The organism is Pseudomonas sp. LBUM1679 (assembly GCF_059695565.1).
Genome location: NZ_CP166774.1, coordinates 1780818 through 1896160 on the forward strand (window position 1 = coordinate 1780818; position 115343 = coordinate 1896160).

A 115343-nucleotide genomic window follows, 5' to 3' on the forward strand; every position below is an offset into this window, starting at 1 on the left:
GATCAGCCAGTAACCCAGGGTGCCGCCGAGTTCATGCCAGCCCTGGATCTGCTTGGCCAACGCCTTGTCCTCCGCGACCAGCAGCGGCAAATCGAAGCCATAGAACATCACTTGATGGCCTTTGGCACTGGTGACGAGCCAGCCCAGAATCGGCATGGCGATCATGAACAGGTACAACGCCCAGTGCATCAATTTCGCCAGCACGGTTTGCCAGTGAGGGGAGGCCGGGAAGATCTGCGGTGCCGGACCCAGGCTGCGGGCGAATAATCTCAGCCAGACCAGCACGAACACGGTCAAACCCAGCATGAAGTGCGATTCGGTGATCAGCGTGCGACCGCCGCTGCCTTTGGGAAAGATCCCGCGAAATTCGATACAGGCGTAGACCAGCGCCAGCAGGACCAGCATCAACCAATGCAGCGTGATCGACACGGTGCTGTAGCGTGAGTCGGAATTTTTCCAGGGCATACGGCGCTCCTCACAGGTCTGGTCAGGCCACCGTTCTTGGTCGACGATGTGCTTTAACTGTAATCCTGTTTCGCCGGGTTTGCCTCAGAGGCGTGAGGATTCAATGCTCTAAATCAGGTGATTGAGAAACAAACAGCGCTGCTCACCTTGCAGGAGCAAGCTTGCTCGCGATGGACGTCAACGCTAACGCATGTTTACTGGCTAAACGCGGCGTTCCTGTAGGAGCGAGCTTGCTCGCGATGGACGTCAACGATAACGCATTCATCCTGGATGAACGTATCGCTCTCGGGTCCTTCGCGAGCAAGCTCGCTCCTACAAGGGCGCGGTGAATCAGCTGCTTTGCGGCATTTCACCCTTGGCCAGGCGCTGGTTGATGTCGGCGATCACTTGCGGCAAGTCGGTGATGGTGTCGATCATGTAGTGCGGGCGCGAGCCTTCGAACATCCCGTGGATACGCTTGCGTTCGCTGGCCAGTTGGTCGCTGCCGAGGGCACGATAACCTTCGTAGTCCAGGCCCAGCGCGTTGCCCGAGCAAATCAGCGCGACGGTCCACATGCCGGCGCGACGGCCTTCGAGAATGCCCGGCACGGTGTCGTCGATCTTCACGCAGGCCGCGACATCATCGATCCCGAGGGCGATCACATTGGCCAGGGCCTGGGCCGGCCATGGGCGGCCGTTGGGGACTTCGTCGGTGGCGACCACGTGATCGGCCACGTAACCATTGGTGGCGGCCAGTTCGACCACCTTGTCCATGACCTGCTTCGGGTAGCCGGAGCAGGAGCCGATCTTGATGCCTTGCTGGCGCAGGTTGGCGATGGTGTCCAAGGCGCCTGGAATCAGCGCCGAGTGCTCGGCGATTTTCTCGATCTGCAAGGGCATGAAGCGTTTGTAGATGGCGGTGACGTCATCGTCGGTCGGCGTGCGGCCGAACACGGCGCGATAACGTTCGGCCACTTGCGGCTGATCGCACAGGGTACGGATGTGGTCCCACTTGCCCATGCCCATCGGCCCGCGGGCTTCTTCGATGGAGACCTGGACGTCGAACTCGGCGAAAGCCTCGACGAAAATCTGGGTGGGGGCGAAGGAGCCGAAGTCGACCACGGTGCCGGCCCAGTCGAGGATGGCGGCTTGCAGTTTGGTTGGGTTCGTGTAGTTCATGTGACGTATCCCTTGTAGGAGCGAGCGGTTCGGCGATCCGACTTGCCCGCGAACGAACGATGATGAGGTTTGACGACTGACCGCGTCGCCTGTGTTCGCGGGCAAGCCTCGCTCCTACAGGGGACGGCGGTGTCTGTTGGTTCAGATTTCCAGCACTTCCATCTCGCGCAGCACTTCAGCCACCGCCGCCACGGCCGCGTGCATCTCGGCCTGGTTGACGTGGCCGATACAGCCGACGCGGAAGGTGTCGACCTGGGTCAATTTGCCGGGGTAGAGGATGAAACCCTTGGCCTTGACCCGTTCGTAAAATTCCTTGAACTGATAGCGCGGATCTTTCGGCGCGTGGAAGGTGACAATGATCGGCGCCTGGATGTCGGCCGGCAGGAAGCTGCGCAGCCCCAGTTTGGCCATGTCATCGAGCAGCACTTGGCAATTATTGGCGTAGCGCTGATGCCGGGCGGGCAAGCCACCTTCTTCGTTGTATTGCAGCAGGGCTTCGTGCAGCGCGGCGACCACGTGGGTCGGCGGGGTGAAGCGCCACTGGCCGGTCTTGGCCATGTAGCTGTGCTGGTCGAACAAGTCCATCGCCAGCGAGTGCGAGTTGCCGGCGGCATTGGCCAGGGCCTCCTTGCGAGCGAAGACGAAGCCCATGCCCGGTACGCCTTCCAGGCATTTGCCCGAGGCGGCGATCAGTGCGTCGAACGGCACCTGTTGCGCGTCGATCGGCAGCGCGCCAAAGGAGCTCATGGCGTCGATGATCAGGCGTTTGCCGTGTTGCGCGATGACCTGGGCGATGTCCGGCAGCGGGTTGAGGATGCCGGTGCTGGTTTCGCAGTGAATCAGCGCCACGTGAGTGATGGCGGGGTCGGCCCCCAGCAGGCGGTCGACGTCGGCGGCGGTGGTCGGTTCGTCTTCGGCGGTTTCAAAGGTGCTGAAGGAGCGGCCGAGCACCTCGCAGATTTTCGCCAGGCGTTTGCCGTAGGCGCCGTTGATCAGCACCAGGACCTTGCCGTTGCGGGGCACCAGGGTACCGATCGCCGCTTCGACCGCGAAGGTGCCGCTGCCTTGCAGGGGCACGCAGTGGTGGCTGGCGCCGCCGTTGATGATCGCCAGCAGTTGCTCGCAGAGGCTGGCGGTCAGCTGATTGAAGCGGTCATCCCATGAACCCCAGTCGACCATCATCGCCTGGCGGGTGCGGGCCGAAGTCGTCAACGGGCCGGGGGTGAGCAGGATGGGTTCGGCAGTACTCATTCTCGTGTCCTCGCAATCGATGGGATGAATCTATGGGGCCTAAATTGCAATTTGCCGAGCTATCAATCAAATTGTTTGTTGTTATGCCAGCCATCAGTGAGAGTTATTCATGAACCTGTTCCAGCTCCGCGCGTTCGATGCGGTCGCCCGCGAGGGCAGCTTCACCCGGGCCGCCGCGCGGCTGTTCATCAGCCAGCCGGCGGTCACCGGCCACATCAAGGCGCTGGAGGAGCACTACCAGATCACCTTGTTGCGCCGCACCGCGCGACGAGTGGAGTTGACGGAAGAGGGCACCAAACTGGCGGCGATCACCCGGGCCATGTTCGGCCTGGCGGAAGAAGCGCAGGTGATGCTCGAAGCCAACCGGCAGTTGCTCACCGGGCGCCTGGAAGTGGCGGCGGACGGGCCGCACCTGGTCATGCCGATGCTGGCCAGCCTGCGCGCGCGTTATCCGGGGATCACCGTGAACCTGCGGCTGGGCAATGCCCAGGAAACCCTGGCGGCGTTGCTGTCGGAACATGCCGATGTGGCGGTGCTGACCGAGGTCGAGCCGCGCAAGGGCTTGCATCTGCAGGCGCTGAGCGAATCACGGATCTGCGCGCTGGTGCCGGCAGGTCATCCGTGGGCACAGAAGCCGAAAGGCGTGCAGATCAAGGAACTGGATCAGGTGATCATGGTGTTGCGCGAGCCGAGTTCGACTACCCGGCGCACGTTTGATGAGGCGTGCGCCCAGGCCAAGGTCAATCCACGGGTGTTGCTGGAGCTGGACAGTCGTGAAGCGGTGACCGAAGCCGTGGCGGCGGAACTGGGGGTGGGCGTGGTGTCGTCGGTGGAAGTCAGCCATGACCCGCGGGTGGTGGCGGTGCCGATTATCGGTGAGGGGTTGGTGAATCGGCACATGATGGGCTGCCTGGAACGGCGGCGGGAATTGCGCTTGATCCAGGCGTTTTTCGGGTTGGTGCCAGCCAGATAAACCGCGGCGCGGCCATCGCGAGCAAGCTCGCTCCCACAGGTTTTGCGACGTACACAAGTTCGGCAGCCAACCGAAATCCCTGTGGGAGCGAGCTTGCTCGCGAAGGGGCCGGACCTGCCTGAACAAGACTCCCACACACCATCTCCCACAGGGATCAGCGGTGGTCACACCTTTTGTGCCTGATGCAAAACCCCTGTGGGAGCGAGCTTGCTCGCGAAGGGGCCGGACCTGCCTGAACAAGACTCCCGCGCACCATCTCCAGAAACGTCGCCACCACCCGCCGCGAACTCTGTTCGCGCAAGCACACCAATGTCTCGGTCAATCGCCGTGTGCAATCGGTAATCGGCAACGCACACACCCGCGAATCCGCGCCGAACTCGGCAGCCGACACCACCCCTACGCCAATCCCCACCACCACCGCCTCCCGCGCCGCTTCCCGGCCTTCGACCTCAATCGCCGGGCGGATGCGAAACCCGGCCCGGGCCATTTCCTCTTCCAGGGTCTGGCGCGTCACCGAGCCGATTTCCCGCAGCACCAGCGGCGTGTCGTCCAGGTCCGCCAGGCAGATGGATTCGCGGTCGGCCCACGGATGATGGCGTGAAACAAACGCCACCATGGGGTCATTGCGCAGCGGCAACGAGATCAGCCGCTCGTCGCTGACATCCCGTCCCAGCAACGCCAGGTCAGCCTGATAGTTGAACAGGCGAAACAGCGATTCATCGGTATTGCCGGTTTCGATTTTCACGCTGATGCCGGGGTAGCGCTCGCAGAATTGGGCGATCTGGGGCAGCACATGCACCGGCGCATCCACCGCCAGAATCAGGCTGCCGGTCTGCAGCGCCTGGGAAGCCTGCAGCAACTCCTGCGCCTCGGCCTCGATGACAAACAAGCGCTGAGTGACGCTCAACAGGCGCTCACCCAGATCGGTCAGGCGCACCGAGCGTTTATTGCGGTGGAACAACAACACCCCAAAGCGCTCTTCGAGTTTGCGCACTTGGTCGGAAATCGCCGGCTGCGTGAGAAATAGCCGCTCGGCGGCACGGGTGAAGCTTCCGTGAACGGCCACGGCGTGGAAGGCTTTGAGCTGGGCGTGGGAAACCGACATCGAAACCTCCAGTAACAAGCTGAGCTTGTATTGGAAATACGATAAATCGATTTCATTTATTAATCTGTAATTGTTTTGATCGACCCCAATGAACAACCCTATCGACACCCTCAAACGTTGGCGCGTGCAGATCTTCGTGATCACCTGGCTCGCTTACGCCGCATTCTATTTCACCCGCAAAGCCTTTGCCGTGGCCAAACTGGGGATCGCTGAAGACCCCGGGTTCACCCTCGACAAAATAGCGATGGCCAACCTCGACGCCATCTACCTCGCCGCTTATGCCATCGGCCAATTCACCTGGGGCATCCTCGCCGACCGCTTCGGCCCCAGGGTCGTGGTGCTCGGTGGCTTGCTGATTTCCGCCGCCGCCGCGCTGGTGATGGGCAGCTTCGCCACCTTGCCGATCTTCGCCACCTGCATGTTGATCCAGGGCCTGGCGCAGTCCACGGGATGGTCGGGGTTGTGCAAGAACATCGGCAGCTTTTTCCCCGCCGAGCAGCGTGGGCGGGTGCTCGGGCTCTGGAGCTCCTGCTACGCCTTCGGCGGACTGGTGGCCTCGCCGTTCGCCGGCTGGTGGGCCTACACGCTGATCGGCACCTGGCACGCGGCGTTCATTTCCAGCGCGGCGGTGGTCGGCCTGGTCGCGTTGCTGTTCTTCATTTTCCAGCGCAACACACCCGAGGACGTCGGTCTGCCGGCGGTGGAACCAGCGCCCGAACTGACCGCCGACGAGGCCTGCGCGCAAAGCAAAATCAGCATTCTCGAACCGCTGCGGGAAATCCTGCGCAACCGCACTGTACTGGTGTTGGGGCTGGCGTACTTTCTGCTGAAACCGGCGCGCTACGCGATCCTGCTCTGGGGCCCGGTGATCGTCTTCGAGCAGATGCCCTCGGTGGGCAAGGTCGGCGCGGCGATCATTCCGACCGCGTTCGAACTGGCCGGGTTGCTCGGGCCGATCCTGCTGGGCCTGGCCTCCGACAAACTGTTCGGCGCCCGGCGCATGCCGGCATGCGTGATCAGTCTGCTGGCGCTGACCGTGTCCCTGGCGCTGTTCATGGGCGCACTGCACACCGGCAGCGTGGTGCTGGTGGTGGCCCTGTTGTTTGTCATGGGGCTGACCTTGTACGGACCGGACGCCATGATCAGCGGCGCGGCCGCCATCGATTTCGGCACCGCCAAGGCAGGCGCGACGGCCGCCGGGTTCGTCAACGGCTGCGGCTCGGTCGGGGCGATTCTCGGTGGATTGCTGCCGGGCTACTTCGACTCCGTGACCGTGTTCATCGTCTTCGCCGGCTGCGCGCTGTTCTCCGCGCTGGTGTTGATCCCGCACTGGAACAGCCGCCCGGCTGCCCTGCTTGCCGCAAGCGCAGCCGTGCCGAATCGGCCGATGCGCGTAAAACCCCTGCGTACATAAGGATCGACCCATGCGACCTTTGTGGCTGAACAGGCGCTCGCGGCCGAGTCCTGCACGGCGAGCACCTCGGGCGAATGCCAGTCAGTTAAGCCTCACACTCTCTGTGGCGAGGGAGCTTGGTGGCGAGGGAGCTTGCTCCCGCTGGACTGCGCAGCAGGCCCCTGCATTTTTGGGAGATGGGGGGCCGCTTCGCTGCCCAGCGGGAGCAAGCTCCCTCGCCACAGGTTACTCAGTGCTTGTTCTACTGGCGTCAGGGCAAGGCTGGCAAGGGCTGAGCGTCAGGGCGTGAGGTCCGAGCGATTCACCAACCAGTCGAGCAGCAAGCGCGTGTCGCTACGAGGTTCACGGGGGCGGGCCGGTTCAGGCGGGTAAACCTGCCCGAGGCCGACACACAGTATCGGCCGGTCCGGATCGCTGTCGAGAAAACTGATGAACACCTCGCTGCCGGCCCTTGGCAGTCTGCCGGGATCGATCCAGCCGTCCGGTGTTGTCACGGCGAGCGGCAGCCAGAGGCCGACGGACTCCTCCGCATCGGCGTGCGTCGCTGGCCACAGCCTGACCTGAATCCGGCCGCGATCGTCGAGCTCGGGCGGTTGTCCGGCCGGGCCCAGCACCCGGGCTGGCTGATAACCCGGAATGCTCGGCCTGGGTTGTTTCAACGCCGGGCGGAATTCCGTTGACCAGGGAATGGCGCTGAACTGATTGCGGTACATCAGGGCATTGCTGTCCCGGGCCGGAGCCGAAGGCTGTCGCCCCTGATGGCGGGACTCGATGAGCAGCCATTGATCGTTGAAGCAGGAGAGCGGATGCGCGGTCACCTGGACGATCCGCGCGCTGCGCAGGGCGCCGTGATTGCTTTGGCCATGGACCTGCTGCTGCAGGCAACGCAGGCGCTGCAACTGTCGGCGGCTGCGTCGGTCCTGCTCGGGATCAGGCCTGGCCATCCTCGGCGAAGTCTTGCCGAAGGCATGGTTGGCCGCGCCATCGCCGGCATTCGGCGCGCCACGGTTGCCGGCCTCCCTTCGCGGGTGCGAGGGCAGGACGTCATGGCGCTGGAATAACTCACTGATCGCCGGCCGCGTAGGTTCCAGCGGAGCGTCCACCTGGAAAGGCGTCAGCAGCGGCTCCTGGGGGAAACTCAGGCTGTCGTCGGCCAACACCAGCACATGCCCGTCGCGGTGATGGTCGAAGTGATAGTGAATGCCTTCTTCCTCGCACAGGCGCTGCAGCAACGCCAGGTCGCTCTCCTCGTACTGAACGCAAAACGGCCGCAGCGGATAGTGCCCGTTCGCCAGCTCAAAGCGATAGCTGCCGGCGGGCAGGTCATGCTCCTCCAGTAGCTGTTGCAGGATCATCGGCACGCTGAGGTCATGGAACACCCGGCGGCGGCTGTTGCGGTCCAGTGCCTGCAGGTAGGGCACCAGCACCATGGTGTAACCGACCTGCTGCGCACCGCGGTATTCGCGACTGGCGCTGTGGAGGATGCCGTGAAAGCCCTGGCCATGCCCCAGGCTGAGAAACAACGGCTGTTGCAACAACTGGTCGAAGGGCATGGCCGGCGGCAGGCCGATCACCTCGACTTCGAATCGATAGGGCTGGTTGAGGGCTTCCTGCCCGCTGAACTGCACCACCTGAAAACTCAAATCGTCCTCGAGCAGTGTCAGGGTGAAGGGGCTTTCCTTGTCGTTGAGCATCGGATGCGCTTCTGCCATGGAATACAGGCGAAGAGGGTACGAAACCATGGCCCCTTGTAGTCACCGCAAATCGAATTTTCAGAAACGTCCTACAACCACCGGCGAAGATGTCGATTCATGACCCGGTCGAGCGGGTGGATTTTTTGGTCGATTGCCAACTTTAGGCCGTATAAACTTGCGCAAAGCGTCGGCCAATAGATGTCTCGGCGCCACAGATAAGAGAGTGAGTAATGGGCGCACAGTGGAAGGTTAAACACAAAGAAGCGGCATCTAACGCCAAGGGCAAGATCTTCGGCAAACTGGTGAAAGAGATCACCATTGCCGCGCGCAACGGTGCCGATGTGGCGACCAACGCGCACCTGCGGCTGGTGGTCGAGCAGGCGAAAAAGGCTTCGATGCCCCGGGAAACCCTGGAACGTGCGATCAAGAAAGGCTCGGGCCAGCTGGGCGAGACCGTGCAATACCATCGCGTGACCTACGAAGGGTTCGCCCCGCATCAGGTGCCGCTGATCGTAGAATGCGTGACCGACAACATCAACCGCACCGTCGCTGAAATCCGCGTCGCGTTCCGCAAGGGCCAGCTCGGCGCTTCCGGTTCGGTGGCCTGGGACTTCAACCACGTCGGCATGATCGAAGCGTCCCCGGACAGCCCGGACGCCGATCCGGAAATGGCCGCCATCGAAGCCGGCGCCCAGGATTTCGAGCCGGGTGAAGACGGCGCGACCCTGTTCCTGACCGAGCCTGCGGACCTTGATGCAGTACAGAAAGCATTGCCGGAACAAGGTTTCACGGTGTTGTCGGCCAAGCTGGGCTACCAGCCGAAGAACCCGGTCAGCGGTTTGAGCGACGAGCAGATGGCGGAAGTCGAGGCGTTCCTCGAAGGCCTGGACAACCATGATGATGTGCAGGATATGTTTGTCGGGTTGGCGGGCTAAACATCAAAAGATCGCAGCCTGCGGCAGCTCCTACAGGTTTACACAAAACCCTGTAGGAGCGAGCTTGCTCGCGATGGACTCAAGAGCGCCGCGTTTAGCCAGTAAACACGCATCATCGTTAACGACCATCGCGAGCAAGCTCGCTCCCACATTAGTCCGCGTCCATCCAGGCAACCCGGTTAATTGTGGGAGCGAGCCTGCTCGCGAATGGCCGCGCAGCGGTCACCCACTCTTCAATTTCGGCACCATCTTCCACATTAGTCCGCGTCCATCCAGGCAACCCGGTCAACTGTGGGAGCGACCCTGCTCCGGGCGGTGTTCCGACGAATGACCGCGCAGCGGTCACCAACCATTCAAACTCTGCACAACCTCGCTAAACCCAGGCCGCGCCAGCACCTGCGGCTCACAGCAACGCCGCTGCAAATCCCCCAACCGCCCACGCCCCTCATCACTCAACCCCGACTCGATCCGCTCCAGCAGTTCCCCCAGCAGAATGCCAAACGCCCGCACCTCGATCCGTTGCAAAGCACGGCTTTCAAAGGTGTCCGCGGTGGCATGGAACGACGCCGCGCCAAAGTCCCCAAGCAGGCAATCACCCTGCTCATTCCACAGAATATTGTGGCCATACAGGTCGCCGTGGGTGATGCCCTGGCGGTGCAGATGTTCGGCCGCCAGCGCGATCCCGCTGGCGATCCGCAAGGCCACACCCGCGCTGAACCGGGTGTCGTTGGCGTAGACGTCCCGGCTGCAGGATTCCAGGCTCGGCAGTCCGGCCAGGTTGCGGTACACCGGATCGATCAGCTCCATCACCAGCCCGGCCTGCGCGTGCGGATGTCCGACAATCCGCCCTTCGATCCGGATCAGGTTGGGGTGCAGGCCTGCGGTGATGCAAGCGTTCATCTCATGCAACGGCGAGCCATCGCTGGTCATTTCGCCTTTGTAGAGTTTGACCGCGACCTGCGTAGCCGATTGACCCGGCCGCTCCCAGGTGGCGCGATGGATCACCCCCGAAGCGCCTTCGCCCAGTTGCTGCTCCAGGCGCAGTGCTGACCAGGGGATGCTCGCGACCGATTCCAGCGCGGCCGCATCGGCTTCGGTTTCCAGCGGGTTGCCGGCGTAGGCCAGCCAGGCCAGGCTCGGCAGGGTCAGCAACCACTCGGGCAGTTCGCTCAGCCGGTTGGCGGCGATGCGGATCAGCTCGAGTCGATGGCAATGACGCAGGCTTTCAGGCAAACGCTGCAAACGGTTGCCGGACAACATCAGTTTTTGCAGGTGCGGGCGTTCACCCAACTCGGTCGGCAACTCGCTGAGGTGGTTGTCGGTCAGGATCAGCCACCGCAATAGCGGTGGCAGCGCCGCGCCTGGCACTGTTTCGATGTAATTGGCCTTGAAGCCGACCATGGTCAGCGCGGTACATTGACCGAGGCAGGCGGGGAGTTCGGTGAACCGATTGTCCGAGCAGAACAGCACCCGCAAACGACTCAGGCGATGCAAGTCATCCGGCAGCCGGCTCAAGGCGTTACCGCTGAGGTTGAGCACCTCCAGCGAGTCCGCCAGGTCGAAGATTTCCCTGGGAAACTCCGTCAGGCCGCAGGCGAGATCGAGGCGGGTGACGCCCGACAATTGGCCGGCGCGCAGTTGGGCAAGGGTGTCCATGAACAGATTCGCTATTGATCGAGGGGAGGGCTCGGTGCCCTGGGAATGGGCGACATGATAGCGGCAACTTCCACCAACTGCCCCAACCGACTCCGCGTCCGCGCCAGATCAATCGCATCACCCCCCAGGCTTTCCCGCAATGACCGCTGTCCCAGCAGCACCAGATGCTTGTCCTGATCGTACAAAACATCGACCAGATTGATAAACCGCTGCTGAGCCGCCATCGAACACTCAGCGAGATTGGGCAATTCATCGATGACCCAGTGATCGAAACGCCGGCACAGCTCCAGGTAATCCATGACCGCCGTGGGGTGGTCGCACAGGTCGCCGAAGGTCAAACCAATGGTTCGCCCTTCACAGTATCGGGCCCGCAGATGCCGTGTGCCGACGGGCACCGCCAGCGCGGGAGCGTCCGGCTCGGGCAGGTTCAAGGCCTGACGTTGCGCCAGCGTGGCCGGCCAGACGTAATGGCCCTGTGTAAACACCTGCTGGGCGTGGGTTCGTGCCTGACTGCGATAGTCGTGGGGGCCGCCGACCTCCATGACCTGCATCCGCGTGTTGATCAGGTCGATCACCGGTTTGAAGCGCGCATGGTACAGCGGGTTGGGCAGCAAACCCTCGGGTGGGTAATTGGAGGTGACCATCAGCAGGATGCCCCGGCGGAACAGCGCCTTGAACAGCCGCGTAATGAGCATCGCATCACCAATATCGTGAACGTGAAACTCGTCGAAACACAGCACCCGGCAGTCGAGCAGCAGCTCATCGAGCGTGGTCGCCAGTGCATCGGGCTGCTCGCGATGACTGAACATGCCTTGATGCAGTTGCGCAAAGAACTGATGGAAGTGCAGACGCTGTTTTTCCGCGATCGGCAGGGCCTGGAAAAACCCGTCGAGCAGCCAGCTCTTGCCGCGCCCCACAGCGCCATGCAGGTACAAGCCGGGCAGGGTGTGCGCCGAGGATCCGAGCAACATCGTGGCGTGCTGCGCCATGCAGTCGATCACTCGCTGCTGGCTGTGGCTGAGGGTGTAGCCCTGGGCATGCGCCTTGTGGTGAAAGTAATCGTGAATGACGCGACCGGTCGCGGTGCCGGCCGCAGGCGATGCCTTGCCGAAAATGCGGCGCAACGCAGGCCAACGTGGTGTGAATCGCGAACGGTTGGGCGGTCGAACGGCCACTGTGATGTCACCCCATAATGTCCAGGCCGGCTCCCCCGAGCGGCGGTGTAGTGTAACCAAAGGGCGAACGACCCGACCACTGCGCCGTGCGCTGCCCCCTGTAGGAGCTGGCTTGCCAGCGAAAGCGTTATATCAGCCAATACATCTATCGACTGACACACCGCCTTCGCTGGCAAGCCAGCTCCTACAGTTGATGGGGGCTGGCCGCAATTTTTGTGCTCGGCGCTGATCCCCTGTGGGAGCGAGCTTGCTCGCGAAGGCGCCGGCACATTCAACCAATCGATCGACTGACAGACCGCTTTCGCGAGCAAGCTCGCTCCCACAGTTGATGGGGGCTGGCCGCCATTTTTGTGCTCGCGCAGACCCCTGTGGGAGCGAGCTTGCTCGCGAAGGCGCCGGTACATTCAACAAATGGGTTGGCAGACAGACCGCTTTCGCGAGCAAGCTCGCTCCCACAGTTGATGGGGGCCGGCCGCGATTTTCCCGCAGGGGTTGATGGGGTGGTCAGAACTGCACGGTCTGCCTGAGCATCTGCGCTGCCGGTGTGTCGCTTGGGCTGACCATCGCATAATTATACCCACCCCCCGACCAATACTCCGCCTGCAACTCGCCATCGCGGCGACTGCCCCGGGGCAGCAGGAAGTTTTTCGGCCCGGGTGGCCGTACGTAAAAGCTGATCTTGTGCCCGCCCTGATCCTCATACACCACCATCGCCGCCGGCCCTTGCTCGGTGCTGAGCAAGCGTCCGCTGGCCGGTCTGAAGCCGGCAGCCGAGAGGTCAGGCAAACGATGGGCCTGGGTGAAATAACGGTCGAGCCAGCCCTGCATATCGCCGTCGTCGCCGGCTTTGTAGTCAGCCGGCAGCAGGCCTTGCTGGGCAATCAGGCGATAGGCTTGCAGGGCATCGGTCATCGGCAGCGGGGCACCGACCAGCGTCATCTCCCGGGCCTGCCAACCGCTGAACCCGCCGACGCTGACCGCGATCAACAGCACCGCGGCGCTCGCCAGGTGACGACGGGATTGCCGTGTGCGGCGCTGGCGAATCAGCGCCGGATCGAGGTCCGGGTTGGCCGGCCGCTGCAAGGCGCCGCTCAAGGCGGCGCGCAATTGTTGAGCGTCCTGTTGCCAGGCCCGTACCTGGGCCGCCACTTCAGCGTTGCCGGCCAGAAAGGTGTCCACCTGACGCCGCTCGTCATCGCTCAATTGGTGGTCGACATAGGCGTGCAGGTCCCGCTCGCTTGGGGGCATGCTGATCATTTGAGTCTCCGCAGGGAAGGACGGGCGATTTCGCCATCGCTGAGTTGGCGCAAGGCCTGGCGCGCCCGGGACAGGCGCGACATCACGGTACCGACCGGGACATCGAGGATCTCGGCGACCTCCTTGTAGCTCAAGCCCTCGACCGAGACCCAGAGCAGCAGGGCGCGCTGTTCAGTGTTGAGCCGATCAAAGGCCTGCAGGGTCGATTGCGCGATCACGGTGCGCTCGACCGAGGGCTGCGCATCATCGCGTCCGGTAAAGAATTCGAGCATCCGCGCATACCGCCGGGAGCGCCGGTGCGCATCGAGAAACTGCCGATACAGAATCGAAAACAACCAGGCACGCAGGTCGCCCTCGGGACGTTTGTCGCCCCAGCTCGACAGCGCGCGCTCCAGGCAGGACTGCACCAGGTCGTCGGCGCTGCTGGGATTGCGGGTCAATGACACCGCGAATCGTCGGAGCCTGGGGATGATTTCTCGCAGTTGTTCGTCGATATCGTTCATGAAGGCCTGACCAGTCACTACGCTGGACTAGGAAGACGCCCGGCACCCGAGGTTATTCCACGCCTGAAAAAATAAACACCGGGCCATGGAATAAACCTGCACCGGGTGCGTCTGCTTGATTCTTCTCACTTGTGGCCGATGGCCCAGGAGTCTTTCATGGTAGATCGCTCATCACCGCCAACCCGGCCACCCTTGAGTGCCGCGAGCCTGACATTGCGCCTGGCCGGTATTGCCGTGGTGGTCGCCGCAGTGGCCGGGGCCTTTGCCTACGTCAACGGCACCCTCGATCCACAACGTCTGACCCCGAAAAAACTGATCAATGTGCTGGAGACCAACAACGGCGTGCACCCGGGCTTCCGCCGTAATCACTCCAAAGGCGTGTGCGTTATCGGCCACTTCGAGAGCAGCGGCGAGGCGCGCGCCTACTCCAGCGCCCAGGTGTTCAATGATCCGCAAACCCCGGTGGTCGGACGTTTCGCCTTGCCGGCCGGTAACCCTTATGCGCCGGACAACAGCGTGCCGATCCGCAGCCTGGCACTGCGTTTCACCCAGGCCAACGGTCAACAGTGGCGCACCGGGATGAACAGCATGCCGGTGTTTCCGGTGGGCACGCCCGAGGCGTTCTATCAATTCCAACAGGCGCAGTCGCCGGACCCGGCCACCGGCAAACCCAATCCTGCCGCCGTGCCAGCGTTCTTCGGTGCGCATCCGGAATCGGCACCCTTCCTGGCCTGGGTCAAAACCGCCAAGCCCTCAGCCAGCTACGTGACCGAAACCTACAACAGCGTCAACGCGTTTTACCTGGTGAACGCCGCCGGACAGCGGCAAGCGGTGCGCTGGAGCATGGTGCCGGTGGCGCAGGATGCGCCAGGCGCCACGGCACCGGAGGGCGGCGATTTCCTCGAGAAAGACCTGGTCCAGCGGATGGCCGCAGGGCCGCTGCGTTGGCAATTGAACATCACCTTGGCCAACCCCGGCGACCCGGTCAACGACGCCAGCAAGGCTTGGCCTGGCGACCGCAAAGTCGTAAACGCCGGCACCCTGGTGCTCGAGAGCACCCAGGCGCAACTCAATGGCGAATGCCGAGACATCAACTATGACCCGCTGGTGTTGCCCGCCGGGATCGAAGGCTCCGACGACCCGCTGCTCGCGGCGCGTTCAGCCGGTTACGCCAAATCCTACCTGCGTCGCACCAGCGAAGTCAGTCAGTTGCCCGCCGCTAAACAGGAGTCTGGTCAATGAGCGCTCATCCAAACCATTTCGCGCCGCTGGCGCGACTGCTGCACTGGCTGATGGCGTTGATGGTCATCTCCATGCTGTTTATCGGCGCGGGGATGGCCGCTTCGGTGTCCGAACGTCATGAATGGCTGATCAATCTGCACAAACCCTTGGGCGTGGCCATTTTATTGCTGGTGATCGTGCGTATCGGCGTGCGCTTTTCCACGCGACAGCCGCCGCTGCCGGCGGACCTGCCGGGCTGGCAAGTGCTGGCGGCCAAGGCCTCGCACTTGTTGCTGTACGCCTTGATGCTGATCCTGCCGCTGCTGGGCTGGGCGATGATCTCGGCGGCGGGGGACCCGGTGATGCTCAGCAGCTCGGTACAATTGCCCTCGATCGTGCCGGCCAATGCGCAGCTGTTCGCGTTCCTGCGCAAGGCGCATGGCTACCTGGCGTATCTATTGTTCCTGACCATATTGCTGCACCTGGCCGCAGCGCTGTTCCACGCCTGGGTACGTCGCGATGAAGTACTGGACAGCATGTTGCGCGGCAAGGACCGCACCTAACCCCTCACCCCTGTAGGAGCTGGCTTGTCGGATCGCCGCACCGCAGCGAAGGCGGCCTCAAGCCATGCATCGCTCATGAAGACGCCTTCGCCGGCAAGCCGGCTCCTACAGGGTTCGACGTTTTCGCAAACCATCTGTACACGCTGATCATGTAGGAGCTGGCTTGCCAGCGAAGGCGGCCTCGAGCCTTGCGGTGCCCATGAGGACGCCTTCGCCGGCAAGCCGGCTCCTACAGGGTTCGACGTTTTTCGCAATCGATCTGTACGCAGGTGACAATGTTTGGCGTTGACCACAATCCATCTGCACACCGCTGATCGTGTAGGAGCTGGCTTGTCGGATCGCCGCACCGCAGCGAAGGCGGCCTCAAGCCATGCATCGCCCATGAAGACGCCTTCGCCGGCAAGCCGGCTCCTACAGGTTCGGCGTTTTTCGCAATCCATCTGTACACCGGTGACAGGGTTTGGCGTTTACCACCATTCTTCTGTACACCGCTGATCATGTAGGAGCTGGCTTGTCGGATCGCCGCACCGCAGCGAATGCGGCCTCAAGCCCTGCATCGCCCATGAAACGCCTTCACCTGCAAGCCGAGCTCTACAACCATACGGCATCCCATAACGGATAATCCTGCACGCGCCTGACGAGGCCTGCGCGCACGGGATTGGCGACAACGTAACGGGCCGCCGTCAACAGATTTTCCTCACGGCGGAGCGCGCGATCATGGAAGCCTTTTTGCCAGAACCGGCCCGAGCGCCCCAAATAAGCATTGATCTCTCTCGCGCTGCGGGATTTAGTCGCAAGCATCAACTGCGCCAGCGTGCTGTTCTGCAGTTCGACCAGCCAGTGAAAGTGATCGGGCATCACTACCCAGGCCAGGGAGTCGGCGTATCCCTCTGTTTGAACATGACGAAATTGATTCACCACCAAACGTCCCGCTCGCCAATCGCTGAAAACGGGTTCGCGCAAATGGGTGACGGCAGTGAGCAGATAGATTTGTCCGGACTGGGAGTAACGCCCGGTGCGCAGTTGATTCGCGTGGGAACGAGTGGGCATTCCTTTGCCTTCCTGTGTAGGTAGAAAAGAACAAGGTTAGCGCGCAGATAACTTAATTCCGTAAAGGTTTGGGTCTGGATGTATCAGCGTCAACACCTTCGCCCGCGTTATCGCAATCCATCTGTACGCAGTTGACAATATTTGGCGTTGACCACAAACCATCTGTATACGCTGATCATGTAGGAGCTGGCTTGCCAGCGAAGGCGGCCTCGAGCCTTGCGGTGCCCATGAGGACGCCTTCGCCGGCAAGCCGGCTCCTACAGGGTTCAGCGTTTTCGCAATCCATCTGTACGCAGGTGAAAGGGTTTGTCGTTGACCACAAACCATCTGTACACGCTGATCATGTAGGAGCTGGCTTGCCAGCGAAGGCGGCCTTGAGCCTTGCATCGCCCATGAAGACGCCTTCGCCGGCAAGCCGGCTCCTACAGGGTTCAGCGTTTTCGCAATCCATCTGTACGCAGGCGAAAGGGTTTGTCGTTGACCACAAACCATCTGTACACGCTGATCATGTAGGAGCTGGCTTGCCAGCGAAGGCGGCCTCGAGCCATGCATCGCCCATGAAGACGCCTTCGCCGGCAAGCCAGCTCCACAGGGTTCGGCGTTTCAGCGCAAGCTATCAACCACATCCGCCACAGTCGCCAACACATCCTTACCCAACTGCTTCGACCGCTTCCCCGACCACCCCGTCAACGCATTCGGCGCATCGTTGTTGTCCTTGAACGGCATCTCCAACGTCAGCGACAAACAATCAAACTTCTCCCCGACGGCATTGCACGCCAACGTCATATTGGCCTTGCCCGGCAGATCGCGGGTATAGCCATGCCTGGTCTGGAAATCCTTGGTCTGGTGCTTCAAATGACTGCGGAAATGCTCTTCAAGTTTCTCGATCCGCGGCGTGTACCCCGGGTTGCCTTCGCAACCGGCGGTGAACACATAAGGAATCTCTTCATCGCCATGAATGTCGAGAAACAGGTCGACCCCGTACTGCTCCATTTGCTGCTGCACGAACAACACTTCCGGACTGAGTTCCTGGCTCGCACTCTGCCAGGCGCGGTTCAGGTCCTGGCCCATGGCGTTGGTGCGCAAGTGACCGTGGAAGGCGCCATCGGGGTTCATGTTCGGCACCAGGTACAGGTCGGCGCTGGCCAGTAATGTCTGCAGCACCGGATCGTCATGCCTTTCGAGGCGTTCGATCACGCCTTCCATGAACCACTCGGCCATGTGTTCGCCGGGGTGTTGCTGGGCAATGATCCATACCTTGCGCCGGCCTTCGGCGCCCGAGCCTTTGCGCAGCAGCTGGATGTCCCGACCTTCGACGCTTTTGCCGGTGGCCAGCAGCTCGGTGCCGGCCTTGGCCAGCGCCTGCTCGATCAGCCAGTCATGGCGACCGCGGCTATAGGGTTCGAAGTAGGCAAACCAGGCATGGGTGGCGGTGGTTTCGAGGCTGAAACGCAGGCAGTCGCCCTCGAAGATGGTCGGCACGCGGAACCAGTTGACGTGGTCATAGGACGCCACCGCCTGGTAACCGTCCCAGGCCTTGTTGTACGAGGATTTGCTCGCATTGTTCAGGCGGAACCAGTGTTCCTGGCCGACATGCAGGCCGCTGGCCTTGAAGTGAAACCACTGGAAGTGCTGGCTGCGGGTGTCCGGCCGGATGGCCAGCAACGCCTGCAGCGGGTTGCTGATATCGAGCACTTCAATGTTGCCGCTGTCGAAGTTGGCGCTGATGTCGAGAGAGGATTTGGCCACGGTCATAGTCGATTCCTGAATATGATTTTTATGGCTGGTACTTTACACGCTGGGAAGGGAAAAACCGGGGGAAATTGCGGGCTGAAAGGGGGGGCGTCGTCCTTGACGCCGAGGCAGCTTAGAGACTGTGCGATTGATTCTCAAGTGCTATTTTTGATTAGTTTGGGCCAATGATGCCGGGCCTCTCTTGCCAACGGATATTCTTTTGATATCATCCGCGCCATTCGGATTTGTAACACCAAAAGACTTCATTAGCCTGAAGGTAAAAGCCAGAAAAACTGGCAAAAAAAGACCCGGCAAAAAGCCGGGTCAAAAACCGTGATTAGCCTGATGAGGAGAGTGTCCAGGAGACCGACCTAAGGTCCCTTGGACAATCGACTGATCTCGCGACCAGCTGCATGCAATAATAATCATTCTCGTTTGCAAGTCAAATGTTTTTATCTGCGCGATTGGAAAATTCTTTCCCGTCCTTCTCGAAAGCCTCCTCGTTTTCAACCGTTCTGAGCACTCTCCAGGGACCGATCCACCAGCGCCCTGGCCATGTCGATCATGTGCACCGTCGAAAAGGCCAGATGCCGGTTGGGCCCCTCGACGCCGAATCCGGCCTGGTGCATAGCCTGGTGGGTACTGCGGCCAATGTTCGACTTCTAATTTTTTGAGCGTCGAGTAGTGAGGGCATCAAAAATCGCTGGGGACTTCAGATCTTCCCCAAAGCTGGATTTTTTCACAACGCCATCACACTTTATTCAAAAGAGTATTTTTTTTCAGTGATGAAAGCCGGTTCCTTCCAATTAGGGCCTTTTCTTAACCCTCCGCCGGTATCGACTATAAATCCTCCGTTCACCATGTTGCTAACAAGCTTCAAAAGTTCTAGGTTATTAGAGATTTTAACCCAGCCATTTCTGTTGTAAAGCCCATCCAGTCGTGGATACGAGATGCCACTTTCACTTTTGGTGAGGAAAAGGATAACGTCTCTAGGTTCTTCTGAAACAATCACATCATTGATAGTGCTCATTTTCCTTCCCTCTCAGTCTGTACTCTGTCTGCCTCTATCGCTTCTGGCGTATAGAACAAATCAAAACCATCTTTTAGCTTGTAGTCCTCTAATGTCGCTGCATGAGTATTGTTCCAGGTAGTACCATTGTCTTTTGGCGCTGTCCCATCTATAACTCCTAATGCTCTATACCGCTCTAGCTCCCTGATTTCGTGGGTGTAGAATCGTTTATCGACATCAGTAATGGATATTTCGCCTCGTAGAATTTTGTCCAGACGGTCGATCATTATTGTATTTGCATCGGATGGGTCGAACCGTCCAGTATGCAGCTTAACCAAATCAATGCCGTCCTGAGTAACCGACGCTGTTGTCCAATCGAGGTTTTGGGTTGGGCCTCCAGCTTTGTCGGGATTGTACATTCGCCCGCTGTGCTCTCCTTTGGTTATTGCCCCCTCATACGGAGAGTTTAACATCACATAGACCGGCGCAATCCCTGAGTCTAGTGGAAACCAGATTATCAAGTCATTCGCTGTGGGTAGTGCACCTGGGTAGGTCTCAGCCTCAACCTTGATCGGTTGGAGAGCGATGCCGGTGTATACCGGGATTTCTTGAGGTACGGCAGGTGTTGTGCTCGATGGGTTATCACTCCCCGGCGCATCGCCAGGCGTCCAGGTCAAAGTGATTGGCGGCTGATCGGGGATAGTGCTGGTCAATACCACCTCATACAGACCTGTCGTGGAATTAAGCGTTGCGGCTCGTACAGGAACACCCTTCGGTACACTCACACCATCGGTACTGACCACAGAGATGACCGATCGATCACCTTTGACTTCGTTGGTCAAACGCAATGGCAATTCGACTGTGCCTTGTGCCGAAGCAATGCTTTGCAGGTCCGTACCGGGCGGGAGCCCCAACTGATCGGCATTCGTGCCAAAACCATAGCGGATACGGTCAGGCGTACGGTCATGTGAGTCGTCAGCTGTCGAGCTGGAGTACAGCGCTAATGAGACAAACGCGGCGATGTATGCGCCAGGGCCTGCCAGGGCTATCCGGCCCAGCTCAGCAATGGCTTTGGCGATAGCTTGAGCCAGGGTGGCTGCACCTTCACCTACCTGAACAAGCCCTTGTCCGACCACTGAGATAGCGCTGGCATTGGCAGGAATAGCGAAAGTACCGGCTGCGCTGAACACGGTCTGCCGAGCGGCTTGCTGTTGCGTCACACGCTGTGTTTCTGCTTCTGCTTCTGCTTCTGCTTCTGCTGCAATGCGTGCCTGTTCAGCGGCTTCGGCAGCTACGCGTTGGGCCTCTGCCTCAGCGGCCAGTCGAGCTTGTTCTGCAGCTTCGGCGGCTATGCGTTGCGCTTCTGCTTCTGCTGCAATGCGTGCCTGTTCAACGGCTTCTGCCGCTAGGCGTGTGTCCTCCTCGGCTTGGGCAGTAGCAACGGTCTGGGCCAGTACTGCGGACTTTTCGGTAAGAATTCGGATCTTCATTTCGAGGACTTTTGCCCTATAGGTCGCTGCAATTGACGCTTCCCAGCTCCTGTAAATTTCGATGGGCGCACTTGAGCTACCAAGAAGAATATTTAAAAAATCCACCGAGTTTTGTTCTATTCTCACCGCCAGCATATTCCTACCAAAAAAGGCATTAGCGGCTGCGTTGCTGTTGGCCAGCTCCACGGTGTTCTGCGCAATCAGACTATCGACGATGGATTTTTCAGTCTTGGCCTTTTCAAACGCAGAGAGAGAATTAGGCCCTAGTGCAGAAATTATTTCGGCATCAACATCCGCCGTCAATTGCGGCAGGTAAGCCGTATAGGAATTCTCGATATAACTTTGAGCGTTGATGACAGTTGCTAACACCGACATTGTAAGGTGCTGAGACCTAATATTTTTTTTATTGAAAAACGCATCGATTTCAGAGTTGGCGAGATTTTTGCCATCCCATGGAAGTGGCCTGGCAAACACTCCACCTCCAGGGAAAGGGGCTGGGGGATCGGGAAGTTGCGGATCAGGTGTCACGACTGTAGGAGGTAGGGTAATACCGTTTTGTGGCATGAGTTTCTCCTTTATGATTGATGCTGCAACAGCTAGGTTCTAAACATGATGCTCAATGCTTCGAAAGAAAAAATATGGGTACAGAGAATGAGTCTCTGCAAGTGGGAGATAAGACTTAATCAGGAATGATTTAATCTGCGAGATCGAAATTTCTTTCCCGTATTCCTTCGAACTCATCCCCGTTCTCAGCCGTTCTGAGCACACTCAAGGGACCGGTCCACCAGCGCCCGGGCCATCTCGATCATGTGCACCGTCGAAAAAGCCAGATGCCGGTTGGCGCCCTGAAGGTTATTGCCCGACTCGTTGGCGGTGGCGGCTGCACAACGCAGCAGGTCCGAGGCATGGACCAGTGCCTCTTCACTGCTGATATTGCGCCTCACATCAAAGAAGCGTTCTTCGACCACTTCCTCTGAAACAGCAGGTTTCAAGTAATAGTCCAGCGCTCTCTGCGCGGCCGCAAAGCCTTCGGGCGAGGTGAGGGTGGTGTCGATCGGCATGTCTGGCAGGTCATGGCTGGGATTGGTCATGGTGATGGCAAGCTCCGTGTTGGGTTCATATCCGTGAAACAATCCTAGTACAAAGTGTATTTGTGACGAGAATTTAAATACTACAAGTTGTGTTTTGATGACCGGAGGCACCCACGTATCGTGCCGCACATGGATAAATGGATTGAATTGGTCAAGGCCAAGATGAGTGAACTCAAAATCACTCAAGAGATACTCGCCGAGCGCGTCGGGATGTCCCAGGGCGGCATTGGCCATTGGCTGAACAAACGTCGCCAGCCCGGCATCGATGACATGAATCGGGTGCTGCAGGCGCTGGGCCTGGACTTTCTCGAGGTGGCGCTGGTGATCCGCGAGCCGGACGCCTCGCAGGCCGACGGCCTGGATCTGGCGCAAAAGTACAACCCGTACTTCCGTTATCCGGTCAGTGGCTGGCGCGCCACCGCAGAGGTGCGTGAAGACGAGCCGGCGGCCTACGGGCAGGCGCGTTTCGAACTGTCCGATTACCCGGCCCTGGGCGCGGCGTTCTGGCTGGAGGTGACAGGCGATGCGATGACGGCACCGACGGGCCTGAGCATTGCCGAAGGCATGTTGATCCTGGTGGACCCGGCCGTGGAAGCGCTGCCGGGCAAACTGGTGATCGCCCAGTGGCCGGACAGCGCCGAGGCCACGTTTCGCAAGCTGATCGAGGAGGGCGGGCAGCGTTACCTGGTCCCGCTCAATCCGACCTACCCCAAAGCCCTGTACACCCCGCAATGCCGAATCATCGGCGTGGTGGTCCAGGCCACAATCAGGTTCTAGCCGGATCGGTCCGCGCCAGGCGCAGGACCGATCTTCAGCTCACGCTTCTTCCTTCAGCTCACGCTTCTTCCAGTTCGACCAGCGCACTGCCTTCGCTGACCATCTCGCCTTCCTGGCAATACAGCGCCTTGATCACCCCGGCATGGGGCGCACGGATGCTGTGCTCCATCTTCATCGCTTCCAGCACCACCAGTTGCGCCCCGGCTTCGACCGATTGCCCGGCCTCCACCAGCACGCGCACGATGCTGCCATTCATCGGCGCGGCAAGCCCTCCCTGATGGCTGTGACTGGCTTCGACGGCACTGATCGGGTCGTAGGACTCGATGCGGCGCAATTCACCGGCCCAGTGCAGATACACGCTGTCACCCCGACGGATCGCCCGATGCTGGCGGCGCACGCCGTTGTGCTCGGTCAGCAGCTGTTCGCCCTTGAGTTGTGCCGTGTGGGCACCAACGGCACCCAACGTCAGCGCCCGGTCTTGTCCCTCGCAACTCAAGTGCAGAGTGATTTCGCTCGGCAGTCCGGCACGGAAACCATTGCCGATCCCCCACGGCGAACTCAGGTCATCAGTGCGCGCAGAACCCGGCTGGCTCTGGGCAAATGCTTGAGCGGCGGCTTGCCAAAAATCGTCACTGAGGTCCGAAGCGTCCGGCAGCAGTTGCTCCTGATAACGCGGAATGAACCCGGTATCCAGTTCCGCCGCGGCAAACGCCGGGTGGCCGATGATCCGGCGCAGGAAGTTGATGTTGGTCTTGAGCCCGCCGATCGCAAACTCATCGAGCATGCGGAGCAACCGCAACCGCGCCTGTTCACGGTCCTCGCCCCAGGCAATCAGCTTGCCGAGCATCGGATCATAGAACGGCGAGATCTCGTCGCCTTCTTCCACACCACTGTCCACCCGACGTCCCGGACCGGGCGCGGATTCGCGATACAACTCCAGGCGCCCGGTGGCCGGCAAGAAATCGTGGCCCGGGTCTTCGGCGTACAGCCGCACTTCAATCGCATGGCCGAGCAGCGGCACCTGTTCCTGGGTCATCGGCAGCGCTTCACCGCGCGCCACGCGAATCTGCCAGGCCACCAGGTCGAGGCCGGTGATGGCTTCGGTGACCGGGTGTTCGACTTGCAGGCGGGTGTTCATCTCCATGAAGAAGAACTCGCCGCGCGCATCCAGCAGAAACTCCACGGTGCCAGCGCCGACATAACCGATGGCCTGGGCCGAACGCACCGCGGCCTCGCCCATGGCGCGCCGCAGTTCCGGGCTCAGGCCCGGGGCGGGGGCTTCCTCGACGACTTTCTGGTGCCGACGCTGAATCGAGCAGTCACGTTCATTGAGGTACAGGCAGTGGCCATGCTGGTCTGCGAACACCTGGATCTCCACATGGCGCGGCTTGAGCAGGTATTTCTCCACCAGCATCCGCGAATCGCCGAACGACGACTGCGCTTCACGCTGGGCAGATGCCAGCGCTTCGGCGAGTTGGCTGACGTCTTCGACCACTTTCATGCCTTTGCCGCCGCCGCCCGCCGTGGCCTTGAGCAGCACCGGGTAGCCGATGCGTTCGCAAGCGTCGCGGAAGGTCTCGAGGTCCTGGGCTTCGCCGTGGTAACCCGGCACCAGCGGCACGCCCGCGGTTTCCATCAAGGCTTTGGCCGCGGATTTACTGCCCATAGCGTCGATGGCCGAGGCGGGTGGGCCGAGGAAGATCAAGCCGGCGGCTTCGATGGCGCGGGCGAACCCGGCGTTCTCGGACAGGAAGCCATAACCCGGATGGATCGCCTGGGCGCCACTGGCCTGGGCCGCGGCGATCAGTTTGTCGATCTGCAGGTAGCTGTCGGCGGCTTTGCTGCCGCCGAGGTCGACGCGGATATCCGCTTCGCGGCTATGGCGCGCGTCGCGGTCAGTGGCGCTGTGCACGGCCACGGTGGTCAGGCCCAGGGCCTTGGCGGTGCGCATCACCCGGCAGGCGATTTCGCCGCGGTTGGCCACCAGCAGGGTAGTGAGAACAGGTGCGCTCATCAACGCGACTCCTTGGGGGTGGTTGCGGCTTGCCAGTTCGGCGCACGCTTTTGCAGAAAGGCCCGCAGACCTTCCTGGCCTTCAGGGCTGACGCGGATGCGCGCGATCGCGTTTTCGGTGTAGCGCCGCAGCGCCGGGGTCAGCGCGCCGTTGCCGACTTCACGCAGCAAGTCCTTGCTGACGCGCATGGCCGCCGGGCTATTGAGCAACAGATTGTCGATCCACTGCTCGACGCGTTGTTCCAGCTCATTGCCCGGATAGCTCTCCGACAACAAGCCGATCTCCCGCGCCCGCTGCCCGCCGAAGCGCTCGGCGGTCAGCGCATAGCGGCGTGCCGCCCGTTCGCCGATGGCTTGCACCACGAACGGGCTGATCACCGCCGGGGCCAGGCCGATGCGCACTTCCGACAGGCAGAATTGCGCCTCATCGGCACCGATCGCCATGTCGCAGCAACTGATCAGGCCCAACGCGCCGCCAAAGGCTGCGCCTTGCACCACCGCCAGCGTCGGGATTTTCAGCTTCGCCAGGTTGTACATCAACTCCGCCAGTTCCCGGGCGTCGTCGAGGTTGGTGTGGTAATCGAGCTCGGCCGATTGCTGCATCCAGGCCAGGTCGGCACCGGCACTGAAGTGCTTGCCGCGACCGCGCACCAGCAGGAAGCGCAGGCTGGCATCGCCCGACACCTTGTCCAGGGCGAGGATCAGTTCGCGGATCATCTCGGCGTTGAACGCGTTGTTCTTTTCTTCACGGCTGAGCCACAGGGTCGCAAAACCCCGCGGGTCGGTCAGCAGTTCCAGCGTATTGAAGTCGCTCATATTCGTCCGTCTCCACAACTCTTCCCTGTAGGAGCGAGGCTTGCCCGCGAACAGGCATGACGCGGTGCAACAGATACACCGCGGTGCTTCCTTCGCGGGCAAGCCTCGCTCCTACAGGATCAGATCAGATTCACATCAGGATCACATCCGGAACACGCCGAAGCGGCTCGGTTCGATTGGCGCGTTCAACGACGCCGACAAGGCCAGGGCCAACACATCGCGGGTCTGCGCCGGGTCGATGACACCGTCGTCCCACAGCCGTGCGCTGGAGTAATAGGGATGCCCCTGTTCCTCATACTGGTCGAGAATCGGTTGCTTGATCTGCGCTTCCTGCTCCGCACTGAAACCCTGGCCACTGCGCTCGGCCTGCTCACGCTTGACCTGTACCAGCACCCCGGCCGCCTGTTCGGCGCCCATCACGCCGATCCGCGCATTCGGCCACATCCACAAAAAGCGCGGGTCGTAAGCCCGGCCGCACATGCCGTAGTTACCGGCACCGAAACTGCCGCCGATGATCACCGTGAACTTCGGCACCTTGGCGCAGGCGACCGCGGTCACCAGTTTCGCGCCGTGCTTGGCAATGCCGCCGGCTTCGTATTTCTGCCCGACCATGAACCCGGTGATGTTCTGCAGGAACAGCAACGGAATGCCGCGCTGACACGCCAGCTCGATGAAGTGCGCGCCTTTCTGCGCGGCTTCGGCGAACAGGATGCCGTTGTTGGCGAGGATCGCGATCGGGTAACCGTGCAAGTGCGCAAAGCCACAGACCAGGGTCGTACCGAACAGCGCCTTGAACTCATCGAACACCGAACCGTCGACCAGCCGCGCAATCACTTCACGCACATCGAACGGCTGCTTGGCGTCCGCCGACACCACGCCATACAACTCGTCGCTGGCGTAGAGCGGGGCAATCGGCGTGCGCTGCTGCACCTCACCGAGCTTGCGCCAGTTGAGGTTGGCGATGCTGCGCCGGGCAATGGCCAGGGCGTGTTCATCGCTCTCGGCGTAATGGTCGGCCACCCCGGAAATCTTGCAGTGCACATCGGCCCCACCGAGGTCTTCGGCGCTGACCACTTCACCGGTCGCGGCTTTCACCAGCGGCGGGCCGGCGAGGAAAATCGTCGCCTGCTGGCGCACCATGATCGCTTCGTCGGCCATCGCCGGTACATATGCACCACCGGCGGTGCACGAGCCCATCACCACGGCAATCTGCGGAATGCCCATGGCACTCATGTTGGCCTGGTTGAAGAAGATCCGGCCGAAGTGCTCACGGTCGGGGAACACTTCATCCTGGCGCGGCAGGTTGGCGCCACCGGAGTCCACCAGATAGATGCACGGCAGGCGGTTCTGCTGGGCGATGGTCTGGGCGCGCAGGTGTTTTTTCACGGTCAGCGGGTAATACGAGCCCCCTTTGACCGTGGCATCGTTGGCGACGATCATGCATTCGACGCCCTCGACCCGGCCGATCCCGGCAATCACGCCCGCGGCCGGCACGTCTTCGCCATACACCGCGTAGGCCGCCAGTTGGCTGATTTCCAGAAACGGCGAGCCCGGATCGAGCAGGCGATTGATCCGCTCACGGGGCAGCAATTTGCCCCGGGAGGTGTGGCGTTCTTGCGCCTTCGGGCCACCACCTTGCTGCACTTGGGCGAGCAGGGTATGCAGGGCGTCGACCTGTTTGAGCATCGCCGCGCTGTTGGCGGCGAACTCCGCCGAACGAGGGTTTAGCTGGGTATGCAAAATCATCGGGCTACTCCGTAGCAGCTTCAAGTTGCAAGCTACAAGTCAAAAGCAAGCGCGCAGTCTTCTTGCCGCTTGAAACTTGCCGCTTGCCGCTAACGAAATTTATTTCGTTTCGTTGAACAGTTCGCGACCGATCAGCATGCGCCGGATCTCACTGGTGCCCGCGCCGATTTCGTACAACTTGGCGTCGCGCAGCAGGCGACCGGCGGGGAATTCGTTGATGTAGCCGTTGCCGCCGAGAATCTGGATCGCATCCAGAGCCATTCGGGTCGCACATTCGGCGCTGTAGAGGATGACTCCGGCGGCGTCCTTGCGGGCAGTCTCGCCGCGCTCGCAGGCCTGGGCCACTGCATACAGGTAGGCGCGGCTGGCGTTGAGCTGGGTATACATGTCGGCGACCTTGCCCTGGATCAACTGGAATTCGCCGATGCTCTGGCCGAACTGCTTGCGGTCGTGGATGTACGGCACGATCAGGTCCATGCAGGCCTGCATGATCCCGGTCGGGCCACCGGACAGGACCACGCGCTCGTAGTCGAGGCCGCTCATCAGCACTTTCACGCCGCCGTTGAGCACGCCGAGGATGTTCTCTTCCGGCACTTCCACGTCATCGAAAAACAACTCGCAGGTGTTGGAACCGCGCATGCCCAGCTTGTCGAATTTATTGCTGCGGCTGAAGCCTTTCGAATCGCGCTCGACGATGAACGCGGTGATGCCATGCGGGCCCTTTTCCAGGTCGGTCTTGGCGTAAATCACGTAGGTGTTGGCGTCCGGACCGTTGGTGATCCAGGTCTTGCTGCCGTTGAGCACGTAGTGATCGCCGCGCTTGTCGGCGCGCAGCTTCATCGACACCACGTCGGAGCCGGCATTCGGCTCGCTCATGGCCAGGGCGCCGATGTGCTCGCCGCTGATCAGCTTCGGCAGGTACTTGGTTTTCTGCTCGTGATTGCCGTTGCGGTTGATCTGATTCACGCACAGGTTCGAATGCGCGCCGTAGGACAGCGCCACCGACGCCGAGCCGCGGCTGATTTCTTCCATAATCACGACGTGGGCCAGGTAACCCAGGCCAGCGCCGCCGTACTCTTCCGGCACGGTGACCCCCAACAGGCCCATGTCGCCGAACTTGCGCCACAGGTCCGCCGGGAACAGGTTGTCGATGTCGATCTGAGCGGCGCGCGGGGCGATCTCCTTGGCGACGAAGGACTGAACCTGATCGCGCAGCATGTCGATGGTTTCACCGAGGGCAAAATTCAGGGATGGATAGCTCATGGGTCACCTTTTGGCTTTTTTGTAGGGTAGGGGAGGGCCGTGATCCGGCTATCACCTTTACGTTAACGTAAACCTGAGACGAATGGCTGTCAATCACCCTTTACGTTAACGTCAACTTGAGCGACATTAGAGCCAGCTCAGATGTAAACACGGACCCCTGTAGGAGCGAGCTTGGTCCGGGCGGCGTTCCGACGAAGGACGTTAACGATAACGAGTGCTGCCTGGATTCACGCGGCGCCCTCACGTCCTTCGTCGGAACGCCGCCCGGACCAAGCTCGCTCCTACAAGGGACCGTCCACAGCTGAACCCTGTGGGAGCGGGCTTGCCCGCGAAGACGTCAGACCAGTCAACATCAATGTTGAACGTACCGACCTCTTCACAAACAAACCCGCCCCCACAGGTGACCGTCGCCCAACCCATAAATAAAGACAATAGGGGTCGTCATGGATCAACCCACTGCAAGCCCGCAGCGCAGCTACACCCGCGGTTCCCAGGACAAAGCCTTGCTGGCGATGACCATCGGCCAGGCGTTCGACAACACCGTCGCGCAGTACCCGACCGGGGAGGCACTGGTCGTACGCCATCAACAACTGCGCTACACCTGGCTGCAATTGGCCGACGCCGTGGACCTGCACGCCAGGGCGCTATTGGCCCTGGGCCTGCAGACCGGCGATCGCCTCGGCATCTGGGCCCCCAACTGCGCCCAATGGTGCATCAGCCAGATCGCCAGCGCGAAAATCGGCGTGATCCTGGTCAACATCAACCCGGCGTACCGCAGCTCCGAACTGGAATACGTATTGAAGCAATCCGGCTGCCAATGGCTGGTCTGCGCCGGCGCCTTCAAAACCTCCGACTATCACGCGATGGTGCAGGGCCTGGTGCCGGAACTGGCGCAGCACGCCACCGGTCAATTGCGCAGCGAGCGCCTGCCGGACCTGCGCGGGGTGATCAGCCTCGACGCCCAGCCGCCAGCGGGTTTCCTGCCCTGGTCGCAGCTGACCGATCTGGCCAGCAACGTGTCCGCCGAACAACTGCACGAACGCCAGGACAGCCTGCATTTCGACCAGGCCGTGAACATCCAGTACACCTCCGGCACCACCGGCTTCCCCAAGGGCGCGACCCTCAGCCACTACAACATTCTCAACAACGGCTACATGGTCGGCGAAAGCCTCGGCCTGACCGCCAATGATCGCCTGGTGATCCCGGTGCCGCTGTACCACTGCTTCGGCATGGTCATGGGCAACCTGGGCTGCATCACCCACGGCAGCACCATGATCTACCCCAACGACGCGTTCGATCCGCTGCTGACCCTGACCACCGTCGCCGAAGAACAGGCCACCGCGCTCTACGGCGTACCGACCATGTTCATCGCCCTGCTCGACCAACCCCAGCGCGCCGAATTCGACCTGTCGAGCCTGCGCACCGGGATCATGGCCGGGGCCACCTGCCCGATCGAAGTGATGCGCCGGGTCATCAGCGACATGCACATGAGTGAAGTCCAGATCGCCTACGGCATGACGGAAACCAGCCCGGTGTCGCTGCAGACCGGCCCGTCGGACGACCTCGAGCTGCGCGTCACTACCGTCGGCCGCACCCAGCCGCAACTGGAAAGCAAAATCATCGACGAGGCCGGCAACCTGGTACCCCGCGGCACCATCGGCGAACTGTGCACCCGCGGCTACAGCGTGATGCTCGGCTACTGGAACAACCCGCAAGGCACCGCCGAAGCCATCGACCAGGCCGGCTGGATGCACACCGGCGACCTGGCAAGCATGAACGACGAGGGCTACGTATGCATCGCCGGCCGCAATAAAGACATGATCATCCGCGGCGGTGAAAACATTTACCCGCGCGAACTGGAAGAATTCTTCTTCACCCACCCGGCCGTGGCCGACGTGCAAGTGATCGGCATCCCGTGTTCGCGCTACGGCGAAGAAATCGTCGCCTGGATCAAATTCCACCCCGGCCACAGCGCCACCGAGCAAGAACTGCAAGCCTGGTGCAAAGAACGCATCGCCCACTTCAAGACACCGCGTCACTTCAAATTCGTCGAAGAGTTCCCCATGACCGTGACCGGCAAAATCCAGAAATTCCGCATGCGCGAAATCAGCATCGAAGAACTGCGCATCAACAAAACCTGACCCCACCCCTGTAGGAGCGAGTTTGCTCGCGAATAGGCCAGTCCAGCCGACATCCATGTTGAATGTCCGTCCGCCATCGCGGGCAAGCCCGCTCCCACAGGTTCTGTGTCGATCACTAGACGACGGCACGACACCCATCCACTGTGGGAGCGAGCCTGCTCGCGAAATGGCCGGCACATTCAACCAATCTGCCGGCAGACACACCGCTATCGCCAGCAAGCCGGCTCCTACAATTGACCGAGGCTGCCCCGAAATCTTGTGACCACCGCAGCCCCCCTGTAGGAGCTGGCTTGCCAGCGAAGAGGCCGGCACATCCAGCAGATATGCAGACAGACACACCGCTATCGCCAGCAAACCCGCCCCCACATCTTGGTCTTTATGCCAAACCCCTCAGCAAGCAGGGAATGACAGCCGGACAAGGCGCCCACCCCCTATCAGTTCTGCCAGTAGGCAATCCTCGACGATTGCATCACAGTAAAGCTCTGAATCGACACAGTCCTTCATGGAGCTGCCTCATGCAGACCGCCCGGGAAACTCTCTGCCGTTATCAGTACGATCCCCTTGATCGACTGGTTGATCGCCTACCGTCAGCGCAAGCCAACGTCCAGCGCTTCTACCTCAAAGATCGATTGGCCACCGAGATTCAAGGCGCTATCAAGCGTTCGATCATGCAGCACGAAGATCAACTGCTGTCACAGCAACAGAGGCAGGGTGACACTGTGAAAACAACCCTGCTCGCCACCGATCAACAACGTTCGGTATTGAATGTACTGGACGTAACACCGCCTCATCCCTTCGCCTACACACCTTACGGCCATCGCTCTCCCAAAGGCGGTTTGTTCAGCCTGCTCGCCTTCAATGGCGAACAGCCCGACCCGGTAACCGGGCACTACTTGTTAGGGAATGGCTATCGGGCGTTTAACCCAGTGTTGATGCGGTTTGACAGCCCCGACAGTTGGAGTCCGTTCGGGAAAGGCGGATTGAATGCCTATGCCTATTGCGTTGGGGATCCGGTCAATCGAACTGACCCTACAGGCCATTTCTGGAGGTCATTGCGCAATTCGCTAAGACGGACACCGCGTAGGGCCCAAGCAATTCAGAACACTGATGTCGCAGTTCAAACGCCAATAGGTGTCACGCCACCTCAAGCAAGCAGGGCCCCTGCTGCACCTCCTCTGTATTCAGAACAGCCGACTGCCAGGCCTTATAGCGGCATGTCACAATCGGAATTAAACGAAGCACCTCCACCCTATACCCCAGCGCCGCCCTACACCCCAATGGAGCAACCGCCGGGCTATTTTGAAGACGCCAGGCGACTAGCCCCGCCAGCAGATCCTCAGCTCCGAATCGATGCCCTTCATGTGGAAATTCAGCAAATCCAGCAACTCGTCCGGATCCAAGTAGCAGAATCCAACCGCTTACTCCTCCGCGACGGAATAGCCAGACGCAACGAGGAAATCAGGGACCTAGTCAGAACCCATCCATGACTTTGGAGGCCGTCAGGAGTGGATGCAGGCCGGACGGGTTACACAGGGGGAGGGGGAATCACAAACACCAGAAAGCACAAAGGGGAGCCGAAGCTCCCCTTTAATTTTGTCGTTGCGTGCTCTTTTTTTATTATTGAGGGGCGGTCTGTTTTTGTTTTTAGAAACCGTGACCCTTTACCGCTGTTTTTATCGACCCCCATCCGGGATCAAGAGCAAACGTATTTTTTTGAGCGCTGATCTACTTTCTCGCCAAGCGATCCAACCAGTTCGGGAGCTACCTGAAGGTAGTTTTATTATTCTCTGCCCGGTTGCGGGTCACTCCGAAAAGCACCCTGAAAAGCACATCCTCTCCAAAAAAATCTGTTAGCTGCGTCTCTGCCGTGTTGTTTTTGTTATGTCAGAGTCGTTACGTCTTATTTTTATTAGGGTTGGAACGTTTTTTTTTGTTCTTGTTATGCCATAGAGATAGCAGGAGCCGTGCCAACTTTTGAAAACCCTTTAAAATCAACTAGTTGAGATTTTTCAGGATTTTTCCTGTCGCCAAAATTCGCTGATTTGTTTCCGTGTTACTCGCTTGTCCCCCACATTCGGACGTTGCGGTAACACCCCGACACATCCGCCCACTCACTGCGCGCTACGCGCCCTGGCCACGCGCGAACCGCTGGCCCGTCCCAGCACCGTGCTTATTTGCTGGCCGGCCACAATCAAGGCCTCCAGGTCGATACCACTGTCGATGCCCAGGCCATTGAGCAGGTACACCACATCTTCGGTGGCCACGTTACCGCTGGCGCCCTTGGCATAGGGGCAACCGCCGAGGCCGGCGATCGAGCTGTCGAACACCGAGACCCCCTCCAGCAGACTGGCGTAGATATTGGCCATGGCCTGGCCATAGGTGTCGTGGAAGTGCCCGGCGAGTTTTTCCCGCGGCACATCGGCTGATACCACCTCAATCAACTTGCGGGTAGCCCCGGCCGTCCCGGTGCCGATAGTGTCGCCCAACGACACTTCATAGCAGCCCATCGCATAGAGCTCGCGCGCGACCCGCGCCACTTGCTCCGGTGCGACGTTACCCTCATAAGGGCAGCCCAGCACACAGGACACATAACCCCGCACACTCACCCCGTGCTGCTTCGCCGCGTCCATGATCGGCACAAAACGCGCCAGGCTTTCACTGATCGAGCAATTGATATTGCGCTGGGAAAACGCCTCGGACGCCGCAGCAAACACCGCAACCTCCTTGACCCCAGCAGCCACCGCATCCTCAAACCCGCGAAGATTGGGCGCGAGCGCGGCATAAGTCACCCCGGGCTTGCGCTGGATCTGCGCAAACACCTCGGCGGAACCGGCCATCTGCGGCACCCATTTGGGCGAAACAAAACTGCCGACCTCGATATAGCCCAGGCCAGCAGCGGTCAGCGCATCGACCAACCGCACCTTGTCCGCGACACTGATGGGCTGGGCTTCATTTTGCAGACCGTCGCGAGGGCCGACTTCGACCAGGCGTACGTGAGTAGGTAGGGACATGGGAATCGACCTGTGCTGAATGATCTGAATGCTCAGAAAACCCTGTGGGGGGAAAAAACTGTGGAAAAAACCTGTGGAAAAAAATCCTGTGGGAGCGGGCTTGCCCGCGATGGACGTTAACGATAACGAGTGCTGCCTGGATGCACGCGGCGCCCTCAAGTCCATCGCGAGCAAGCTCGCTCCTACAGGAGGTATTGTGTTGACCTATTAAACGGCTTGCTGACTCTTAATCGTCAACTCCAACGCCTGACTACACCGCTCCTGAGCCGTATCCAACTCCAGCTTCATCTGCTCGATATCCAGCATCTGCTGCTCAAGCTGCTCCCGCCGCTCAGCGATTTTGTTCAGCATCGTCTGCAGCTGCTTCTGATTGCCACCCGTAGGATCGTAAAGCTCAATCAACTCACGGCATTCCGCCAGCGAAAAACCAATACGCTTACCCCGCAAAATCAACTTCAAGCTGACCTTGTCCCGCGGCGAATAGATGCGCTCCTGCCCACGCCGCTCAGGGCTGAGCAGCCCTTGCTCTTCATAAAAGCGAATGGCCCGGGTGGTGATGTCGAGCTCGCGGGCGAGGTCGGAAATGCTATAGGTCTGGCTGCTCATGGAAGCGCTCGAAAAAGGTCATGGCGCTAAGCTAATGGCAGGTTGACGTTTACGTCAAGGGGCGCAAGTCTTTCAAGGCATCACACCCCAGATATCCAGCCAACCTGTGGCGCGAGAGCTTGCCTATGGTGATTGGGTTCGCCCCCTGTAGGAGCTGGCTTGCCAGCGAATGCGTCAGGTCAGTCGACATCAATGTTGAATGTGCTGGCCTCTTCGCTGGCAAGCCAGCTCCTACAGGGGCAACCTGCTCACCACAGTATTTGGCAGCTCCTGAAAGATGTGTAGATACCTCAAAAACAAACCCGGGCGCATCAGCGCCCGGTTTTTTACCTAAACAGCAATCAGCGATTAAACCGCTCCACCAACGAATACTGGGTATTCGCCGTCTTCGTCAGCTCTTCACTCAACAACGCCGAATGTTGCGCCTGCACCGAAGTCTGATCCGCCAAATGCGAGATGTTGCTGATGTTTCGGCTGATCTCTTCAGCCACCGCACTTTGCTCTTCAGTCGCCGCCGCAATCTGAATAGTCATATCGGTGATGTGGGCTACCGCTTCACTGATCCCCACCAGCGCCTGGTCCGCTTCCAACACCCGCGCCACACCTTCCTCGGCCTGGCGATGCCCGGCCTCCATGGTTTGCACCGCGGTACTGGCGGTTTGCTGCAGCTTGGCAATCAGCGCATGAATCTGCCCAGTGGACTCACTGGTACGTTGCGCCAGTTGCCGCACTTCATCGGCCACCACCGCAAACCCGCGACCCATCTCACCGGCACGCGCCGCTTCGATAGCCGCGTTCAGCGCCAACAGGTTAGTCTGGTCGGCGATGCCTTTGATCACATCCACCACACCACCGATTTCGTTACTGTCCTTGGCCAGCTGGGTCACGGTCAATCCAGTCTCACCGACCACCGTCGACAAACGCTGAATGGCTTCGCGAGTTTCCCCAGCGATATCCCGCCCACGACCAGTCAGGCGATTGGCCTCCTGAGTCGCATCCGCCGTGCGCTGCACATGGCTGGCAACTTCCTGCGTGGTGGCAGCCATCTGATTGACCGCCGTCGCCACTTGCTCGGTCTCGACGCGCTGGCGTTCCAAACCGGTGGAGCTGTTGTGCGCCAGGGTGTCGGACTGTTTCGCTTGCTCGCTCAGGTGCTCGGCGGTGTCCTGCAGACGGGTCAGGCAGGTTTTCAGACGGGCTTCCTGACTGAGAATCGACATCTCCAGACGCGCCTGAGCGCCGCGACTGTCGGTATACATCTGCGCAATCAACGGGTCCGACGTGGTCTGCTCGGCCAGGCGCAACAAACGCTTGAGCCCGCGCTGCTGCCAGCGCAACCCCATCAGACCCAGCGGCACCGACAGCCCGGCGGCAAGGGCAAAGCCCCATTGCGAATTCAGCGACGCCCCGATCAGGAAACTCAGCTGGCTGACCAGAATGAACGGCAACCAATCCTGCAGCACCGGCAGCCATTTATCCATGGAAGGCACGGCTGACTTGCCCTGATTGAGGCGCTGGTAAAGGGCTTCGGCACGTTGAATCTGTTCGGCCGTGGGCTTGACCCGCACCGACTCGTAACCGACCACCTGACGGCCGTCGAACACCGGCGTCACATAGGCGTTGACCCAGTAATGGTCACCGCTCTTGCAGCGATTCTTGACAATGCCCATCCATGGCAAGCCTTGCTTCAGCGTGCCCCACATGTGCGCGAACACCGCAGAAGGCACGTCGGGATGACGCACCAGATTATGCGGCGCACGGATCAGCTCCTCGCGAGTAAACCCGCTGACCTCGACAAAGGCGTCGTTACAGTAGGTAATCTCCCCCTTGGCATCGGTCGTGGAAATCAACCGTTGCTGAGCCGGGAAGGTCCGTTCGCGTTGAGTAATAGGCTGGTTGTTACGCATGGCTATATTCAGTCCGTGAGGCTTTGACAGGGTGTCGGCGCGGTCACGGATTTGTTGAGTTTTTATTTTTTAAGAGATGATGGGTGCACCGATCGCTTACGTTCTGCATGGCGAGCTGATGGTCGACCTGTTTCCCGCAGTTGTACCCCGATCTAATTGTAGGAGCTGGCTTGCCAGCGAAGGCGACATCACAGCCGACCTGTCTCCCGCAGACATACTCCGATCAAATTGTAGGAGGTGGCTTGCCAGCGAAGGCGACGTCACAGCCGACCTGTCTCCCGCAGACATACTCCGATCAATTGCGGGAACTGGCTTGGCAGCAAAGTCTGTCAGGCCGCCATCCATTTTCTTAAGTGAGCAGCATTGCTCTTAGGGCGGCTCTTATCAGGATTATGCTTTAAACGCGGGCGCCAGCCATGACGCCTACAGGCTCCATGTCCTTGCCTTTTAGCACTGCGGCTTTCATGAAACGTCGCTGATTAGCAGATGTCGAGCCACCCAGACGCTTAGCGTCGGCGGTAAATTCAGCTACCTGCAAAGGTTTTGCGTTCTGCGTCTTTTGCATGGAGTGGACACCTGTAAAGGCTACTTGATTGCGCGCTGGCGTCGCTTCGCAAGGCAATGAAGAGGAAAGTATGAAGGGGGCACCCCCCCCCATTCTAAACGCCCCCCGAAGCCCGCGGCCGCAACCGCCGCCCAATCACCTCCAGCACATCACACCCATCCCGCAACGGAACGGCGCAGAGCAAGGCGAAGTCACTGAGAATGAAAGAGTCGCACTCGATCGAACCGCGCATGGACAGGTTCTCCAGCACCTGGGTCACGGCCTGAATCCGATGGTTGGCCGCGTCGACCAGCACATCCAGTGGCGCCTGGGTATCGATGAAGAGGGTGGGCATGTCACTGCAATTATTGGTGAGCGCCTTGAAGCGGTTTTCGGGGTGGAGGGTTGGTTTTATGTAGGGTGAGTCTGAAGTGCTTGATGTCATTTTTTAGGGGCCTTGGAGTGTGAGTTCAGCTACCAACGACTTTTCCTGAGGGCTAGGGTGGCAGCCGTACGCGGGAGTAGGAAACTGAGGATCCACCAAACTCAGCCACGTCGAAACGTGCCCCGCGCACGGCCGCCGCGACGATTTACAGACACGAATAAAGTGTCGAAATCAAACGGCAGCGGTGGTGCGCGGTGAATCTTCAAGGGTTCCTACACCCTGCCACCGCATTGGCGGTGACAGCGAAAGACTACCCATGGAACCCACTCCGCACCAGTTCATGCAAACCGCTAAAACTTGAAGGAAATCTCCGATGACTACGTCACGAAATTCCATTGGCCGTAAGACCCACTTCGCGAGCAAATCCCGCTCCAAAAAATCGACGCAAGCCCGCAAAAGCAAGGCTTGACCGCCACTGATCACAAAGCGGTCACAAAATACGTCAGGCTCAACAGCGAATTTCGAACCAACCTGCACCCGCAAAACAAGGCGCGGGAAACTGTACGGTGAATCAGTAAGAAATGAAGTCAGGCAAGGTCGGTTGAGCGAGTAGGAAAATTCGCTCAAGTTTAAAACCGACACTTCCTACACACCCATCAGAAGCGTCCTATTTCCAACTAATTCAACTTCACCAAAGCTTCCAACCCCCAGGACCAGGGTGGAAGCAAAGCCCTTCCTCTCGTCAACACTCAGACCAGGAAGGCCTGACCATGCCCAACCCCGTACGCATCTTCTTCGACCACAGCCGGCACAAGCTGCGCGTCCATAAATTCGACGCGAGCCTCGACGTCCTGGCCTTCCACGGCGAAGAACAGCTCAGCCAGCCATTCCACTACGTCGTGGAATTCACCTGCACCGAACAGGACCTCGCCGCCGACCAGTTGCTCAACCACGAGGCCCAGTTCAGCCTGCACCCCGTGCCGCGCAAGCTCACCTTCCTGACCAAGGACCTCAAGGTCAAACCGCTGCGCACCTTCAACGGGGTGATCACCGGCTTCAAACGCCTGTCCGGCTCCATCGACGAAGCCCGCTACGAAATCACCCTGCAACCGCGCCTGGCACTGCTCGGCCGCGGCCAGCAATTCCGCCTCTACCAACACCAGTCGGTGCCGCAAATCGTCGAACAGATCCTGCGCAGCCGGCACGACTTCCGGGGCGAGGATTTTTTCTTCAAGCTCACGCGCACCTACCCCAAACGCCTGCAAGTCATGCAATACGGCGAAAGCGACCTGGCCTTCATCGCTAGGCTGCTGGCCGAAGTCGGCATCTGGTACCGCTTCACCAGCGACGAACGCCTGAACATCGACGTCGTCGAATTCCGTGACGATCAGCTGCATTACCAGTCCGGCATCGAGCTGCCGTACCACTCACCCGCCGGTCTGAGCAGCAGCGAGCAGGACGGCGTCTGGGCCTTGCAAACCCAACACCAGGTGGTGGAACGCCAGGTCAACATCCGCACCTACCAGCACCGTGACGCCCGCGCTCACCTGGACGGCGAGATCGATCACACCCGCGGCGCGACCACCACCTACGGCGAGGCCTACCACTACGCCGAACCCTACACCGCCCTCGGCGACCGCTACCAGTTCTACGAAGACCTGCCGCCAGAAACCGGCTACTTCTACGCCCGCCTGCAACACGAGCGTTACCTCAACGAGCAGACCCGCCTCAGCGGCACCAGCAGCAGCGCCATCCTGGCCCCCGGCCAGAAGCTGATGATCTCCGGCGGCGCGCCCCAGGCCTTCGCCCCCGGCACGGTGATCACCCACCTCAGCACCCGCGCCGCCCGCGATGCCAGCTTCGAAGCCCGGTTCCAGGCCATCCCTTATTCGGAAAGCGTGTGCTTCCGCCCGCCACTGCAGCCCAAGCCGCAGATCGCCGGCACCGTCCCGGCCCGGGTCAGCAACCCGCAAAAACACGACCCCTACGCCGAAATCGACGTCGAAGGGCGCTACCGCGTGCAGTTCCTGTTCGACCGCGACACCTGGAAACCCGGCCAGGAAAGCATGTGGCTGCGCCTGGCCCGGCCCTACGCCGGCGACACCCACGGCCTGCATTTGCCCTTGATTGCCGGCACCGAAGTGGCGGTGGCCTTCGAGCAGGGCGACCCGGACCGCCCCTACATTGCCCACGCCCTGCACGACAGCCAGCACCCCGACCACGTGACCCTGCGTGCGCGCAATTACAAACGCAACGTGCTGCGTACGCCGGCCAACAACAAGCTGCGGATGGAGGACACTCGAGGGAAAGAGCACGTCAAGCTTAGTACCGAGCACAGTGGCAAGAGCCAGCTCAATCTGGGGCATCTGGTCGATGCTGAGCAGCAGAAGCGTGGCGAAGGGTTTGAACTGCGCACCGATGGTTGGGGGGCGATTCGGGCGGGGAAGGGGGTGTTCATCAGTGCCGATGAGCAGACCCAGGCACAGGGGAAAGTCCTCGAAATGAGCGCGGCCATCGGCCGCCTGCAACAGGCGGGCGAGCAACTGCAATCGCTCTCCGTCGATGCCCAGGCCAGTCAGGCCGATCCCGCCGACGTGACCGCGCAACTGAACCTGCTCCAGCAAGATCTGGAGCAACTCAAGTCGTCCGTGCTGCTGCTCAGCGCGCCCCAGGGCATCGCCCTCACCAGCGGCAAACACCTGCAACTGGCCGCGCAAAACAACCTGATGCTCAACGCCGGTGGCGAAGCCGCCCTCAGCGTGGTCAAGCGCCTATTCATGGGGGTGGGGCAGGGGTTGAGTGTGTTCGTGCGCAAGCTGGGCATCAAGCTGATCTCCAACCACGGACCGGTAAGCGTGCAAGCGCAAAACGACACGCTCGAACTGATGGCGCGTCATGGCCTGGCGATCACCAGTACCGAAGACGAAATCCACATCACCGCCAAGAAGAAAATCACCCTTAATGCCGGCGGCAGCTACATCACTCTGGATGCGTACAGCATCGAATCGGGCACGGTGGGTGATTACAACGTCAAATCCGCGGATTTCAACTACAGCGGCCCCGCCAGCATGAAGGCGACGCATCCGGAGTATTCGCAAAGCCTGGCCAAACAAATCCTGCGCCTCAGCGTGCCGCAAGCCCCCAACGCTCCCGACCAAGGCTGGGCGGGAATGCCCTACACGCTGTACGCAGACGGCGCCGTGCTCCAGCGAGGCGTGCTGGACAAGACCGGTCAGCTGTCGATCGACCATCAAGTCGTCACCCGCGGATACCGCCTGGATCTGGCCAACGGTCTGCGATTCCAGATTCCTGTACCCACCGAGTACCGCAACGCCGAGCAAGCACACCTGGCCAACAAAGGCCTGCAAAACCACCCCTCGCAAACCGACCCCGAGGTGAGCCAGCCCACCTCGCACACCGACCACCGCGCGCTGTATGCAGCGGTTATTGAAGGAACAAGTGACCAGGAAGGGAACACACAATGAATCACCCCGACATCGTCTCACCCGTCGCACTGCAGCACACCAACGAGGTGACCTGCATCTCACCCTGGTATGTGCAGAACACCGAATACCATCCCGTAAAGGCCACCTATCGTCCCTTGATCAATGGCGAAGAAACCTTCAAGGCCGTGCACCTGGCTATCGCGGCGGCCACGAAATCCATCGACATCATCTGTTGGGGATTTCAGCCGTCGATGTACTTTATCCGCGACGATGAAAAGGCGCTGAACATCGGCGCGCTGCTCATGGACAAAGCCAAAGCAGGTGTCGAGGTTCGTATACTGGGCTGGGAGATGCCGTTCAATACCGCCGGTGTGGGCGACGAGGCCAATCTGCCTGGTAAAGGTCCATTCCGCATTCAGGACCGGGCAATGCAACCTTCCACGGATGACCAGTACGCCAAAGACCGCGAATGGTTTGCCAGATGCGCGTTCACCGACCACCTGGCCCCTGCCATCCGCGTAGCTCGCAACGTGCCGGTGTTCGTCAGTCGCGGCTTCAATCTGTTTGAAAGGGCCGAAGTGGCCCATCAGGCGAAATACAAAAGTCTCGACCCGCAGCTCAGCCTACTTACGCTTGCCACGCTGACGGCGACGGCAACCCACCATCAAAAGACTGTTTTGGTTGACTACGAACTGGCGGATCGCACCGTCGGTTTCGTCATGGGCCATAACATGCTCGACGAATACTGGGACACCGACGCGCACTCGGCGCTGAAGCGCGACAAGGGCGACAAACCTGAACCCAACGCCGGCCCGCGTGGCGATAAACCCCGCCAGGACATCTCCAGCCGGGTCAGCGGACCGATTCTGGAACACCTGCACCACAACTTCGCCACCGCCTGGCGCAAGGAAACTGGCGAGGACTTGCTCGCCTCCCGCCAGGCCATGCAGGTGGGACCCAAACTCCAATGCACCGCCGGTGAAATCCGCCAGTTGGCGCAGCTCGTGCGGACCCAGCCCCAGGAAGGCAAACGCGATATCGAGCGGCTATACCTGCAAGCCGTCAACAACGCCACCCAGTTCATCTACATCGAGAATCAGTATTTTCGCTGGCCACCCCTGGCCGAACTGATCAAATCCGTCGCCGCCCGCCATACCCAGGCCGGGAAGGACCCCGGCGAACACGGCCATTTGCATCTGTTCGTGATCACCAACGCCGACGAGTCCGGCATTGGCCCGGGCTCCTTGAACACGCAACGCATGCTCGAAAGCCTCGGACGTGGCGACACCATTCCGAATCTGACGAAGCTGCAACGTATTGAGAAAGCAAAAGCCCAATCAGCGGCACTGGCGCCAACTCTGGGTGAACTCGTCGAAAAACAGGCCCTGCTTACGCTGACCAGTCTCACTGATGCGTTGGGAGGAACCGATATCAACGATAAAGCCAGGGAAGCTCAGCGGGACACCGCCAGGGCCAATGAGTGGCGCCAGGACTCACTTAGAGACGAAATCGAGGCGATCGAGAAGGAGCCCGTTGTAGCAAACCGGGATATTCCTGGCTTGAAGGTTCATGTGTGCTCGCTGGTCGCCCCTGACTCACCCGCAGGTAAAAAATGGATGCCGGTGTACATCCACTCCAAGTTGATGATCGTGAATGACGTGTTCACCACTCATGGCTCAGCCAACATCAACACCCGCAGCATGCAGGTCGATAGCGAGCTGAATATTGCTCATGAGTGGGCGAGTGTGACGCGGGCGTTGCGCAGACGGTTGTGGGATCTGCATACGAAGAAAAGGGGAGCGCAGGATGATCCGGCTGAGGCGTTCGTTGCCTGGCAGGACATCATCATCCGGAACCAACGACGGCAAAAAGCCTGGGCTACACCCGGTGCGTCTCTCGTCGAGTTTTATTACGGCGAAACGAAGCTGAAGAACCTCGACTGATGCGCCGCATCCTCCTGTTTTCATACCTGCTGCTGGCTGCTTGTGATGACGGTAGCGTCTCTACTCACTCGATCAAGGACACCTACGTGAATCCGCTCACCGAGATCAAAGCCAATCTGGCCTTTACCTGTGTGCACGAAAATATCCCCACGACCACGGTCGAAGCCGATGTTTTATTTCAGTACGCGCGCTGGCTGCAAAAAAACAATCAACTCAAACAGGATACAAGTGTCAATTCTGAAATCGAGCGGCTGTACCGCATCGCCAGCGAGAACGACCATTATAAAGCCAATATCAACCTGCAGAACGGCGCGATAAGTGGCCATTTCAGACTCCGTGGTGAGGAGCAACTGCGCATGAGCCAGCAACTGATCGACGCGGGTGTAGCAACGGGGTATTACCTCGTAGGCATCCTCTTAGATAAGGGCTCAGCTGGATTGAAGCAAGATACTGAGATGTCGCTGCGTTATTTCCGCAAGGCCGCTGATCAGGGCAACCCACAAGCTCAGTACTATGTCGGCGACAAGCTCGAACCAATCAATATCGCCCCGAAAATTGCAATGCAGATGTATCGCTGCGCCGCAGAGCAGGGCAATGGCGAAGCGGCGACTGTCCTGGGTGTTTACATGTCGGAGATTGGCCAGTATCAAGAAGGACTTGAAGCATTCCAACTCGGGGTGGCTGCAGGTGACGAAAGCTCTGCCTCCTACTTGAGCAAAGGCTTCCTTGGTCCTCAGCCGGATGATTGGTTGTACTACCTTGGTCAACAGGAAGACCTTGAGCGCGCTGAGCGTTACAAGAAAATCTGGAGGGTGCTCGCAAACTATTCCTACGCCAATCCTACGGTCCCCGAAATCAACGAAATCCTCCCCTTACCACCCGCCAAGCTGCCCGCCTGGGACGGCAAACTCCAATGGCTCGAAGCACGCCTCGCCAACGTCTCACCGCAAAAGCCCAGCGAGGCACTGATCCAGCAACTGGCCAAGGCCAAGAGCCTCGACCCTTCTACTGGTCGGCCGACGCCAGACTCACCCGCCTTCATCCAGGCCACATACCCCTGGCCAACCTGCGAGAGCGGCCAAGCCTGCCCGCAGTCCGGTTACTGGAAAGCCGAACCGTTCTACCATTTTCGCGCGAGCATCCAGGGAACCCCTATCCGCCGTTTCAAACAGGGCGAGATGATGCCAACCCAGGAGGTCACGAGGTACCAACGCCGTTTCTTGCTAGCCGACCGAATCACGGTTGAAGTGGAAAACGTCAGTTGGAGACTGTTCGGTGAGGTCTAGGTGAAGTTACGGCGTATTGAACAGCGGAAGCGGATCATCCCTTTGCTGACTTGCCTGCATGCCTCAGGTGCAGACCAGTCAGTGGGTTTGTCGACTCCAGCATGAAGCCGCCACCTACCGACGGGCAATCGAAGCGCATCTACTCTGAACGCACATAAAAAAGCCACCTGCGAAGGTGGCTTTTCATTACAAGCAGCTCAGGACCTATCAGTAAGCCTTGCCAGTCTTGTAGAAGTTTTCGAAGCAGAAGTTGGTCGCGTCGATGTAGCCCTCGGCGCCGCCGCAGTCGAAACGCTTGCCCTTGAACTTGTAGGCCATCACGCAGCCGTTTTGCGCCTGCTTCATCAGGGCGTCGGTGATCTGGATTTCACCACCCTTGCCTGGCTCGGTCTGTTCGATCAGGTCGAAGATGTCCGGGGTCAGGATGTAGCGACCGATGATCGCCAGGTTCGATGGCGCGTCTTCCGGCTTTGGCTTCTCGACCATGCTGTGCACGCGGTAGATGTCGTCGCGGATCATTTCGCCGGCAATCACGCCGTACTTGTGGGTTTCCTGCGGATCAACTTCCTGGATGGCGACGATCGAGCAGCGGAACTGCTTGTACAGCTTGACCATCTGGGTCAATACGCCGTCACCGTCGAGGTTGACGCACAAGTCATCCGCCAGGACCACGGCGAAAGCTTCGTCGCCGATCAGTGGGCGGCCGGTCAGGATCGCGTGGCCCAGGCCTTTCATTTCGGTCTGGCGCGTGTAGGAGAACGAGCAGTTGTCGAGCAGCTTGCGGATGCCGACCAGGTACTTTTCCTTGTCGGTGCCCTTGATCTGGTGTTCCAGCTCGTAGCTGATGTCGAAGTGGTCTTCCAGGGCACGTTTACCGCGACCGGTGACGATGGAGATTTCGGTCAACCCGGCTTCCAGTGCTTCTTCGACGCCGTACTGGATCAGTGGCTTGTTCACTACCGGCAACATTTCCTTAGGCATGGCCTTCGTCGCTGGGAGGAAGCGAGTGCCGTAACCGGCTGCTGGGAACAGGCATTTTTTGATCATGTGAGTCCTTGATTGGTGGTGCATCCATATTTTCGGCGCAGTCTAATCAGACTAAAGACTCGTTACAACGCCCGATGCTGACTAACTGACTGTCTTTATAGAAAAAATTTCCACCGATAGTTATGAGGCCGCTGTCAACAGCGCCGCGCCGGCGTCCCCAGACCACTGCATAAGGATTAAAAGCGATGATTTCTAATCATGAGGTACCTTCCGCTGTAGTTGAGGGGGCGCTCGGATTTAAGATGGTCAACCCGATGATAACTCGGATTTGCAAAGTAGACACTCAGGCAGGGGCCTTGGTACTTCGACGAGTAACACTCTACGTTGTTGGCTAGGCATGACCTTCACGAACATATGACATCACTATCGGTATACTCCTATCCTTTCCGTTTTCTAGGTTTGGTCGTCATGGTGAATCGCCGACAATTGTTAAAGATCAGCGCACTCGGCACCGCTTCATTCGCGGCTCCGGCAGCTTACCCTGTGAGCGGGATAACCATGAGCTACAACACCCGAAACCCGATTGGCAGCACCGATGCACGCGACCTATCGGACAACGCGAAGTGCTTCGACCACTTCACGAATGGTGGAAGCCCGACGTTTAAGGATCGTTTGGGTAGCGAGCGCAAAAGCATTTCAGGTATGGAATCGGAATTCGGTGTTGCTCAGACGTCCCGGGCAGATGCGTTTGCTCATGGTCAGCGAGAGAACGAGAGTCGCTTTCAAGCATTTCTGACGGCCTCCGGCTATCAGCAACTTGGAGATTACGACGATGGTCCTCTAACTGTCACAAATAGGAACCAGGTTTTCGCCAAAGAGAGAGAGTTCTGGCGTGCTTCGCCGTTGCTTATATTGCCGTACGATACGCTCAATGACTGGTCTATTGATCGCGACAAATTTGTACCGATCGGTGATGCGATCATTAGACAGGAGTTGGCTGATAGATCCGATCCGACCAAAGGGGCTGCAATAGTCGGGCGGGCTATCCGCACTGTCAAATCCATAAAAAAAGTGGGTGGTGGCAATGGTGAGTTGCAGTCTTTGCTCGGCCGTTTTGATGGGGAGACGGTCCACATAGAGGGATTCTGGGATACAAGTCCAGGCTTGGGGGGAGGGGCTTTCCGCTGGTTTGAACAGTCTTGCACTGCCGAGGATGGTGGCACAATTTTCGCAGTAGTCGGAGTGCCAGTTGGCCGCTGGATTCGTCAGTTTGATGGTGAATGTGTGGACCCCACCTGGTTTGGTGCCCTAGGCAATGCGGTGAACGATACGGCTTCTCTGGCCGCAACATTTGCGACTAACTACCATGTGGCTTTTGCGGCCGGGGACTACCGGACCAGCGAAGTCATCCGCGTGAAAAAAGGGTCGAAAATTACCGGAGCGGGTGGGGGACGATTTACCGAAGACCCTTTTCGAACCACTTACATTCGCACCCTTTCAGATGCGAAGGTTCTTCTTGATCAATCCACTAGCACTTTCAACGGTCAAGAAGATGGCTTCTCGATCCAAGACTGTTACTTGGTGGCCGATCATTGCTTGCGGCAAAATGATCCGCTTGTCAATATTGCCGACGGAGGCAACTCTCCGTATTTAATGCGTCCGACTATCAAAGGATGCACGTTTCAGGCGCTTACAGCAGGAGTAGGAGTGGGCGTCTCTCTTTCAAAAGTGTTCAACGCGGTCATAACAGAGAACGAATTCCGGCAGTTCGATATTCATCTCATGTTGCAGGGATGCGATCTATGTGATGTGTATAATAATCGTTTTTCATCAATCTACAGTTTCGGAGTTTTGGAACTTTCGGTTGCAAGCTTTGGAAGTCAGACGACAATTCGGCACAACGACATGGTATTTGGTGCGAAGTCGAACTCTATATTCATCAAGTCGACGAGTCGACACGCGCGAATTCAAGATAACTACATGGAGCAAGGCACTGACAGGCCTGCGATCAAAGGTTTTATTGATGTCTCGCGTCTCGATGTTCCTGTATATGGGGTTAACGTCGTATCCTCTACGGCGTTTTCGTCCATTATCGTCGAGAACAACAGAATTGATGGTTTCTCGAAGGTGACAGATTGGGTTTACCGTATTGAGCCTTCTGGAAACTATACAAAGGTCTGTGATGTAAATACCTCTGGGCGGCCACCCGTTGAGCCTGCGCGTGCCTTGACCATTGTCGGCGGCTACCTGCCGATTGGTGTCCCTGTAACAGGTGCCACGCTATGTCACCACGACATAAGTGTTCCTTTGCAACAGAACGTGTCGATGACGACGTTTCAGGTCGCACCATTGGAGGCGTTCCAAGGGGTTGTAAGTATAAAATCAAATAATATTCTTAGCCTTAATCAATTCTCTCTGAAACGTAACAATATGCACCAGGAAGCTTTGCTAGCTCAAAACAGTCTGGTAATTCTTCCATCGCTTTTGGACTATTTTCACCTGATCTTACCCCCGGTGGATAACTTAATGAATGTGTGGTTAGCCAGAGGGAGTACCTACAGATGTACGGTGGTCGCGAGAGCGACTGAAGCGACTCAATCGTTAGAGGTTTTGCCAATCGCTGGAACTTCAGGCAGCGGTGCACCCGGTGATTTCAAGCTTACCAGCCAGTATCAGCAGTACACGCTGAACGTGTTAGGGCAGGATATAAACACCTTGTGCGGAGTCGCGTTGCGGCGGCCTGCCGGAGCTATCGGGAACATTCATATTCAGTCGATCAGCTTCGAAAAATTGTAATTGTCAAGTTGTTAATTGAGTGTGCTAGGCAGGCTTTATATTAGCCTGCTTTAGTATTTTATAGATGCAGGTATCCAAAACAAAGAGAGATGTCGTGTGAAACCAGTTGCCAACTCCTCAGGTGCCATATTCAAGCCCAAAAGATTTATGATATAGAGAGCTGGGGGAACTATCTTCCTTGCAATAGCGGTTTGTCAGTAAAAATTTTTGTGACTGTTAACCGCTATCGCGAGCAAGATCGATTCCATAGGGGAGGCATTTTATTTACCAATCAATCAAAACGTTGCGATATAACCAATGATGCTTTCTTGAGTCTTGCATTCATGTAACCACGCCAAACCAAAATAGCCACCATCCCGCACAAAACTCCTAATGCGTTGGCTAACATGTCACCCCAAGACGCAGTGCGCATTGGCATTAAGCTCTGCTCCAGCTCTATCGCTATCGAACCCATCAGCGGCCAGAAAAACAACCAAATCAGCCGAGTGCTGGGAAACGCCAAAAAGGCGCTCATCGTCAGACAAGCGAATCCCGCCCAGTGATGCAGCTTGTCCTGATTTTCGAATACCTGCGGCACCGGTTCGCCGCGCATGCCGGCGAAACACAGCACCAGCAGGATCACGAAAAACGCCAGCTTGGGCAGGATGCGCAGAGTCCGCTGTTTCATTCTGTGACCTTGTAGAAGTTGTTGTGGAACAGGTCGATGTTGCGTCGCTCCGTCAGCGAGTACAGCGAATAGCTGCGAGCCAGTGCAGCGCCACCATCTCGGGTCAGCGGTGACCAGGCCAATGAGGCCCGGCGGGTGGTGGAACTGGACATCAATTCGTCGAACGGAATCGAGAAGTAAATGCCCTTGCCGAAACTACCCTCGCCGTATTCTTCCTCGGTCGCATTGGTGACCGTCACCCAACCACCAAACCGCACGCCATTGCTGAACTCACGGGACAGATCTAGGGTGACCCCCAGATCCTTGGCCAGGTAGCGCCCGACACTGAGTGCCCCGAGGATGTCCTGGAACGAACTGCGGTAGTAAAGCGTGGCATTACCGGTGATCGTACTGTAGTCACGCAGCCCGAAGCCTTGATCGAAATCGCGCTGCTTGACCCAGTTCATGTCCACACCCACGGCCCAGCGCTCGCCCATCGGACGGTACAGCGCTTCACCGCCGACGCCGGCGAACATCGACTCCAGATAACCGCCGTAGAGCATGCCATACAGGTCCTGGTCCAGCTGTTTGACCTTGTTCATCTGGAAGGTCGGCATCGTGACTTCCGACGTCGTCATGTACTGACGCAGGTCGGTCCGCACACGCGGCAGGCCGCTGGGGGCGTCGTATTTGAACTTGTCATAGTTGTTCGCCAGGTTGGCGCTCAGGGTGCCGCTCCACCACAAATCAGGCTGGAATCGATACTCGGCGCTCAGGTCCGCACTGAACTGGTACAACAGGAACCCGTCGGGGCCACCGACGTTCTGTTTGTAGCCAAGGCCCAGGCCATAGGTGAACGGATCCGGCTTCTGCGCGAACAGGGTCTTTTCCTGATGCGGCACAGGGACATTCTGCTCGGTGACCCGGCGCAGGTCTTCCACCGGACGGTCTTCCTGAACCACTTCACGGAAAGTGTCCCGCGGCAGGCTGACTTCCTCGATCGGCAGGCTGTAGCGCGTGTCGACCAGGGTGAACCAGTCGATCTTGTCGTTGACGCTGTTATCGAGAATGCGCGAGGCGCGGCCGACGGCTTTCGGGGTATGGAAATAGCGGCCCTGTTCGCCATAGACGATCAGCTCGGAATCGCGTTGGGTGATGCGCGAGACGGTATAGCCTGCGTTGTTCTGCAAACGCTTGGCGACACCGGCCCATTGAACGTCGGAGGGCGCGGTTGTTGGTTTGACATCCGGCACGGGTTCGGGTTTCGGGTCGAAGCTTTTGGTTGGTGCTTTGCGGGTGGCGAAGTTGGTGTGCAGGGTGATGCCGAACATCGCGGTGTTGCCACGTTCCCAAGCGGCGTGTAGGTCGACCGAGTCGTTCGCCTTGAATACCAGTCCGAGGTTGATTGGGGAATCCTGGACCTGGTTGTTGTTCTGGGGCTCGTGCTGGTAGTCATTGCCTTCGTATTCCAGCTTCAATGACAGCGGATCCCAAGGGGTTTGGTAGGTCACGCCGCCGAAGAAGGAAGGGGAGCCGCGGAAGTAGGTGTTTCCGTTAAAGTTACCCGCTTCGCTGGAAACTGGTCGTTCATCGAACTTGTCATTTAGTCGGCCCAACGGATTGTCGATATCGCCACGGTTGCCGATATAACCCCAGGCCATGCCTAAGCTTAAGTCTAAATTGCCAAGGCGTTTGTTACCGACAAAATATTCGCTGGAGAACAGGCCGGTACCACCAATGTCCCGCGCGCCTAGTGCAACCTCCGGTATCCAGTGGCTTTCCTCAAGCAAGCGGACCTTGGCGTCGATCGCCTTGTCCTTATAGCTTTGACTTCCGCTCAAGGATTCCGGGCCATAATCGCGGTTGCTGATCGAGGTGTAACGGAATGACCCTTCCAACCAATCGAAGGGCTGAAAGGACACGCTGTAGCGACTGTAGGGATCTGTACGGCTGGCAGTCAAAGACAACTCACCAGCAGGTGCCATGCGCGCGCTAGGTGTCTGCAATAGACCTACCCCACCAAAGTCGCTCTGGGTGTAGCGCGGCTCGGCCGCTACCCAAGTGCAGCAACCGAGCAACAGGCAAGGGATCAAATGATACTTCATGGCTTCACCTCCAGCAGCGGCTGGGTGGCGATGAAAGCGGCCAGTTCAGTGTTCAGGTCAGGCGTAGGATCGCCCTTGGCGCTACTGCGCAGCGGCACATAAATACGTGCTCCCGGCGCGGGTGGTACTGATTTGGTTTCGTTCCAAAGCGCAATGCCTTCCTGGAAAACGCGCCCATCCGGCTGGATGACAAAGAGCTGATCAGCGTCGGCACCAGGATCGTGCGGACAGCTTTTCAGATAGCTGATAGCCGGCTGCAAAGGCTTGTACGACAGCTCGCATTCACTCAGCACCGCACCCACAACCGTTACTGTGGTAGGACGGGGAGGGTACAGCAGCACATCACCATTGCTCAGATAGGGGTTGTCACTACGGTTCAGTTCAACCCGCACCGGATCAAGTTGAGCCACCCTGCGCCCGGTCACTGGCATGGCTTGCACTTTGTCGCTGAGGCGCGCGGCGAGTGCCGCCAACCCGGTCTCGTCATCCTGCAGCGCGTTGCTTCGCACGGCTGCAAGATCAAACAGTACGCCCAACTTCAGGCGCTCCTGCGCATCGCGTAGCGGGACATGCAACCACGCAGCCCCGAGCAGGTAAGCCTTCGGATTAACCTGGGCTGGCAGCAAAACATCATGCAGGCGCATGCCTTCCTGGAACGAGTAAGGGCCGGGTTTTGCGGCATCGCCCTGCACAGTGACTAGCGAGTCAGCATTTACGGCAAACGTCAAGAACAGGCTGCAGCAAAGCAGCCAGGAGGAACGAAAAATCATTGCACTACCGGCTTATTCGGGCGCACTTGAACAATGCGTAGGGGCAATTCGGGGGTCAGGTGCTGCACACTGGCCATGATGAAGCCGTCGGCAGGGTCGACCCAGTACTGGTTCCGCGCGGTAAAGCCCAGGCCGTCCATTGCGATCTCTTCGTCCACGCGCAATAACTCCACGTCGCGGTCGAGGATATGTACGATTTCCAGGCCTTTCTTCTCAAAGCGGCTGGTGAGGATCACGCCCATCCGATACCCGTCGGTAAAGTCCACCTGGCGACGGGTTTGCAGGCCATCGGCGATGCGGTGTAGACCGGTCTTGAAGGGGGATTCGCCATCAAAGCGGGTGCCATCCAGGTTGTCGTTAAAACCGACACTGCGGATGGCCAGGCCATCCTCAAGCATCAGGATCTGGCGACTCGAGGCCATCCAGAATCCAACACCATCCTGCAGACGCACCAACGCCATCACGGCTTCACCCGTAGGTGCCGCGATGGTGATCTGGTAGTACGGAGTCGCATCCACCTGCTGGCGGGTGAGTTCCAAAGGCACAGGTCCTTCGAAAGCGGCCTTGAGTGTGTCCATGGAAGCGGTCATCAACGGGTTGCAGGCGCTCACCAGCAAGGAGGCCACCGATAGGGCGGCCAGTCGCAGAAATTTCACGAGACTTCCAATTCTTAGTTTTCGCTGCCCATGTCATCTTGAATAGCGACACCGGTACGCAGCAGGTTGGCAGTTGGGAAAACCTGGCTGATAAAGCGGTTCCAGCGGGTGACATCGGCCGGGCCGACATAAACCACATCCTGCGGTTGCAGTTTGAAGTGCTGGGCAAGAGCGAACGCTGAAGGTGATTTGAGGTCGATCTGGAACACCTTGACCGGTTCATCCGCGAGATTCTCTACCCCACGGATCACATATACCTCTTTGCCGCTGGAGGTTTCCTGGCGCAAGCCGCCAACACTGCCGAGGGCGTCAGTGAGGTTCATGTTGCTACCCTTGAATACAAGGGGGCGTGCAGCTGTAACTTCACCCAGCAGATAGACCTTTTTCTGGTCGTTGTAGGGCAGATGCAATTGGTCGCCGTCTTTCAGGTACAGATTGTGCAGATTCGAGTTCTTACGATTGAGTGTATCGAGATCGATAACATATTCACGACCGTCGCGTTTGAGCACAAGCCCCGAAATATCAGCAGTAGCAACCTGAACCGAGCCCTGACCTACAGCGTCTAGCAGGCTTAGAGGTGTGTTGGTGATGGGCACCTGCCCGGTCTTGCCAAAAGCACCCGACAGTACAACTTTTTGGCTAACGAAGCGGAGAATGCTGACGTCTACCTGTGGTTCGGCAACAACCTTGGCCAAGCGCGAAGCAATGATCGATCGTAAATCCTCGATCGTTTTACCGGCAGCTTCGATGTTCCCAACATACGGATAGAAGAGCGTGCCGTCGGGGCGAACCAGGCGACCGTTTGCTTCAATTTGCTGTTGAGGACCCGATGGCGCAGTCAGCTCGGGGTGATCCCAAACTGTGATGTAAACCAAGTCGCCTGCACCAATTCGATACTCACTGGGCTGGTAGCGCAGCAGCTCGGGTGCAACAACGCTCGAATGGTCTGCTGCCGACTCGATGGCCACCAGTTTCGGTGTAATAGGGATCAACTCGATTCGGCTGCTTTCTGGAGAACCTTCTCGTACCAGATTGCCCGTGTCCATGTGCTGACCAGGGGAGAATATACAGCCTTGCAGGGTCAGGCCAACCAGCATGGCCAAGGGAAGCGCGCGATTCATTGTCGAAATTTGCTCGAAGGGAATAGGCAAAACAAAACCTCCCAGCAGGGCTGGGAGGTTAGCGTATCGAACTTTAAGCGGGGAACTATTACCGGGTGCCAGTTGTGCCAGTCGAGCCGGTGGTGCCGGTGGTTCCAGGTGTACCGTCGTTACCGCCACCGCCACTGCTGTTGGAGGCTGCGACGCCGATAGCCACAAGACCTGCACCAATGGCCAAACCAGTGCCAACTGTTACGGCACCTGCGATTGGCGTCGACAGGGACAAGCCCGAGGTCGCCTCAGGTGCCGTAGCGGTTGTGGTAGGGGCTTTTGCAGGTGCTGTTTCAGCTGCCATCAAAGGTAGGCTGATGGAGGTAATGAGGGCCAAGGCCAGTAGCTTTTTCATGTTCATGCTCCTTGAAAGGATAGTCCCTGGGGGGTATTTAGATTAAGGGTATTGCAGCGAGTGTATGTATTGCAAGCAGAGCTGTTGGTTTAGGGCTATTTGCGATTCGGTTTTTTCACCTCGGTATGCTGGATTGGGTGGACCTATGTGCGATGAGCCCACTAATCATGCCTCGAATTGAAACATCGAGAGGGAGGAGAGCTGTGAAATGAGTTCTACCCCTCAGCAGAAATTGATTCTGTAGCCCTGAGCATTGAGAAACTGCTGGGATAGTACAGCGACGCCGTAGAGGTCGATCTCGCTCAAATCAACTTTTCCCCAGCCAGCTCTGCCAGAACGTCTGCCAGCTCCTGCCGCCAGTCCGATTGCGTTATACCCTGCGTCTCTCGCAATTTCGAGCAATCCATTACCGACCAGGCTGGCCGCTTCGCTGGCGTAGGATATTCAGCCGAGTCGATGCCCCGTACCTGCGGTATTTTGGTTATTAATCCGTGCTGATGCCCTTGGCGGAAAATCTCCAGGGCAAATTCATGCCAGGTACAGGCCGGGGCTCCGCTGAAGTGATAGGTGCCCCAGTGCAGCGAACCCTGATCACGGTACTGCGTTGCCAGTTTCCACAAAGCGCGGGCGATGCTAGCAGCTGAAGTCGGGCAGCCCTGCTGATCGGCCACGACACTTAATTGATCCCGCTCACGACCCAGTCGCAACATGGTCTTGACGAAGTTATTGCCTTGAGCTGCGAACACCCAACTGGTACGCAGGATCATGTAGCGACTGCATTTCGCAGCCAACTCCAACTCACCCCCCAGCTTGCTCGCTCCGTACACCCCGGTAGGACCTGTAGAATCGCACTCCCGATAAGGTTCGCGGGCATCACCGGCAAACACATAATCTGTGGATATATGCAGTAGCGGGATACTCAGCCTTTCGGCGGCAACTGCGAGATGGGCGACACCATCGCGGTTAACCGCCCAGGCGCGCTCCATCTCGCTCTCGGCCTTGTCTACCGCTGTGTAGGCTGCAGCATTGATGATCAAGTCGGGCTGTAGTTCGGCAACCAACCCGGCTACTCGCTCCACATCGCTGATATCAAGTTCTGTCGAGCCCATCCCCACGTTGTCAAAACCTGGTGGCGCCAAGCGCATCAGTTCATGGCCAAGCTGACCTTGGACACCCGTAATCAATACGCGCATGCTCAAACCTCGTTGCTCAGCAGTTGGCGCAACGTGGGGTTGCACTGATCCTTGGCTGAAAGTTTCGGCGTCTCGATAGGCCATGGAATATTGACCTCAGGGTCATTCCAGATGAGCCCGCCTTCATCCTCGGGATAGTACAGATCGGTGCACTTGTACTGAAAATCCGCAACCTCGCTGAGCACGCAGAAACCGTGGGCGTAGCCTGGCGGCACCCAGAGCTGACGGTGGTTTTCATCGTTCAACTCGACGCCAACGAACTGACCACAGGTCGGTGAGTTGGGGTTGATATCCACCGCCACGTCATACACCGAGCCGCGACTGACGCTGACTAACTTGCCTTGCGGCCGAGTGCGCTGAAAGTGCAAGCCGCGCAGCACACCGCGCTGCGAGCGCGAGTGATTATCTTGCACAAAGGGCAACTCAATGCCCGCGTCGCGATAACGTTCGGTCTGAAAGCTTTCGAGAAAGAAGCCGCGCTGATCACCAAACACCTTTGGCTCAATGATCAGGACGCCCGCCAACGCTGTTTCAATGACCTTCATTAAGCATGCTCCTGCACCAGCAGACGTTGCAGATATTGCCCGTATCCGGTCTTGCTCAGCGCCTCGGCTTGGCGAGCCAACTGTTCAGCTGACAGCCAGCCTTGATGATAGGCAATCTCTTCCAGACAGGCGACTTTCAAGCCTTGGCGCGCCTCAATGGTGTGAACGAAGTGGCTAGCTTCCATCAGTGAGTCGTGGGTGCCGGTATCCAGCCAGGCAAAACCGCGCCCTAACAAACTCACATGCAAATCACCGCGCTGCAGATAAGCGTTGTTCACATCGGTGATTTCCAGTTCGCCACGAACAGAGGGCTTTACCTGCTTGGCAATTTCCACCACCGAGTTGTCGTAAAAATACAGGCCGGTGACTGCATAGTTGGATTTCGGCGTCTTGGGCTTTTCCTCAATGGAAATCGCCTTGTTATCCGCATCGAACTCAACTACGCCGAAACGCTCCGGGTCGCTGACGTGATAGCCGAACACGGTCGCACCGGTGCCACGACTGGCCGCCTCGTGAAGCATCGCGCTGAAGCCATAGCCATAAAAAATGTTGTCGCCGAGGATCAAGCAAACGTTGCTGTCACCAATAAAGGACTCACCGATCAAAAAGGCTTGAGCCAACCCGTCTGGTGAAGGCTGCTCGGCATAGCTGAGTTCAATACCAAACTCCGAACCATCACCCAGCAACTTGCGAAAGTTAGGCAAATCTTCTGGAGTAGAGATAATCAGCACCTCGCGGATGCCCGCTAGCATCAGCACCGACAACGGGTAATAGATCATCGGCTTGTCGTAAACCGGCAGCAGTTGCTTGGATACGCCACGGGTGATGGGATGCAGCCTGGTGCCGGACCCGCCGGCCAAGATGATGCCTTTCATATAGATGTCCTTCAAAAAAACGAATCAAATGGATTGCAGCGCGCGCCGTTTCGTAGGATCGCTGCCACGGCATGAAGCGCTTGATTTATTGATCACCGCCCAAGCGCCCCAACCGATAGTCCCCACTCAAAACGCGCTGCCACCACTGGTGATTATCCAGATACCACTGAACGGTCTTCCGCAGGCCGGTCTCAAATGTTTCCTGCGGTACCCAGCCCAATTCACGCTCGATTTTCGATGCGTCGATTGCATAGCGCCGATCATGTCCCGGCCGATCCTTCACGAAAGTAATCAGCTCCTTGTAGGAGCGAGCTTGATCGCGATCCACCTCTAGCGGCACCAATTCATCCAGCAACTCACAAATGGCTTCCACCACCTCCAGGTTGCGTTTTTCGTTATGGCCGCCGATGTTATAGGTTTCACCTACTACGCCTTTGCTCACCACCTCGACCAGCGCCCGTGCATGGTCTTCTACATATAACCAGTCGCGAATCTGCGAACCATCGCCGTACACCGGCAACGGCTTGCCCGCCAAGGCGTTAAGAATTACATGCGGAACCAGCTTTTCCGGGAAGTGGTACGGCCCGTAGTTGTTCGAGCAATTTGTGACCAGAACCGGCAGCCCATAGGTACGCTGCCAGGCGCGGACCAGATGATCCGAACTGGCCTTAGAGGCGGAATACGGCGAGCTGGGTGCATAGGGTGTGGTTTCGGTGAACAGGTCATCCGTGCCTTCCAGATCGCCATACACCTCGTCGGTGGAAATATGGTGGAAGCGGAATGCGCTTTTCTCCGTTACCGACAAATCACTCCAATAACGGCGGGTCGCTTCGAGCAAGCTGTAGGTACCGACGATATTGGTTTGGATGAATTCAGATGGCCCGTCGATGGAGCGATCCACATGGGATTCGGCCGCCAGGTGCATCACCGCTGTGGGCTGGAACTCGGAAAACACCGCATCCAGCGCAGCCTCTTCACAGATATCCACCTGATAGAAGTGATAGCGTGGTGAATCGGCAGCTGAAGCCAGCGACTCGAGATTGCCGGCATAGGTAAGTTTGTCGAGATTAGCGACTTCTGCGGAAGTGTTGTCAATTAGATGACGAACGACGGCCGAGCCGATAAAACCAGCGCCACCTGTTACAAGAACTCGCATCAATGCTTCTCCGCGTAGCGACTATTCCAATAGCCTTTATACATGCTAAGTTTTTTCTTTAGTTTAACCGACAATCGCTTTTCATTCTGTCCCAGCTTGTAGGCTAGCAATTTAAATACATTACGCAGGATGGCTGACGGCCAGAGATGAAGACGTGTCGCCCCTAGAAAACTCAATTCGGATTTGACATAGCGCACACCTTCACCTCCCGCACCCCCAAAGCGCTGGCGGATCCAAGGTTCTCTCGCGTGAAACACGCCCATATCGAAATAGCGTCGGAACTCCTCTCCTATAGTGTAATTATGTGAATGCCGACAACCGGCTCCGCCCACATAAGCAACTTTCCAGCCGCCGATTAGCATTTTAGCCGCTACGTACATATCTTCAGCGAAAATTACATGTTCTGGAAATCCACCGACAGCTTTTAGGGCTAGACCGCGATAAGCTGCAAATGAGTTTGACATAAATGCCGTTTTCAATCCCAGAGTAAGCGCATCATCTAACGATTTGATTTGTGATGTTTCGGGATAATTAAAGAACCGAGCGTGCTGTGCAAGAGGAGAGGCATCTAAGTGCGGTAACTGCCGACCGCAAACTGCACCGACCTTTTCATCAGCGAAAGGAACAATCAATCGTTCAATAGCCTTTGAGTCCTCTAGGTATGCATCTTGAGTCATGAATACGTAAACGTCGTAATCGATGCTCTGATTCACCATCATCTGCCGGGTGCCGCCATGATTAAACTGGCTGCTAGGGATGGTTACAAAATTTTCAACACGGGATAAAGCCAGCTCGCCAGTTCCATCCTTGGAACTTGAGTCGACCACATACAGATCAAACTCGACGCTCTGCCTATCAAGTGAATCTAGGAGACGAGCAAGATCATCTCTGCCGTTATAGGTGGGTACGATACAAGCGACGCGCACCAAGGGTGTATCAGTTGAAATCGGCATGCTAGATTATTTCCATTCTTCAGGACAGTTTTGCTTCCAATCGGCAAAAGCACCTTCTAGGGTGTATATATAGGGGTAGCCGTGATCCACCAAATAAGCGGGTAAAATATTATTGGAGCGCACTAGTTTGCGGATGCGCACTGGACTAAAGGGGTGATTGATTCCTAGAGGCTTGGCAATTGCGTCTATAACATACGCTACTGTTAGCAACAGGCGGTATGGCACCCCCGGAACTGTGCGCTTCACGCCCGCTACTTTGCAGACGGTATTCACATACTCTTCAATGGAAGGCCCCGGGCTCATAGACATATTGAAAAGGCTAACGTTCTCGCCCTTCGCCTCCTGCTTCTGCAACACCCACCACATTGCATTGCACAATTCCTTTACATAAATTCCAGCTTTACGGGTATCGCGGTTGCCCATATAGAAGAAATAGCGCTGCATCACTGCTTTGATGAGGCGTGAAACGTTCCCGCCTTCCCCAGGACCGAAAACAACACCGGGACGAACTATTACCAAACGCCTACGAGAATCATCGCGCGCCTGCCATATTTGATGGATTTTTTCGGCAGCTAATTTTGAGCCCCCATAAGCAGTAGCTGGAACTGGAAGCGAGTTTTCATCCTTGGACTCTTCGCTTGGTCCATAGGGCGAGATGGAACTGGTAAATATAATTTTATTGCAATCTAACCTTTCCGCCCAAGCACAGACATTCTCCGCTCCACGAAGGTTAGTTTCGTAGTACTCGGGATCTTCGTGACCTGGCTCGCGGTGCACGGCGGCAAAGTTGGCGATCAGAACCACGGGTTCAGGCGGTGTCCAAGTGATATGTCGGTTCACATTACCTTCAACAACAATGAGCCTAGATTCCCTAGAAACAATTGCTTTCCTATAGGCGCTAGTTTTTTGATCAATAGGCTCTTTATCGTACAAGTAGACTTTATCCACCTTGCCTTTTTCGAGCAGATATTGGGCAAAAAAAACGCCAATGAAGCCTGTACCACCAAAAATCACTGCGCAAGCCATTAGGAGCCTCTAAAGAAAATTATAATCGAAAAATTTTTGACTGGGGTTATATTTAAATTCTGGATTGTTCGTTTTGGATTATTGATTTATAGCAGTTCAGTAAGGATTTTACATGTGCTTCCGAATTAGGAGGTGACGCCCAGTAATTGTCATAAGCACGCCGTCCCAACTCTGCTGCGAGTTCAGGGTCATTTTTAAGAACTCTGATAGCTTCCGAAAGCGAATTTGAATCGCCTCCCTTAAACCATAATCCGGTCACATTTGGATCTACAAAGTCCCTTCCAGCACATCCATCGGATACTATACAAGGAATACCCAGTGCTGCAGCTTCTACGACGACCATCCCTTGAGTTTCGTATAACATTGAAGGGACAACAATAGCTCTCGAATTTTTTATATACTCACAAACTTGATGCCGATCGGCCCATCCAGTAAATTCCGCAGTGGGGCAGATATTTCTCAACGAGTCAATTAAGTCTCCTGCGCCTACAAAGCGTGCTTTCGCGCCTGCAGATTTGGCAGCTTCGGCAAACAACTCGACGCCTTTCTCTGCCGCTAGCCGTCCAACAAAAGTTATGCTTTCGGAAAGTTTCGGGTTCCCAGGTGAGGTTTTTGAAATGTCTATAGGGTTTTTAACTTCCCATAAAATAGAATTTTTCGACAAAAATGGTTCTAGTATGTTTTTACTGAAATCGGAAACATAAATGAAGTTTGATATTTTTCTTGGCATACCTGCATTCTGTGTCATTCCTTGTCGTGCAATACGCCAAAGTTTTTGCGGGTAGCTTCGCGCATCACAGTTTGTCCGCAAACAATCGTACGACATAGGGGTTTTCTTACAGATTTCTTTCGTCTGGTAATTATAAAACCCCCCATTTGGACATGCGCTAAAATAGTCATGCAACGTTACTACGTGAGGGAGCCCGCTATCTATGACTGATTTGAGAGCACTTGGTGATAAAGACTTAACCCAAGTATGGATGTGAACGATTGTGTCTGTAGGAGAATATTTCTCTAATATTTTAGATATGGTAGATGCAATGCCTTTGTTCCATATTCCCACGCAAAATGCATTTAATTTGCTAGGGTTTGTTAATAGATCATGCTGTTTTAAATCAATCAAAGTTATGTTTTGATGTATTAAGAACGGATCCACCGTTCCTGTACCAAAAATATACACTACTTTGTTGCCGTTATCAGCGAGTGCGCGCGCGCTGACCAATGCTACTTGGGCCGCACCGCCATTTACAGATGCATAATCGTTTATAATGATTATATTCATAGGTATTCTTAAAATTAAGTAACTATTAAATAATGGGAGCGCAGAAAAAATATTGTTGTCAATACCGATTAATTATCGCATTTCACAACTAGCTTGTCGGTTGTAAAAAGCTAGTTTGTACGGCATGAGCTGCTTTTGTCCTGCTGGAAATTTTTCGCTGATTAAAAAGGTAAAAAGCGGCAATTAAGAAAATAAATACTCCAGGTGAGAAATATCCTACGCCTCGAACAAATAGCTCAACCGAAAATGTAATTATTATACTGTACGAAATCAATAGCTTGCTATTTTCTCGCTGCTGGTTGTTCAGCAAAATTTGCCTTACTGATTTTACACTTCTAATGCAACAGAGAATGTAGGCGATAATTAGATAGATGCCCAGGTATCCTAGTTCTGAGACAGTTTTGGCGGCTAGGAAACCACCATCTTCCCGATTTAATTCACCATTCACATTGCCCATGACTTTCGCAATTGCAAATGCGTAAGTGGATGGCGGTTGAGTGCCCAGCATCTGAAGCCCTAGCCCCAACCCATTGGTTAATTCGAGAGAGTTCTGGCTGTCTTGCAAACCCTGTAAATAAACAAGGGCGGTTGTATTTGTAGTATCGCCTGAGAGGGTCAGTCTACTAGTGAAGTACTCATTGGACATGATAGCGTTCACGCCTAATGAAGCTGAAATAATAATGGCTGGAAACGCCAAAAACACAACCGTAGTTTTCAGAGTTAGAATCAATATGAGACTAGTAATCACAACATAAGTAAGGAGAGTAGTATTAGGAATTAATAGGGAGATTGTGGTAACAGCTGCTAACGATATAAGTCGTGTGCTCCAAGATTTATTTGTCACAGAGTAAATGCACGTAAATCCCCCTAGATATAAAGCGTAATGGCTAGGTTCTAAAAAGGGAAACATCGGCTGGCCATGCGTATAACCTAAGCTCTTGCCTATTGCATAAGAGGTGGATATGTGAAGCAATCCTAAAAAAACCATAAGGTAAAAAATATAATGACAAGCCTTTAGTAGAGCTTTGCTATCAATTTTTGAGAACATGAAAGAAACAATATATGCGGATAATATGTTCAGAATTAACGGAAAAATTGAAAAGTAAGACTTTGATTGCCATGCGCCTATAAATACATGCTGAGCAAGAAAGTAAAAGATTAATAAGCCAAACCCATACGCCAAACTTTTTCTTATCCTTGTCATCTTTTTGATTTGCTTTAGGCAAATTAGTATGCAGAGTATCGAGCAAATTACCGTTCCCGAGGAAAATGTCTTTATTTCGGATGATATTGTTAATAGGGGGGGTAGAGCACCTATCATTAGCGTAACTAGGAAAATAATAAAAAATTTATAGTTAATAGTTAGCACGTTAATGGCTCAACAAAAGTAACCCTACGTTTTTTTTGCATAGCGTTAGTGAGAGGAAGTCGACAGTATAGCTGTGCGAGAGTTTGTATTTGATCTTTTAGTTTGCGGACATCTCCTTGGTTTGAGATTGGACGTAGTCATCTTTAGATCTTAAAGTGTTTGGGTCTATATTTGAGTTAAGTGCGTCAATTATATATTTTTTTGATTTGTCACGAAGTTCCTTTAGCTTTGCTCTAATTGTTAAAAAATCAATTTCGCCATTCAAGATATTTTTGATATCTTCAGTCGATTTTATAGCATAGCTACTAGCGCCAACTGCGTCTAAAAGACTCATAATACGATTCAAGCCAGTTGGTGGAGGGGTTACAATAAAAGGTTTCTCGAAATTTATTGAGAATGCTGTACCGTGAAACGAATTAGTAATAACAAACGACGCATTTGAAAATAGTTCGATGAACTCTGCCGGCCCCGCATCTTTGATGTGTTCTTTGCATCTGATTGTCGTGAAGGGATCTTGATCTATTACAATCACATCGAGTCCTAGTGCGTCGGCTACGATAGATACGGTTTGGTCCAGTATTTTATTTTTTCGTAATACGTAAACTAGTATGTATTCCTTGTTTTTGCTAATTTTCGAAGTTTTTAACTTGGATGTCCACTCTGTTTTATCAAGAAGAAGAGTTGGGTCCAGTACGTGCTGTATATTTTTATTTAAGAGTTTGCTTAAGTATTTGGCTGAGTCTGATTCCCGAACCGATATACTACTAAAGCTACTCAAATAGTTGCATACTTCTTCAGATTCTTTTTCTGTGTATTTGTGTGAGCCCATGCTAGAAGCGTAGGATATTTTTTTTCCGGAGTTGGCAAAGTTCAGGAAATAATTAGGGTCTAGTAACTGATTTTCACTGATGATGTCTGGATTCCAAATTTGATCGCTGCCGCAAACCAAAACATCATATTTTTTTGATAATTCCGCGAGATTTTTTGTTCGCGGGCCAGAAAGTTTATAATTGTTTTCGAAGAATAATCTGAATTTTTTAAGTATTCTTAATTTTGGAAAAAACCGCAGTACGTCTTTACCAAGTCGAAGTACATCTCTTGGCTGGGTTCCAAATCGTAACAATTGAATGGTTTTATCGGTGTGAGAGTTATGATAGTTAATAATTTCGGTATCTCCGAAATTGCTAAAAAATTCTTGTGTTGCGTAAGTTTGAAGTACAGCACCATAGTTGCAGGAGTTGTGTATGGTAACTAATCCGATTTTCATTTGGACATCTCTTGAACTGGTTTGCGCAGGACTTTAATCAGGTCTACATAGTGTGATTGAAAGTCTGGATCTATTTTAAAGGCGGGTCCGAAGATTGCTTCATTTTCTATATGGAATTTATTGCCCAGCCGATTTTTAATTTCAAGAACGTAATCAAACGACTCTCTCGTGGAAAGATTGCCTTGATTAATAAAAATGTTCATGCCTTTTTTAGAAGGTGAGTATGAAATACTCTTTAATTTTTTTAATATTAGCCAGTTGATTGGAGCATTGCTTGGGCTTTTCCTGTTAATGAATTTGCTCAGTGGGTTTTTGAACATTAGTTTCATTAAGAAATAGCTAATTTTGTAGAGCTTGCTTTCGTTTTTGATAAGTTCTTCATAGAAATTGCGTTCGACAGAAAACATACTGCCAAGATTAGGATAGGAAAACTCCTGGTAGGAATGTCGAGCGATATGATAGGTTTCAATTTTTTTTGCGATTTCGGCCTGTTTATTACTTTTTTGTAAGCTAAGCCGAACGCTAGTGATTATATGGCTCGAGTTTTTGAATAGTGAGGTTCTATATTTAAAGTTGCAATCTTCTTTTGAAATTCTGTGCTGTGCACCCGTGTGATCTAAATAGTCTATGCTAATAATGTGATCTGAAATGCAATAACCGTACGCCCCTGCATTCATAAAAACAGCACCACCAATACTTCCAGGTATTCCTTCTAGGCCTTCAAATCCAGGTGCGCCATTGACAACAGCTATCCTGACAAAGTCCTGCAATGAATAACCACAGCCAACATCAATATAGTTTGAGTTTGTAGATATATCGGTGAGGTTTTTGGTTGATATTATTACGCTGTATTCGATTTCATCGAATAAAATAATATTTGAGGTGAAGCCTACGATCTTGTATTCGATTTTATTATTATTAAGATAGTTAATCGTTTTTGCGAGGGTTTCTGTGCTCTGAGGGGTGATGTAAACTTTAATTAAGCCGCCAGTTTTAAAAAAGGTTTCGAACTTTATAGTGTGGTCACATTTGTGCCAGACATTTTCCTTTGATAAAAATAACTTTAATTCACTTAGTGTTGTTTCAAACATGATCGGGACCTTCAAATTTTTTGTGTGCTGGGCAGCTTTACGTTAATGACTTTTCGCTGGGCATAATAGTAATAAAGAGAAATCAAAAGGAAATCTGAAAATACTGTTGAAATTGCGGCACCATAAATATTGTATTTGTTTATGAGGGCGATGCTCAGGATCGTATTGAAACCTGCAGCAATACCCATGAGCTTCACCTTGAGTTTCATATGTTCTTGGGTTACCAGCGCAACTCCAACACTACTGGCTAGAAAGCGAAGCGGGGCACACAGTGAAAGTATCTGGATTACAAGTACAGCTGATTTATACTGCTCCCCGAAAAAAAAGGGTATTGCCCATGGTGAAAATAGCATAATGCAGATCATGGCCATAATGCCCAATATGAGCATCGCAATGTTTCCTTTTTTATAAACAGCTACAAACTTTTCTCGGTCATGAATAGCCCATCTATGGATTTTGGGGAGTAGGAATTTTTGATAGATAACGCTTGGAGTTAGATAAACTGCAGTCATTACGGCAAAAGCTACATTGTAAATTCCAGCTTCTCTAGTTCCTGTCAGATAACCTATTAATATTATGTTGATCTGGAACATGACTAAGTGAAATGTTGCCGCCATTCCGAAAGGAAGTGCGTCGAAAAATACTTGTTTAGGGGTTGGTAAAACACCTGTAAGAATGTTTATGTTTTCTTTGTGTCCCTTTAAATATAGTTCGTTGCGCCTCAGTTTTTTCATTTCTATAAACCCCCAGATAATTACCGGGATCGACACGATTGCGTACAATATCGCAATGCTGAACGCGTTTATAGACTCAGGTGATAGGAGTGAGAGTATGTAAATTAATATCAGGCGTAGGGCGTGTGGTGAAATTTGTAAAAGGCTAAGGAGTTGATAACGCTCTTCTAGTTGCAATTTTGCACTTGTTATTTCTATATAAACTAATTGACCCATGTGTATAATGAGTATTATTAAGATTAGCGTGGATTCTATGGGGTGGGGGCCGAATATTGCCCAAGTAACTATTAAGCTAAAAGTTATCGTTGTTGAAACCCTGATAAATCTAAATGAAGCTGGTATCCATCTTAAACCCTGTGAACCTTCGCTCCCAAAGATTTTCAACCATAGCTGGCCGATGCCAAAACCAGCCAGCGGGACCAATAAAGTCGTGGCGGATAATGATGCTGACAGTAGGCCGTAATCACTAGCACCTAATAATCTAGCGAGCGTTATTTGGGTAATAAAAGCCAATAGAGCGGCGAAAATGGATGAAACCCAAAGTAAAGATAGGGCCTTTAATGATTTGATGATATTCATATTAAGGCATCATTTTAAATGTGGGTTACTACCAAAAAATTCGAAAGTTAGTTTGTTGGTGTTCAAAGCATCTTCTCTGTTTTCGATAGGGTAGGGGGCGTCGAATTCATCGCTCTGGCAGGAAGGCGACTTTGCAGAATGCGGTAGATTCAATAGATGTCTTTCGACAATAGAGTGAACGGCGTTTTTATCAAAATTTTTATATCCAGCCACAACGACCAATTATTGATGTACGCAAGGTCCAGCTCTACACGTTTCTCCATTTTGTCTATAGTTTCTGTTTCACCGCGGAAGCCGCTTATCTGCGCCAAGCCAGTAATTCCTGGTTTGATCCGATGTCGTGCCATATAAGCGTCGATTTTGCCTGTGTAGTAATCGTTATGCGCCAATGCATGAGGCCGAGGGCCAACCAGCGACATTCGGCCTTGTAGAGCATTGAATAGCTGTGGCAACTCGTCGATGGATGTGCTGCGTATAAACTGGCCGACACGGGTAATTCGTGGGTCGTCTCGGCTGGCTTGTTTGACTGCTTGGTCGTCGTGCACTCTCATGGAGCGGAATTTCCAGACCTTGATGATCTTGCCATTCCAGCCATGGCGTTTTTGCTTGAATAGCACCGGTCCGGGCGATGACAACTTCACAGCGATGGCGGTGCCCAGAAGTACAGGGCTGAGCAGGATTATTGCTATTAAAGCGATTGTACGATCCAGCACGGCTTTGGAGAGTGCCGCAGTAGGGTAGGAAGTTAGGGGGCTTTCATTGAGGTGGATAGCGGGTAGTCCCTCGATTTCCGATACGGAGTGGTTGAGTAGAATCAGACTTTGCAGGTCTGGAATCCAGATCACGTCGACACTAGAGTCCAGTAGATCGATATAGAGTTCTTCGATCTTTTCGGCCTCTGTAAGTGGCAATGCGATGTAGAGGCGGCGTATGCGATGAGTCGCGATCAGGTCCCGCAGGTGGGCTAGGCTGCCTAAAATGGGGTACAGGCTGTTGTTCGGTAACGGCAAATCGTCTGCAGCTACTAGACCAATTAACGGTTCTTTTTTTTGTTGAGCCAATTTGTCTGCAAGGTCGAGTGCGAGTTCGCCCGTTCCGATGATTAGCGATGTGCGAGCGGCCTGAAGCTTCTGTTGGTAGCGCTTAGCGAGGTTATGCAGCGGTAAGTACAGGACGGCTTGCAACACAAAACCGGATAAAGCAAGGGTAATGATCACCTCGCGCGAGAATAGCTCGCTGGTTTTGGTGATGAATGCCATTACCATTAAACCTGAGAGTAACGCTAACCACCCGGCAAGGAGACGACCCAGACCAACGAGATAACTGTGCTGCTTATGGTAGACCTGCATCATAGAGTAGGCCGGGACGGAACCGAGCAGCATTAGCACGCTAAGAACGCGATATTGGGTATCGACCTCCCCTGTTTTTATCTCTGCTAGTGCGCAAAGCAGGAGGATGAGTACGGTGATAGCGGCGAGCCATTGGGCCCAGAAGGTAAGGCCGCGGCCTGCTGGCATTGTGGTGGTGCGCTTGCGAATCAAGATAAAGTCCCTCGCGTTGGAATGGACATAGCCTTCCAGACTGTGCCCGCTGTGGGGAGGAATTACCTCCATGCAGCTGGAGATACTGTTTGGGCCTGAGGCACAAACCGGTCGTTGTCGTGGCGTTCCCCGTATCCGTGGCAGGGGACGCACTTGCCTTGGCCAATATCAAGGTTTTGGGCACGCTACCGCCCCAGGATTCACCGTTGGTTTCCTGAGAACGTGCGCCGTGGGTGCGACGTGAGCCGAATGCACAAGCGCTGGCAATTTTTAGGGAGAAAGGATCAATCAGGCAGGGCCGAGTCTTTGCTCGGTTAATAGCGCGCAGAGGAGATAAGTCTTTCCTTGACTGCTGCACAACATGAGGTCTGTGCAATGGCATCCCGCCGAAATGAGTTGTTTTCTCAGCCGACGGCGCATTTTACTGAATTGGTGGGAAAAGTGAAGGCAAATACAGTCTTGGGTGAAAGATCCTACATACGGGACTGAGTGTTTTGAGTAGTGGATCACGGATTCGGTTTTGGGAGTGAATTGGGGTGGGGTAGTGGCTTTTTGATATGTACTTGAGGTTTTAGCCGTACAGATTCGGGCTTTGGTGGAAAACGGCGTAATTGATTGTAGTGGCAGGGGGACGAGGTGCTTTGTCAGATACATACGGCGGGTGTTTTACGGGGGAGAGGGGCTAGGGCTTGGATTAAGGTCAAAAGATCGCAGCCTTCGGCAGCTCCTACAGGGGGATGGTGTTGTGGATGTATTGTTTTTGTTTTAGAGAGCGTTTGTGGGGTCAGGTTTTTTCTATGGCACTGATCGGGATGGTTAGGGTGTGTTCGCGGTGTAGTAGTTGTAGGAGGATTACGATGCGTTCGGCGCCGTCGCGGGAGAGGAAGATGGCCTCGAGTTCTTTGTAGTTGCCGCTGTTGATTCGCACGCGGTCTCCGGGCTCAAGCGATACGGATTCTTGCGGTTTTTCGCTGAGTCGTTGTTTGAGTTGGTCGATGAGTTCGTCTGCTACGGCGATAGGTTGTTTGCCGAACGTCACCAGTTGGTTCACTCCGCGGGTTGAGCGGATGGGGTGCCAGTTATCGTTCAGTTGGTCGAGCTGGATGAACAGGTAGCCAGGGAACAATGAATCCACCGAAGTGATGCGACGGCCGCGTTGGATGCGTTCGATATTATGGGTGGGGCGGTAGCACTTGAAGGCTTGGCGCGTCAGGTTTTCCTCGGCGCGAGAGTCTTGCCGTGGTTTGCACTGGATCAGGTACCAGCGGGGTGGCGGGTGCTGGGGTGGCATGCAGGAGCTCTCATGGGTCGATCAGGGCAGCGGCGCTGCCCTGATATTCCGGTGTTATTTGTCTGAAGCGTATTCGTACTGGTAGTAGCTGTAGTTGCCGTAACCATAGGCAGACGCTTTGCGTTCCACGGCGTTGAAAATCGCGCCTTTGACGACAATGCCGTTCTGTTCGAAGCGGCGCTTTGTCACCAGAATTTCCTTGGCGGCATTGACGCCGAAACGGGTCACGATCAAGCTGGTGCCAGCTTGGCGGCCGACCAGGGCGGCATCGGTGACCGCCAGGATCGGCGGGGTATCGATGATGATCAGGTCGTATTGGCTGCTGACGTTTTCCAGAAATTGGGTGAAGTTACTATGCATCAGCAATTCAGACGGGTTCGGCGGGATCTGTCCGCGAGTGATGACGTGCAGGTTGTCCACTTCGGTCGTGTGGGTTGCGGTGTTCAGGTCGATTTTGCCAGCCAGCAGATCAGACAAGCCGTTGCTCACGTCTTTGCGGAACAGTTTGTTCAGGTAACCCTTGCGCATGTCGGCGTCGACCAGCAGCACCTTCTGTCCAGTCTGGGCGATGATGGCCGCCAGGTTGCACGAGACGAAGGATTTACCTACGGCTGGGCTTGGGCCAGAGATCATCAGGATGTTGTTCTTGGCCTCCAGGGTCGCGAAGTGCAGGCTTGTACGCAGGCTGCGTAACGATTCCACGGCAAGGTCCGCGGGGTTGTTTACCGCCAGCAGCAGTGAGCCGGTACTGGCGCGGCCGTTACCCTTCAGATTGTTCTCAATTAGAGATTGTCCCTTGCTGAGCGGAATCGAGGCGTAAACGGGGATGCCCAGTTGCTCGATAGTCTCCGGGTCTTCGACGCCGCGGTTCAACGCTCTGCGGATCAGTACGTAAGCCACAGCAATCAATCCGCCGAGCAGGGTGGCGATCAGCACGATCAGCGTTTTTTTCGGTTTGACCGGTTTCTCTATATTTGCATCTGCCGAGTCAATTATGCGCACGTTGCCCACTGTACCCGCGCGAACAATGTCCAGCTCTTGGGTTTTGTTCAGCAGCTGGGTGTATATCTCGGTGGTGACTTGCATGTCGCGGGCCAAGCGCAGCAGTTCCTGTTGGGTTTCCGGTAGATTTTTGACCTTTTTTTCCAACGTGCGTTTTTGTTGATCAAGTTGCCCCATCTGGGTTATCAACGCCTGGTAAGCTGGATGCTCGCGAGTGAAGCGGTGCTCCATTTCCGCTTGCTTGAGCTTCAGTTCGGAGATCAGGGTTTCCAAGGCTACGATTTGATCAAGAACGGCTTTGGTTTCGATGGTGATGTCCACCGATCGGGCGCTGGTTTGGTAAGCGTTGAGCTGGCCTTCGGCTTTTTCCAGTTGCTTGCGCACATCGGGTAACTGGGTTCGCAGGAACTCAAGACTTTGCGCGGCTTCCGCAGAGTTGCGCTGAACGTTCTGCAGTACATAGAGCCTGTTGATTTCGTCGAGCACCTTATTGGCCAGCGCTGGATCTTCATTTTCGAGTGACAGGGCTATAATGCCGGATTCCTTGCCGCGCTCGCTAGCCGATACGTCTTCCTGGTATTGCAGGATGGCATTGAGGCGGCGCTGTTTGGTGACGTCGAACAGCGCGCCGGCATTGGCATTAAGTGCAGCGACTTGTAGCTTGAAGCCATTGCGCTCAAGCTTTTCTCCAGTCTGACCACTAAGAAGGACTTCGTCGTCATCATTGAGCAGGGTGAAGGCGTTGTTGCCTTCGGCGCGCAGTGTCAGACCTTCACCCAAATATGCATCCGGCACTTCAATCTGAAAGATATCGAGTTTTTCGCCGCCCCATGTATAGCGGTTCAGGCCAAGCAATGGTGAGGCCAACTCATTTTCACTGTCTGGCTTAAAACGTCGACTCAGGAAGTGACCAATCATCGGGAAGTAGTTCGGCTCAATAATAATGTCGAGCTTAAGGTTCTCCACCGCCTTACCTAGTACGGCCCGGGATTTAAGCAACTCGATTTCGGTTACGGCCGGAGAAGTACCACCGAACATCTCACTCATTTCCGCCATGCCACCCAGCGCAGCCATACCGCCTTTCTTCTCTTCAACCTGAACGAGCGCGTTCGCCTGATAAATCGGAGTGGACAACAGGGCGACAGCGACACCCACTGCGCAAAATAACGCAGTGATGCCAATGATAATCCACTTGCTATCGATCAAAGTGCCGAATAGCGCGAGCAGATCGATGTTGTCATCGTCGTCGCGGTGATCCTGAATAGGTAGGCTGTTTTGGCTTGGCATGCGGGGTACTTTTACAAGAGGTGATTATAATTTTTTCGACCAGCTGTCGACGCCTTGCGTCATCAGTTGGTAAACGTGTTCGAAGGCGACTTTCTGCTGGCGGTAGGGGTCGGAGATTTCCTGGTTGTTCTGCCACTTGCCCAGCAGGAACGTCTTGCCGCGTACTTCCGGAGCCATTTCGACGATGCGGTCCACATGGCGTTTTTCCATGGCAAGGATCACATCGGCTTGTTGCAGATGTTCGCGAGTCAGTTGCCGGCCTTTGTGGTCCGGGAGATCGCCGCCATGGTCGCGCAGTACTTCCAGCGCGGTCTTGTCCATGGGTTTGTCTACAAGCGCGCCGAGGCCCGCCGAACTGACGTCGATGCCGCGATGGGCCAGTCTGCTTTTAAGCAGGGCTTCGACGGTGGGGCTGCGGCAGATGTTGCCGACGCATACGACCAGGATTTTATTGAACATAGGGCTGCGATGGTTGCGAGATCGAGTGTGATGACCGCACAGGCAGCAGGAAGGAGGGGGTGGAATTCCTTTCCAACGCAATAGTACGGCTTTCTCCGGTGCATTGCTGCTGCCGGGGCCATTTCAAAAGCGTGCACTCTAGTGCCGTAGGGGGGGAGGGTCAAGGCTCGGCTGTGACTTTCTGTCATACGGGTGTTTGCCTTTGCATGCAATATTATTATGCCAGCATCGGGTAGGTGAACAGGCCAAAGTGCAGCAGATTCAAGCCGAAATGCGTGGCGACTGCTGCGGCCAATCCGCCGAAGCGGTAGGCCAGGCCGTAGCCGATGCCCGCCAGGGTTGCCAGCAAAACCCATTGCCAGCCGGCGCCCCAGTGAGCCAGGCCGAACAGTAGCGCGGCGACTAGCAGGGCGAGGTGTTCGCCGTAGGGCAGGTGTTTGAGTCGCTGGGTGAGGCCGCCTTGTATATAGCCGCGGAACAGGGCTTCTTCGACCAGGGTGACCAGCAGGAGGTTGTTGAGGAGCCAGAGTCGGGCGACGTCGGGCCATTTCGGTGACCATTCGATGATGCCGAGCAGGCAGGCGCTGGCGAGGGTGAGCAGGGCGGTCAGACTCAGGGTGATGGCGCTGGTTTTCAGGGTTTGGGTGAGTGAGCGTTGGGCGATGATCCAAGGGCAGGCGAGGATGAGCCAGAAGCCGATGAGGGGTTTGTCGAGGTTCAGGTACATCGAGAAGGGAATGGCGTTTTCGCTGAAGCGTTGTGGGGGGATGACTTGGGCGTTGTGGAAGCCTGGGAGGTAGTGGAGGGCCAGGGTCAGGGCGAGGAGGATGAATAGGGTGTGGCCCAGGTAGCGGGCGTAGGGGTGGTTTTGTGGCTGGATGGCGAGGCCGGCGAACAGGAGCAGGGTGAGGGGGAGGGCTGCCTGGAGGGTGAGTTGGCCGTAGGTGAGTGCTAGGACGTAGCCGGCGGTGAGGAGTGTCAGGTAGGGCCAGGGCAGTCGGAGCATGGGGTCTTCCTTGGGTGGGGCTTGGTGTTAGGTGGGTATTTAGGCAGATGTGGGGGTGGGGGGGCAATGGAGGTGTTTGGGATTAGTTGGCCGCTGCGGTGTTGATGTTGGGTGGTAGGACGCTATCGCGGGCAAGCCCGCTCCTACAGGTATTGGGGGGGATGTTGGATTGGGGTCATCATATAAGCTTTGGGGGGTGGGCCCCGATGGCGGTATGTCAGGTGATATTTTTGTTGGTTGATAGGACGCCATCGCGAGCAAGCTCGCTCCCACAGGGGGTTGTGGGGGATATGTGGATTGTGTGAATAGCCTGGGAAGCAATTGGGGTTGGTGTTGGGCACCAACCCCGGTTTGGTGGGTTTAGGAGGCTATTAGTTGGCGTAGGACGTAGTGCAGGATGCCTCCGGATTTGAAGTATTCCACCTCGTTGAGTGTGTCGATCCGGCATAGGACTTCGACTTTTTCGCGGCGGCCGTCGGCTCGGGTGATGACCAGGGTCAGGTTCATGCGGGGTGTCAGTTCGACGCCGGTCAGGCCGAGGATGTCGAGGGTTTCTTTGCCGGTGAGGTTCAGGCTTTTGCGGTTCTGGTCCAGTTTGAATTGCAGGGGCAGTACGCCCATGCCGACCAGGTTGGAGCGGTGGATGCGTTCGAAGCTTTCGGCGATGACGGCTTTGACGCCGAGCAGGTTGGTGCCTTTGGCGGCCCAGTCGCGGCTGGAGCCGGTGCCGTATTCCTGGCCGGCGATGACCACCAGTGGAGTGCCGGTGGCCTGGTAGCGCATGGCGGCGTCGTAGATCGGGATTTTTTCGCCGGTCGGCATGTAGATCGTGTTGCCGCCTTCTTCGCCGCCGAGCATTTCGTTGCGAATGCGGATGTTGGCGAAGGTGCCGCGCATCATCACCTGGTGGTTGCCGCGACGGGAGCCGTAGGAGTTGAAGTCGCGCGGTTCCACGCCTTTGTCGCGCAGGTAGTGGCCGGCGGGGCTGTCGGCCTTGATGTTGCCGGCCGGGGAGATGTGGTCGGTGGTGACGGAGTCGCCGAGCAGGGCGAGAACTTTGGCGCCGGCGATGTCCTTGACCACGGGAGGCGGGCCGCCGATGTCGTCGAAGAACGGTGGGTGCTGGATGTAGGTCGAGTCGTCCTGCCAGACGTAGGTCGCGGCCTGGGGCACTTCGATTGCCTGCCATTGTTCATCGCCGGCGAAGACTTCGGCGTATTCCTTGTGGAACATGGCGGTGTTGACCTGGTTCACGGCGTCGGCGATTTCCTTGCTGCTCGGCCAGATGTCGCGCAGATAGACCAGGTTGCCGTCTTTGTCGGTGCCCAGGGGTTCGCTGCTGATGTCCATTCGCACCGTACCGGCCAGGGCATAGGCGACGACCAGGGGCGGGGAGGCCAGCCAGTTGGTTTTCACCAGCGGGTGCACGCGGCCTTCGAAGTTGCGGTTGCCTGACAGGACCGAGGCGACGGTGAGGTCGGCTTGCTGAATGGCTTTTTCGATCGGCTCCGCCAAGGGGCCGGAGTTGCCGATGCAGGTGGTGCAGCCGTAACCGACCAGGGCGAAACCGAGTTCGTCGAGGTACTGGGTCAGGCCGGCGGCCTTGTAGTAGTCGGTGACTACTTTGGAGCCGGGGGCCAGTGAGCTCTTGACCCAGGGTTTGCGCTTGAGGCCTTTTTCCACGGCTTTTTTCGCCACCAGGCCGGCGGCCATCATCACGCTCGGGTTGGAGGTGTTGGTGCAGGAGGTGATGGCGGCGATGACCACGGCGCCGTTTTTCAGGCGGTAGGTCTGGCCTTCGTAGTCGTAGTCCGCTTCGCCGGCCAGGTCGGCGTTACCGACGGCGACGCCACCGCCGCCTTCGCTTTCCAGGCGGCCTTCTTCCTTGCTGGTGGGTTTGAATTGCAGGTCGGTGAAGTCACTGAAGGCTTGCGGGACGTTGGGCAGGGAGACGCGGTCCTGTGGGCGTTTTGGTCCGGCGAGGCTGGCTTCGACGCTGGCCATGTCCAGGGCCAGGCTGTCGGTGAAGATCGGTTCTTTGCCGGGCAGGCGCCACAGGCCTTGGGCCTTGCTGTAGGCCTCGACCAGTTTGACCGTGGCCAGCGGCCGACCGGACAGGCGCAGGTAGTCCAGGGTGATGTCGTCCACCGGGAAGAAGCCGCAGGTGGCGCCGTATTCCGGGGCCATGTTGGCGATGGTGGCGCGGTCGGCCAGCGGCAGGTCGGCGAGGCCGTCGCCGTAGAATTCGACGAATTTGCCGACCACGCCTTTTTTGCGCAGCATCTGGGTGACGGTCAGCACCAGGTCGGTGGCGGTGATGCCTTCCTTGAGTTTGCCGGTGAGTTTGAAGCCGATCACTTCGGGGATCAGCATCGACACCGGTTGGCCGAGCATCGCCGCTTCCGCTTCGATCCCGCCGACGCCCCAGCCGAGTACGCCGAGGCCGTTGATCATGGTGGTGTGGGAGTCGGTGCCGACCAGGGTGTCGGGGAAGGCGTAGGTGCGGCCGTCCTCGTCCTTGGTCCAGACGGTGCGCCCGAGGTATTCCAGGTTGACCTGGTGGCAGATGCCGGTGCCCGGTGGCACCACGCTGAAGTTGTCGAAGGCACTCTGGCCCCAGCGCAGGAAGGCATAACGTTCACCGTTGCGCTGCATTTCGATGTCGACGTTCTGGCCAAAGGCGCTGGCACTGCCGAATTTGTCGACCATCACCGAGTGGTCGATCACCAGGTCCACCGGCGACAATGGATTGATGCGCTGCGGGTCGCCACCGGCCTTGGCCATGGCGGCGCGCATGGCGGCCAGGTCGACCACGGCAGGCACGCCGGTGAAGTCTTGCATCAGGACCCGTGCCGGGCGGTACTGGATTTCGCGATCGCTGCGCCGCTCCTTGAGCCAGGCGGCGATGGCCCTGAGGTCGGCGCCGGTGACGGTTTTGTCGTCTTCCCAGCGCAGCAGGTTTTCCAGCAGGACTTTCAGCGACATGGGCAGTTGGTCCAGGTCGCCGAGGCTCTTGGCAGCCTCGGGCAGGCTGAAATAGTGGTAGGTCTTGTCGTCGACTTGCAGGGTTTTAAGGGTGTTCAGGCTATCGAGGGACGGCATTGCGATCACTCCTTTAAGTCCGCACGGCACGGACTGAGGGGACGGACAGAGCATTAAAGCTAGCCCTGTTTTAAGTAGCTGGCTAATAACTGGACTCTATGGACAAGTCCAAGGTTCCGAACTCGGCTATCATGCGCCGGTTTTCGTGACAGGCTTTGCTTCAACGCAAGCCTGGGCATCGCGCAGTGGTTGAATGTCTCGCCATCTGCCCAGGAGTAAGAATGAACACCCTCTTTATGCATTGCCGGCCGGGCTTCGAAAGCGAAGTCTGTTCCGAGATTTCCGAACATGCCGCGCGGCTGAATGTGGCCGGTTATGCCAAGGCCAAGACCGCCAGCGCCTGCGCCGAATTCATCTGCACCGAAGAAGACGGCGCCGAGCGTTTGATGCGCGGCCAGCGTTTTGCTGATCTGATCTTTCCGCGGCAGTGGGCCCGGGGGATTTTCATCGATCTGCCGGAAACCGACCGCATCAGCGTGATTCTTGCGCACATGGCGGACTTTCCGTTGTGCGGCAGCCTGTGGCTGGAGATGGTCGATACCAACGATGGCAAGGAGCTGTCGAACTTCTGCAAGAAGTTCGAGGGTCACCTGCGCAAGGCGCTGATGGCGGCCGGCAAGTTGGTGGAAGACGCGCATAAGCCGCGGTTGTTGCTGACCTTTAAAAGCGGGCGCGAAGTGTTCATGGGGCTGGCCGAGTCGAATAACTCGGCGATGTGGCCGATGGGCATTCCGCGCCTGAAGTTTCCGCGCGAGGCGCCGAGCCGGTCGACCTTGAAGCTGGAAGAGGCCTGGCACCACTTCATTCCGCGGGATCAGTGGGATGAGCGGCTGCACAGTGATATGACTGGCGTGGACCTTGGCGCCGCGCCGGGTGGCTGGACTTGGCAGCTGGTTAATCGTGGCATGTTGGTGACCGCGATTGACAATGGGCCGATGGCGGAAAGCCTGATGGAGACCGGGCTGGTGCAGCATTTGATGGCCGATGGGTTTACCTTCAAGCCGCGGCAGCCGGTGGACTGGATGGTCTGCGACATCGTCGAGAAACCGGCGCGCAACGCGGCGATGCTGGAGGAGTGGATTGGCGAGGGGCATTGCCGGGAAGCGGTGGTTAACCTCAAGTTGCCGATGAAACAGCGGTATGCCGAGGTGAAGCGCTTGCTGGAACGGATTGCCGACGGGTTCAAGGAACGCGGGATTCGGGTCGAGATTGGTTGCAAGCAGCTGTATCACGACCGGGAAGAAGTGACGTGCCATTTGCGGCGGCTGGATGTGAAGAAACCGAAATCCCGCTGATTCACGCAGATCAATGGGGGAGCGAGACCGGCTTGCCGGCGAAAGCGGTGGGTCAGTCGATATCGATGTTGAATGTGACGCCCTCATCGCGAGCAAGCTCGCTCCCACAGGTACTGGCGTCGTGCCTTGATCCTGTGATCGACACAACCCCCTGTGGGAGCGAGCTTGCTCGCGATGAGGGCGTAACATTCAACATCTATGTTGGCTGATCGGCCGCTATCGCGAGCAAGCTCGCTCCCACAGGGACGGTGTACAGCACAGGTGACGTTAAACCCGGCAATGCGCGACAATGCCGGCAAGTTTCAGGAGTGAACCATGAGTGAAATGACCGATACGCCGGTAGACGGCACCCTCGACGCCAGCGGCCTCAACTGTCCGGAGCCGGTGATGATGTTGCACCAGCATATCCGTGACCTGGTGCCCGGCGGCCTGCTGAAGGTGATCGCCACCGACCCGTCGACCCGTCGCGACATTCCCAAGTTCTGCGTGTTTCTCGACCATGAACTGGTGGCGCAGCAGGAAGAGGCAGGTACCTACCTCTATTGGATTCGCAAGAAGTCCGGTTAAACGCAAATCTGCATGGGCGTGATGGCCCCCTGTAGGAGCTGGCTTGCCAGCGAAGGTCGTCAACGATTACGCGTATTAATCGGTTAACCGCGTCGCCCTCAGGTTTTTCGCTGGCAAGCCAGCTCCTACAGGGGTTCTGCTGCGTGCGCTGTGCGTCAGCGGATCCGCAAGGCCCTTGTAGGAGCTGGCTTGCCAGCGAAGGTCGTCAACGATTACGCGTGTTCTTCGGTTGACCGCGTCGCTCTCTGGTTTTTCGCTGGCAAGCCAGCTCCTACACGGATCTGCCTGCGGGCACTGCGCGTCAGGCGGATCGACAGCATCAGCGCTGCGCAACTCAGGCCGACGATCAAGCCCTGCCACAACCCGCTCGGGCCACTCGGGGTGCCAAACCAGTCGGTCAGGCCCAGGGCGTAGCCCACCGGCAAACCGATGCCCCAGTAGGCGAACAGGGTCAGGATCATCGTCACCCGCGTGTCCTGATAACCCCGCAACGCGCCGGCCGCGGTGACCTGGATCGCGTCGGAGAACTGGAACAGCGCCGAATACACGATCAGCATCGCCGCCACCCGGATCACCGTCGGGTCGGCGGTGTAGATGGTTGCGATGTGTTCACGCAGCAACAGCATCATGCTCGCGGAAATACACGCATACGCCAGCGCCGTGCCCATGCCGACTCCGGCGGCGAAGCGTGCTTCGCGCGGCTGCTGGCGACCGAGTGCCTGGCCGACGCGCACGGTCACGGCCATGCCGAGGGAGTAGGGGATCATGAACACCAGCGAGCTGAAGTTCAGCGCGATCTGGTGTCCGGCGACCACGGTCGCGCCCAGGCTGCCGATCAGCAGGGCGATCACGGCGAAGATGCTCGATTCGGCGAACACCGCAATCCCGATCGGCAAGCCGATGCCCAGCAGGCGTTTGATCACCGACCATTGCGGCCAGTCGAAACGGCTGAACAACTGACTCGACTGATAGGCCGGCGCCCAGCGTTCCCAGCCGGCCATGCCCAGCGCCATCACCCACATCACGATCGCCGTGGCCCAGCCGCAACCGACGCCGCCCATGGCCGGCACTCCGAAGTGGCCATAGATGAACACGTAGTTCAGCGGAATGTTCAGCGCCAGCCCGCACAAGCCGAGGACCATGGCCGGGCGTGTGCGGCCCAGACCGTCACTGAAGCAGCGCAGCACATGGTAGAGGGCGACGGCGGGCAGGCCGCTGGCGATGCCGTGCAGGTATTGCATGCACGGGCCGATCAGCTCGGGATCGACTTTCATCAGGTGCAGGATCGGTTCGGCGCTGAATAGCATGACGGTCGCCATTAAACCCACCACCAGGGCCAGCCACAGGGCCTGACGGACGATCGGGCCGATCTCGCTGGGGGTGCCGGCGCCGAACCGCTGGGCGACTTTCGGCGTGGTGGCCAGCAGGGTGCCGGTCATCAACAGGAACACCGGGACCCAGATCGAGTTGCCCAGCGCCACCGCCGCCAGATCCCGCGGCCCGACCCGGCCGGCCATCACCGCATCGACGAAGCCCATGGCGGTGGTCGCCAGCTGCGCGACCATGATCGGCAGGGCCAGGGCGAGCAGGTTTTTCAGCTCCAGGCGAATTCGCGCGGGGCGGGTGAGGGCAGGAGCGGCGGGGCGGTCGGTTACGGAATTCAAGGGCGGAACGTCCAAAGGTGTTTGATGCGCGAGGCGGGGCATTCTACGCCTTGACGCATTGGTCAGGAAAAGTCCTGTGTTGGGATTTTGTAATGGATGACTTGCGGGGTTCGACAATCCCTGTGGGAGCGGGCTTGCTCGCGAAGGCGGTGGGGCAGTCGACATTGATGTTGGATGTCAGTCCGCCTTCGCTGGCAAGCCAGCTCCTACAGGGGGCGGGGTCTTTTGTATGACGGTGAGCGATGCCCGCTGGCCCACCACGGTCATCTCCGCCTACACTGCCGATCCGCCAAAGGAGCCTGCCATGCTGATTGTTGCCGACGAAAATATCCCGCTGCTCGATGCCTTCTTCGAAGGTTTCGGTGAAATCCGCCGGGTGCCGGGACGTTCCATCGACCGCGCCACCGTCGAACAGGCCGATGTGCTGCTGGTGCGTTCAGTGACCAACATCAATCGCGCACTGCTCGAGGGCAGCAAGGTGCGGTTTGTCGGCACCTGCACCATCGGCACCGATCACCTGGACCTGGATTACTTTCAGCGGGCCGGCATCACCTGGTCCAGTGCCCCCGGCTGTAATGCCCGGGGCGTGGTCGACTACGTGCTGGGCAGCCTGCTGACCCTGGCCGAGATCGAAGGCGCCGACCTGACGCAGCGCACCTACGGGGTGGTGGGGGCCGGTGAGGTGGGGGGCCGGTTGGTCAAGGTCCTGCAGGGGCTGGGCTGGAAGGTGCTGGTCTGCGATCCGCCCAGGCAAGCGGCCGAAGGGGGCGATTACGTCAGCCTCGAGCAGATCATCGAACAGTGCGACGTGATCAGCCTGCACACGCCGTTGAAGAAGCACGGTGCGCAGTCGACCTGGCATCTGTTGGATAAGCACCGCCTGAATCAACTCAAGCCCGGCACCTGGCTGATCAACGCCAGTCGTGGCCCGGTGGTGGATAACGCCGCGTTGCGCCAGGTGCTGTTGCAGCGTGAAGACCTGCAAGCGGTGCTGGATGTCTGGGAAGGCGAGCCCGAAGTCGATGTGGCGCTGGCCGAACTCTGCGTGCTGGCGACGCCGCACATTGCCGGTTACAGCCTGGATGGCAAGCAGCGCGGGACGGCGCAGATCTATCAGGCGTATTGCCGGTTCCTCGGGCAACCGGAGCAGGTCAGCTTGAGCGATCTGCTGCCGGCGCCCTGGTTGTCGCACGTGACCTTGAATGGGCAAAGCGATCCGGCATGGGCCTTGGCGATGGTGTGCCGGGGGGTGTATGACCCGCGCCGCGACGATGCGGATTTTCGCCGCAGTCTGGTAGGCAATGTGAGCGAGCAGCGGGCGGCGTTTGATGCGTTGCGCAAGCATTATCCGCTGCGGCGGGAGATTGATGGGTTGCAGGTGCGGATTGAGGGGGAATCGCCGGAGTTGCACAAGATGGTGGCGGCACTGGGCGCGGTGGCAGTTTAGGGACCGGGTTGGCCCAATCGCGGGCAAGCCCGCTCCCACAGGTCATGCGTCAATTTTGGCATCGCATTAATCCTGTGGGAGCGTGGCTTGCCCGCGATTGGGTGCGCAGCACCTTCAAAAGGCACCCATAAAAAACCCGGCCTTCCGGGCCGGGTCAAGAAGACGGTGGCTATATCACTCTTGTTTGGCAGGCGTGACCAATCGCTTTTCCAGTTCGCGGCAAGCGTCCTGGACCATGTGTTCAGTGATCGGTACTTCTTGCCCTTTCTCATCGATAATCGAGCAACCCAGAGACTGGTCTGGCTGTGTGCGGATCACTTCAATCTTGTCTTCGCTGCTGTTTTGCAAGGACATGGCCTGTCTCCTCATCAGGTTGTGTGCTTACTGTAGAACCGCCAGGTGACCGGGCTATGACAACTCCCTGCGATCTTCCTCGGCAGCCATATCAGTCCACCAGAAATACCGCGGTCTTGCCACCCGAACTTTAGACCAATAGCGTCTAGAGTCTAGGTATTGCGGTCATAATTAAAGTGACTCATTGTGATTTACACAGTTACTTCTTTTAGGGTCTATCCCATTTGAGCGGTGTAGGCTGGGCCCGATAAATGCCTTTGTCGCGTACATGGATGGTCCTGATGCTCTCTGCTCGTCAACGCCGCGCGTTTCGCCTGGCCAGTCGTTTTCTCGCGCCGTATCGTTGGCCGGCCCTCGGTGCCTTGCTCGCCTTGATCGTCACGGCCGGCATCACCCTGTCCATGGGGCAGGGCATTCGCCTGTTGGTGGACCAGGGTTTCATGACCCAGTCGCCGCACTTGCTCAATCAGTCCATCGGCCTGTTCCTGCTGCTGGTGCTCGGCCTGGCGATCGGCACGTTCGCGCGGTTTTACCTGGTGTCGTGGATCGGCGAGCGTGCGGTTGCGGACATCCGCCGCCAGGTGTTCAACCACCTGATTTACCTGCACCCGGGGTTCTACGAAGACAACCGCAGCTCCGAGATCCAGTCGCGCCTGACGGCCGATACCACCTTGTTGCAATCGGTGATCGGCTCTTCGCTGTCGTTGTTCCTGCGCAATTTGCTGATGGTGATCGGCGGGATCGTCCTGCTGTTCATCACCAACCCCAAGCTCACCAGCATCGTGGTGATCGCCTTGCCCCTGGTGATCGCGCCGATCCTGATTTTCGGCCGCCGCGTGCGCAGCCTGTCGCGCCTGAGTCAGGACCGGATTGCCGACATCGGCAGCTACGTCTCCGAAACCCTGGGCCAGATCAAGACCGTGCAGGCCTACAACCATCAGGCCCAGGACGAGCAGCGCTTTGCCGTGACCGTGGAAGAAGCTTTCGACACCGCACGCAAACGCATCTTCCAGCGCGCCTGGCTGATTACCCTGGTGATCCTGCTGGTGTTGGGCGCGGTCGGGGTGATGCTGTGGGTCGGTGGGATGGATGTGATAGCCGGGCGGATTTCCGCGGGTGAACTGGCCGCCTTTGTCTTTTACAGCCTGATCGTCGGCAGTGCGTTCGGTACCTTGAGCGAAGTGATCGGCGAATTGCAGCGCGCCGCCGGCGCCGCGGAGCGGATTGCCGAGTTATTGCGCTCGGAAAACATCATCCAGCCACCGACCACCGGCCTGGTGACCTTGCCGGAACGGGTCAAAGGCGACCTGGTGCTGCAAGACCTGCGTTTTTCCTACCCGTCGCGTCCGGAAAGCTACGCCGTCGACGGCTTGAACCTGACCATCGACGCCGGCGAAACCCTGGCGCTGGTCGGACCGTCCGGCGCCGGCAAGTCGACGGTGTATGACCTGCTGCTGCGCTTTTACGATCCCGCCGAGGGCCGCATCCTGCTCGACGGCATCCCCCTGACCCGACTCGACCCGCTGGACCTGCGCCGCTGCTTCGCCCTGGTCTCGCAAAGCCCGGCACTGTTCTTTGGCAGCATCGAAGAGAACATCCGCTACGGCAACCCGACGGCGACCCTGGCCCAGGTCAGGGAAGCGGCAAAAATCGCCTACGCCCATGACTTTATCGAGGCCATGCCCAACGGTTACCAGACCCACCTCGGCGACGCCGGCCTCGGCCTGTCCGGCGGCCAGCGCCAACGCCTGGCCATCGCCCGGGCGCTGCTGGTGGATGCCCCGATCCTGCTGCTCGACGAAGCCACCAGCGCCCTCGATGCCCAAAGTGAACACCTGATCCAGCAGGCCCTGCCCAGCCTGATGAAAAACCGCACCACCCTGGTCATCGCCCACCGCCTGGCCACGGTGAAAAACGCCGACCGGATCGCGGTGATGGATCAGGGGAAACTGGTGGCGGTGGGGACGCATCAGGAGTTGATTGCGAGTAACGCGCTGTATGCGCGGTTGGCGGCGTTGCAGTTCAGTGATGGCGAGGTTGAATCGAAATCAGTTGGCTAAATCTCCACCTATGTCGACTTCATGCGGCTGGCATGAGTCTCGCGCTTGAAGGCGGCGACGTGGAGCGACCTAGTAACCGACCCAGTAACCGATCTAGTAACCGACCAAGTAACCGACCAAGTAACCGACCAAGTAGCGAGGCTGCTTTTGTCGTTTCGTGGAGGGGCTCCGATGAAGGTCAGCGAGTTGATGGAAGAGGTCGGTTTGGCACACAAGGCGACCTTTCGGGCTAACTACCTCAAGCCGGCGTTGGCTGCAGAGTTGATCGAAACGACCAACCCCGATTCGCCTAACAGCCCGGCCCAACGCTATCGCCTCACGGAACTTGGCAACCAAGCCGCGGCACGATCCCGGTCGGCGTAGGAGCTGCCGCAGGCTGCGATCTTTTGATCTTGCTTTGAGCCGCAAATTAAAACGCCCGCTTCGATTGAAGCGGGCATTTTTTAAAGCAAGATCAAAAGATCGCAGCCCGCGGCAGCTCCTACAGGGGATCGAGTGAAGTTGAAACGGGTTGGTTGGCTGTGAGGACGTCTTCGCTGGCAAGCCAGCTCTTACAATGACCGAAGTACATCCGTAAAATCAGGTCGGCTGTCAGGCCGCCTTCGCCGGCAAGCCGGTCTCGCTCCCATATTGGATCGGTGCACCCCTTAGCTCTTCACCACTCAACAGGCCGAGCGTTAGCTCGCCTGCAGCTTTTGATCTTGATGCACCGCCCCCTCGAGAGGCCGAGTGGAGGTTCTGCGCAGTGGGCAACCCGGCATGGATGCCGGGTTAGCCGCGCACGGCCATGGATGGCCGATCGCGGCGGGCCCACGGAGCAGGACCGGAGCGAGGGCATGCCGAGCCTTAGCGAGGCACCGAACGAAAGGGGCAAAAGCGCTTGGTTACTTGGCGCTTTTCCAAGTGACCCGCCGTAAGGGCGGAACCCTAAGCCGCCGTTACCGCAGAAACGGAAATGTACCCGATCAAACAAGCCGGCACGGCATCACCAATCATTGATCGTCAAAATACCGCTCATGCCAATCCACCAACGGCTGTGGCGAGTTGAGCTTCTGGCCATAGATCACCGAATACGACAACACGTTCTGCACGTACTGACGGGTCTCGTCGAACGGAATGCTTTCCACCCACACGTCAAAGCTCAAATGGTCCGCACCGCGCAGCCACTGGCGCACGCGACCGGGGCCGGCGTTGTAGGCGGCGGAGGCGAGGACGCGGTTGCCGTTGAACTGGGCGTGGACCTGGCTCAGGTACGCGGCGCCGAGCTGGATGTTCTTGTCCGGATCGAACACCTGCTGCGGCGAGGCCAGTGGAATGCTGAACTTGCGCGCGGTTTCCTTGGCGGTGCCGGGCATCAACTGCATCAGGCCGCTGGCGCCGACGCTGGAGCGGGCGTCGTCCATGAAGGCGCTTTCCTGGCGGGTGATGGCGAACACCCAGCTCGAGTGCAGCCCACGCACCTTGGCTTCACGCACCAGGGTTTCGCGGTGGGCCATCGGGAAACGGATGTTCAGGTCGTCCCAGTACTGCGCCTGGCTGATGGTGCGGATCGCCGGGAAATACCATTTCAGGTCATAAGCCAGTTTGGCCTGGGCGACCATTTCATCGCGGCTGAAGTGGCGGCTGACGTGGTACCACTCGCGACGACCGTCGACGATTTGCCCGCGGGCGTGGAACTCCAGTGCCCGACGGATGCCCGGGGTGTTGCGCACCTTGTTGATCAGTGCCTGGCTGAGTACCAGCGGTTTGTTGTTGAGCGAGTAGGGCGACTGCGAGCGATCGGCGGCCAGGAACCCGTAAAAATCACGCTCACGGGCCAGGCCCTTGTAGAGCGTCTGTGCTTCCGGGCTCTGCGGCTGCGCCAGTTCCAGGCTGCGGGCCTGCCAGTAGCGCCAGCGGTTGGTCGTCGCCAGGTCCTGCGGCAGGCGGCGGCTCAACTGGTAGGCATCGTCCCAGCGGGCCAGGCGCAACAGCAGGCGCATGCGCCATTCCGACACGGTGTTGTCGCGCAACTCCGGGTCGTATTTAGTCATCATGTCCAGCGCGCGAGGGTCGAACCGTTTGGCCAGGGACAGCCCGATTTCCCGGGCGATCGCCACTTTTTCGTCGCGGGAGAAGTGCATGCTGCTGGCGTAGCCATCGAGCATCTGCATGGCTCGGTCCGGATCCTGCCGCGCCAGGCGGCGCAGGCCCAGGCTGACCACGTCGGACATCGGCTCATCGGCCGGGATGAAGCGAGCCGGATCGTTGAGCAGTTCGGGTTTCTGCGCCACTTCCACCAGCAGGCGGCCGCGCGGGGCGAGGGTGCTCAGGCCGTTGACCAGGCTGTTGGCCAGCGGATAGTTGCGCGCCTGGGCCGCGAGCTTGGTGCGCTCCCAGCGTCGCTGCTCGGTCAGCTGGCCTTCGGCGGCCCAGATACCGAACAGCGTGTCGCAGGCGGCCGGTTGCGTTTTGCCGGTCAGCCAGAGTTTTTGCGTGTTGGCGTAGCCTTCGGTTTTCTGGTTATGGGTGATCTGGTACTGCGCGTTGAGGCAGTCCAGCTCGGTGAAGTTCATCTTCGGGTCGTAATACTTGACGAAGGTCGCCCAGTCGCCGCGTTCGGCCAGCCAGCGCAACCAGCGCAATTTCATCCAGTTGGCCTGGGGCAGGTCACCGTGTTCGGCGAGGAATTTCTCGATTTCGGCATTGCTGGCGAATTTCAGGCGCGCGGTCAGCTCGTCATACGCCAGGTACGGTTCCAGCGGATAATCGGCGAGGGCCTGGCTGTAGCGAAAATACGGACCGGTGTCACCCTTGGCCAGGGCGCGCTTGGCTTCATCGTAATACTGGCGTTGGGTGGACAAATCCACGGCCTGGACGGTTTGAACGGCAGTGGCAGTAAGAAGCAAACAGGACAAAAGACTAAAAAGGCGACTGCGCATGAGACGTCCGGGCAGAGAAATCATGACAAGCGCAAGCGATGCCCGCGCTGAATTGTCTGTAGCTTAGCCTTTTGCCAGCAACGGGCGAAAGCTTTGCCGGCCTTGCAGCATCAACTCGCAACATTTGTCCTGCAGAGTGTCGCCCAGGTGAAATTGCCGGCCTTCTGAAGCCTCAAGTCAGGTAGAATGCGCGCCCGGTTTTTGGAGAAGCTCATGACCCTGCTCAAATTCAGCGATGTGTCCCTTGCTTTCGGCGCTATGCCGTTGTTGGACAAGGTGTCCTGGCAGATCGCCCGTGGTGAGCGGGTGTGCATCATCGGCCGTAACGGCACTGGCAAGTCCAGCATGATGAAGCTCGTCAAGGGCGACCAGAAGCCCGATGAGGGCTCCGTTTGGCGCGCACCTGGCCTCAAGATTGGCGAATTGCCGCAAGAACTGCCGGTAGCCGACGAGCGGACCGTGTTCGACGTGGTGGCCGAAGGCCTGGACGGTGTCGGCGAGCTGCTCGCGCAGTATCACCACCTGAGCCAGAACATCGTCACCGACGCCGACCTGGACAAGCTGATGCACGTCCAGCACGACCTCGAAGCCCGTGACGGCTGGCGTTTGCAGCAACTGGTCGACAGCACCTTGAGCCGTCTGCAGTTGCCGGCCGACAAGACCCTCGCCGAATTGTCCGGCGGCTGGCGTCGCCGCGTCCTGCTGGCCCAGGCCCTGGTCTCCGAACCGGACCTGCTGCTGCTCGACGAACCGACCAACCACCTGGACATCGGTGCCATTGCCTGGCTCGAAGAGGCGCTGAAGGATTTCCAGGGCGCCGTGCTGTTCATCACGCACGACCGTTCCTTCCTGCAGAACCTGGCAACGCGCATCCTCGAACTGGATCGCGGCGGCCTGATCGACTGGAACGGCGACTACGCCAGCTTCCTGGTGCACAAGGAAGCGAGTCTGGCGGCTGAAGACACCGCCAACGCGCTGTTCGACAAGAAACTGGCCCAGGAAGAAGTCTGGATCCGCCAGGGCATCAAGGCGCGTCGCACCCGTAACGAAGGCCGCGTGCGCGCCCTGAAAGCGCTGCGCAACGAGCGTAGCGAGCGTCGAGAGCGCACCGGCAAGGCCAATATTCAGCTGGACACCGCTGACAAGTCCGGCAAGCAGGTGATGGTCCTCGAGAACGTGAGTTTCGCTCACCCGGGCGGCCCGTTCCTGATCAAGGACTTCTCGATGGTCCTGACGCGCGGCGACCGTATCGGCCTGCTCGGCGCCAACGGTACCGGCAAGACCACCTTGCTGAAACTGATGCTCAACGGTCTGCAACCCACCAGCGGCACCGTGGAAGAGGGCACGCGCATCGACGTGGCCTACTTCGACCAGTTGCGCCATCAGCTGGACCTGGAAAAGACCGTGATCGACAACGTGGCCGAAGGTCGCGACTTCATCGATATCGATGGTCAGAGCCGTCACGTACTGAGCTACCTCGGCGACTTCCTGTTCAGCCCGCAGCGTGCCCGCACGCCGGTCAAGGCGCTGTCCGGCGGTGAGCGTGCCCGTCTGTTGCTGGCGAAACTGTTCAGCAAACCGGCGAACCTGCTGGTGCTCGACGAACCGACCAACGACCTCGACGTCGAAACCCTGGAGCTGCTGGAAGAGGTCTTGCTGACCTTCAACGGCACCGTGCTGATGGTCAGTCACGACCGGGCATTCCTCGACAACGTGGTCACCAGCACCTTGGTCTTCGAAGGTGAAGGCCAGGTTCGCGAATACGTCGGTGGTTACCAGGACTGGCTGCGCCAGGGCGGCTCGCCGCGCCTGCTGGGCGTGACCGAGAGCAAATCCGGCAAGGCCGACCTGACCTCTGCGGTGGTCACGGCTGAACCGGCGCCCGTTGCGGCGGTAGAAGCGCCAGTGGCGAAGAAAAAGCTCAGCTACAAGGTCCAGCGCGAGCTGGAAGCCTTGCCAGGGCAGATCGAAGCCATGGAACAGCAGATCGCTGCCGTTGAAGCGCAGATGGCGGATGCCGGTTTTTACCAGCGTCCGGCGGCTGAAACCGCGGCGGTGATTGCGCAGCTGGAGCAGTTGCACGCCGAACTGGACGTGATGGTCGAGCGCTGGGCCGAGCTGGATGCCTGATTGATCCCGCAATAAAAAAGCCCGGCGTTTCAGTGATGAGCGCCGGGCTTTTCGTATGCAACACGACCCACAGGTCGACATCGATTCACTGTAGGAGCGAGCTTGCTCGCGATGGTCTTCAACGATAACGCTGGAAACCTGACACCCAGCGGCGTTCTCACGTTCATCGCGAGCAAGCTCGCTCCTACAGTGGTTTTTGGGCGCGTGTTGTCAGCTTTTGTTTTGCAGGCGCACCGCGAGCACGTCGCACGGCGCGCCGTGCAGTACGTCATTGGCGGTAGAGCCCAGCAGCAGTGCCAGGCCATGCCGTCCGTGACTGCCGACCACGATCATGTCGCACCCTTGTTCCTTGGCCAGGTGGTGAATCTCCTGGCGGGGCTGGCCGTAGGTCAGGTGGCTGTATTCCTTGGACAGTTCCGGGTACTTGATGATGAGTCGGTCCAGACGCTCCCGGGCCTGATCGAACTGCTGTTGTTGCAGTTGTGACAGGTCCATCGGTACGTCACCGCCAAAGGCCATGGCCATCGGCTCGACGATGTGCACCAGGGACAGCTTGCAGCCGTTGCTCACCGACAGCTCGCGAGCGCGGTGGATGACAGGGTCGCACTCTTCGGTCAGGTCTACAGCGACCAGGATGTGGTTGTAGGGCATGAGGTGCTCCTCCTGAGGGTTGCATTAAGGGTAAGTATGGCTGGTTTCAAGCGCATTGGTTTCAAAGTGACCCGGCGCGCTCATTTAAAAGCGGTGCATTCAAAAACGATGCAAAAACCGGTGCATTTAAAAACGGTGCATCTGAAAACGATGCATTTAAAAACGGTGCATTTGAAAACGATGCATGTAAAAACGATGCATGTAAAAACGGGAGTACAGATATGACGGTCTGGATAGTGGTGTCAATCCTGTTGGTGGTCCTGAGCCCGCTGGCATGGTTGCGGCCGTCCCGTGGACAGAGCGGGCGCATGGCCCTGCGCATGGAGGCGCGACGCATCGGCCTGGCCATGCAACTGGCGCCGCAGGAGTGGCCGCACTGGCTCAACACGGAGCCGCCGAGCCCGTGCGCCCAGTACCATAGGCCACGGCGTGGCAATCAGCCAGCATGCTGGAGCTATTGGCAAAAATCCCCGGGGTTGTGGGTGAATCAGTGGCAGGAGGTCTGTGAGGATCCTGTGCTGCTCAATCATTTCGAAAAATTGCCGGCCAATGTCTACAAGGTGGAGGCGGACAAGCAGATGATCACCTTGTACTGGGGCGAGAAGGGCGAAGCCGACGTGTTGCAGCAAATCGACGCCACCCTCAAGGCCCTGGCCTGAACCCCGATCCCCCTGTAGGAGCCAGGCTTGCCGGCGAAGGCGTTTTCCGGGGCGCTGCCAGGCGCGAGGCCGCCTTCGCGGGCAAGCCTCCTCCTACAGGGGCTCCTACGAAGAGTCGCGCCATGCGCCTGGCGAGCGGGCAATAAAAAGCCCGACATCATCATCGGGCGGAAGTTGGCCAGGCAGGCCGGAAATTCTTTGTCACATTGATCTTGCGGCGGGTATTCACCCAACGCGTTGAAATATATCCCATCTCCCCGCCAGCGTAGCCTGTTAAACACAGGCTGCCACGTTTTAGGGCGACTTTTCTAACAATTGATCCTATGAATGGCCGCACATGCATCCGCGTGTTGCAGGTCTTCGTGGTACGGAAATGACCGTAAAGTCGCGCTTCAACCAGTATTTTGGGCGATTGACAATTGTCGGAAATTCCGTGAAGGTGGCGTACCCAAATCAAACGGGCGTATGAATTGAGCGTTTGTATTACAGATCGCTCCTACAGAATCCCGACTATCGCGTTGGCGGGTGTGCCGGGTGGATGGGCGTAGCATCGACGATAACCGTCCCTGCCGAGCCATTTGCCTGCGTCCGACGTGTACTGTTCAGCTTCCATATCGTGGAGATCAGTTGATGATTTACGAAGGTAAAGCCATCACGGTTAAAGCTCTTGAAAGTGGCATCGTCGAATTGAAATTCGACCTCAAGGGTGAGTCCGTCAACAAGTTCAACCGTCTAACCCTGAACGAACTGCGTCAGGCCGTAGACACCATCAAGGCAGATAATTCGATCAAGGGTGTGATCGTCAGCAGTGGCAAGGACGTGTTCATCGTTGGCGCCGACATCACCGAATTTGTCGAGAACTTCAAGCTGCCCGATGCAGAGCTTGTGGCAGGCAACCTTGAAGCCAACAGGATCTTCAGCGATTTCGAAGACCTGAATGTCCCGACTGTCGCCGCGATCAACGGCATCGCCCTGGGCGGCGGTCTGGAAATGTGCCTGGCGGCGGACTACCGCGTCATGGCCAACACCGCCAAAATCGGCCTGCCGGAAGTCAAGCTGGGCATCTACCCAGGCTTCGGCGGCACCGTGCGCCTGCCGCGCATCATCGGTGCCGACAACGCCATCGAGTGGATTGCCGCCGGCAAGGAAAACCGCGCTGAAGACGCGCTGAAGGTCGGCGCCGTCGACGCTGTGGTCGCCCCGGAGAAACTCCTGGAAGCCGCGCTCAACCTGATCAAGGGCGCCATCTCCGGTGAGTTTGACTACAAGGCCAAGCGTCAGCCGAAACTGGAAAAGCTCAAGCTCAACGCCATCGAACAGATGATGTCGTTCGAAACCGCCAAAGGTTTCGTCGCAGGCCAGGCCGGCCCGAACTACCCGGCACCGGTCGAAGCGATCAAGACCATCCAGAAAGCCGCGAACTTCGGTCGTGACAAGGCGCTGGAAGTCGAAGCCGCCGGTTTCGTCAAACTGGCCAAGACCTCTGCTGCGCAGTGCCTGATCGGTCTGTTCCTGAACGATCAGGAACTGAAAAGAAAGGCCAAGGCCTACGACGAAATCGCCAAGGACGTGAAGCAGGCTGCCGTATTGGGCGCCGGCATCATGGGTGGCGGTATCGCTTATCAGTCGGCCTCCAAAGGCACGCCGATCCTGATGAAAGACATCAACGAGCACGGCATCGAGCAGGGCCTGGCGGAAGCCGCCAAGCTGCTGGTGAGCCGCGTTGATAAAGGTCGCATGACCGCGGCGAAGATGGCTGAAGTGCTCAACGGCATTCGTCCGACCCTGTCCTACGGTGACTTCGGGCACGTCGACCTGGTGGTCGAAGCGGTCGTCGAGAACCCCAAGGTCAAGCAAGCCGTGCTGGCTGAAGTGGAAGGCCAGGTCAAGGAGGACACCATTCTCGCGTCCAACACCTCGACCATTTCCATCACCTTGCTGGCCAAGGCCCTCAAGCGTCCGGAAAACTTCGTCGGCATGCACTTCTTCAACCCGGTGCACATGATGCCGCTGGTGGAAGTGATCCGTGGCGAGAAGTCCAGCGAGCTGGCGGTTGCCACCACCGTGGCCTACGCCAAGAAAATGGGCAAGAACCCGATCGTCGTCAACGACTGCCCGGGCTTTTTGGTCAACCGCGTGCTGTTCCCGTACTTCGGCGGTTTCGCCAAGCTGGTCAGCGCCGGTGTGGACTTCGTTCGCATCGACAAGGTCATGGAAAAATTCGGCTGGCCGATGGGCCCGGCGTACCTGATGGACGTGGTCGGCATCGACACCGGCCACCACGGCCGTGACGTGATGGCTGAGGGTTTCCCGGACCGCATGAAAGACGACCGCCGTTCGGCCGTCGACGTGCTCTACGAAGCCAAGCGCCTGGGCCAGAAGAACGGCAAGGGCTTCTACGCCTACGAGACCGACAAGAACGGCAAGCAGAAGAAAGTCGCCGACCCGGCGGTGCTGGAAGTGCTCAAGCCGATCGTGTTCGAACAGCGCGAAGTCACCGACGACGACATCCTCAACTGGATGATGATCCCGCTGTGCCTGGAGACCGTGCGTTGCCTGGAAGACGGCATCGTCGAAACGGCTGCCGAAGCCGACATGGGTCTGGTCTACGGTATTGGTTTCCCTCCATTCCGCGGCGGTGCGCTGCGCTACATCGATTCGATCGGTGTGGCCGAGTTCGTTGCCCTGGCTGACCAGTACGCTGATTTGGGCGCGCTGTACCACCCGACCGCAAAACTGCGTGAAATGGCCAAAACCGGCCAACGGTTCTTCGGTTAAGCGTCCAAACACTTGAGCGAGAGTGAAATTTTATGAGCTTGAATCCTAGAGACGTCGTGATTGTCGACTTCGGTCGTACGCCGATGGGCCGCTCCAAGGGCGGCATGCACCGCAACACCCGCGCCGAAGACATGTCGGCGCACCTGATCAGCAAACTGCTGGAACGCAACGTCAAGGTCGACCCGAACGAAGTCGAAGACGTGATCTGGGGCTGTGTGAACCAGACCCTGGAGCAGGGCTGGAACATCGCCCGCATGGCGTCCCTGATGACGCAGATCCCGCACACCGCTGCCGGCCAGACCGTCAGCCGCCTGTGTGGCTCGTCGATGAGTGCCTTGCACACTGCCGCGCAAGCGATCATGACCGGCAACGGTGACGTGTTCGTGGTTGGCGGTGTCGAGCACATGGGCCATGTGAGCATGATGCACGGTGTCGATCCGAACCCGCACATGTCGCTGTACGCGGCGAAAGCCTCGGGCATGATGGGCCTGACCGCGGAAATGCTCGGCAAGATGCACGGCATCACTCGCGAACAACAGGACGCTTTCGGCTTGCGCTCCCACCAGCTCGCCCACAAGGCAACCCTGGAAGGCAAGTTCAAGGACGAAATCATCCCGATGCAGGGCTATGACGAGAACGGTTTCCTGAAACTGTTCGACTACGACGAAACCATTCGTCCGGAAACCACCCTGGAAAGCCTGGCCGCTCTCAAGCCAGCGTTCAACCCGAAAGGTGGCACCGTGACAGCGGGTACTTCGTCGCAGATCACCGACGGTGCTTCGTGCATGATCGTGATGTCGGCGCAGCGTGCCCAGGACCTGGGCATCCAGCCGCTGGCGGTGATCCGCTCGATGGCGGTGGCAGGTGTGGACCCGGCAATCATGGGCTATGGTCCAGTACCGGCAACCCAGAAAGCACTGAAACGCGCAGGCCTTGGCATCACCGATATCGACTTCTTCGAGCTCAACGAAGCGTTCGCCGCACAGGCCCTGCCGGTGCTGAAAGATTTGAAAGTACTCGACAAGATGAACGAGAAGGTTAACCTGCACGGCGGCGCCATTGCCCTGGGTCACCCGTTTGGTTGTTCCGGTGCGCGTATCTCCGGCACCCTGCTGAACGTGATGAAGCAGAATGGCGGCACCTTCGGGGTAGCTACCATGTGCATTGGTCTCGGCCAAGGCATCTCCACCGTCTTCGAACGCGTTTAAGCGTTTCGTTGAAGGAAGCCGGGGCCAAGTGCCCCGGTTTTTGTTTTTCTGAATTATTTTATTTTGTTTTTATTTTGCAAAGATTTGAGCGAGGGCCAAACCATGCCGTTACAACCTGGTCTGTACGAGCATTACAAAGGTCCGCAATACCGCGTATTCAGCACCGCGCGGCATTCGGAAACCGAAGAGGAAGTGGTCTTCTACCAAGCCCTGTATGGCGATTACGGCTTTTGGGTGCGTCCCTTGAGCATGTTCCTGGAGTCGGTCGAGGTTGACGGCGAACAGGTGCCGCGCTTTGCTTTGGTGCAAGCCGAACCGAGCCTTTTTTCCAAGCCATAAGCTGAGTGCGCGCGGAACCCTGCGCTTGACCTCACCTTGTAGCCACTATATATAGCGGTGCCGCGTCAGGCGCCAACCGCCTTTCACTTCTAGAATTCAGGAATTTTCTGATCCATGGGCAAATCGCTGGTCATTGTGGAATCCCCGGCTAAGGCCAAGACCATCAACAAGTATCTGGGTAACCAATACGTGGTGAAGTCGAGTATCGGCCATATCCGAGACCTGCCCACCAGCGGTTCGGCTAGCGCCAGCAAAGAGCCTGCCGCCAAGCGCGGCAAGGCCGCCGCGGGTGAAGGTCCGGTACTTACGCCGAAAGAGAAAGCGCGCAAGCAGCTGGTCTCGCGCATGGGCGTCGATCCCGATCATGGCTGGAAAGCCAAGTACGAGATCCTCCCGGGCAAAGAGAAAGTCATCGAAGAGCTGCGCCGGCTCGCCAAGGATGCTGACACCATCTATCTCGCAACCGACTTGGATCGCGAGGGGGAAGCCATTGCCTGGCACCTGCGCGAAGCCATCGGTGGTGACGACAGCCGCTACAAGCGCGTGGTGTTCAACGAAATCACCAAGAAAGCGATTCAGGAAGCCTTCTCCAAGCCGGGCGAGCTGGACATCGACCGGGTCAACGCCCAGCAGGCGCGTCGTTTCCTCGACCGCGTGGTCGGTTACATGGTCTCGCCGTTGCTGTGGGCCAAGGTCGCCCGTGGCCTGTCCGCCGGTCGCGTGCAATCGGTTGCGGTAAAACTGGTGGTTGAGCGTGAGCGCGAAATCCGTGCGTTCAACCCGGAAGAATACTGGGAAGTCCACGCCGACCTCGGCACCGCCAAGGGCGCCACCGTGCGCTTCGACGTGGCTCGCGAGAAAGGCGAAGCCTTCAAGCCGCTCAACGAAGCCCAGGCCATGGCCGCGCTGGAGAAGCTCAAGGCTTCCAGCTACAGCATCGTCAAGCGTGAAGACAAACCGACCAGCAGCAAGCCGTCGGCACCGTTCATCACCTCCACCCTGCAGCAGGCCGCGAGCAACCGCCTGGGCTTCGGGGTGAAGAAAACCATGATGATGGCCCAGCGTTTGTACGAAGCGGGCTACATCACGTATATGCGTACCGACTCCACCAACCTCTCGGTCGATGCCGTGACGATGGCGCGCACTTATATTGAAGGCGAGTTCGGCAAGAAGTACCTGCCGGAAAACCCGAACGTCTACAGCAGCAAGGAAGGCGCACAAGAGGCTCACGAAGCGATTCGTCCCTCCGACGCCAATACCGAGCCAAGCAAGCTGTCGGGCATGGAGCGTGACGCTGAGCGGCTCTACGAGCTGATCTGGCGCCAGTTCCTCGCCTGCCAGATGCTGCCGGCGCAATACCTGTCGACCACGGTCACCGTCGGTGCCGGCGACTTCGAGCTGCGCGCCAAGGGCCGCATCCTCAAGTTCGACGGTTATACCCGCGTGATGCCGCAGATCGCCAAGCCAGGCGATGACGACGTACTGCCGGACATGGCCCAGGGCGACGCGATGAAGCTGATCAAGCTTGATCCGACCCAGCACTTCACCAAGCCGCCGGCGCGTTACTCGGAAGCGAGCCTGGTCAAAGAAATGGAAAAACGCGGCATCGGTCGTCCTTCGACCTACGCGGCGATCATTTCGACCATCCAGGACCGCGGCTACGTGGCGCTGCACAACCGTCGTTTCTACTCGGAGAAGATGGGCGACATCGTCACCGAGCGCCTGGCCGAGAGCTTCTCCAATCTCATGGACTACGGCTTCACCGCCGGCATGGAAGAGAACCTCGATGACGTGGCCCAGGGCGAACGCGACTGGAAAAACGTGCTCGACGAGTTCTACGGCGACTTCAAGAAAAAGCTCGAAGTAGCCGAAAGCGCCGAAGGCGGGATGCGTGCCAACCAGCCGGTGATGACGGACATTCCGTGCGTGGTGTGCGGTCGGCCGATGCAGATTCGTACCGCGTCGACCGGCGTGTTCCTCGGTTGCTCGGGCTACAGCCTGCCGCCGAAAGAACGCTGCAAGGCCACCGTCAACCTGGTGCCGGGCGATGAAATCGCCGCGGACGACGAGGGTGAGTCGGAGTCGCTGGTGCTGCGTGGCAAGCACCGTTGCCCGATCTGCAGCACGGCGATGGACGCTTATTTGCTGGATGAGAAGCGCAAGTTGCACATCTGTGGCAACAACCCGGATTGCGACGGCTACGAAATCGAAGAGGGCAGTTATCGCATCAAGGGCTACGAAGGTCCGAGCCTGGAGTGCGACAAGTGCGGCAGCGAGATGCAACTCAAGACCGGCCGTTTCGGCAAGTTCTTCGGCTGCACCAACGCGACCTGCAAGAACACCCGCAAACTGCTGAAAAGCGGTGACGCGGCGCCGCCGAAGATGGACCCGGTGAAGATGCCTGAGCTGAAATGCGAAAAGGTCAACGACACCTACATCCTGCGCGACGGTGCTTCGGGTCTGTTCCTGGCCGCCAGCCAGTTCCCGAAAAACCGCGAGACCCGTGCGCCGCTGGTCATGGAAATCGTGCCACACAAGGACGAGATCGATCCGAAGTACCACTTCCTGTGCGAAGCACCGAAGAAAGATCCGGACGGCCTGCCCACGGTGATCCGTTACAGCCGCAAGACCAAGGAGCAGTACGTGCAGACTGAAGTCGACGGCAAGCCGACTGGCTGGAAGGCGTACTACGACGGCGGCAAGTGGACGGTAGAAGACAAGCGCCCGGCAAAAGCCGCCAAGGCGTGATCCCGTAGGAGCCAGGCTTGCCGGCGAACCGGGCGCTGCGGTGTATCAGTTGCACTGCGTTATCGTTCTTCGCCCGTAGGAGCCAGGCTTGCCGGCGAATCGGGCGCTGCGGTGTATCTGTCATACCGTGTCATCGTTCTTCGCGGGCAAGCCTCGCTCCTACAGGCGAACCGGGCGCTGCGGTGTATCAGTTGCACTGCGTTATCGTTCTTCGCGGGCAAGCCTCGCTCCTACAGGCGAACCGGGCGCTGCGGTGTATCTGTTGCACTGCGTTATCGTTCTTCGCCGGCAAGCCTGGCTCCTACAGGGCGGGGCGGAGCTCCCTTGGCATAAAAGGCCGTATGACCATCCTCGGGTGTTCATGCGGCCTTTTTGTTTTGTGCTTGCGGGAGGCGCAGGTGATCCACGACACTGTCTGACCTGCGTGAAGCAATTATTTCGTTGTGGAGGCTGCCGTCATGGCCCACGAACTCTATACCCGTACCAACCAGAAGCTTTATTTCGCCGGCCTGTCGCTGGAAGCGCTCGCCAAGGCCGAAGAGGGGCGGGCGATGAACTCGCTGGCGCTGATCCAGGCCGGGCGCGAATCGGCGTTGTTTCACCTGTACGGCGCGTTGCTGGGGTTGTGTCATGAAATCGCCGGCTTCTATCGCTTGCCGCAGGCCAATGCGCCGCGGGCGGAGATGCTGCTGACCCGGGAAGTGCTGGACGCCATCGCCATTCCTGAAATGGCCGAGATGGTCGAACTGGCGCAGAACCCGGAAACCTGGCTGGCCAGGCTGCTGGCCGCCCACGCGGCGCTGTTTCAGCCGCCACGGGCCCCGCACAAACCAAAAGGCGATGTGACCCAGCCGCTGATCCTGGCCGTTAACCTGGATGAAGAAGAGGCGCCTCAGGAATTGAATCGGGAAGAGCTGGAAAGCTGGCGTCAGAACCTCAAGGGCCTGGCGATCCGGTTTCGCGAAGGGTTGAACGAGTGCTGAAAAACTGAGTGTCTGGCCGGTGTTTCGCTCAGGGAAACCTGTTGTAGGAAATTTCCCTGAGTGATGACATCTGGTCAAGATCCCGAGCGAAGCCGGGAAGATGCCTATATAATCCCCGCCTTTCTTGGAGAACTCATCTTTATGCCAACGTCCTTTCTAGAAATTGTCGAGTTACCAGACGGCCGTATCGAGCTGCGCAGGGCCGAGGACGAGGGTTCTCTGGTTACGTTGGATTTCTCCGAGGATGCCAAGGCGTTCCTGCAAGGCCAGCACGTGGAAGTCGCCAAGGCGATGTTGAGCGTCGGCGTTCAGATGGCCGGACGTCTGGTTGAAGGTGAATTTGAATCGGATCAGGGGTCGCGGGTTCTTCATTGATCCCCGTCTGTCGTTTTATTGCGGATACCCTTACAGATCGGCTTCTCAATCCCTGGAGAAGCCCCGCGCTGCTCAGCGCATTGCCTTTGCCCGTTAACCCAATGTTTACCCGTTAACCCAGTCGAATATTCAGGCTCTGCGCATCCCCGGTCCGGGCGGCGCTGATCAACTGTTGCCGTGAGGCTGTGCTCAGCGGGTTGAGCCAGCTGACCACCGTATGGCTGCGGCCCAGGCGCAGGGCTTCGCAGGTCAGTTGCTGCGCGCTCTGGGTGCCGCGCGGCTGCAGCAGCAGGATGCGTTCGCGATTCAGGCCGGCATCGCGCAACCAGGCCTGGGTCAGGCTGGCGGGCGGGGCGATCAGGGTCAGCCAGCGGGCGTCCTGATCCTCGCTCAATTCCCTGAGGATCGGTGCCAGAAGGTTCAGGCAGTTCCCGGCCGCACCACGTAGCGACAGCTCGCTGAAGACGTCCGGTTCGGCACTCCAGGGCGACTCGACCACCTCTTTCAGGGTCGGCGCCAACGGCTGCACCATGAACGCCTCGAACAACGGCAGCTGGGCTTGCTGTGGTGTATGTGGGAACTGCATAAAGCCTCCTTTAGCGGCGAATGACGCCGACACTCAAGCCTTCGATCACCAGTTCCTGATCTTTCAGGTTCACTTCGATTGGGGCGAATTCAGGGTTTTCGGCCAGCAGCCAGACTTTGCTGCCATCGCGCTTGAAGCGCTTGACGGTCACTTCGTCACCGATCCGCGCGACCACGATCTGGCCGTTGCGGGCTTCACGGGTGGTATGGACGGCCAGCAGGTCGCCGTCGAAAATGCCCACGTCCTTCATGCTCATGCCATGGACCCGCAGCAGATAGTCGGCGCGAGGATGGAAGAAGGTCGGGTTGATGTTGCAGGACTCTTCGATGTGCTGCTGGGCGAGGATCGGAGCGCCGGCCGCCACACGGCCGATGATCGGCAGGGTGGATTCGTCGGCCTTGGCTTCGAAGCCGGGGATGCGAATACCGCGGGAGGCGCCGGGGGTCATCTCGATTGCGCCCTTGCGGGCCAGTGCCTTGAGGTGTTCTTCCGCCGCGTTGGGCGACTTGAAACCCAGTTCCTGAGCGATTTCCGCGCGGGTCGGCGGGTAGCCGTTGTCATCTAGGCAGCGTTTGATGAAGGCCAGAATCTCTGCTTGGCGTGGCGTCAGCTTTAGCATATTGATCGCTCTGTCTTTTTATACAGTGACTGGGATTATATACAGTGGAACGGTCTTGGCAATGCCCCTTTTTTTGCCCGCCGCCAGACGGTCGATCAACCGGCTGATTAAAGCTTCGCCGATGTATGGTTAAATAGCTGACCGACCGTTCCCGAAACGAACCGCCAGACTTGACAAGGCTGGGACTGAAACGTATGTTTCAAACAAGTGTTTGTCAGGCGGAGTAGCCATGGCCCAGTCGGAAACCGTTGAACGCATTCTCGATGCTGCCGAGCAATTGTTCGCGGAAAAAGGTTTCGCCGAAACCTCATTGCGTCTGATCACCAGCAAGGCCGGGGTCAATCTGGCCGCGGTGAATTATCACTTCGGCTCGAAGAAGGCGCTGATCCAGGCGGTCTTCTCGCGCTTTCTCGGGCCGTTCTGCATCAGCCTCGACAAAGAGCTGGAGCGGCGTCAGGCCAAGCCCGAAAACAAACCGACCCTCGAAGAACTGCTGGAAATCCTCGTCGAACAAGCCCTGGTGGTGCAGCCACGCAGCGGCAACGACCTGTCGATCTTCATGCGCTTGCTGGGCCTGGCCTTCAGTCAGAGCCAGGGCCATTTGCGGCGTTACCTGGAAGACATGTACGGCAAGGTGTTCCGCCGCTACATGACGCTGGTCAACGAGGCCGCGCCGCGGATTCCACCGATCGAACTGTTCTGGCGGGTGCACTTCATGCTCGGTGCCGCGGCGTTCAGCATGTCGGGGATCAAGGCCTTGCGCGCGATTGCCGAGACCGATTTCGGCGTCAACACCTCCATCGAGCAGGTCATGCGGCTGATGGTGCCGTTCCTGGCAGCCGGCATGCGGGCCGAATCCGGCGTGACCGACACGGCCATGGCCACCGCGCAGCTGCGTCCGCGTAGCAAATCGACACCCTTTGCCGCCAAGGTTTGACTCCGCACGGGTGGGCGCGGCAGCGGACATCCGCTAAGCTGGGCGCCCATGCCGACTCTCGTCTGCACCCCCATTGTTTTCGCCAACCGGGCTATCACCCGGAGTGACCAATGCGTGCGAGCCGGGTTTATCGTTATCAAGGAATCTCTATGACTGCTGGCCTGCAAGGCTCGTTGATGGTGGACGTCGCCGGTACCTGGCTGACGGCCGAAGATCGCCAATTGTTGCGTCAACCCGAAGTGGGTGGCCTGATCATTTTTGCGCGCAACATCGAACACCCGCGCCAGGTGCGTGAATTGAGTGCGGCGATCCGCGCCATTCGTCCCGACCTGCTGCTGGCCGTGGACCAGGAGGGCGGTCGGGTGCAACGCCTGCGTCAGGGCTTCGTGCGGCTACCGGCCATGCGGGCCATTGCCGACAACCCGAATGCCGAGTGCCTGGCCGAGCAGTGCGGCTGGATCATGGCCACCGAAGTGCTGGCGGTCGGCCTCGACCTGAGCTTCGCCCCGGTGCTGGATCTGGATCACCAGCGCAGCGCCGTGGTCGGCACGCGTTCGTTCGAAGGCGACCCGGAGCGCGCGGCCTTGCTGGCCGGTGCCTTCATCCGCGGCATGAACAGCGCCGGCATGGCGGCCACCGGCAAACACTTCCCCGGTCACGGCTGGGCCGAGGCCGATTCCCACGTGGCCATCCCCAACGATGAGCGCAGCCTCGATGACATCCGCGCCAATGACCTGGTGCCGTTCGCCCGCCTGAGCAAGCAACTGGCTGCCGTCATGCCGGCCCACGTCATTTACCCGCAGGTCGATGCCCAGCCCGCCGGTTTCTCCCGCCGCTGGTTGCAGGACATCCTGCGTGGCGAGTTGCAATTCGACGGCGTGATCTTCAGCGACGACCTGTCGATGGCGGGTGCCCATGTGGTCGGCGATGCCGCCAGTCGTATCGAAGCGGCGCTGACGGCCGGTTGCGACATGGGCCTGGTGTGCAACGACCGCGCCGCCGCCGAGCTCGCGCTGAGCGCGGCCCAGCGCCTGAAAGTCAAGCCGTCGCCACGCATTGCGCGGATGCGCGGCCAGGCCTGGGCCAACACTGAATATCGTCAGGACCCGCGCTGGCTGGCAGCTGTCGGCGCGCTCAAAGAAGCTCAACTGATTGATTGAGGACGTTCCCCATGACGGTTTACGCGATTATCGGTGGCAGCGGCCTGACTCAGCTCGATGGCTTGAACATTCACCAGTCACTGGCCGTGGACACGCCTTACGGTGCGCCGTCGGCCGAGGTGCAAGTCGGTGAGTACGCCGGCAAGGACGTGCTGTTCCTCGCGCGCCACGGTCATCCGCACCGTTTGCCGCCGCATCGGGTGAACTACCGCGCCAACCTCTGGGCGCTGAAGCAGGCCGGAGCCGAGGCGATTCTCGCGGTCAATGCTGTGGGCGGGATTCACCCCATGATGGACACCGGATTTTTATGCGTACCGCATCAGTTGATCGACTACACCAGCGGTCGCGAACACACCTATTTCGCCGATAATCTCGAACAGGTCACCCACATCGATTTCAGCTCGCCCTACAGCGAAGCCCTGCGTCAGCAGCTGATCGCGGCATTGGTGGCAGAGAACGTCGGTTTTGCCAGTCAGGGTGTGTACGCCTGCACCCAGGGGCCACGGCTGGAAACCGCCGCCGAGATCGAGAGGCTGGAGCGCGACGGCTGCGACATCGTCGGCATGACCGGCATGCCGGAAGCGGCATTGGCCCGTGAGCTGGAACTGGATTACGCCTGCCTGGCGCTGGTGGTGAACCTGGCGGCGGGCAAGTCGGCGGCGGTGATTAGCATGGTAGAAATCGAACAGGCATTGCATGACGGGATGGGCAAGGTTAAGTCGACGCTGGCGCGGGTGCTTAAAGGCTGAGTTGTGCGCCACTGTCACTCATTCATCTTCCAAAGCATCGAGTGTATGTCTGCAATTATCGAGCAAATTCAACAGCTGCCGTGGGCGGAAGAGTTCAGTCATCGCGCTCTGGATAAGGCGCGCAGATATGCCCATGAACATCGGGTAAACATTCTCGAACTTGATGATGTGTTGGTTCGTGCAACCTGCAGGGGTTCCCAAGGTAACGTCTACGAACAGCACATCGAACTGGTCGAAGACGCCAATGGCGATTTTGGGCTGGACTGCTCCTGCTCATGCCCCGTAGTGATCGATTGCAAACACTGCGCAACCGTCATCTATCACCTGCAGGACCTTCCTGTCGCGGCGACTGACAGTCCTGCTGCTGTTCACTTGAATCGTGAGCTGGAGCGCTGGATCGACGGTATTCCTTCTGCAAGCAATCGCGCCGATGAGCCGGCACAGGGGACAAGTACGCGTCTGTTTTACAAACTCAGGGCTACACCCACTGCCGGTAAGTGGACGCTTGAAATCTTCAAGGCCCGCCAACTCAAGAGTGGCGTGTTGCAAGACATCAAGTCGATGTACTCGCTGTCGGACACGCTGATACGTCAACCCGGTTACCTGACGGAACTCGACCTTCGAATCGCCAGGCTGTTAGTCGCCGTTCACTCCCATCACGCGTATTACGCCGGCTATCCATTGGAAGGCAGCAGCGGCGCCGAGCTTATTGAGATGCTGTTGCGGACCTCGCGTCTTTTCCTCGATCTCGAACAGTCGCAACCCTTGGCGCCAGGAATGCGCAGAACAGGTCAATTTTTGCCTGGGCCGAACAAGCCAACGGCAGTTTCCGCCCGCAATGGGGCAGCGACGAAGCGCCAGTGGAAACGATCCTGGCCCTGGAGCCCTTGTACTATCTGGATCGCGAGCGGCTGCAAATCGGGCCACTGTTCAGCGAGATGGATGAAAAACTGGCGTGTCACCTGTCGTTGGCCCCGGATATCCCGGCTCGCCAGGCCATGCAGTTCAGCCATCGGATGAGAGCGGCGACTCAAGTTGCGCCGCCGCCGCATACGTTGACGGAACGGGTCATCGAGGGCGTTTTCCCTCAGGCTCATCTGGTGCTCGCCAGCGGCAAGCGGTACGTCCGCTGGCAGCATGAACCCGAGCACCGCGCCGCGTTGGCGTTCACCTACAACGGCCATCCAGTGTCGGACAGGAACCCGGAGGTGTTGATCCTTTCCGGGACTGAAACCCAGCGTATCCAGCGCAACCCGGTCGCCGAAAAAGCCCTGCGCCAGGCGCTGCAAAAACACGGTTTCAAAAAGGCTACGCGCAAAAGCAGTCTGGACCGTCCCGGCGAAATGTTCACCCTGCCGGATGATGCGACCTGGCTTGCCTTTGCGCAGGACGGGGTCCCGGCGCTGCGGCAGAAAAACTGGCTGATCGATATCAGCGAAAACTTTCACTTCATCGTGCAGGCTGTAGAAGAGTGGTATGCCGAGGTCGAGGAAGCGTCGGGGCACCAGTGGTTCGATCTGCAGCTGGGTATCGTCGTCAACGGCGAGCGTCACAGTCTGTTACCCATCCTGCTGCATTTGTTGCGCAGCCAGCCACAGTTGATGGACCCAGGCTTGGCCCAACGCAACGATGATGAACTGTTGCTGATCGGACTTGGCGACGGGCGTTTCGGTGCCAAGCCCCATGGCAAAGTCGCGCTGCCCTATGGTCGGATCAAACCGCTGATGGCCACCTTGGGCGCGTTGTACCTGGGTGACCATCTGGGTGATTCCTTACGTCTGAGTTTGCCGGATGCCGCGCGCCTGAGCGCGCTGGAAGGCGTGCCACTGGTGTGGCAGGGCGGTGAGCGACTGCGCAGTTTTGCGAAGCGCCTGCGTGAGTCGAACCATGCTCACGTCCCGGCGCCCGAAGGGTTGAAAGCGACCCTGCGACCGTATCAGCTTGAAGGGCTGAACTGGATGCAAACCCTTCGCGAACTGGAAGTGGGCGGCATCCTCGGCGACGACATGGGCTTGGGTAAAACCCTGCAAACCCTGGCTCACCTGCTGACGGAAAAACAGGCCGGCCGGCTCGATCATCCGGCACTGGCCGTGATGCCTACCAGCCTGATCCCGAACTGGCTCGACGAATCCCTGCGCTTTACTCCGCAGCTCAAGGTGCTGGCGCTGCATGGCGCCGCACGGCAAAAAGACTTTGCCAGCCTTGCTGAATACGACCTGGTGCTGACCACCTACGCGTTGCTGCCTCGGGACCTGGAGATTTTGCAGCCGCAAGTCTGGAGCGTGCTGATTCTCGACGAAGCGCAGAACATCAAGAATCCGCTCAGCAAAGCCGCTCAAGCCGCCCGTGATCTACAGGCTCGCCAGCGATTGTGTCTGTCCGGCACCCCGCTGGAAAACCACCTCGGCGAGTTGTGGTCGCAATTCCACTTTCTGTTGCCCGGCTGGCTGGGCGACAGCAAAACCTTCAACTGCGACTACCGCACGCCGATCGAAAAGCATGGCAACACCGCGCGGATGCACCACCTGAGCGCTCGGATAAAACCCTTCTTGCTACGTCGCAAGAAAGACCAGGTGGCGACCGAACTGCCGCCGAAAACCGAGATTGTGCATTGGGTTGATCTCAGCGACGGGCAGCGGGATGTGTATGAAACCGTGCGGGTTGCGATGGACAAGAAGGTCCGCGACGAAATTGCCCGCAGTGGCGTTGGGCGCAGTCAGATCATCATCCTCGATGCGTTACTCAAGCTGCGTCAGGTGTGCTGCGATCTGCGGTTGATCAAGACGCCGCTCACCGCCAAAGCCCTGCGTTCGGGCAGCGGCAAACTGGTCAGCCTGATGGAGATGCTGGAAGAACTGCTCAGCGAAGGCCGCAAGATTTTGCTGTTTTCGCAGTTCACGTCGATGCTGGCTTTGATTGAGGAAGAGTTGCAGCAGCGTGGCCTGGATTACTCGTTGCTGACCGGTGAAACGACGGATCGACGCACACCGGTCAAGGATTTCCAGAGCGGTAAAGTGCCGTTGTTTCTCATCAGTCTGAAGGCCGGTGGCACCGGGCTGAATCTGACGGCGGCGGACACGGTGATCCATTTCGATCCGTGGTGGAACCCGGCGGTCGAGAACCAGGCGACCGACCGCGCCTACAGGATCGGGCAAAACAAACCCGTGTTCGTCTACAAGCTGATTGCCAGGGGTACGGTGGAAGAAAAGATACAGGCGTTGCAGCAGGAGAAAGCCGTTCTGGCCGAAGCGGTGCTTGAAGGTGGGACGACGGGTGGGTTGAAGCTTGAGCAGAGTGATATTGAGGCATTGTTTGCACCGCTGCCCAATCTCAAGTCCTGATAGCGGATTTCTTCAGTAATGGCCCCATCGCGGGCAAGCCCGCTCCCACAGGATCTGTGTTGATCACAAATGTTGTGACCGACTCAAAACCTGCCCCACAGGATCTGTGTTGATCACAAATGTTGTGACCGACTCAAAACCTGCCCCACAGGATCTGTGTTGATCACAAATGTTGTGACCGACTCAAAACCTGCCCCACAGGATCTGTGTTGATCACAAATGTTGTGACCGACTCAAAACCTGCCCCACAGGATCTGTGTGGATCACAAATGTTGTGACCGACTCCAAACCTGCCCCACAGGATCTGTGTGGACCACAAATGTTGTGACCGACTCAAAACCTGCCCCACAGGATCTGTGTGGACCACAAATGTTGTGACCGACTCAAAACCTGCCCCACAGGATCTGTGTGGACCACAAATGTTGTGACCGACTCAAAACCTGCCCCACAGGATCTGTGTTGATCACAAATGTTGTGACCGACTCAAAACCTGCCCCACAGGATCTGTGTGGACCACAAATGTTGTGACCGACTCAAAACCTGCCCCACAGGATCTGTGTGGACCACAAATGTTGTGACCGACTCAAAACCTGCCCCACAGGATCTGTGTTGATCACAAATGTTGTGACCGACTCAAAACCTGCCCCACAGGATCTGTGTTGATCACAAATGTTGTGACCGACTCAAAACCTGCCCCACAGGATCTGTGTGGACCACAAATGTTGTGACCGACTCAAAACCTGCCCCACAGGATCTGTGTGGATCACAAATGTTGTGACCGACTCAAAACCTGCCCCACAGGATCTGTGTGGACCACAAATGTTGTGACCGACTCCAAACCTGCCCCACAGGATCTGTGTGGACCACAAATGTTGTGACCGACTCAAAACCTGCCCCACAGGATCTGTGTGGACCACAAATGTTGTGACCGACTCAAAACCTGCCCCACAGGATCTGTGTGGACCACAAATGTTGTGACCGACTCAAAACCTGCCCCACAGGATCTGTGTTGATCACAAATGTTGTGACCGACTCAAAACCTGCCCCACAGGATCTGTGTTGATCACAAATGTTGTGACCGACTCAAAACCCGCTCCCACAGGATCTGTGTTGACCACAAATGTTGTGACCGACTCAAAACCTGTGGGAGCGGGCTTGCCCGCGATAGCAATCTGCCAGGCGCCGCGGATCTCAGCGCTTCTCGAGCTTCTCCGGCAACGGCGCAAACAACGCTTCGATATCATCACTCTGCAACTTCCAGTCCCCGGCCTTGCGCCCGTCCAGCACGCCGGCGGCGAGGTCGGATTTTTCTTTCTGCAGGTGCTGGATCTTCTCTTCTACCGTACCCCTGGCAATCAGCTTGTAGACGAATACCGGTTTCTCCTGGCCGATGCGATACGCACGGTCGGTCGCCTGGTTTTCCGTTGCCGGGTTCCACCACGGGTCGTAGTGGATCACGGTGTCCGCTTCGGTCAGGTTCAAGCCAACGCCACCGGCCTTCAGGCTGATCAGAAAGATCTGACGCTTGCCGCTCTGGAAGTCCTTCACCGGCGTGCGCCGGTCGCGGGTCTGGCCGGTCAGCAGGGCGTAGGCGACACCGCGTTTGGTCAGCTCGTCCTCGATCAGCGACAGCATTGAAGTGAACTGCGAAAACAGCAACACCCGCCGTCCTTCCTCGAACAACTCCTCGAGCATTTCCATCAGGCTGTCGAGCTTGCCCGAGGTGCTGCCGCGCGCGGGCAGGGTGGCTTCGTTGACCAGGCGCAAATCGCAGCACACCTGGCGCAGCTTGAGCAGCGCCTCGAGAATGATGATCTGGCTGCGCGCCACACCCTTGCGGGTGATCTCGTCGCGGACTTTCCTGTCCATCGCAAGGCGCATGGTTTCGTACACGTCGCGCTGGGCTTCGTTGAGTTCGACCCAGTGGATGATCTCGGTTTTCGGCGGCAACTCGGTGGCCACCTGTTCCTTGGTCCTGCGCAACAGGAAGGGTTTGATCCGACCGTTGAGGTGTTGCAGCCGGACTTCACTGCCGCGCTTTTCAATCGGCACGCGGTAATCGCGGTTGAAGCTTTTTATGTCGCCAAGCCAGCCGGGCAACAGGAAGTGAAACAGTGACCACAGCTCGCCCAGGTGATTCTCCAGAGGCGTGCCACTCAGGCACAGGCGCTGGCGGGCATTCAGCTCGCGCGCGGCCTGGGCGGCCTTGCTGTTGGGGTTCTTGATGTACTGCGCCTCATCCAGCACCAGCACGTGCAACGGCTGCGCCGCCAGCCGTTCGACGTCCTTGGGCAGCAGCGCATAGGTGGTGAGGATCAGGTCGTAATCGGCCAGTTGGTCGAAATGCTTTTTGCGACTGGCGCCGTACAGCGCCAGCACCTTGAGTTGCGGCGTGAAGTGCGCCGCTTCATCGAGCCAGTTGGGGATCAGGCTGGTGGGCATCACCACCATGCACGGCCGATCCAGGCGCCCGGCGTTCTTCTCGCTGAGAATGTGCGCCAGGGTCTGCAGGGTTTTGCCCAGTCCCATGTCGTCCGCGAGAATCCCGCCGACTTCCAGTTGGCGCAACGACTGCATCCAGCTCAGGCCTTCCAGCTGATACGGTCGCAAGGTGGCGTTCAGACCCTCAGGGGCGGTGGCGGTGTGATCCTTGATGTCCCGCAGGCGCTGGGCAAAGGTGCGGATCTGTTCGCCGCCTTCCCACAGCAGCGGCAGGTCTTCCAGCGGATTCAGGCGCGTGGCGTCGGCCTTGCTCAGGCGCAGGGTGGTCTCGCCGGGCTCTTGCAGATAGAACTCGCCGAGGGTCGCCAGCACCGGTTTCAAGCGGCCGAAGGGCAGGGCGACTTGCAACGGCCCGTGTTCGGAATTGGGGCGATGGGGGATGTTCACCAGGATCAGTTCGTCGTCACGCCGGCGCGCCAGGCGCTCCGGGTTGAGGAGCTCGGTGTGGGAGCGCATCAGGTTCAACAGGATCGGCAGCAGGCTCAGCCGCTCACCGTTGACGATGATCCCCAGTTCCAGGTCGAACCAGTCCCGTTCCGGTGCCTGTTCGACCGTGGCGTACCAGTCGTCCACCGCGGTCAGGTCGAAACCGAAGTCCTCGTCGATCTGCAACTCCCAGCCCTGGGCGCGCAGCTTCGGCAGCTCATTGAGGGTGAAGGTCAGCCAGGCGCTGTCGTTGACCATCTCGAACAGCTCGCCGGCGCTTTCCGGCAAGGCTTTGCTTTGCCGGGTGGCGACCTTGAAGCCGAGGATTCGCAACTGTTCCCTGTAGGACTGTTCAATTTCCGGATGACGTTTTATCCGCAGTGTCTGGGTTTCCTGGCGAATCAGCACATCGGCGTTCTTCTGCCCGCTGACGTATTCATCCAGGTAGCTGAAAGACAGTGCGGCGCGATGCTGGATGTAGCGCTGCATCTTGCCGTTGCGCGGTTCGAAGGCGCTGAACTCGACGCTCGCCAGCCACAGGCGCGGCACCGGTTGCACATTGTCCACCAGCACTTGCGGCGCTTTCGGGCTGCGGTTTTCCAATACGGCCTGGAGTTTTTCCAGCAGCTCGGCGTCTTTGGCCGCAGCCGGGTAGGCGAGGGTTTCCTGCACTTGCAGCAGCACCGCCGCGCAATGTTTGCAGTTGCTGTGGACCGGGCACGTGCAATGGGCGTCGATCATCAGTAACGTGCCTTTGGCCGACTCACGCAGGCGAATGGTCTGACGGTAAACGTTACTGCCAGAGCCTTCGCAGGCGGCGATGATGGTGGCGTCGCCGGCCTCGACAATCCTGACGCGATTTTCCAGGGCGTAGCGGCGGCCACGCTCCAGGCTCTGTTCCTTGAATCGGCTGACCCAGGAAGGTGCCAGGGGTTTGCTCAGGGTCGGGGACACGTCGATCAGTCCGGAATTTCATCGGGGACTGGCCGAGGCGCAGGGGCGGTCAGCGAAGTGATCTTGATCAGCAGGCCGAGGTGGCCGTTGTCGAGGAAGTTCAGCTGGCCGTTCTTGGTGTGGCTTTCCTGCTTCAGGCGTTCGCTGGCAGTGACCATGCCGTTGGCGTCGATCTGGTTGACCCAGAAATCCGCGTCGACGTCGGTAAAGCGCCCCAGTTTCAGGCTCAACGTGCCCTCGATCGGGAACTGGCCGAATTGTTCCGCCCCCTCGCTGATCGCGACTTTGCTGGCTTCTTCACCGAGGTTCTGCTGCCACGCCTTGTGCAGCAACACCGTGTAGTCGTTGCTGGCGGTGAGCTTTTCCACTTCGGGATTGAGGCTCGGCGTGCGAAAACTGTCGGGGTCGATGCGCTGGGCGCCGGCCGCCCAGTCTTCCGGCGCGGCGCGACTGACAATGGCGGGCACCGCGTTTTGCCGCACCAGAATCATTTCGACCTGATACAGATCATCGGCAAATGCCGTCGGGACGAGCAGCGACATCAAAACTGTCATCAGGGTCAGTGAGCGAAACAGGCGCATGCGGCGTCCTTCAAGCAGTTTTCGGAATGAGGCGCTCGAACAGCGCCTCTACAGTATTAAAGCGCTCTTCCGGGCGCTCCATCGGCACCTGGAATTTAAACATCGTCGCGCCTTCGAATTTGTAGCGTTTGGGCTGGCTCTGGATCAGTTTGATCAGGGTCAGCGGGTCGACCGGCGTTTGGGTGGCGAACTCGATCCGGCCGCCTTGCGGGCCGCCGTCGACTTTCTTGATGCCCAGCAGCTCGGCCTGCAATTTCAGCGCGGTGATGCGCATCAGGTTCTTGGTCGGCTCCGGCAACAGGCCGAAGCGGTCAATCATCTCCACTTGCAGGTCCTTGAGGCCTTCCTCATCGGCGGCCGAGGCAATGCGTTTGTACAGGATCAGTCGCGCATGCACGTCGGGCAGATAGTCTTCCGGAATCAACGCCGGTACCCGCAGATTGACTTCCGGACCGCCGCCCAACGGCTGATCGAGGTTCGGTTGTTCGCCCTTGCGGATCGACTTCACCGCGCGCTCGAGCATTTCCATGTACAGGGTGAAACCGACGGCCTGGATCTGCCCGCTCTGACCGTCGCCGAGCAATTCGCCGGCGCCACGGATTTCCAGGTCGTTGGTGGCGAGTACGAAGCCCGCGCCGAGGTCCTGGGTATTGGCGATCGCTTCCAGGCGCTTTTCCGCGTCCGGGGTGATCTGCTGGCGCGGCGGCGTCAACAGGTAAGCATACGCCTGGTGGTGGCTGCGACCGACCCGGCCGCGCAGTTGGTGCAGCTGCGCCAGGCCGAACTTGTCGGCCCGCTCGATGATGATGGTGTTCGCGCTCGGCACGTCGATGCCGGTCTCGATGATGGTCGAGGCGATCAGCACGTTGAAGCGCTTGTGGTAGAAGTCGCTCATCACTTGTTCGAGATCGCGTTCACGCATCTGCCCGTGGCCGATGCCGATCCGCGCTTCGGGCACCAGTTCGGCGAGGTCGGCCGCGCATTTCTCGATGGTCTTCACGTCGTTGTGCAGGTAATAGACCTGACCGCCACGCAACAGCTCACGCAGCAGGGCCTCCTTGACCGTGCTCTTGTTCTGCTCCATCACGAAGGTCCGCACCGACAGGCGGCGGGCCGGTGGCGTGGCGATGATCGACAGGTCGCGCATGCCCGACACTGCCATGTTCAGCGTGCGCGGAATCGGCGTCGCAGTCAGGGTGAGGATGTCGACTTCACTGCGCAGGGCCTTGAGCTGTTCCTTCTGGCGGACCCCGAAACGGTGCTCTTCGTCGATGATCACCAGCCCGAGGTTTTTGATCTTTACGTCGTCGGACAGCAGTTTGTGCGTGCCGATGACGATGTCGATCTTGCCTTCGGCCAGGTCCGCGACCGCGGCGTTGACTTCCTTGGTCGACTTGAAGCGGCTCATCACTTCCACGGTCACCGGCCAGTCGGCAAAGCGGTCGCGGAAGCTGTTGTAGTGTTGCTGGGCGAGCAGGGTGGTCGGCACCAGGATCGCCACCTGCCGGCCGCCGTGCACCGCGATGAACGCCGCGCGCATCGCCACTTCGGTCTTGCCGAAACCGACGTCGCCGCAGACCAGGCGATCCATCGGTTTGGGCGCGAGCATGTCGCTGCGCACCGCATCGATGGTGGTTTGCTGGTCCGGGGTTTCTTCGAACGGGAAGCCGGCGCTGAAGGTCGCGTAATCGGCTTTCGGGTCTTCGAAGGCATAACCTTCGCGAGCGGCGCGGCGGGCATAGATGTCGAGCAGTTCGGCGGCCACGTCGCGCACCTGTTCGGCGGCTTTGCGCTTGGCTTTCTGCCAGGTCTCGGAACCGAGGCGGTGCAGCGGGGCCAGGGCATCGTCGCTGCCGGTGTAGCGGGCGATCAGGTGCAGGTTGGCCACCGGCACGTACAGCTTGGCGTTTTCGGCGTATTCGAGGGTAAGGAACTCGGCGGCCTGGCTGTCGATCTCAAGAATGGTCAGGCCCAGATAACGCCCGACACCGTGGTCGATGTGCACCACCGGCGCGCCTTCGCGCAGCTCGGTGAGGTTCTTGATCACCGCGTCGTTATTGGCATCGGCGCGTTTTTCGCGACGCCGGCGCTGCATCACGCGCTGGCCGAACAGCGGGCTTTCGGCGACCAGGGCCAGGGCCGGGTCGTCGAGCACCAGGCCTTCGTCGAGCGGCGCGATGGTGATCGCCAGACGCTCTTTGCTGGCGACAAAGTCCGGCCAGCTGTCGACGGTTTTCGGTCGCAGCTTCAGGCGCTCAAGCAATTCCAGCAGCACTTCGCGACGGCCGGCGGACTCGGCGGTAAACAGCACGCGCCCGGGGAACTCGTCGAGGAAGCTGGCCAGCGCCGCCAGCGGTTGGCTGGCCTTGGCTTCGATGGCCAGGTTCGGCAGTTCGCGAGCGGGGAAGCGCTCGCGGCCGACACCGGTTTCCACGTCCTGTTGGCTGGCGACGACACGCGGCCAGTTCTTCAGGCGGGCAAAGCAATCTTCCACCGGCAGGAACAATTCGGCAGGCGGCAATAAAGGACGCGCCGGATCGACGCGGCGCTCTTCATAACGATTGCGCACGTCGTTCCAGAAGTTTTCCGCCGCCTGTTCGATGCCCGGCAGGGAAAACACCTGGGTGTCCTGGGGCAGGTAATCGAACAGGGTCGAGGTTTCGTCGAAGAACAGCGGCAGGTAGTACTCGATACCGGCCGGGGTGATCCCGCTGCTCAGGTCCTGAAAGATCGGGCAGCGCCGGAAGTCGACATCGAAGCGCTCGCGAAACCGCGCCTTGAAGCGCGTGACCGCATCCTTTTGCAGCGGAAACTCTCGCGCCGGCAGCAGGCGAACGGTGTCCACCTTTTCGATGGACCGCTGGTTTTCCGGATCGAAGGTACGCAGGCTCTCGATTTCGTCGTCGAACAGGTCGATGCGGTAGGGCAGTTTGCTGCCCATCGGGAACAGGTCGATGAGCGAGCCGCGCACGGTGAATTCGCCGTGCTCGTACACCGTATCGACGTAGCGATAGCCACTGGCCTCAAGCCGGGTGCGCATCTGCTCGACGTCGAGTTTCTGGCCGACGTCCAGCACCAGGCTGCTGCCGAGCAGGAATCGGGTCGGCGCCAGGCGATGCAGGGCTGTGGTGATCGGCACCACCAGCACGCCATGACTCAGCTCCGGCAGCCGGTACAGGGCGGCGATGCGCTGGGAAATGATGTCCTGGTGCGGCGAGAACAGGTCGTAGGGCAGGGTTTCCCAGTCCGGGAAATGCAGTACGGGCAAATCCGGGGCGAAGAAACTCAGCTCCTGTTCCAGCCGTTCGGCACTTTGGCTGTCGGCGGTCACGAGCAGGGTAAAGCGCTTGGCTGCGCTGGCAGCCTCGGCGATGGCCAGGCTCAGGGCGGCACCGGGCAGGTTGCCCCAGTGCTGTTTACCTGCCGCGGCAGGGAGAAGCGGTAGACGCAGAACGGGCACGGAAGGTTGAGCTCCAAGCGTTGCGACAAAGTCGGTAATTGTAACGGTCCTGGGTGCCGCCTGTCAGTTGCAGACTGTGTCTATTACGCAATGGGACAAATGTAGTGGTAATGACAAAACCGGGCGGTTTTTCAGGAAAAATGACCGATTATGTAGTGGCAAAAGCAACCGGTGTTACGGATGGTTACGGACAAGGCAGCGCTGTCTCCAAAATTTTGACTCGGCTGCAGGCCACGTTTTTACTGGGCTGGAGCGATGCGTGATTTTTTTGAAGGAAAAGTTGTTACTGGTTGCGCGACAGGCGCGCATTGCTACGGGAGCCACTCGGCGGCATAATGTAGCCCCTTTTTTCTGCCCCTACATGTGGAAGGTTCCCGTGACTCAGAAGCCCGACCAGTGTCTTGGTGAATGGATCGACCGTGAAGCACTCGCAGAAGCGATGATTCCGCTTATCGGTCAGCTCTACCGCAATAACAACGTGGTGAGCTCGATCTATGGCCGCAGCCTGATCAATCGTTCAGTCATCGCGATTCTCAAAGCTCACCGCTTTGCCCGTCATCGCCAGTCCGATGACAGCGAATTGTCCGTCCACGAAACATTCCCGCTGCTCAAGGCGATGAGCGAGCTCAAGCTGGGCGCCGCTTCGGTCGACCTGGGCAAGCTTGCCGTCAAGTTCAAGGCCGAAGGCAATGGCCGCAGCGCCGAAGACTTCGTCCGTGACGAGCTGGCCGATGTGGTCGGCAAGCAAAACGGTTCCGGCCGTACCGGTACCGACGTTGTCCTGTACGGCTTCGGTCGTATCGGCCGTCTGCTGGCGCGTATCCTGATCGAGAAAACCGGTGGTGGCGACGGCCTGCGTCTGCGCGCCATCGTGGTCCGCAAGGGCGCCGAGAACGACCTGGTCAAGCGTGCCAGCCTGCTGCGCCGCGACTCGGTGCACGGTCCGTTCGATGGCACCATCACCATTGATGAAGCCAACAACACCATCACCGCCAACGGCAACCTGATCCAGGTTATCTACGCGAAAAACCCGACTGAAGTGGATTACACCCAGTACGGCATCAAAGACGCGCTGCTGGTGGACAACACCGGTGTATGGCGTGACGCCGAGGGCCTGGGCCAGCACCTGGCGTGCCCGGGTATCGACCGCGTTGTGTTGACCGCGCCTGGCAAAGGCAAGCTGAAGAACATCGTTCACGGCATCAACCACGGCGAAATCACTGCTGACGACAAGATCGTGTCCGCCGCTTCCTGCACCACCAACGCTATCGTGCCGGTGCTGAAGGCTGTGAATGACAAGTTCGGCATCATCAACGGTCACGTCGAAACGGTTCACTCGTACACTAACGACCAGAACCTGATCGACAACTTCCACAAAGGCGATCGCCGTGGCCGTAGCGCCGCGCTGAACATGGTGATCACCGAGACCGGTGCTGCCACTGCTGCTGCCAAGGCCCTGCCTGAGCTGGCCGGCAAGCTGACCGGTAACGCGATCCGTGTTCCGACGCCGAACGTGTCGATGGCCATTCTCAACCTGAACCTTGAGAAAGCCGCCACCCGTGAAGAGATGAACGAGTACCTGCGCTATATGGCGCTGCACTCCGATCTGCACAAGCAGATCGACTACGTCAATTCGCAGGAAGTGGTGTCCACCGACTTCGTCGGCTCGCGCCACGCAGGCGTGGTGGACGCTGAAGCGACCATCGTTCAGGACAACCGCGTTGTGCTGTACGTCTGGTACGACAACGAGTTCGGTTACAGCTGCCAGGTAGTGCGTGTGATGGAAGACATGGCCGGTGTGAACCCGCCAGCGTTTCCGCGCTAAGCATTAGCGGCAAATGAAAACGCCCCGGCTTTGGTCGGGGCGTTTTCGTTTGTGGGGTTTGGGCGGGTGCGGGTGGGTTGTCTGCGCAGGCCTCATCGCGGGCAAGCCCGCTCCCACAGGGTTCGGCGGCGCTTGCACTATTGTGTGAACACCACCAATACCTGTGGGAGCGGGCTTGCCCGCGATGGGGGGCTGTCAGTTGATAGTGATGTTGCCTGACACACCGCTTTCGCGGGCAAGCCGGTCTCGCTCCCACAGTTTCTATCGCATAATGGCTGGCCTTGGCATTGTGTCGGGGGGGCTTCAGGAGATGCAGGTGTTGTTGAATGGGCGGCTGATTGCAATGGTGATGCTGACTGGCGCATTGTCCGGCTGCGGCAACGGCGACTCCATGGAAAGCTTCGGCGGCCCGACCATGGGCAGCACTTACTCGATCACCTACCTGCGCCAGGCCGGTCTTCCGGCGCCGGCGGAAGTCCGGGTCGAGGTCGAGAAGATCCTCGCGCAAGTCGATCAGCAGATGTCGACCTACCGCAGCGACTCCGATATCGAGCGCTTCAACGCGCTGCCCGCCCATCGCTGCCAGCACATGCCCGCGCCGGTCCTCAAGCTGGTCCGTGTCGCCGAGCAACTGTCGGAACAAAGCGCAGGGTCCTACGACTTGACGGTGGAACCCTTGCTCAATCTCTGGGGGTTCGGCCCGCAATCCCGTGGGGAAAAAGTCCCCACCGCCCAGGCGCTGGCCGAAGCGAGACAGCGCGTCGGTTACCAGCATTTGCGCATCGACAGCGATCAGCTGTGCAAGGACGCCGCGGTCGAAGTCGACTTCAACAGCATCGCCGCCGGCTACGCAGTCGACACCGTTGCCGCCAGGCTCGAGGCGATGGGCATCCACAATTACCTTGCCGAAGCCACCGGCGAACTCAAGGCGGCCGGCAAGAAACTCGATGGCTCACCCTGGCGCATCGCCCTCGAGGAGCCGCGGGATGATCGGCAGGTCGCGCAACGCATCCTGGCGGTGGACGGCTACAGCGTTTCCACCTCCGGTGATTACCGAAATTATTTCGAGCAGGACGGCAAGCGCTATTCCCACACCTTCGACGCCCGCACGGGGACACCGGTCTCACACACCCTGGCGTCAGTCACGGTGATTCATCCTTCAGCGTTGATGG

General features: G+C 58.1%; 89 protein-coding genes and 1 pseudogene (2 of these 90 cut by a window edge). 33 read left to right on the forward strand and 57 right to left on the reverse strand.

Features of this window, described 5'->3' with window-relative positions; all coding sequences use genetic code 11:
- The 3 genes from ACA062_RS08250 to ACA062_RS08260 all read right to left on the reverse strand — a co-directional run.
- Window positions 1-465, reverse strand: partial view of a cytochrome b gene (locus ACA062_RS08250; RefSeq protein WP_497455943.1) — the 5' portion only. Its footprint begins 84 nt before the window's first position; the window shows 465 of its 549 coding nt (coding positions 1-465); it begins with the start codon at window positions 463-465; its stop codon lies off the left edge, out of view.
- Window positions 466-795: 330 nt separating this feature from the next.
- Entirely contained in the window at window positions 796-1623 is an 828-nt protein-coding gene (gene phnX / locus ACA062_RS08255; protein ID WP_128871030.1) for a phosphonoacetaldehyde hydrolase, read from the reverse strand.
- Between the two features lie 141 nt (window positions 1624-1764).
- Window positions 1765-2874, reverse strand: coding sequence for a 2-aminoethylphosphonate--pyruvate transaminase (locus ACA062_RS08260; RefSeq protein WP_497455944.1), 1110 nt, complete (start codon window positions 2872-2874; stop codon window positions 1765-1767).
- 109 nt (window positions 2875-2983) lie between these two features.
- Between ACA062_RS08260 and ACA062_RS08265 the strand changes: the two genes are divergently transcribed.
- Window positions 2984-3847 (forward strand): LysR substrate-binding domain-containing protein, encoded by an 864-nt coding sequence (locus ACA062_RS08265; RefSeq protein ID WP_497455945.1) that lies wholly within the window; start codon window positions 2984-2986, stop codon window positions 3845-3847.
- A 154-nt stretch (window positions 3848-4001) separates the two neighbouring features.
- Here the strand turns inward: ACA062_RS08265 and ACA062_RS08270 are convergent, their stop codons facing one another.
- Entirely contained in the window at window positions 4002-4952 is a 951-nt protein-coding gene (locus tag ACA062_RS08270) for a LysR family transcriptional regulator (protein ID WP_497455946.1), read from the reverse strand.
- An 88-nt stretch (window positions 4953-5040) separates the two neighbouring features.
- Here ACA062_RS08270 and ACA062_RS08275 point away from each other — a divergent pair, with 88 nt between their 5' ends.
- A complete protein-coding gene (locus ACA062_RS08275) occupies window positions 5041-6366 on the forward strand; it encodes an MFS transporter (protein ID WP_497455947.1) in 1326 nt (441 codons plus the stop codon).
- Between the two features lie 278 nt (window positions 6367-6644).
- On the opposite strand, the gene ACA062_RS08280 is transcribed toward ACA062_RS08275, so the two are convergent.
- Complete coding sequence (locus tag ACA062_RS08280) at window positions 6645-8060, reverse strand: type VI secretion system Vgr family protein (RefSeq protein ID WP_497455948.1); 1416 nt, start codon at window positions 8058-8060, stop codon at window positions 6645-6647.
- Between the two features lie 230 nt (window positions 8061-8290).
- On the opposite strand from ACA062_RS08280, the gene ACA062_RS08285 reads away from it, so the two are divergent.
- Window positions 8291-8995, forward strand: coding sequence for a YebC/PmpR family DNA-binding transcriptional regulator (locus ACA062_RS08285; protein WP_064676688.1), 705 nt, complete (start codon window positions 8291-8293; stop codon window positions 8993-8995).
- A gap of 342 nt (window positions 8996-9337) precedes the next feature.
- Here the strand turns inward: ACA062_RS08285 and ACA062_RS08290 are convergent, their stop codons facing one another.
- From ACA062_RS08290 to ACA062_RS08305, 4 genes are all read right to left on the reverse strand, one after another.
- Entirely contained in the window at window positions 9338-10651 is a 1314-nt protein-coding gene (locus tag ACA062_RS08290; protein WP_497455949.1) for a leucine-rich repeat-containing protein kinase family protein, read from the reverse strand.
- Between the two features lie 11 nt (window positions 10652-10662).
- Window positions 10663-11826, reverse strand: a complete 1164-nt coding sequence (gene zapE, locus ACA062_RS08295; protein WP_497455950.1) for a cell division protein ZapE — start codon at window positions 11824-11826, stop codon at window positions 10663-10665.
- Between the two features lie 504 nt (window positions 11827-12330).
- Window positions 12331-13083, reverse strand: a complete 753-nt coding sequence (locus ACA062_RS08300) for an anti-sigma factor family protein (RefSeq protein ID WP_497455951.1) — start codon at window positions 13081-13083, stop codon at window positions 12331-12333.
- A complete protein-coding gene (locus ACA062_RS08305) occupies window positions 13080-13586 on the reverse strand; it encodes a sigma-70 family RNA polymerase sigma factor (RefSeq protein ID WP_497455952.1) in 507 nt (168 codons plus the stop codon). Before ACA062_RS08305 ends, ACA062_RS08300 begins: the two co-directional genes overlap by 4 nt.
- A gap of 156 nt (window positions 13587-13742) precedes the next feature.
- On the opposite strand from ACA062_RS08305, the gene ACA062_RS08310 reads away from it, so the two are divergent.
- Entirely contained in the window at window positions 13743-14828 is a 1086-nt protein-coding gene (locus ACA062_RS08310; RefSeq protein WP_497455953.1) for a catalase family peroxidase, read from the forward strand.
- A complete protein-coding gene (locus tag ACA062_RS08315) occupies window positions 14825-15370 on the forward strand; it encodes a cytochrome b (RefSeq protein ID WP_497455954.1) in 546 nt (181 codons plus the stop codon). Before ACA062_RS08310 ends, ACA062_RS08315 begins: the two co-directional genes overlap by 4 nt.
- Before the next feature lie 591 nt (window positions 15371-15961).
- Here ACA062_RS08315 and ACA062_RS08320 read toward each other — a convergent pair.
- The 6 genes from ACA062_RS08320 to ACA062_RS08345 form a co-directional block, all read right to left on the reverse strand.
- A complete protein-coding gene (locus ACA062_RS08320) occupies window positions 15962-16420 on the reverse strand; it encodes an REP-associated tyrosine transposase (protein WP_497455955.1) in 459 nt (152 codons plus the stop codon).
- 603 nt (window positions 16421-17023) lie between these two features.
- Window positions 17024-18175: a M14 family metallopeptidase gene (locus ACA062_RS08325; protein WP_497455956.1), complete on the reverse strand. Its 1152-nt coding sequence runs from the start codon at window positions 18173-18175 to the stop codon at window positions 17024-17026.
- Window positions 18176-18660: 485 nt separating this feature from the next.
- Window positions 18661-18807, reverse strand: a complete 147-nt coding sequence (locus ACA062_RS08330) for a DUF6124 family protein (protein ID WP_497457380.1) — start codon at window positions 18805-18807, stop codon at window positions 18661-18663.
- A 104-nt stretch (window positions 18808-18911) separates the two neighbouring features.
- Window positions 18912-19184, reverse strand: a complete 273-nt coding sequence (locus tag ACA062_RS08335) for a hypothetical protein (protein WP_497455957.1) — start codon at window positions 19182-19184, stop codon at window positions 18912-18914.
- Entirely contained in the window at window positions 19181-21217 is a 2037-nt protein-coding gene (locus tag ACA062_RS08340; protein WP_497455958.1) for an S-type pyocin domain-containing protein, read from the reverse strand. The genes ACA062_RS08335 and ACA062_RS08340 overlap by 4 nt, the downstream gene beginning before the upstream one ends.
- 185 nt (window positions 21218-21402) lie before the next feature.
- Window positions 21403-21744 (reverse strand): DUF6124 family protein, encoded by a 342-nt coding sequence (locus tag ACA062_RS08345; RefSeq protein ID WP_497455959.1) that lies wholly within the window; start codon window positions 21742-21744, stop codon window positions 21403-21405.
- 129 nt (window positions 21745-21873) lie between these two features.
- Here ACA062_RS08345 and ACA062_RS08350 point away from each other — a divergent pair, with 129 nt between their 5' ends.
- Window positions 21874-22521, forward strand: coding sequence for a LexA family protein (locus tag ACA062_RS08350; protein ID WP_497455960.1), 648 nt, complete (start codon window positions 21874-21876; stop codon window positions 22519-22521).
- Window positions 22522-22579: 58 nt separating this feature from the next.
- On the opposite strand, the gene ACA062_RS08355 is transcribed toward ACA062_RS08350, so the two are convergent.
- The 4 genes from ACA062_RS08355 to ACA062_RS08370 form a co-directional block, all read right to left on the reverse strand.
- Complete coding sequence (locus ACA062_RS08355) at window positions 22580-24535, reverse strand: acetyl/propionyl/methylcrotonyl-CoA carboxylase subunit alpha (protein ID WP_497455961.1); 1956 nt, start codon at window positions 24533-24535, stop codon at window positions 22580-22582.
- Entirely contained in the window at window positions 24535-25350 is an 816-nt protein-coding gene (locus ACA062_RS08360) for a gamma-carboxygeranoyl-CoA hydratase (RefSeq protein ID WP_497455962.1), read from the reverse strand. The genes ACA062_RS08355 and ACA062_RS08360 overlap by 1 nt, the downstream gene beginning before the upstream one ends.
- 141 nt (window positions 25351-25491) lie before the next feature.
- Entirely contained in the window at window positions 25492-27096 is a 1605-nt protein-coding gene (locus tag ACA062_RS08365; RefSeq protein ID WP_497455963.1) for a carboxyl transferase domain-containing protein, read from the reverse strand.
- Between the two features lie 99 nt (window positions 27097-27195).
- Window positions 27196-28359, reverse strand: coding sequence for an isovaleryl-CoA dehydrogenase (locus ACA062_RS08370; RefSeq protein WP_150788364.1), 1164 nt, complete (start codon window positions 28357-28359; stop codon window positions 27196-27198).
- A gap of 443 nt (window positions 28360-28802) precedes the next feature.
- On the opposite strand from ACA062_RS08370, the gene ACA062_RS08375 reads away from it, so the two are divergent.
- A complete protein-coding gene (locus ACA062_RS08375; protein WP_497455964.1) occupies window positions 28803-30500 on the forward strand; it encodes an AMP-binding protein in 1698 nt (565 codons plus the stop codon).
- A 515-nt stretch (window positions 30501-31015) separates the two neighbouring features.
- A complete protein-coding gene (locus ACA062_RS08380) occupies window positions 31016-31987 on the forward strand; it encodes an RHS repeat-associated core domain-containing protein (protein ID WP_497455965.1) in 972 nt (323 codons plus the stop codon).
- Between the two features lie 624 nt (window positions 31988-32611).
- Here ACA062_RS08380 and ACA062_RS08385 read toward each other — a convergent pair.
- The 5 genes from ACA062_RS08385 to ACA062_RS08405 all read right to left on the reverse strand — a co-directional run bounded on the left by ACA062_RS08385 (window position 32612) and on the right by ACA062_RS08405 (window position 37013).
- Entirely contained in the window at window positions 32612-33511 is a 900-nt protein-coding gene (locus tag ACA062_RS08385) for a hydroxymethylglutaryl-CoA lyase (RefSeq protein WP_497455966.1), read from the reverse strand.
- A gap of 207 nt (window positions 33512-33718) precedes the next feature.
- Complete coding sequence (locus ACA062_RS08390; RefSeq protein ID WP_150788196.1) at window positions 33719-34117, reverse strand: MerR family transcriptional regulator; 399 nt, start codon at window positions 34115-34117, stop codon at window positions 33719-33721.
- Between the two features lie 341 nt (window positions 34118-34458).
- Window positions 34459-36024 carry a methyl-accepting chemotaxis protein gene (locus ACA062_RS08395; protein ID WP_497455967.1) on the reverse strand — a complete coding sequence of 522 codons (1566 nt, stop codon included), beginning with the start codon at window positions 36022-36024 and terminating at the stop codon, window positions 34459-34461.
- A 397-nt stretch (window positions 36025-36421) separates the two neighbouring features.
- Window positions 36422-36589, reverse strand: a complete 168-nt coding sequence (locus ACA062_RS08400; RefSeq protein WP_497455968.1) for a hypothetical protein — start codon at window positions 36587-36589, stop codon at window positions 36422-36424.
- Between the two features lie 94 nt (window positions 36590-36683).
- Window positions 36684-37013, reverse strand: a complete 330-nt coding sequence (locus ACA062_RS08405) for a hypothetical protein (protein ID WP_497455969.1) — start codon at window positions 37011-37013, stop codon at window positions 36684-36686.
- 710 nt (window positions 37014-37723) lie between these two features.
- Between ACA062_RS08405 and ACA062_RS08410 the strand changes: the two genes are divergently transcribed.
- The 3 genes from ACA062_RS08410 to ACA062_RS08420 are packed head-to-tail and all read left to right on the forward strand — an operon-like array spanning window position 37724 to window position 43628.
- The gene (locus ACA062_RS08410; protein ID WP_497455970.1) at window positions 37724-40438 is read left to right on the forward strand and encodes a type VI secretion system Vgr family protein; all 2715 of its coding nucleotides are present in this window, start codon (window positions 37724-37726) and stop codon (window positions 40436-40438) included.
- Window positions 40435-42342: a phospholipase gene (locus ACA062_RS08415; protein ID WP_497455971.1), complete on the forward strand. Its 1908-nt coding sequence runs from the start codon at window positions 40435-40437 to the stop codon at window positions 42340-42342. The genes ACA062_RS08410 and ACA062_RS08415 overlap by 4 nt, the downstream gene beginning before the upstream one ends.
- The gene (locus ACA062_RS08420) at window positions 42342-43628 is read left to right on the forward strand and encodes an SEL1-like repeat protein (RefSeq protein WP_497455972.1); all 1287 of its coding nucleotides are present in this window, start codon (window positions 42342-42344) and stop codon (window positions 43626-43628) included. The genes ACA062_RS08415 and ACA062_RS08420 overlap by 1 nt, the downstream gene beginning before the upstream one ends.
- Before the next feature lie 207 nt (window positions 43629-43835).
- Here the strand turns inward: ACA062_RS08420 and galU are convergent, their stop codons facing one another.
- The gene (gene galU, locus ACA062_RS08425) at window positions 43836-44675 is read right to left on the reverse strand and encodes a UTP--glucose-1-phosphate uridylyltransferase GalU (protein ID WP_497455973.1); all 840 of its coding nucleotides are present in this window, start codon (window positions 44673-44675) and stop codon (window positions 43836-43838) included.
- A 498-nt stretch (window positions 44676-45173) separates the two neighbouring features.
- Here galU and ACA062_RS08430 point away from each other — a divergent pair, with 498 nt between their 5' ends.
- Window positions 45174-47411, forward strand: a complete 2238-nt coding sequence (locus ACA062_RS08430) for a right-handed parallel beta-helix repeat-containing protein (protein WP_497455974.1) — start codon at window positions 45174-45176, stop codon at window positions 47409-47411.
- Window positions 47412-47682: 271 nt separating this feature from the next.
- On the opposite strand, the gene ACA062_RS08435 is transcribed toward ACA062_RS08430, so the two are convergent.
- From ACA062_RS08435 to acnA, 23 genes are all read right to left on the reverse strand, one after another.
- Complete coding sequence (locus ACA062_RS08435) at window positions 47683-48078, reverse strand: VanZ family protein (protein WP_497455975.1); 396 nt, start codon at window positions 48076-48078, stop codon at window positions 47683-47685.
- Entirely contained in the window at window positions 48075-50162 is a 2088-nt protein-coding gene (locus ACA062_RS08440) for a YjbH domain-containing protein (RefSeq protein WP_497455976.1), read from the reverse strand. The genes ACA062_RS08435 and ACA062_RS08440 overlap by 4 nt, the downstream gene beginning before the upstream one ends.
- Window positions 50159-50932 carry a capsule biosynthesis GfcC family protein gene (locus ACA062_RS08445; RefSeq protein WP_497455977.1) on the reverse strand — a complete coding sequence of 258 codons (774 nt, stop codon included), beginning with the start codon at window positions 50930-50932 and terminating at the stop codon, window positions 50159-50161. Before ACA062_RS08445 ends, ACA062_RS08440 begins: the two co-directional genes overlap by 4 nt.
- On the reverse strand, window positions 50929-51588 hold the full coding sequence (locus tag ACA062_RS08450; RefSeq protein ID WP_497455978.1) for a YjbF family lipoprotein: 660 nt from the start codon (window positions 51586-51588) through the stop codon (window positions 50929-50931). Before ACA062_RS08450 ends, ACA062_RS08445 begins: the two co-directional genes overlap by 4 nt.
- Before the next feature lie 14 nt (window positions 51589-51602).
- A complete protein-coding gene (locus ACA062_RS08455) occupies window positions 51603-52709 on the reverse strand; it encodes a polysaccharide biosynthesis/export family protein (RefSeq protein ID WP_497457381.1) in 1107 nt (368 codons plus the stop codon).
- Between the two features lie 88 nt (window positions 52710-52797).
- A complete protein-coding gene (locus ACA062_RS08460) occupies window positions 52798-53094 on the reverse strand; it encodes a hypothetical protein (RefSeq protein ID WP_497455979.1) in 297 nt (98 codons plus the stop codon).
- 302 nt (window positions 53095-53396) lie between these two features.
- Window positions 53397-54287, reverse strand: a complete 891-nt coding sequence (gene rfbD / locus ACA062_RS08465) for a dTDP-4-dehydrorhamnose reductase (protein WP_497455980.1) — start codon at window positions 54285-54287, stop codon at window positions 53397-53399.
- 2 nt (window positions 54288-54289) lie between these two features.
- Window positions 54290-54832 (reverse strand): dTDP-4-dehydrorhamnose 3,5-epimerase, encoded by a 543-nt coding sequence (rfbC, locus tag ACA062_RS08470; protein WP_497455981.1) that lies wholly within the window; start codon window positions 54830-54832, stop codon window positions 54290-54292.
- Window positions 54832-55707, reverse strand: a complete 876-nt coding sequence (rfbA, locus tag ACA062_RS08475) for a glucose-1-phosphate thymidylyltransferase RfbA (RefSeq protein ID WP_497455982.1) — start codon at window positions 55705-55707, stop codon at window positions 54832-54834. Before rfbA ends, rfbC begins: the two co-directional genes overlap by 1 nt.
- Window positions 55708-55792: 85 nt before the next feature.
- The gene (gene rfbB, locus ACA062_RS08480; protein ID WP_497455983.1) at window positions 55793-56863 is read right to left on the reverse strand and encodes a dTDP-glucose 4,6-dehydratase; all 1071 of its coding nucleotides are present in this window, start codon (window positions 56861-56863) and stop codon (window positions 55793-55795) included.
- Window positions 56863-57816: a glycosyltransferase family 2 protein gene (locus tag ACA062_RS08485; protein WP_497455984.1), complete on the reverse strand. Its 954-nt coding sequence runs from the start codon at window positions 57814-57816 to the stop codon at window positions 56863-56865. The genes rfbB and ACA062_RS08485 overlap by 1 nt, the downstream gene beginning before the upstream one ends.
- Before the next feature lie 6 nt (window positions 57817-57822).
- Window positions 57823-58842 (reverse strand): NAD-dependent epimerase/dehydratase family protein, encoded by a 1020-nt coding sequence (locus tag ACA062_RS08490; protein ID WP_497455985.1) that lies wholly within the window; start codon window positions 58840-58842, stop codon window positions 57823-57825.
- A gap of 52 nt (window positions 58843-58894) precedes the next feature.
- A complete protein-coding gene (locus ACA062_RS08495; RefSeq protein WP_497455986.1) occupies window positions 58895-60124 on the reverse strand; it encodes a glycosyltransferase family 4 protein in 1230 nt (409 codons plus the stop codon).
- 88 nt (window positions 60125-60212) lie between these two features.
- Window positions 60213-61172: a hypothetical protein gene (locus ACA062_RS08500; RefSeq protein WP_497455987.1), complete on the reverse strand. Its 960-nt coding sequence runs from the start codon at window positions 61170-61172 to the stop codon at window positions 60213-60215.
- 418 nt (window positions 61173-61590) lie between these two features.
- Window positions 61591-62760, reverse strand: coding sequence for a polysaccharide pyruvyl transferase family protein (locus tag ACA062_RS08505; RefSeq protein ID WP_497455988.1), 1170 nt, complete (start codon window positions 62758-62760; stop codon window positions 61591-61593).
- Window positions 62757-63851 (reverse strand): UDP-N-acetylmuramate dehydrogenase, encoded by a 1095-nt coding sequence (locus ACA062_RS08510; RefSeq protein WP_497455989.1) that lies wholly within the window; start codon window positions 63849-63851, stop codon window positions 62757-62759. Before ACA062_RS08510 ends, ACA062_RS08505 begins: the two co-directional genes overlap by 4 nt.
- A gap of 11 nt (window positions 63852-63862) precedes the next feature.
- Window positions 63863-65164 carry an oligosaccharide flippase family protein gene (locus tag ACA062_RS08515; RefSeq protein WP_497455990.1) on the reverse strand — a complete coding sequence of 434 codons (1302 nt, stop codon included), beginning with the start codon at window positions 65162-65164 and terminating at the stop codon, window positions 63863-63865.
- 149 nt (window positions 65165-65313) lie between these two features.
- On the reverse strand, window positions 65314-66705 hold the full coding sequence (locus ACA062_RS08520) for an undecaprenyl-phosphate glucose phosphotransferase (protein ID WP_497455991.1): 1392 nt from the start codon (window positions 66703-66705) through the stop codon (window positions 65314-65316).
- A 784-nt stretch (window positions 66706-67489) separates the two neighbouring features.
- Complete coding sequence (rfaH, locus tag ACA062_RS08525; RefSeq protein WP_497455992.1) at window positions 67490-67996, reverse strand: transcription/translation regulatory transformer protein RfaH; 507 nt, start codon at window positions 67994-67996, stop codon at window positions 67490-67492.
- 54 nt (window positions 67997-68050) lie between these two features.
- A complete protein-coding gene (locus tag ACA062_RS08530; protein ID WP_497455993.1) occupies window positions 68051-70285 on the reverse strand; it encodes a polysaccharide biosynthesis tyrosine autokinase in 2235 nt (744 codons plus the stop codon).
- A 24-nt stretch (window positions 70286-70309) separates the two neighbouring features.
- The gene (locus ACA062_RS08535; protein WP_497455994.1) at window positions 70310-70744 is read right to left on the reverse strand and encodes a low molecular weight protein-tyrosine-phosphatase; all 435 of its coding nucleotides are present in this window, start codon (window positions 70742-70744) and stop codon (window positions 70310-70312) included.
- 217 nt (window positions 70745-70961) lie between these two features.
- The gene (locus tag ACA062_RS08540; RefSeq protein WP_497455995.1) at window positions 70962-71750 is read right to left on the reverse strand and encodes a CPBP family intramembrane glutamic endopeptidase; all 789 of its coding nucleotides are present in this window, start codon (window positions 71748-71750) and stop codon (window positions 70962-70964) included.
- Window positions 71751-72110: 360 nt separating this feature from the next.
- The gene (acnA, locus tag ACA062_RS08545; RefSeq protein WP_497455996.1) at window positions 72111-74852 is read right to left on the reverse strand and encodes an aconitate hydratase AcnA; all 2742 of its coding nucleotides are present in this window, start codon (window positions 74850-74852) and stop codon (window positions 72111-72113) included.
- A 221-nt stretch (window positions 74853-75073) separates the two neighbouring features.
- On the opposite strand from acnA, the gene rlmM reads away from it, so the two are divergent.
- Window positions 75074-76147 (forward strand): 23S rRNA (cytidine(2498)-2'-O)-methyltransferase RlmM, encoded by a 1074-nt coding sequence (gene rlmM / locus ACA062_RS08550; protein ID WP_497455997.1) that lies wholly within the window; start codon window positions 75074-75076, stop codon window positions 76145-76147.
- Between the two features lie 315 nt (window positions 76148-76462).
- On the forward strand, window positions 76463-76714 hold the full coding sequence (gene tusA, locus ACA062_RS08555) for a sulfurtransferase TusA (RefSeq protein ID WP_128870875.1): 252 nt from the start codon (window positions 76463-76465) through the stop codon (window positions 76712-76714).
- 212 nt (window positions 76715-76926) lie between these two features.
- Here the strand turns inward: tusA and ACA062_RS08560 are convergent, their stop codons facing one another.
- Window positions 76927-78378, reverse strand: coding sequence for an MATE family efflux transporter (locus ACA062_RS08560; RefSeq protein ID WP_497455998.1), 1452 nt, complete (start codon window positions 78376-78378; stop codon window positions 76927-76929).
- A gap of 304 nt (window positions 78379-78682) precedes the next feature.
- On the opposite strand from ACA062_RS08560, the gene pdxB reads away from it, so the two are divergent.
- A complete protein-coding gene (gene pdxB, locus ACA062_RS08565) occupies window positions 78683-79825 on the forward strand; it encodes a 4-phosphoerythronate dehydrogenase PdxB (RefSeq protein ID WP_497455999.1) in 1143 nt (380 codons plus the stop codon).
- A gap of 174 nt (window positions 79826-79999) precedes the next feature.
- Here pdxB and ACA062_RS08570 read toward each other — a convergent pair whose 3' ends face one another.
- Window positions 80000-80179 (reverse strand): PA1571 family protein, encoded by a 180-nt coding sequence (locus ACA062_RS08570; protein ID WP_497456000.1) that lies wholly within the window; start codon window positions 80177-80179, stop codon window positions 80000-80002.
- 272 nt (window positions 80180-80451) lie between these two features.
- Here ACA062_RS08570 and ACA062_RS08575 point away from each other — a divergent pair, with 272 nt between their 5' ends.
- The gene (locus tag ACA062_RS08575) at window positions 80452-82239 is read left to right on the forward strand and encodes an ABC transporter transmembrane domain-containing protein (protein ID WP_497457382.1); all 1788 of its coding nucleotides are present in this window, start codon (window positions 80452-80454) and stop codon (window positions 82237-82239) included.
- 45 nt (window positions 82240-82284) lie between these two features.
- Window positions 82285-82602: a Fic family protein gene (locus ACA062_RS08580; protein WP_497456001.1), complete on the forward strand. Its 318-nt coding sequence runs from the start codon at window positions 82285-82287 to the stop codon at window positions 82600-82602.
- Window positions 82603-83231: 629 nt separating this feature from the next.
- Here the strand turns inward: ACA062_RS08580 and ACA062_RS08585 are convergent.
- Window positions 83232-85160 carry a transglycosylase SLT domain-containing protein gene (locus ACA062_RS08585; protein WP_497456002.1) on the reverse strand — a complete coding sequence of 643 codons (1929 nt, stop codon included), beginning with the start codon at window positions 85158-85160 and terminating at the stop codon, window positions 83232-83234.
- Window positions 85161-85373: 213 nt separating this feature from the next.
- Here ACA062_RS08585 and ACA062_RS08590 point away from each other — a divergent pair, with 213 nt between their 5' ends.
- Window positions 85374-87290: an ATP-binding cassette domain-containing protein gene (locus tag ACA062_RS08590; RefSeq protein ID WP_497456003.1), complete on the forward strand. Its 1917-nt coding sequence runs from the start codon at window positions 85374-85376 to the stop codon at window positions 87288-87290.
- A gap of 210 nt (window positions 87291-87500) precedes the next feature.
- Here ACA062_RS08590 and ACA062_RS08595 read toward each other — a convergent pair whose 3' ends face one another.
- Window positions 87501-87941, reverse strand: a complete 441-nt coding sequence (locus ACA062_RS08595; RefSeq protein WP_497456004.1) for a universal stress protein — start codon at window positions 87939-87941, stop codon at window positions 87501-87503.
- Between the two features lie 36 nt (window positions 87942-87977).
- On the opposite strand from ACA062_RS08595, the gene ACA062_RS08600 reads away from it, so the two are divergent.
- From ACA062_RS08600 to ACA062_RS08635, 8 genes are all read left to right on the forward strand, one after another.
- Entirely contained in the window at window positions 87978-88166 is a 189-nt protein-coding gene (locus ACA062_RS08600) for a hypothetical protein (RefSeq protein WP_497456005.1), read from the forward strand.
- Entirely contained in the window at window positions 88163-88600 is a 438-nt protein-coding gene (locus ACA062_RS08605; protein ID WP_497456006.1) for a hypothetical protein, read from the forward strand. The genes ACA062_RS08600 and ACA062_RS08605 overlap by 4 nt, the downstream gene beginning before the upstream one ends.
- Before the next feature lie 630 nt (window positions 88601-89230).
- Window positions 89231-91378: a fatty acid oxidation complex subunit alpha FadB gene (gene fadB, locus ACA062_RS08610; protein ID WP_497456007.1), complete on the forward strand. Its 2148-nt coding sequence runs from the start codon at window positions 89231-89233 to the stop codon at window positions 91376-91378.
- A 32-nt stretch (window positions 91379-91410) separates the two neighbouring features.
- On the forward strand, window positions 91411-92586 hold the full coding sequence (gene fadA, locus ACA062_RS08615) for an acetyl-CoA C-acyltransferase FadA (RefSeq protein WP_497456008.1): 1176 nt from the start codon (window positions 91411-91413) through the stop codon (window positions 92584-92586).
- A 102-nt stretch (window positions 92587-92688) separates the two neighbouring features.
- The gene (locus ACA062_RS08620) at window positions 92689-92925 is read left to right on the forward strand and encodes a DUF1653 domain-containing protein (protein ID WP_150801076.1); all 237 of its coding nucleotides are present in this window, start codon (window positions 92689-92691) and stop codon (window positions 92923-92925) included.
- A 114-nt stretch (window positions 92926-93039) separates the two neighbouring features.
- Window positions 93040-95673, forward strand: coding sequence for a type I DNA topoisomerase (gene topA, locus ACA062_RS08625; RefSeq protein ID WP_497456009.1), 2634 nt, complete (start codon window positions 93040-93042; stop codon window positions 95671-95673).
- Window positions 95674-96131: 458 nt separating this feature from the next.
- Window positions 96132-96656 carry a DUF6586 family protein gene (locus ACA062_RS08630; protein WP_497456010.1) on the forward strand — a complete coding sequence of 175 codons (525 nt, stop codon included), beginning with the start codon at window positions 96132-96134 and terminating at the stop codon, window positions 96654-96656.
- A 141-nt stretch (window positions 96657-96797) separates the two neighbouring features.
- Window positions 96798-97031 carry a hypothetical protein gene (locus ACA062_RS08635; protein WP_497457383.1) on the forward strand — a complete coding sequence of 78 codons (234 nt, stop codon included), beginning with the start codon at window positions 96798-96800 and terminating at the stop codon, window positions 97029-97031.
- Between the two features lie 112 nt (window positions 97032-97143).
- Here ACA062_RS08635 and sulA read toward each other — a convergent pair whose 3' ends face one another.
- Together sulA and lexA are read right to left on the reverse strand one after the other, a co-directional pair.
- Entirely contained in the window at window positions 97144-97617 is a 474-nt protein-coding gene (gene sulA, locus ACA062_RS08640; RefSeq protein WP_497456011.1) for an SOS-induced cell division inhibitor SulA, read from the reverse strand.
- Between the two features lie 10 nt (window positions 97618-97627).
- Window positions 97628-98236, reverse strand: a complete 609-nt coding sequence (gene lexA, locus ACA062_RS08645; RefSeq protein ID WP_128870862.1) for a transcriptional repressor LexA — start codon at window positions 98234-98236, stop codon at window positions 97628-97630.
- 229 nt (window positions 98237-98465) lie between these two features.
- Between lexA and ACA062_RS08650 the strand changes: the two genes are divergently transcribed.
- The 4 genes and pseudogenes from ACA062_RS08650 to ACA062_RS08665 all read left to right on the forward strand — a co-directional run bounded on the left by ACA062_RS08650 (window position 98466) and on the right by ACA062_RS08665 (window position 104423).
- Entirely contained in the window at window positions 98466-99173 is a 708-nt protein-coding gene (locus tag ACA062_RS08650; protein ID WP_497456012.1) for a TetR/AcrR family transcriptional regulator, read from the forward strand.
- Window positions 99174-99334: 161 nt separating this feature from the next.
- Entirely contained in the window at window positions 99335-100333 is a 999-nt protein-coding gene (nagZ, locus tag ACA062_RS08655) for a beta-N-acetylhexosaminidase (protein WP_497457384.1), read from the forward strand.
- Between the two features lie 11 nt (window positions 100334-100344).
- The gene (locus ACA062_RS08660; RefSeq protein ID WP_497456013.1) at window positions 100345-101082 is read left to right on the forward strand and encodes an S-methyl-5'-thioinosine phosphorylase; all 738 of its coding nucleotides are present in this window, start codon (window positions 100345-100347) and stop codon (window positions 101080-101082) included.
- A 45-nt stretch (window positions 101083-101127) separates the two neighbouring features.
- A pseudogene (locus ACA062_RS08665) lies at window positions 101128-104423 on the forward strand (DEAD/DEAH box helicase).
- Window positions 104424-105614: 1191 nt separating this feature from the next.
- Here ACA062_RS08665 and ACA062_RS08670 read toward each other — a convergent pair.
- From ACA062_RS08670 to mfd, 3 genes are read right to left on the reverse strand one after another with little or no spacing between them, the layout of a single operon-like run.
- Window positions 105615-108305 carry an SNF2-related protein gene (locus ACA062_RS08670; protein WP_497456014.1) on the reverse strand — a complete coding sequence of 897 codons (2691 nt, stop codon included), beginning with the start codon at window positions 108303-108305 and terminating at the stop codon, window positions 105615-105617.
- A 5-nt stretch (window positions 108306-108310) separates the two neighbouring features.
- Window positions 108311-108886: a CsiV family protein gene (locus tag ACA062_RS08675; protein ID WP_497456015.1), complete on the reverse strand. Its 576-nt coding sequence runs from the start codon at window positions 108884-108886 to the stop codon at window positions 108311-108313.
- 10 nt (window positions 108887-108896) lie between these two features.
- Window positions 108897-112346 carry a transcription-repair coupling factor gene (gene mfd, locus ACA062_RS08680; protein ID WP_497456016.1) on the reverse strand — a complete coding sequence of 1150 codons (3450 nt, stop codon included), beginning with the start codon at window positions 112344-112346 and terminating at the stop codon, window positions 108897-108899.
- Window positions 112347-112456: 110 nt separating this feature from the next.
- On the opposite strand from mfd, the gene ACA062_RS08685 reads away from it, so the two are divergent.
- The 3 genes from ACA062_RS08685 to ACA062_RS08695 all read left to right on the forward strand — a co-directional run.
- Window positions 112457-112609 carry a hypothetical protein gene (locus ACA062_RS08685; RefSeq protein ID WP_497456017.1) on the forward strand — a complete coding sequence of 51 codons (153 nt, stop codon included), beginning with the start codon at window positions 112457-112459 and terminating at the stop codon, window positions 112607-112609.
- Window positions 112610-112707: 98 nt separating this feature from the next.
- Window positions 112708-114171 carry a glyceraldehyde-3-phosphate dehydrogenase gene (locus ACA062_RS08690; RefSeq protein ID WP_497456018.1) on the forward strand — a complete coding sequence of 488 codons (1464 nt, stop codon included), beginning with the start codon at window positions 112708-112710 and terminating at the stop codon, window positions 114169-114171.
- Between the two features lie 349 nt (window positions 114172-114520).
- A protein-coding gene (locus tag ACA062_RS08695) for an FAD:protein FMN transferase (protein WP_497457385.1) crosses the window boundary here: on the forward strand, window positions 114521-115343 show its 5' portion. Its footprint extends 164 nt past the window's final position; only the first 823 of its 987 coding nucleotides appear in the window; the start codon lies at window positions 114521-114523; the stop codon falls past the right edge of the window.

Excerpts from the sequence above, each read along its gene's own strand:
- ACA062_RS08345 (WP_497455959.1), bottom strand. The coding sequence starts at position 21,744 with ATGACCAATCCCAGCCATGACCTGCCAGACATGCCGATCGACACCACC.
- ACA062_RS08370 (WP_150788364.1), bottom strand. The coding sequence starts at position 28,359 with ATGAGCTATCCATCCCTGAATTTTGCCCTCGGTGAAACCATCGACATG.
- ACA062_RS08275 (WP_497455947.1), top strand. The coding sequence starts at position 5,041 with ATGAACAACCCTATCGACACCCTCAAACGTTGGCGCGTGCAGATCTTC.
- ACA062_RS08315 (WP_497455954.1), top strand. The coding sequence starts at position 14,825 with ATGAGCGCTCATCCAAACCATTTCGCGCCGCTGGCGCGACTGCTGCAC.
- ACA062_RS08375 (WP_497455964.1), top strand. The coding sequence starts at position 28,803 with ATGGATCAACCCACTGCAAGCCCGCAGCGCAGCTACACCCGCGGTTCC.
- ACA062_RS08575 (WP_497457382.1), top strand. The coding sequence starts at position 80,452 with ATGGTCCTGATGCTCTCTGCTCGTCAACGCCGCGCGTTTCGCCTGGCC.
- ACA062_RS08630 (WP_497456010.1), top strand. The coding sequence starts at position 96,132 with ATGGCCCACGAACTCTATACCCGTACCAACCAGAAGCTTTATTTCGCC.
- ACA062_RS08605 (WP_497456006.1), top strand. The coding sequence starts at position 88,163 with ATGACGGTCTGGATAGTGGTGTCAATCCTGTTGGTGGTCCTGAGCCCG.
- rfbB (WP_497455983.1), bottom strand. The coding sequence starts at position 56,863 with ATGCGAGTTCTTGTAACAGGTGGCGCTGGTTTTATCGGCTCGGCCGTC.
- ACA062_RS08675 (WP_497456015.1), bottom strand. The coding sequence starts at position 108,886 with ATGCGCCTGTTTCGCTCACTGACCCTGATGACAGTTTTGATGTCGCTG.
- ACA062_RS08395 (WP_497455967.1), bottom strand. The coding sequence starts at position 36,024 with ATGCGTAACAACCAGCCTATTACTCAACGCGAACGGACCTTCCCGGCT.
- ACA062_RS08510 (WP_497455989.1), bottom strand. The coding sequence starts at position 63,851 with ATGTTTGAAACAACACTAAGTGAATTAAAGTTATTTTTATCAAAGGAA.
- lexA (WP_128870862.1), bottom strand. The coding sequence starts at position 98,236 with ATGCTAAAGCTGACGCCACGCCAAGCAGAGATTCTGGCCTTCATCAAA.
- ACA062_RS08530 (WP_497455993.1), bottom strand. The coding sequence starts at position 70,285 with ATGCCAAGCCAAAACAGCCTACCTATTCAGGATCACCGCGACGACGAT.
- ACA062_RS08435 (WP_497455975.1), bottom strand. The coding sequence starts at position 48,078 with ATGAAACAGCGGACTCTGCGCATCCTGCCCAAGCTGGCGTTTTTCGTG.
- ACA062_RS08335 (WP_497455957.1), bottom strand. The coding sequence starts at position 19,184 with ATGAGCACTATCAATGATGTGATTGTTTCAGAAGAACCTAGAGACGTT.
- ACA062_RS08570 (WP_497456000.1), bottom strand. The coding sequence starts at position 80,179 with ATGTCCTTGCAAAACAGCAGCGAAGACAAGATTGAAGTGATCCGCACA.
- rfbC (WP_497455981.1), bottom strand. The coding sequence starts at position 54,832 with ATGAAGGTCATTGAAACAGCGTTGGCGGGCGTCCTGATCATTGAGCCA.
- ACA062_RS08585 (WP_497456002.1), bottom strand. The coding sequence starts at position 85,160 with ATGCGCAGTCGCCTTTTTAGTCTTTTGTCCTGTTTGCTTCTTACTGCC.
- acnA (WP_497455996.1), bottom strand. The coding sequence starts at position 74,852 with ATGCCGTCCCTCGATAGCCTGAACACCCTTAAAACCCTGCAAGTCGAC.
- ACA062_RS08385 (WP_497455966.1), bottom strand. The coding sequence starts at position 33,511 with ATGTCCCTACCTACTCACGTACGCCTGGTCGAAGTCGGCCCTCGCGAC.
- ACA062_RS08290 (WP_497455949.1), bottom strand. The coding sequence starts at position 10,651 with ATGGACACCCTTGCCCAACTGCGCGCCGGCCAATTGTCGGGCGTCACC.
- phnX (WP_128871030.1), bottom strand. The coding sequence starts at position 1,623 with ATGAACTACACGAACCCAACCAAACTGCAAGCCGCCATCCTCGACTGG.
- ACA062_RS08360 (WP_497455962.1), bottom strand. The coding sequence starts at position 25,350 with ATGAGCGACTTCAATACGCTGGAACTGCTGACCGACCCGCGGGGTTTT.
- ACA062_RS08325 (WP_497455956.1), bottom strand. The coding sequence starts at position 18,175 with ATGACCGTGGCCAAATCCTCTCTCGACATCAGCGCCAACTTCGACAGC.
- rfaH (WP_497455992.1), bottom strand. The coding sequence starts at position 67,996 with ATGCCACCCCAGCACCCGCCACCCCGCTGGTACCTGATCCAGTGCAAA.
- ACA062_RS08365 (WP_497455963.1), bottom strand. The coding sequence starts at position 27,096 with ATGATTTTGCATACCCAGCTAAACCCTCGTTCGGCGGAGTTCGCCGCC.
- ACA062_RS08495 (WP_497455986.1), bottom strand. The coding sequence starts at position 60,124 with ATGAATATAATCATTATAAACGATTATGCATCTGTAAATGGCGGTGCG.
- ACA062_RS08660 (WP_497456013.1), top strand. The coding sequence starts at position 100,345 with ATGACGGTTTACGCGATTATCGGTGGCAGCGGCCTGACTCAGCTCGAT.
- ACA062_RS08390 (WP_150788196.1), bottom strand. The coding sequence starts at position 34,117 with ATGAGCAGCCAGACCTATAGCATTTCCGACCTCGCCCGCGAGCTCGAC.
- ACA062_RS08485 (WP_497455984.1), bottom strand. The coding sequence starts at position 57,816 with ATGCCGATTTCAACTGATACACCCTTGGTGCGCGTCGCTTGTATCGTA.
- ACA062_RS08400 (WP_497455968.1), bottom strand. The coding sequence starts at position 36,589 with ATGCAAAAGACGCAGAACGCAAAACCTTTGCAGGTAGCTGAATTTACC.
- ACA062_RS08445 (WP_497455977.1), bottom strand. The coding sequence starts at position 50,932 with ATGATTTTTCGTTCCTCCTGGCTGCTTTGCTGCAGCCTGTTCTTGACG.
- ACA062_RS08635 (WP_497457383.1), top strand. The coding sequence starts at position 96,798 with ATGCCAACGTCCTTTCTAGAAATTGTCGAGTTACCAGACGGCCGTATC.
- ACA062_RS08265 (WP_497455945.1), top strand. The coding sequence starts at position 2,984 with ATGAACCTGTTCCAGCTCCGCGCGTTCGATGCGGTCGCCCGCGAGGGC.
- ACA062_RS08490 (WP_497455985.1), bottom strand. The coding sequence starts at position 58,842 with ATGGCTTGCGCAGTGATTTTTGGTGGTACAGGCTTCATTGGCGTTTTT.
- ACA062_RS08380 (WP_497455965.1), top strand. The coding sequence starts at position 31,016 with ATGCAGACCGCCCGGGAAACTCTCTGCCGTTATCAGTACGATCCCCTT.
- ACA062_RS08410 (WP_497455970.1), top strand. The coding sequence starts at position 37,724 with ATGCCCAACCCCGTACGCATCTTCTTCGACCACAGCCGGCACAAGCTG.
- ACA062_RS08690 (WP_497456018.1), top strand. The coding sequence starts at position 112,708 with ATGTGGAAGGTTCCCGTGACTCAGAAGCCCGACCAGTGTCTTGGTGAA.
- ACA062_RS08505 (WP_497455988.1), bottom strand. The coding sequence starts at position 62,760 with ATGAAAATCGGATTAGTTACCATACACAACTCCTGCAACTATGGTGCT.
- ACA062_RS08405 (WP_497455969.1), bottom strand. The coding sequence starts at position 37,013 with ATGACATCAAGCACTTCAGACTCACCCTACATAAAACCAACCCTCCAC.
- ACA062_RS08280 (WP_497455948.1), bottom strand. The coding sequence starts at position 8,060 with ATGCTCAACGACAAGGAAAGCCCCTTCACCCTGACACTGCTCGAGGAC.
- rlmM (WP_497455997.1), top strand. The coding sequence starts at position 75,074 with ATGAACACCCTCTTTATGCATTGCCGGCCGGGCTTCGAAAGCGAAGTC.
- fadB (WP_497456007.1), top strand. The coding sequence starts at position 89,231 with ATGATTTACGAAGGTAAAGCCATCACGGTTAAAGCTCTTGAAAGTGGC.
- sulA (WP_497456011.1), bottom strand. The coding sequence starts at position 97,617 with ATGCAGTTCCCACATACACCACAGCAAGCCCAGCTGCCGTTGTTCGAG.
- ACA062_RS08350 (WP_497455960.1), top strand. The coding sequence starts at position 21,874 with ATGGATAAATGGATTGAATTGGTCAAGGCCAAGATGAGTGAACTCAAA.
- rfbD (WP_497455980.1), bottom strand. The coding sequence starts at position 54,287 with ATGCGCGTATTGATTACGGGTGTCCAAGGTCAGCTTGGCCATGAACTG.
- ACA062_RS08650 (WP_497456012.1), top strand. The coding sequence starts at position 98,466 with ATGGCCCAGTCGGAAACCGTTGAACGCATTCTCGATGCTGCCGAGCAA.
- ACA062_RS08540 (WP_497455995.1), bottom strand. The coding sequence starts at position 71,750 with ATGCTCCGACTGCCCTGGCCCTACCTGACACTCCTCACCGCCGGCTAC.
- ACA062_RS08535 (WP_497455994.1), bottom strand. The coding sequence starts at position 70,744 with ATGTTCAATAAAATCCTGGTCGTATGCGTCGGCAACATCTGCCGCAGC.
- ACA062_RS08430 (WP_497455974.1), top strand. The coding sequence starts at position 45,174 with ATGAGCTACAACACCCGAAACCCGATTGGCAGCACCGATGCACGCGAC.
- ACA062_RS08340 (WP_497455958.1), bottom strand. The coding sequence starts at position 21,217 with ATGCCACAAAACGGTATTACCCTACCTCCTACAGTCGTGACACCTGAT.
- ACA062_RS08515 (WP_497455990.1), bottom strand. The coding sequence starts at position 65,164 with ATGAATATCATCAAATCATTAAAGGCCCTATCTTTACTTTGGGTTTCA.
- ACA062_RS08320 (WP_497455955.1), bottom strand. The coding sequence starts at position 16,420 with ATGCCCACTCGTTCCCACGCGAATCAACTGCGCACCGGGCGTTACTCC.
- ACA062_RS08415 (WP_497455971.1), top strand. The coding sequence starts at position 40,435 with ATGAATCACCCCGACATCGTCTCACCCGTCGCACTGCAGCACACCAAC.
- ACA062_RS08355 (WP_497455961.1), bottom strand. The coding sequence starts at position 24,535 with ATGAGCGCACCTGTTCTCACTACCCTGCTGGTGGCCAACCGCGGCGAA.
- tusA (WP_128870875.1), top strand. The coding sequence starts at position 76,463 with ATGAGTGAAATGACCGATACGCCGGTAGACGGCACCCTCGACGCCAGC.
- fadA (WP_497456008.1), top strand. The coding sequence starts at position 91,411 with ATGAGCTTGAATCCTAGAGACGTCGTGATTGTCGACTTCGGTCGTACG.
- topA (WP_497456009.1), top strand. The coding sequence starts at position 93,040 with ATGGGCAAATCGCTGGTCATTGTGGAATCCCCGGCTAAGGCCAAGACC.
- rfbA (WP_497455982.1), bottom strand. The coding sequence starts at position 55,707 with ATGAAAGGCATCATCTTGGCCGGCGGGTCCGGCACCAGGCTGCATCCC.
- ACA062_RS08455 (WP_497457381.1), bottom strand. The coding sequence starts at position 52,709 with ATGAATCGCGCGCTTCCCTTGGCCATGCTGGTTGGCCTGACCCTGCAA.
- pdxB (WP_497455999.1), top strand. The coding sequence starts at position 78,683 with ATGCTGATTGTTGCCGACGAAAATATCCCGCTGCTCGATGCCTTCTTC.
- ACA062_RS08600 (WP_497456005.1), top strand. The coding sequence starts at position 87,978 with ATGGCTGGTTTCAAGCGCATTGGTTTCAAAGTGACCCGGCGCGCTCAT.
- ACA062_RS08620 (WP_150801076.1), top strand. The coding sequence starts at position 92,689 with ATGCCGTTACAACCTGGTCTGTACGAGCATTACAAAGGTCCGCAATAC.
- ACA062_RS08300 (WP_497455951.1), bottom strand. The coding sequence starts at position 13,083 with ATGATCAGCATGCCCCCAAGCGAGCGGGACCTGCACGCCTATGTCGAC.
- ACA062_RS08420 (WP_497455972.1), top strand. The coding sequence starts at position 42,342 with ATGCGCCGCATCCTCCTGTTTTCATACCTGCTGCTGGCTGCTTGTGAT.
- ACA062_RS08590 (WP_497456003.1), top strand. The coding sequence starts at position 85,374 with ATGACCCTGCTCAAATTCAGCGATGTGTCCCTTGCTTTCGGCGCTATG.
- galU (WP_497455973.1), bottom strand. The coding sequence starts at position 44,675 with ATGATCAAAAAATGCCTGTTCCCAGCAGCCGGTTACGGCACTCGCTTC.
- ACA062_RS08270 (WP_497455946.1), bottom strand. The coding sequence starts at position 4,952 with ATGTCGGTTTCCCACGCCCAGCTCAAAGCCTTCCACGCCGTGGCCGTT.
- ACA062_RS08260 (WP_497455944.1), bottom strand. The coding sequence starts at position 2,874 with ATGAGTACTGCCGAACCCATCCTGCTCACCCCCGGCCCGTTGACGACT.
- ACA062_RS08285 (WP_064676688.1), top strand. The coding sequence starts at position 8,291 with ATGGGCGCACAGTGGAAGGTTAAACACAAAGAAGCGGCATCTAACGCC.
- ACA062_RS08305 (WP_497455952.1), bottom strand. The coding sequence starts at position 13,586 with ATGAACGATATCGACGAACAACTGCGAGAAATCATCCCCAGGCTCCGA.
- ACA062_RS08685 (WP_497456017.1), top strand. The coding sequence starts at position 112,457 with ATGACAAAACCGGGCGGTTTTTCAGGAAAAATGACCGATTATGTAGTG.
- ACA062_RS08310 (WP_497455953.1), top strand. The coding sequence starts at position 13,743 with ATGGTAGATCGCTCATCACCGCCAACCCGGCCACCCTTGAGTGCCGCG.
- ACA062_RS08440 (WP_497455976.1), bottom strand. The coding sequence starts at position 50,162 with ATGAAGTATCATTTGATCCCTTGCCTGTTGCTCGGTTGCTGCACTTGG.
- ACA062_RS08500 (WP_497455987.1), bottom strand. The coding sequence starts at position 61,172 with ATGTTCTCAAAAATTGATAGCAAAGCTCTACTAAAGGCTTGTCATTAT.
- ACA062_RS08460 (WP_497455979.1), bottom strand. The coding sequence starts at position 53,094 with ATGAAAAAGCTACTGGCCTTGGCCCTCATTACCTCCATCAGCCTACCT.
- ACA062_RS08595 (WP_497456004.1), bottom strand. The coding sequence starts at position 87,941 with ATGCCCTACAACCACATCCTGGTCGCTGTAGACCTGACCGAAGAGTGC.